Consider the following 115,343-nt stretch of genomic DNA (forward strand, 5'->3'; position numbering starts at 1 on the left):
ATCGTTGACGATCCCAAGGGCATCGTCGCCCATGTCCGTCCGCACAACATCAGTGTCGAGAAAACCGCCGATCCGGCCAATTCACCGGTGTACCTGAAGGATTGGCAACACCTCGGAGGCACCATCAGACTGGAACTCAATCGCGACGGTCATAATGGCGCGGCAACCACCATTTATGCGGAAATGCCCAACGAGCAATTCAAGGAACTGGCACTGAAAAAAGGCGAGCACGTCAATCTGCGTTTCAAACATGCGCATTGGTTCAATTGAGTGCCACTTACACAACAAGGAAAATCAGACAATGAATTTCAGCCAACTTGAACTGATGCGTTTTTTGCAGGAAACGGATTTCAATCTATCGAAGGCCGGTGAGAAACTGAAAATCGTCCAATCAGCGGCCAGCCGGCAAATCCTGATGCTTGAAGAAGAACTCGGAGGACCGTTGTTATTGCGTGCCGGTAAGAAAATCGCCGGCTTCACGCCGTTAGGTCTGAGACTAATGGAAGAAGTCGACAACATCGACCTGTCACGGCGTAATATCCTCACCATAGCCAACGACTATCGTCAACAGCGCAACGGTACGTTACACGTTGCCACCACCCACACCCAGGCAAAATATTTGCTGCCGGCACCTATCACCAAATTTCGCCAACAATATCCGCAGATCAAGATTTACATGGTGCAATCATCACCCGGTGAGATCATCGATTTACTGCACCATCATCAGGCCGACATCGCCATTTGCACCGAGAAGCTGGATGTCGACGACAAACTGGTCATCACGCCCTGTTATGACTGGCACCACATCGCCATCGTGCCTCACAATCACCCGCTGACCAGCGGAGAATTGACATTCGAACGTCTAGCGTCGTTCCCGCTACTCACCTATTCGCCCGGCTATACCGGACGCTCTAACATCGAAAAGGCGTTCCAAAACGCCAGACAGACACTGGATGTGATTCTGTCGGCCGCCGATTCTGATGTGATTAAAACCTATGTCAGACTGGGACTGGGTGTCGGTATCATTGCCGCCACCTCATACGAGGCCGATAGCGACGGCGACTTAGTTGCGTTGAACCTGTCGCACCTGATTCCACGCTCACGCACCAAAATCGCCTATTTAAAACAACAGTATCTACCTTCTTACCTACAATACTTTATCGGCGAATTGCTGGCGGCCAGTAACCAATCCAACGCAAAGCCATAAGCCATAAGCCATAAGCCATAGAATCGCAACAACCTGCATACCAAGGCTAGCGCCAACGGGACAGTACGATGCCTAGCGAAGTCATTGGCTGCAATGGGCTTACCCGCTAAAACGGAAATCAAAATTGTTCACGCCAGTTCGTGAGTTGATGCCACTATAAAAAACCTCGGCAAGGATTAACAGGCTTAAACCGAGTCATCACAACACCCACGAAACAACGTTAAACTTCAACTCCATAATTCGATATTAAAAACATCAATTCCCGGTTTCTGTCGCAAGTTCATTGATCGCCGATCTATTGCCGACTTTGCGTTTTTTAGGCATAAAGGTTCGTTTCAGCCTTTTCCAGCCAATGACAACAGAACTTGCTCCCAACACCAACCCCAACGATACCCAGACCAACATCCAAAGATCCCAAAGCGGCCGATAATATAACCAACCAAAGTCCCAGTGATGTAGAGCGGAATACAACCAACGAAAAACCCGCCGACTGCGATCCAGTTTATTCAACAATCGCCCATCTTGCGGATCGAGATAGACCAAGGTTCCGGCATCATCGTTAAATTCAGCGCGAATGACCGGTAGGGGTTTTTCGTTCACCCCTTGGTTATGCCGTGGATAATAGTAACTATCATATTCATTGATTAACGTCTGTCCGGACACCCTATGATCCCCCGCCAAGCGTTTAACGGCATCCGATAACGCGGTTTCGCTAAGACGCGAAGAAACGCCTACGGGAGACAAAGGTAAACGTTGCCCATCGCGTGTATAAGCCTGCAATACTGCCTCGCCACCCAAACGAGTCCAAACTATTTCGACAATATCAACGCTATTTTCTGTAAATGGCAGTTCACTTGGCCGCCAATCGCTCATCGCAGCCGGCAGTTCCGAGCCTAAATATCTTGACAGTTCTTCCCGTGAGTAATTAGCCGGAGAAAACCATTTCCATGGATTGGTCTCAATAAAGCCACTCGCCGCCCAGCTCAACGCAAAGCTGCCTCCGATCAACCCGGCCCAGAAATGCCACTTAAACCAGAATTCCCGGTAGGGTTGAGTACGCCCTTGCGAATAAGTCGGCTTACCGGCGAATCCCGGCCGCCAACGCAACCAGCCGATGATCAAGCCGCTCAATGTCGCTATGGCCGCTGTCAAGCCAGCCCAGGTTTGCACCTCGTGGCGGATGTGTCCGAACCCCAATGAATCCAGCGGTTTAAAGGTGTGCAACCAATTACCCGCCCAATAAAATGCGCGCTGCCATCGGGTCGACGCATGCAGTATTTCTCCGGTGCGGGATGAGATCAGTAATTCGGTGTGGTCGTTCGCCTCAATCCGGTGAAACGGCCGCAAATTGTCCCGATTACGCAAGATGATCGGATACTCGACCGTTTCCACATACCGGATATCGGATTGATCCTTACCCTCATGAGCCTGAAACCACTTTTCGGCAATCCCAACGGCTTGATCGGGAGAGGTTTCGCGAATAGTACCGTCAATTACCGACAGCGCAAACCGCAGACCTTTCACATCCTCAATTAACCAAATCGGTTCGCCGGCCAAACGCACCAGCCTGGCATCGGCAATGGCATCGGGAAGTGGAGAAGCTTTCCGGTGATCTGCCGATTCAGGGTGACCATGCGTTTCACTCGGTTCTTGTTTCGGTTTGCGCGCCATGGCCGCCAATTTGCGCTGCTCGCTACTGGCTCGCCAAACTTCCCCCAAGCTCAACCAACCTCCATGTGGCGCCAAGGTTTCGCCGTATGCCAATTGCTGGGTTCGATTTTGCGTGGTCGGCGCGGAATACATGATAACCAGGCCGGTTAACAGCCAGATAAACATGAATAATCCCAATACCACCCCTAGCCAACGATGAGTTTGGTACAGCAGCCAGTTCAAAACTTTCATTGTCACCTTCATATGAAAACGCCTAAAACCACAAAATAATTAATAAAAAATACCCGCGGACCCGCCTCTCAGTCGGTTCAAAAGCATGATTTCGAATGAGATCTAGATAAGGTTTGAAGCAATCCCCCCCTGCGCGCGCAAAAAAAAGCGGGTTTTACACCGTCAAACCCGCTGAGAGCACCACGAAAGTTGGTTTAAATCATTCGGTTAAATACCTATATCAATCATATGACTCCTGACTGACGTAACTGTCTCGGCCACGGCATCAGTCGCAGGCATGATCATTGCCAACATAGGCAATGCCAAGCCTGTCAACGTTGGACTCCGCACGCTGCCGCCCTATCAATCCGCTTGTATTCGAGGTCTGTTTTGCATTGACTGACAGCCATCCCGAAATCAATGGGGCTATCCCGCGTGGTCCATTCATCAACCGCAAAGGCCCGATCCGTAATAGCCAATAAAAGTCCGCCTAACACACAGGCTAATAAGTCACGTTGTATCGTCATTTAGCGCCTCCTAGTCAATGAGTATCGACACACCTGTAAAACAGGATTCTTGAAAAAGAATGTGCTTATCGCCTATAGCGTTGTATCGCGATACCGAAATCAGCGGCACATTCTTCAACTCGGGAAATTAATTTTGGTATCCCGCCAAAGCAGTTTGCTTGCTCTGTTCAATCAACACCGATCAATGCTTTTTATCGGCGTCGGATTTCGGCGCGGGCGGCTCGATTTTAGTCAAAGCGCCACCCTCGGCTTCGTAGTCTTGCGCACCGATAGCACCCACGACTTTAAAACCTTTTTCAGCCAGAAAATCGGCGGTTTTTCCGGCCCGGCCGGCATGATTGGATACGGTGACCAACTTGCGATCGCCAGGAATAAAACTCAAGCCTTTCTCGATGTCCTTGCTCTGAATACTCAGGTAAACCGGAAACCCACCGATTTTGCTGAGCTCATCCGGACGGCGCACATCGACAATGACCAACTCGGTGGGTTTGGCAAGCAGTTCATCGACTTGGGCGCGATTTAACTTGGGCGTTTTGGCGGTGTAAGGATGGGCTTCGGCAGCGGGTTTCGCATCGCCGTGTTCGGCGGCAATCACTGTGGATGTGGAAAAGATCACGGTCAAAATAATTAATTTCAACAATTTCATGTAGGGTTCTCGAATATAAACGATGGAAATGTATCATCGAGTCATGTCAATACCAGGTATGGCATCCACTCCTCGGCTAGAGGTTGCCGCACCATTGCGACAGTCCCGTCATATCCATTGCAGGGTTTATGCCATGAACCTAACACAAGGTATCAACCGGACCAAAGATACCGACACAGACACATATATAATTGATTTTAATGCACTTTATTTACGATTAACCGGTAGGCTTATGACAGAATCGTTTGATACAACTTGAGTAATACCGGAAAACCACACCGTAACTGTTTCCCTGGCAACAGCATAAAAACAACCGCTGCCCTGCTGACAGCATGAGTGAATCTTTAATCCGGCGATGCCTGCCGCCAAAATATTTCCCGCATAAAAAAACCGTCGTCCCCATCAAGGAAACGACGGCCATTATCGGTTAATCAACCCGCATATTTCACAGTGCAGCCGTATGGTCTGGTGCTGGATTGATTAATGGATTTGCCCGCCGCCAATGCCTTCAACGCCGAGCTTATGTAATTTTCCGCCTTGGCAATATCGGCCTGATCGGCGGAAGGAATGCTGTCTATGCCACCCTTGTAAAGCAACACGCCTTGCGGATCGATAATGAACAACTGCGGAGTATTGGTGGCCGCATACAACTTGCCAATCGAACCGGACGGATCGAACACCGTGTTAGCCGGATGGGCATCCCGCTCGGCATTAAGTTTTTTCGCGGTTTCGGCATCGACAAAGCCTTGTTTGCCCGGCGCGGAAGAGATGACTTGCAACCATACCACGCCCTGCTGCGCCGCTTGTTTTTGCAGATTGGGAATATTGCCCGATTCGTAATGCTTTTTGACGAATGGGCATTCGTGGTTGGTCCACTCCAGAATCACCGTTTTACCACGCAAATCGGCCAGATTGAGCGTGGTTCCATCGGCGGCGGCACCGGAAAACAAAGGCGCCGGCTGATTGACAACCGGTTCGGCATAAGCCGCCAAGGAAAACAGCATCGTTAATAAACCGGCCCACAGCCGGCGCAAATAAAATTTAGCAAACATAAAAGCTCCTTCGGATTGGAAAAAACACGGCTAAAGCCGTCAGACAACACTCAAACTTCTAAACTCCGAACTACATCATCTCCCCTCCTCCCGGTTACCGAATCGAATTATTGGCCGTAATATCCGCCGCCGTAAAAGCTTGAGTGACGATTTGCGCTGTAAGAATTTGCGGCAGAATGGCCGGCTTAGACCAACTACCCGGCGGATAATAGAGATATAAAGGCACGCCGCTACGGCCAAACTCAGCCAGAAAGCGGGTGATTTCGGCGTCGCGATTGGTCCAGTCGCCTTTCAAATACGTGATGGATTTTGATTGTAGGGCCAGTTTTACTTCGGACTGATTCAGCGCCACGCGCTCGTTGACCAGACAACTGATACACCAAGCCGCCGTGAAGTTGACGAACACCGGCTTGCCTTCCGACCTAAGAGCATTCAAACGGGCGGTGCTGAAAGGCTCCCAATTCCGACTGTCAGTAACTTGTTCCTGAATAGCGGCTTGCGTGGAAGATGAGTCTTCCAGGCCTATGTAACTGCCATAAAGCACTGCCGCCAACAGCAGACTAGCAAATACACTGGAAACATGGCGGGCGCCGACAGCCGAATGTTTATTGATTTCGAAAAGCCAGCAAGCAAAACCGATAGCCACTATGCCGGCTAAGGCCACCGCAACCGCATTGGCGCCGGCCTGTTGCGTCAACACCCAGATCAACCAGGCACTGGCGCCATACATCGGAAAGGCCAGGCCTTGTTTCAATCTATCCATCCACATTCCCGGCTTGGGTAGCGAGCGTTGCAACCACGGCCAATAACTCAGCAGCAAATAAGGCAGCGCCAAGCCCAACCCCAGACTCAGAAACACGCTCAACAAGGCGACCGGCGGTTGAGTCAGGGCAAAACCAATTGCCGCCCCCATGAAAGGCGCGGTGCAGGGCGTGGCAACCACGGTTGCCAATACGCCGGTAAAAAAACTGCCCGAATAACCGGAACGCCGCGCCAACGATGAACCCACACCCACAATCGAACCACCGATACTGAACACGCCCGATAAGTTCAGCCCTACCGCAAACATCAAATAGGCAACACCCACCACAAACAGCGGCGACTGAAATTGGAAGCCCCAGCCAACTTGAGAACCGCCGGCTTTCAATCCAATCAACACCGCCGCCAACAAGGCAAAACTGGTCAATACTCCCGCTGTATAGAGCCAGCCATGTAAGCGTATCCGTTGGGAGGAATGGCCGGCATGGCTGACCAATGCCAAGGCTTTCATCGACAACACCGGAAACACGCACGGCATCAGATTCAAAATCACCCCGCCCAGCAAGGCCAGCACAATCGCCGATGGCACAGCCAATTCGGATTCAGCAGTTTCAGGCTGTGACGATACGTTGCTGGCCAAAATAGACCGGACTGTATAACCCCGCGTGACAGTGTTAGTGCCATTGCTTTCGCTAATCGTCAAAACCCCGGTCAAGGTTTGGCCGGGACTGAGCGGCGCGTCGCCGGATTTCAGTTGTAATGAAATCCCATCGTTAAAGATTCGGCGCGGCTGTTGCGCACCATGTGAAACACGTCCCCACTCGTCCGGATAAAACCAGACGGCCGACGGTTGCGATGCCTGAAACTCATTACCCAACACCCGCAAGATCACACCATCCGGCTGCTGTATCAGCTCAAGCGGCCAGGGACTATCCGAGGGTAAGCGCGCCAGCGCCTGTTCGATCAAGGGACTGCCTGGCCCGGCATCCGAGTCCGGTGCCACGACCGGCAAAGCCAATTCAAGCTCGACTTCCTGAGGGATACAAGCCTCTTCACAGACTAGCCATTTGGCGGTGGCTTTGATTGGTAAACGCGATCCCACCGCCAGATTGTCAGGCAACTTTACCGGCGTCAGTAAAGTCACCTCGTGCTGATAGCCATAGTTGACCACCGGTCCCAAGCTGATTCGCTCCGGTGTCGGCCATTGAATCAGCCCCACGATGGCGCCGTCCGGCAGCCCATAATCGATCTGGGTCGCCAAACCTGAATCGCCGGGATTCTTCCAATAAGTATGCCAATGCGGAATGATCAGTTGTTGGACGCCCAGCAGAATGTTATCTCCCGGATGCACGGCATCCACGGAGGCAATCAACCGGGCCTTAACCTGCTCGGTCGCTGCTTGATCCGTGGCGGCAGCGGCCGGAAAGCTAATCCACCCCAACAGCCAGCAGACACTCAGAAAAAATTCGAACCTAAACATCATCATTCCAGGACGGCCTTATTTGGCGCGTGGCTCGATCTTGTCGATACCGGCCAGCGCGCATTCTTCGTCGATTTTGGCACCGCCAACCCCAATCGCACCGATGATTTCATCGCCCACTTTCAACAACACGCCGCCGGGCCTGGCGTTGAAACGCGGGTTTTCGGCAATCTGTTTGGCGAAATCCTTGTCGCTTTCCTGCCGTTTAAACAATTCGCTGGTGGCGGTTTTGAAATTCAACGCCGTGATGGCCTTATTGGTGCTCGATAACACACCCCGCTCCGAGGTGCCGTCGGCGGCCAGTAACACTTTCAACACCCCAGCCGAATCGACGATGCTGACGCCGGCATGTTGATCCTTCTCCGAGCAGGCATCCACCGCCGCCGTTGCCGCTTCGATGGCGGACTCCAACGTCGGCCCATGCGCGGCGGGTTGCGGCGGTTTTTTGGCCGCATCATTGCTGGGCGGTACTTGAGCCTCCGCACCGAAAGTCAGCGATGCGGAAAACAATGCAATCAAAGCGTGCCGCTTGTGGCGGAAACAGAAAACAGTTTTATTGACCATGTGATTTTTCAAAAATAGTGAATTGGGTAATGCGCACCGATATTGCACGATGCGCGGTTAAGGACTTATATGAAAAGGAGCCGATTTTGCCCAAACCAACCGAAACGGCTGCCTTGAACAAACCCGGCTGGATCATCGTGGCAATACCTTAGAAAGTCGACTTCAACACCAAGCCGACATAACGCCGCGCACCGATGCCGTCGTAACCTACAGGATAGCTATTGCTGTAATCGTTGACACTGGTGGTGTACTGGGTATCGAACACGTTATTGGCTACCAGATTGACCTCGTATTTGTTTTTGCCGCCGGTGAATAAACCGATACCGACGTCGGTAACTTGATAGGCATCCTGTACGCCCCAGGACGATAATTGCGCTTCGAGATTCTGAGACGAACGCACGACTGAATTGACCCAGGCATGCCCGGTCAAACCGGCAAATCCCAGCGGTTTATGCAAGTCCACCCCAAAAATACCGGTCAGGTCGGGCGCGCCAACCACTTGCTTGCCTGTGTTATCGCAAACGGCTTGCACCGAAGTGGGTATCTCAGCCGGGCAAGTGGCGGTGGTCCAATCGGTGTAGCGAGCATGGTTGTATGCGCCGCCAAAGCTGAAAGTCAACCAGGAGCTTGGATAATAGGCACTATCGACTTCCACGCCCATTGCGGTAATCTCGGGAATGTTGCCCAATTCGGAACGATAACCGGTTTGCGAGGTGGCATCGGGAATGCTGGTAGTGGCCTGATAATCCGTGACCGTGGTGTGGTAAAGATTGACGTTCAGCATGACCTTTTTATCAAGCCACAAACTTTTTACGCCCAAGCCGAAATCGAGTGATTTTTCCGGCTTGACATAGACGGAATCGCCATTCGAGGTATTGAACTGCACCGAACTGGATTTTTGCCCACCGGCCGCCGAGGCATAGACCATCACATCTTCATCGATTTTATAGCTAGGATTGGCCAGCCAGGAGGTCGACCATTCGTCGATGCGTTCACCGGATTGACGATCGTAGGTCTGTTGTACCCGAGCGGCACGAATAGCGTTCGCCGCGGTGTTCTGCGCATTGGTGCCGCCGGTGACCGGCGTCAACGCCGAACCATCATAAAAAGTGGCGGTTTTTTCGATGCTGTTGTTTTTGCTCTCGAAAGTCTCGCGTATACCCAGCGTCAAAGTGGCTTTATCGGTGATATGCCAGTTCACCTGCTCGAATAAGGCCGCGCTATCGGTGGCCGGCGTGGTATTGGTCGCAACATAGACATTGTTCAGCGAACCGCGCAACAAACCGATACCCGTAGCGTTAGTTGTCAAGCGGTTGTAATCGCCGTTACCGGCATAAAAAGCGCCGGCATCATTGCCATACAGATTTCTGGAGGTAGAATCGGTTTCGGTATGCATCAAAAACAAACCGCTCTGGGTGTCCAACCAATCGGTCGGTGACCAGGCATATCGCAATTCCTCGGAATATTGCTTGGTATCGACCTTGGTGCCGCTCCTGGCAATATCGAACTTGGTTTCTTCGCTATCGTTTTTGGCGTTGAAATGAAACTCCCGATAAGCCAGTACCGAGGTCAAGGTTCCCGGCCCGATGTCCCAATCCAGTTTGCCGGACACGCCACCGTTAATAGTGGGTAGCGCTTGCGCCTGGCCGATGTCGATATTATTCCAGGCATCGTCCCCAATGATGGGGCGATAACCGTTGAAGTAGCCCCGCGAAATACGACTGCTATAGGTCGTGGTTCTAGGCGAACCATCCAGGAAAGTCGCCGGCTCGAACATCTTCGGTTTGACGTTGCTATTCTCGTGGGATTCCGCGTAATCAATATTCAGCCTGAATCGAACCGCTTCGGCGGGTGTCAGCAGGAACTGCAAGCGCCCGCCATAGCGGTTGCGCTCGTTGAAGGTGCCGCCTTCGGCGTTGATGTTGTGCAAGTCTCCATCCTGGGTGTTAATAAAACTCGAGGCGCGAAACGCCAGCAAGTCGTCAACGATGGCATTGCTATAAGAGGCTCTGGCTTTAAACGCTCCCGGTAAAATATCATTTTGCTGGTTTCCGCCTACTTCACCCTCCACGAACCCTTGCTGGGTAAAACTAGGCGCCTTGCTGACATAGTTGAGCACACCGATGGTGGTATTTTTGCCCATCAAGGTGCCTTGCGGCCCGCGCAACACCTCAACCCGGTCAAGGTCGGTGAAATCCTGATACGACATACCGACATGACTCATGAATACATCGTCTATCATCACCCCGACCGCTGGCTCCATGCTGTCGTTACCGCTGGCCTTGCCGATGCCGCGTATCGAGATACCGGTACGGCGACCGTTGGGTGTGGTAGCCGTGACGCCGGGCGCGCGCCGGGTCAAATCCTGCACATCCAATGTCCTATCGCGATCCAGGTTTTTGCCACCCAATACCGTAATCGGCACCGGCACTTCTTGTAGTTTTTCTTCCTTGCGCCGCGAAGTCACCACAACTTCCGATAGATTTTTTGCTTCGACTTCCGGTTGCTTGTCGCTTGATTCCTCGGTATCCGTTACGCTACCCCCCTCTGCCTTTGCGGAGTTTGCCGTAGAAGCGGACACCGGCGCGGCTCCTGCTGCGGAAGCATTTACCAAAGAGTTTTTCAATAGTTCGTTTTCCTGCTCCGCTTCCGCCAGTTTTTGTTTCAGGCGCGCAATTTCGCTGGCTGGGTCACCGGCAACATCTTCGGCCAAACTCGAGCCGGAACCGATCAAACAGGCCGCCGCGACCAACATAGCCGAGCCATGAAGTAGTTTTTGCCTGCCTGCAACAGCATGAACAGTAGAGCCACCGGCTTTCGAAATACTGGCCGCCACCAAGTTGCGTTTAAAACCATGATCAACGAAGTTCTCAAAATATCCATTTTGACCCGATCGTCGATTTAAGCCTTTTTCACTCATTCAATTTCTCCCATTCCAATCAATTCAAAACACCAATAACTCACGGTCATTTTCTTCAAACCAATAAAACCCAGCCCGCAACATCAAGCGGACGGTTATTAATGTTTAATGACTAAAAATATTGATACTTGATCAAGATTAGGCAGGTTTCATGCCATCAGACAAAGATCGTAAAGACATACCCAATATATGAGAATCTACATACTCGAAGCGCTTATTTTTATTAGATAAAATGAACGCCATTACTGACAAGACTTAAGCATTAACCCTTACATAATCCCCCTTTTCTGTAGATTTAAGTGATAACAACTGTTTATCAGACAACAGATTTCCTCTGTTTTTGCTTGTACCATGCCCGCAAATCAACAGCATAAAACCTCGTTGTAATCCAGCATATTGCCCTCCGAATTATTCAATCAATAAAATACAGAATTAATCCAAATTCCGGAAATATCGCCTTATCCAATAAACAGATTTCATTATCAAAATAATCAATATGAAAAACCGGTTTACCGACTCAGTCGGCAAACCGGTAGCAAGTTAAAATTGATTTAAATTTTGCTGCTGAACTGAACACCGATCCATCGCTCGCTGTTCGGTGCATAGCTATTCCACGACTGGGTCGTGTGGTAACGATTATCGAAAATATTTCTGACAATGAGGTTTGCGTCAAACAACTTGTCGCGACGACCGATACCAATGGCAAAATCAGTCAGCGTATAAGCCGGAATATTGCCGTATTCGGATTGATTCAGATCGTAGTTGTATTCGCTGCTGAAGTTGAAGTTAACGTTGCTATGAAAAATGAAGCTGTCGAAAACCGGGCGGGTATAATCCGCCGCCAGAACACCGGTGAATTTCGGGGCTCTAGGCAGTGTCTGGCCGGACACATTCCAATAACTTGGCGATTCATTGGCCCTATCCGCCGGCAAACCGTTAAACTGGTGATCGGAATAGCGCGCGTCGTTATAGGCGCCAGCAAAGCGCAAATTGGTGTATTCGATGCCTGAATAATTGAAATCCAGTTCGACACCCTTCACATCGACCCCTTTCACATTACCGGTACCACTGCTGTAGACCACCGTGCCATCGTTACGTAACTGGGTTGCCAGTTCATCCCGGTAAACCACGGCCTGTTGAAAATCGCTGATCTTGTCGTAGAAGAAGTCCAAATTGACATCCAGCGTTTTATCGAACAACGATGATTTCAAGCCGATTTCGTAACTGTTGGAAATTTCGGGCTTGACCAACACCGACGTACCGCCCGCGGCGGTAGCGCCGTTAATTTGCGAAACCCCGGCCTTGGTGCCACGCTGCCAGGTTACATAAGGCGTGTACTGATCATTGATTTTATAACTGAGACTGACGTTGGCATTGACCAGCGCGTCTTGGTAAGGTTCGGCATCCACGTCTTGATAAAGCGTGCCGAACTGGGTGGCGCGCACGCGCTTGGCATTGGCAATTTGCGTGCGTTGTGCCGCGGTCAACCCCGCATAGTTCGTTCCGAAATAGCGTTGCGCCACTTGATTGGCTAATACCAACTGCGCTGCGGTGTTTTGACCAGCCGTTAGAGCACCGGTAGTAGCATTGGAGGCAAAACCGCCTAACGGCACGTTATTGACGCTAACGGGATTCAATCCCGCGCCGACGCCATTATCGGCAATACCGATACCCTGCGAAGACTTACGATTTTCGTCGCTGACCCGCACCCCCGTGGTCAGCGTCAGCGGTTCGCTGAGATGCCATTTAACTTCACCAAACAAGGCATTGCTCTTATTGTCGACGTGGGTCAGTGTGTTTTTATAAACGCCTTCCAAGGAATCGGAAAGCAACAACCGGCCGGCCGAATTGGTGTTCAAGCTGTTATATTGGGCCTGGTTGGCGTACCAGGCCCCAGCATCCGCGCCATAGCGGGTACGGTTCAACGAATCGTTATCCGAATAAAACGAATACACCCCGGTCCTGTACTCGGCAAAACCGCCTTTTTGCGATTGCAACGCCAGCTCCTGAGTCCATTGCACGTAATCGGTAATATAGCCGCCATCGGTGGTGATATCGAACGGCGTGCCTTCATCATTGGCGGCGCTAAAATAATGGTCTTTATAGCCGCCGATATAGCTCAAGGTATGCCCACCCCAAATATTCCAATCCAGATTCACGTTGCCGCCGCGAGTCGCCGTGGTGATTCCGCCGTTATTATCCGAGTAAACCGGGTGAGTGAAATAATCATCGACGGTATAGGCGGATTGCCGGGTAAACCATGAACGCTGCAGTTTTTGTTCGGGTAGCGTCGTGCGGTCCACCAACCCACCATTGGCATAACGCAACGGCTCGCGGAGTTTATAGGTCAAGCCATTCAGGTTTTCGGTGCCGTTGGGCTGATAATGCAAACTGACCAAGGCCTTGAAATCATCGGTCGGCGTGTATAAGAATTGAGTACGGGCAAAGGTCCGGTCTGTATTGACATAGGATTGGCGCCCACGAATATCCGGGTAGACATTGGTGTAATCGCCATCGGCTTGATTACGCAGAAACGAGGCCCGCCAGGCCAGAACCCCATCCACGACCGGTCCGCCCAGGATCGCTTGAGTCTTAACCGTATTATTTTGCCCCCAAACCACCTGACCTTCGGCCTCGGCGTCGTAAGTCGGCTTTTTGGTGGTAAAGACGATTTCTCCCAAACTGGTGTTTTTGTGTCCGCCAGTGCCCTGAGGTCCGCGCGTCACATTGACAGATTCGATGTCGAAAAAATCGGTACCCGCCGCCAGCGGATTGTAGGCATAGCTTACGCCGTCAACCACTACGCCGACACTGGGATCGATGGCATCGCCGGAACCAACATTCAAGCCGCGTAAACTAAAGCTGCCGGTACGCGGATTACCGTAATTCCAATTGACGTTACCGACCCGTTTCAGAATATCGGTGACGTTGGTGGCCGAATATTTATCCAATTCCGTACCCGATACGGCGGAAACCGATTTTGGCACTTCCTTGACTTTTTCAACTTCCGATCTTTTCTTGGCGCGAACCATAATTTCGTTCAGCAGGCTGTTTTCTTCCTTGGTTTCGGTTTGGGGCGTCGTATTATTGGCCGATGGTGCTTGCGTATTATCGGTCGTTGCCGGATTAACGACCGAAGTCGCCTGGCCGCCATTCGGGCTCGCCAATTGTTTTTGAATCTGCTCCAGAGCCTGCTTCAGCTTGGCATTTTCTTCCTTGAGCTTTTCCATACTGGCCTCCTCCTCGGCATAAGCTTGATTGGCGGTAAACAAGCTCATACTGAGAATAACAACGCCGATTGGCGACAATCTAAATGACGGCTTTATACCAGTATTAAGCGACAACAACGGGCCACTATTATTCATTAATTAAACTCCATAATATTGATTGAACACAATTCAATAACGCAAATCACATGCCAATCAATAAGCTCTGCCATAAATCAGCCAATGCCACTGATATTATTAAACTTACCGGATTTAATTAAAAAAAATTAATATTTAAAATGCTGAATTATCAGCACTCATTAACCAATGAGATGCCTAGATTAGGCCATATTAATCATTACATTGGCTATACTTCACTGAGTAATAACCAATCCATTGCAAAATTCAGTTAAATTTTCCAAAAGAAAATTAACTTTAAAAACTATTAATATAATGTAGCCTATTTGATAAATACTTAAGAAAAGCGGTGAAGCGTCACATATAAAATAACGCCAGTATTTACTGTGAAAGTAAAAAACCGGGATGGCGCGGTTGCTTGTTGGGCAGGCGTCGGCGGCAAGGCGGCAAGGATACCGCTGTCAAGCCCTACATGGACGTATTCACGGCGTCCTGTCCGGCAAGCAACCGCGCCTAAGGGGGCTAATTTCATGAGTAGGGGTGATGCCAAGTCTTCATGAGCGTTAGGAGGGACGTATTTAGCGAACTAATATCTGCAAAATTAGTCCGCCCGTAACGATTTACTGCGGACGTTGATCGTTTGGATACCAGAACTGCGAATGGCACTGTTCGCAAGCATGCTCGACCTGGCTGCCGGCTTTCTCGAATTCCTCGACATCCTGTTTGTCGATCGCCGCAATCACCTGCTGCATGGCGGCATGCAGGCCATGGGCCTTTGCAACAAACTCGCCTCGGTTGGCATCGATCAGATGCTGAATGTCCCCAGCGGACAATTCAGCCCCGCCGCTGGATGTATTCGCCCCTGTTCCCGCAACGGGGCGGCCCGCCATGACTAACAAATTACCTGCTTCCAACACGGTCAAAGCATGTTGCTTGATTACCTGCCATTCCTCATTGGTTTGCGGCCGCTTTTCCTCGATACCGTCGGCGGTACTGACTGTCGCCACGGAATTCCAGACAAAGTCGATATTGGGATCGATGATGGATTGCATCACATCCTGGATCGTAGCTACCGGCTTAAACGGAGAAGGCTCTTCATGAACCCCTGGAAGACATGAAGCCAGCAATATCGTCGACAAGGACACAAGGGTTATCTGTAATTTTTTCAAACTCAACTCCGGAACAATAAAACTTAAACAAAACCGATGAAACGGCCGGCAAAAGCAACGGAAAACCACAATACCAATGAAAATGTCGCCGCCAGCTTGGCCACTATAGAAGGCTCTTCATCCGATTTACCGATACCTTGATACAGCGAGTTATGCAAAAACAGGGCAAGGGCCAGCAGCACAAATTTGCTCCAGAACACCGAATTAGGGTAGTAATTGGTCGCCGCCGGTATAAAAATCAACAAACCCGAAAAAGCCAGCAATGCCAAGCCCACCCAGATTAGCCAGGAAGTGGATTGGGTAATTTGGCGTAAGGACTGCTGACGCACGCCGCCGCCCAACACCCGCAGACTGAGCAGGATGATCGACGACAACACCATCACCAGACCGACAATGTGTATTAACTGATAAAAGGCTCCGAATAGATGATTCTGACCACCGATATAACGGCTGAAGTCGCTACTCTGTATGGTCTTAAAAAGCTCTAGGGTTGACATGCAGTGCTCCTTGAAACTGGAAAAATAAGCTACTCGTAACTCAGATAGGGAATCAGCCGGCCCGTGATCACCACCAGACTCCACAATGCCAGAGAGGCCGCGCCGGCATATTTGACTCCGCTGGGTAGCTCCGAAAACGCCCCCCATTGATTGACCCGCCGCCCCCATTTGATTTCAAACAACAAGGCATTCACCCCCGCTAAGGCGATGAACAGCAATTTATAAAAGAACACGTCGAGTAAAATAATTTTGGATGCCGCCGCCACGAACAACAAAACCCCGGTCACGATAGTCACCAAAAAACCACCTAGAATCCAAGGCCGTAACGGGTGCAGCAAATCCTCGACCGCGACTTTCGGCAAAAACAACCCCAGCAAGCGCAAGTCGACGAAAAACAACAAGCCCACCGAGAAAGCCAGACCAATCAGGTGCAAGCCTTCCACGATAGGAAAGGCGAATATCGATTCGCGCAATGCCGTGCCTACATCAGAATCGTAAAGCAGTTGTGAAAACTCAGTAAGAGACATAATTCCTTCCTATTTGTGATTTCAAATTTAATCATTTTGGCGCCCTGGTGTTCCGGCAGAGAGTGCCTATCATCCCTGCGGGCTTTCGACGACGTATCATCGAAAAAGAGAACAGAACGAACGATTTTCAAGGAGCTAACAAACCGATCCTGCCGTCTTACTTTTCTACCAGAACACCAGGGCGCCAAAACGTTTTAGGCTGGGTTAAACAGGCAATTTGTCAACATACGGATTTGCCCGCTGACACCCAATGTTGATTATTTTTTGCTTTCTTCGGCCCCCAGACCGAAACCACCGTTATTTTCGGCGCAAATTCGCTCATCACGGTCGATGATCGGTTCCTTGCCGCTATGTTTGGCCAACGTAGTTTCAAAGTGCCAGCCGTTCGGCTTATCTTCCGCCGTCCAACGCTTAGCCGGTATAGTGACCGTAAACGGTCGGGTATAAACGGTTGGATCGGTGAACACCGCTTCATAGTTATAACGAGTGCCATCGTTGTTGAAGATGTATCGCTCCTCGACATGCCCATTCTCGCTGATAAACTCCCCGGTACGTCCGAATAGGGCCTTTCCGTTTTGATTGCTGACATCGACCACCAACGTGTTGCCCTCCCAGTGCCCTCGCGAATCACCATTCCACAGCTTGATGTTGTCGGGCAAATGCGGCTTGCCGTCCAGATGAATAATCCGGGTTCCTGAGTTGAATAGAAACACGACGTAACCGGGATATTGGTTTATTTCATAACCATGCCAATACAACGACTTAGGAATACCTGCCGGGGCGCAACGAGCCAACGGTTCAATAAACTGAGGCTCGGTCGGGTTATGAAACTTGACTTGAAACTCCTTGACCTTTTCCAGCGCCCAAGGTTGAAATGGCACTTGCCCATCGGCCGGATCGCTGACCCGGCTCGGCGCCCTCTCCTCGCGCGGACCTTTCGGAATCCGGTTCGGATTCGGATCATTAGGTATACCTCCCTGCGGGTCGGTAAAGTTGCTATGGTTGGAAATAGTATTAGACCAATGCCCTTGCACATCCGGCTGACCGTCATGCGTCCTGGGGCCTTTCCACTTGCCGGATTCGATTTTCGGAAATCGGGTCTCTCGCGAAATTCCGCTGCCTTGCTGCTGTTGTGCAGCTGGTTTCTGTTCCGGCTGCGCCTTGTTTTCATCCGCGGCCAGCGCCAACTGAGAGGCCAGCGACAACGCGGTAACCATCAGCCCCGGTACCCCGAGAACACGCTGAATCAATTTGCTTCTCATATCATCCTCATACATTCGTTAGTGAGCGGTGTGTTTGTTCGCCTAGGCAAACATCACTTGGCATCGGGCTTGGGCGGGTAATATTGGTCGTAATCCAGCGTGAACCGGTAATCTTCGATCAGTTGAAAATCCTTCTCCAGATGCCTATGTAAAATCACGCTGATGTCCCACGGCCGGCTGTATACATTCGGATCCTCGATGGTTGCCTTGTACGCTATGGTATTGGGATCGAGAAACTTCCAATTTTCGACCACGTGCAACGCATCACTGTGATAGTTACCGGCGCGATCCAGCCAGGTTTTGTCGTTGAAATGCTTGACATCCACGACCAATGAGTCCCCTTCCCAGTGAGCGCGTGAATCGCCCAACCACCAATCGTAGGGATCTTCGGGATGCTCGGTGCCGTCGGTATGAATGGTGCGCACCGAATGTCCAAACTGGTGTACCAGAGTCAGATCCTGCTTGCGCTGAAAAATCTGAAACGGTTCCGGATAATAGATGCCGCGCGGCACGCCCAAGGTAAAGCCTTTTACAGCCGGATCGTTGGTTGCGCGAGATTCAAAGTTTTTCTTCTTCTGCTCTAACGCCGAAGGTAAGTAGGGAATATAGTGTCCTTCGATAATTCCCGGCCCCGGGGGGGCGTCCTTGCGATTGGAATGCGGTTCCAGATCGTAATCCGCCGCACTGGTAGTCTGCCAGATACCCGAAAAATCCGGTTTGCCGCCCGGTAAACGCGGAATTTTTTTATCCGCGGCTTCCGCGCCGCCTGACAGCAGCCACAAAATCAAAATGGCGGCAATCGGCAGCAAAACAGTCCGGTAACCGCGCAAGCGGAAAGTTTGCTTAGTGGATAATGTATTCAAGAAATGTTCTCCTTATTTTGGCTATCGGTGCAATCCGATTTAGAGCGGTGCTGAACTTGGCGCGGCGGGTGCGGGCTGCGCGCTTCCAGGCGCGGCCTGCGTAGCCGGCGCATCCTGGGCGCCGCCGGTTTTAACGCTACGGCCATCCGGCAAGGTGGTAGTCACCGCGTAACCGAAATTCTTACCGTTCTTGGCCTTGAAGCCTTGAATAGTGATCTCGGTGCTTGGGGTAAGGGTTTTCTTGCTAATACCTTTTTCCTTCAGATTGAATGGCGCACCGAACTCGAAGCCCCAGTTGGCCACTCTACCATCCTGTTGCTTGACATCCAGATACAACCAACTATGCGGATTAACCAATTCAAACTTTGTCACGGTACCCTTCACCTCGACCGGTTGCTCGGCATCGAATTCGGCGGAAAAGGCATGATGCGCATTGGCGGGCATGGAGGCACCCAAAAAACCGGCTGTGACAAGAATGCCGGCCAGCTTGCATTTAAAATTCATTGATTGATCTCCCAAGGTAGAAACCTGATAAAAAAGTTTATTAATGTCTTCATCTCAAAGTCAGCCGCGCGGTTTCATCGATTAGTGGCCAGGACTTAATTTACTAATTGCAACCATCGTGCCCGAAATTTGATAAAGGCTGGCTTTACCATGCATTTTTTAGAAAAAATAAATAAGCCATTATTTTTTATAAATTTTTATTTATGGCATTTTTGTCATCCAGCCCCATGCAGGAGAATCTACCAGCGACTAGGGGACGGTGGCTGCTGGAATATCAGCAGAGATAAAACAGTTGCTGCTGCTGAAAGAACGCTATGAAATTTTATGGCTCAGCTCCTTGGAGCTTGAGGAGTTCGACAACTAACAGCTGGCGCTAACCAGAAACCCCAGATCAGGTGCTCCGCGCCAGATTGTTTAGAAGTTGATGGTGACCGTGCCGCGAATCATGCGCGGCTCGACCGGGTGGCGCAGAATGCCGTTTACCGGCTCTGCCTCGTCTGATAGACGCGACTCGTAGGCGTAAGCAATGTCGCTGCCTTGAGAATCCAGGATGTTAAATACATCGACTTCAAGCTTGTAATGGTTTTGTTTGTACCCCGCACCGATATTCAGAATGCTGGTATCGCCCTGCCAAAGTCCTCCGGCCTCATCCAACGGTACATCGCCGAAGTGGCGCAGCCTGACGGTGCCGAACAAGCCATTGGCTGCCTCGACTACCGCTCCCGCACTAAACACGCGCCCCACCGAATTAGGAATATAGTTGGCGCCTGCCCGCAAGTCTTCAAAACGCGACTTAGTCCAGGCAAAGTCGGCATCCAGCGTCAGCCAATCGGCAGGCTTATAGTAGTTGGTCCACTCCACGCCGTAACGTTGCGACCCGCCAGCTGGTTCGGTCGTGCCGGAATCGCCGACGAATATCAGCTCGCCGTTACTTTGCAGCCACCATAAGGCGACCGTCGACTTCAAGCCCGAAATAACATTACTGCGTACGCCGAGCTCGCCACCACGCGACCAAACCAAGGGCTTAACGGTTTCCACCGCCGCGCCGTTATCCGGATCAACCCGAATCGCGGTACCGCGGGCATCGTTCGAATGATAGCCGTAACCCATATTGATGAAGGCTTCGCTGTCATACCAAGGACCGAGAATGAGGCTCAGCTTAGGACTGACGATGGCCGCATCCTTATTGCCGGAATTAAGCGAATTGGAGCGGCTACTGACATCGAAATTAAAGAAGTCGCTACGCAAACCGGCAATGGTTCGAAATTTTTCCAGCCAATGAGTTTGATTTTTGATGTAAAGGCCGACGCTGGTTTCACTAACGTCATCGATTCGCTCGCCCACCCCATCTTCAACTGTCGCAAGCTCGTTGCGCGTTTGCGTTCTAGCCATGCGTATCCCCATCAGTTCGTCATGCCGCAGTTGTAGGCCGACGGTGTTGTCCATGTCGAAACCCAACAGACGGTCGTAACGGGTATGATCTACATTGCCGCCGACTTGTACCCGGCGCTCGTGTTGCCAGATTTGATCGCCTTCCGGACCCAAGGTATAGCCGGAATAATTCGAGTACAGATTGACATCGGTATACAACGCATAGATGTTGGCGTCGTTTTTCCAGTCCTCGCCTTTATGCCAAAAATTGGATGCCAGGCTATAGCGATTGGTGTTGCCGCCGTCGCTATTGTCCATGGCATCGTACAAACCGATGCGGCCATCGCGAACCGCACGATCCGGAATTTGGTTGGTCGCCATCCAACCGGCATGGTAGGCCTTGCCGTTGATCGACACGCCCCAGTCGTCCTTGTCGACGCTATAACGAATCATGCCATTGAATTTACCGAGATCTTCCGGCTGCCGCCAAACCCCATCGTATAAATGAAATTCGCCGGCATACAGCAGATCGCCATCGCCAACAGGGGTCGAATTGGCGGCCATGCCGCGGTAGTAGCCGTATTCGCCGGCGGTAAATTTGACCAAAGCCTGATCCAATTTATGCTTGGTATGTATACGAGCATAACCGGCGGCGGAAAAGTCGCCCACTTCGGCATAATACGGCCCCTTGCCGTAATCGATTTTATCCACCAGTTCGGGAATAATGCTGTTCAAATCCAGATACCCCTGGCCGTGGGCATGGGTAGGCATGTTCATCGGAATGCCGTCGACATTGACCGAAAAGTCGGTGCCGTGATCGAGATTGAAACCGCGCAGAAAAAATTGATTAGCCTTGCCGCTACCGCTGTGCTGAGTAGCCACGGCGCCGGGAATGACTTCCACCAACTCGCCGGCTCTCGACATCGGACGGTATTCGAATTGCGCTTGACCGACTTCGCCTTGCGAGGCGGAGCCGGCAATGCCAAGCAAGGTACGGCCTCTGCCCGCGTGTACTTCTATGTTATCCAGCTCGGTAATGTTCTCGCTTTCCTCGCAGATGGCTAAATCGGGAAAAATTAGCGGTCCAATAGCCAGGATGATGTGTTTTGTGATTTTGCCGGTATTCGTATTCATGGATGCTTGATCTGATGATTCGTATAACGAGAAAAAGCATCATCCATGCCAACTCTTATGCCGGAATAAAATAAGAGCTACTTAACCCGCGTAAGGCCGAACGCATTGCGGATCGCCTTACGGCATACGCCCTACGCAGACAGGTTAAAGACGCAATACCAAACAGCAATGTCTAAATCATGAATTCACCTGACATACGGCTGAATAGGGAAAATGGCTTAGCCTGGAATTGCGAAAACCTTGGGAAAACTTTAGCTTTGGTTTTTTAAGGATTTCAGTCGTGTTACTGAGTGAATCAGGTTTTGTTAGCCCAAAGCAAGCAGCATCAAACCATTTGGTATTACTCAGCCATAACCCTTGATACTCAACACCCAACTCTTGGTTGATAAAAATTGTTTTCCGCTGTTGGGCATCCATAAACACCAATCGGTTGTTAGGCCCAATTTTAGCGGCGAGATGTTGTTGAAACGATTTGCTATGCAGTATTTTCGGGGTGTGCTGCAATAGAGGGGTCAAGTAATCATTTGCGATATGCCAACTATCAGAGCGGCCGGGCAGACGACAATGGATGTTCAGGGTGCCATTGTGGGCCATATAAATCGATTTCGTCACTTGCAACGGGTGTGTATTCGTTCTGGTTATGTCGCCCCGCGTACGTAAACGAAGATGTATAACGCATTCATGTTTTGCCATCTGCAAATAAGCGCGGCGCAATTCATCAAAGTTAGTGTACTGTTGCCTATGGATACTGATTTTTTGCGGGCCAGTGAATGCCATTAAACCATAACCATCAGAATTGTATTGGCTTGCCGAATGCAACAAGTCTAAGTGAACTTGCGCCCCTTTGGGTTGATGAATAATTAGACACATAATGTTCTGCAACTATTGGTATTTTGGGCTTTATGACGATGGCATGAGGTACCATAAAGTACTCAGCCGATTAGAAAACGCTATATGGGAAGTAAAAGCATTATTGGTGCCAAAAACTCAAGCTTGTCAAGCACAGCCTTAACTAATGCCTAGATCGCCCGAAACACCTCAGAGCGAAGAGTGGCTTATCTGGTCTGCTATTCAGGAAGCACTTATGAAACCAGGCGTTTTGGATGATTGAAGTTACTAACATTGCTCATATCTAAACAGCGTAACAGCAGGCGCCGTTGGATACTCAGCAATTTTTTGCAGCATATGGTGTGCTAATGCCCTTTTCGTAAACGGAGGGTATAAGCTTATAAAGGCTCATCTCGTCGCACTTCTTCCTTGAAGTCGGCCAATAAACCTTCCGCTCGCTCGTCGATAAAACCACTCTGTTCCGCTTTAATCAGTTCAAACAAATACGCTCGATTTCGGGAAACAAAACAAGAGCCACTCCGCGCTTCAAGCCCATCCATCAACCAAAACTGCTCGTTGGCGTACACCCTGCAAACACTAACTGTTGATTGCCAAACAGCCGCAATCGTTCAGACTGTATAAACCGCCGGCATACCGGTACAAGCAACTTGGCATGTATTTTGTATTGAAACCCTTATTCAATTGAGCATTTCAATTCCGATTCTCGAATTTACCTATCCATCATCGAACACCGTGCAACCGACCCACATGCATTCCAAACTCGTGACAGAATCCAACACCCGTTCCGAAAAAACCCGACACCGTTTGCTGATTGCCGCCAGCCGCATATTCGCCGAAAAGGGATTTCAGGAAGCCACCATCGCCGACATTTGTAAACAGGCCGACGCCAACATCGCCTCGGTCAACTACCATTTCGGCGACAAGGAGAGCCTTTATCTGGAAGCCTGGCGCTTTGCCTTTAACCGAGAGTTGGCGATATTTCCGGCGGATGGTGGCGTCAGCCAACAGGCGACCGCGGAAGAACGGCTGGCGGGCCGCATCAAATCACTGATTAAACGGGTGGCCGACGATCAGTCGTATTCGTTTGTGATCATTCATCGGGAAATGGCGCACCCAACCCGCTTGCTGGCCGACATTATGGAAAAGGAAATCAACCCGCAGCGGATGCAGATGCTAAACCTATTAAAAGAATGCGTCGGCAACGACGCCAGCGAACGGCAAATTCTGTATTGCCACGCCAGCATCATGGGCCAATGTTTTCAGTTGCTACGCTTGAAGCACTTGAAAAACGCCCGGCCGCAACCGGCCCATCCGATTGATCCGAATGAAATCGAAGGATTTGCCGAACATGTGGTTCGCTTCTCCCTGGCCGGTATTCAGGCGCTTCGCCCCCAAACATTCAACTAATCGTTTCCTCTATGTCTCTCAATATCCCTCGGGACTCTTCCAGCCCGCGCCCTGCACTTCGCCGGTATCTATTTCCCAGCTCGTTGCTGGCTCTAGTCATCCTTGGCGCGGGTTTTTACTTGCAGCAATCGGGTTCAACGCCGGTGGATGCCGGCAAACCAGCCGAAGGGCGGCAAGGCCGGTTCCGCGATTCCGACGACGCACCGATCCCGGTAGCGGTTGAAACCGCCCGTCGCGGCGATTTCCCGGTTTATTTGACCGGCCTGGGCACGGTGACCGCATTAAAAACCGTGACCGTGCGCCCGCGCGTCGGTGGCGAACTGATCCGGGTAACCTTCAACGAAGGCCAGTGGGTCAAGCAAGGTGAATTACTGGCTGAAATCGATCCGCGACCGTTCCAGATTCAATTGCAGCAAGCCGAAGGTCAGTTGCTGCGCGACGAAGCCTTAATGAAAAACGCTGAAATAGACCACGAACGCTACAAGACCCTGCTGGAGCAGGATTCCATCGCCGCCCAGCAAACCGCCACCCAGGAAGCCTTGGTAAAGCAATATCGGGGCAACGTGGAAATGGACAAAGCCCAAGTCAATAACGCCAAACTGCAACTCGATTACGCCAAACTCACCGCGCCGATTGCCGGCCGCGTGGGCTTACGCCAAATCGATCAAGGCAATATCGTCCAAGCCAACGATATCAACGGCTTGGTGGTCATCACCCAACTACAACCGATCGATGTGGTGTTTACCCTTCCGGAAGATAAGCTGCAAGCGGCGATTCAGCGCTGGCGGGCCAATCCCTCGATCAAAGTCGAGGCCTACGACCGCGGCGGCAAAATCAAACTGGCCGACGGCCAATTGAAAGCCATCGACAACCAGATTGATCCCAGCACCGGTACCATCAAGCTCAAGGCGCAATTCGACAATCGCGAACAAACTCTGTTTGCCAATCAATTCGTCAACATCAAAATGCAGCTCGATCACTTAAAAGATGTCACGCAAGTCTCGGCGGCCTCCATTCAACACGATAACGACGGTGCCTATGTTTTCGTCGCCATGCCGGACAACACCATACAACAACGCCGGGTAACTCTCGGCCCCACGGAGGCCGGCAAGGTGGCGGTATTAAACAATCTGGCCGCGGATGAATGGGTGGTGATCGATGGCGTGGATAGACTCAAGCCAAGCAGTCGAATCGACATCGCCGAACAAGACGGTATCGCCGTGGCCGCCAAACCGGAAATCCAGGATAAGCCCGCCCGCAAATCCCGCAACCGCGACCGGAATTCCTGAATATGAGCAGTCCATCGTTTTCCGGCTTCAATCCATCCCGGCTGTTCATATTGCGGCCGGTTGCTACCTCTTTGCTGATGGTGGCGCTGTTACTGGTCGGCATCCTGGCCTACCGATTGCTGCCGGTATCGGCATTGCCGCAAGTGGATTACCCGACCATTCAGGTAGTCACGCTATATCCCGGCGCCAGCCCGGATGTGATGACCTCGATTATCACCGCGCCATTGGAACGCCAGTTCGGCCAGATGCCTGGGCTCGCGCAAATGTCGTCGACCAGTTCGGCCGGTGCTTCGGTGATCACGCTGCAGTTCGGCTTGAATCTGGATCTGGATGTCGCGGAGCAAAACGTACAGGCGGCAATTAACGCCGCCAGCAACTTCTTGCCCAACGATCTGCCTCAAGCCCCGCTTTACAGCAAGGTCAATCCGGCAGATAGCCCGATCATGACCCTGGCGATCAGCTCCAAGGCCTTGCCCTTGTTCAAAATCGAGGATCTGGTCGATACCCGGCTGGCGCAAAAAATCGCCCAATTACCGGGCGTCGGCATGGTGTCGATCAGCGGCGGGCAACGGCCGGCGGTACGCATCCAGGCCAACCACAACGCCCTGGCCGCCTACGGTTTGAGCCTGGAAGACGTCCGTAGCGCGATTGCCGCCGCCAACGTCAATCAACCCAAGGGCATGTTTAACGGCCCATTACGCTCGGCTATTATCGACAGTAACGACCAGTTAAAGTCGGCGGCGGAATATCGCGATTTGGTGGTGGCTTACCGTAACGGCGGCCCGGTGCGATTGATTGATGTTGCCAATGTGGTGGACGGCGCGGAAAACGTGCGTCTGGCGGCCTGGGCCAACGACAACGCGGCAGTGATTGTCAACATCCAACGCCAACCAGGCGCCAATGTGATCGAGGTGGTCGACCGGATTAAGGAACTGCTGCCAAAGCTACGGGCCGCGCTGCCGCAAAATGTGGAAGTGACCGCGCTAACCGACCGTACCGTCACCATCCGCGCCTCGGTGCATGACGTGCAATTTGAATTGCTGCTGGCGGTGGCGCTGGTGGTGATGGTGATTTTCCTGTTTCTGCGCAATTTGCCGGCCACCATTATTCCCGGCATCGCCGTACCCTTGTCGTTGATCGGCACCTTTGCCGTGATGTATCTGGCCGAATTCAGCATTAACAACCTGACCCTGATGGCGCTGACCATCGCCACCGGCTTCGTGGTCGATGACGCCATCGTGGTGATTGAAAACATTTCCCGTTACATCGAACGCGGCGAATCGCCGTACATGGCCGCCTTGAAAGGCTCGGAACAAATCGGTTTTACCATCATCTCGTTGACCTTTTCATTGGTGGCGGTATTGATTCCACTGTTGTTCATGAGCGATGTGGTCGGCCGCCTGTTCCGCGAATTCGCCATTACGCTGGCGGTGGCGATATTGATCTCCGCCGTGGTATCGCTGACGCTGACGCCGATGATGTGCGCCAAGTTGCTGCATCCCGGCAATGCGCATAGCGATCCCGAACAACTGGGCGACGGCTGGTTCGACCGATTAATCAACAGCTATGGCCGCAGCCTTAACTGGGTCATGCAACGCCAAACCGCAACCTTACTGGCGTTTTTTGTCACCGTGGGCTTGACCGTGGCGCTGTACATCGTCATTCCCAAGGGCTTCTTCCCGATCCAGGATACCGGCATCATTCAAGGTTTTTCCGAGGCACCGCAAACCATTTCCTTCCAGGGCATGGCCGAGCAACAACAGCAACTGGCCAAAATCATCCTGGCCGATCCGGCGGTCGAAAGTCTGTCGTCGTTCATTGGGGTGGACGGCATCAATACCACGCCCAATAGCGGCCGTTTTTTGATCAACCTGAAACCAAAAGCGCAACGCCCCTCGGCCACCGAAGTTATCGCCCGCCTGAAAAACAGACTTAGTGAACACGACGAGGCGACCCTGTATTTACAGCCGGTACAGGACCTGACCATGGAAAATCGGGTCAGCCGCACTCAATACCAGTTCACCCTCGAAACGCCGGATGTGGAAGTGTTAAACCAGTGGACCCAAAAATTGGTTAGCAAATTAACCAGCCTGCCTGAGTTGGCGGACGTCGCCAGCGACGTGCAGGATCAAGGCCGGCAAGTTTATGTCAACATCGACCGCGCCACCGCCAGCCGCTTGGGCGTCAGTACCGCCGCGGTCGACAACGCCTTGTACAACGCTTACGGCCAACGGCTGGTGTCGACCATATTCACCCAGGCCAATCAATACCGGGTGGTGCTGGAAGTCGACCCCAGCGAGCAACATGACCCGCAAGCCTTGACTCAACTGCGCATTCCGTCCGACAACGGTAGCCAAATTCCGCTATCGGCCATTGCCGAATTGTCCGAACGCCCCACCAGCTTGGCCATTAGTCATCTGGACCAGTTTCCGGTCACCACGCTGTCGTTTAACCTTGGAGCGGATGCGGCGCTGGGCGATGCGGTAAGAGCCATCGAAAAGGCCAAGCAGGGCATCGGTTTTCCGCTCGGTATTCGCAGCCGCTATCAGGGTGCCGCCCAGGCTTTCAATGCTTCCTTGGACGACACCTTATGGCTGATCCTGGCGGCAATTGTGACAGTGTATATCGTATTGGGCGTGTTGTACGAGAGTTACATCCACCCCATCACCATTCTATCCACTCTGCCCTCGGCCGGTGTCGGCGCATTGTTGGCGCTGATGCTGGCCGGCAACGACTTAAATATCATCGGCATCATCGGCATCATTCTACTGATCGGCATCGTCAAGAAAAACGCCATCATGATGATCGATTTTGCGCTGGAGGCCGAGCGCAAGCAAGGATTACCGCCCGCCGAAGCCATTGTTCAGGCCTGTTTGTTACGCTTTCGCCCTATCCTGATGACCACGCTGGCCGCCCTACTCGGCGCCCTGCCGTTGATGCTGGGCAGCGGTGTCGGTTCCGAGTTGCGTAATCCGTTGGGTATCAGCATGGTCGGCGGTTTATTACTCAGCCAATTATTGACGCTGTACACCACCCCGGTGATCTACTTGGCGATGGACAGGCTGGCAAAACGTGTCGGAAACCGCCTGAAGCTGAATTCGAACCAGACCGGTGCCGGAGAATCACCATGACGTTTTCCGGTTTGTTCATCCAGCGACCGGTGGCCACCACACTGCTGACCATTGCCATCGCGCTGGCCGGCCTGCTGGCTTTCGGCCGCCTGCCGGTAGCGGCGTTGCCGCAAGTCGATTTTCCAACCCTCAGCGTCTCGGCCCAATTACCGGGCGCCAGCCCGGAGACTATGGCGGCAACAGTGGCGACACCGTTGGAACGGGCATTAGGCCGTATCGCCGGCATTACCGAAATGACCTCCAGCAGTTCGCTCGGCAACACTCGCATTACTCTGCAATTCGACCTAAACCGGGATATCAATGGTGCCGCCCGCGACGTGCAGGCGGCTATCAATGCCGCATCGAGCCTATTGCCAAGCAACATGCCCAGCCGCCCCAACTACCGGCGCGAAAATCCGTCCGATTCGCCCATCATGATTCTGTCTTTAACCTCCGACACGGTCAGTCACGGACGCTTGTATGACTTGGCTTCGACGATTTTGGCCCAAAAATTTTCGCAGGTCCCCGGTGTCGGCCAGGTGCAGATCGGCGGCGGCGCCTTGCCGGCGGTGCGGGTGGAACTGAATCCGAATGCATTGCATCACTACGGCATAGGACTGGAAGATGTGCGTAACACCATCAACCAGACCAACGTCACCCGCCCCAAGGGTGCGTTGGAGAGCAACGGACAACGCTGGCAGATCCAGGCTAACGATCAAGCGCGCAAGGCCGAGGATTATCTGCCGCTGATCGTCAGTTATCGAAACGGGGCAGCGGTCCGTATCGCCGATTTGGGGAACGCGATCGATTCGGTCGAGGATTTACGCAATACCGGCCTGAAAAACGATAAACCGGCAATATTGCTGATCATACGCAAGCAGCCAACCGCCAACGTCATCGAAACAATCGATCAACTCAAGGCACTGTTGCCCAGCTTAAGCACCAATCTGCCCGGCGATGTCGAACTATCGGTGGCGTCGGACCGCTCGATGACCATCCGCACCTCCATAGCGGAGGTCGAACATGCCTTGCTCCTGGCCGTTGGCCTAGTGATGCTGGTGGTACTGCTGTTCCTGCGCAGTCCACGCTCGACCCTGATCCCGATTGTGGCGGTGCCGGTTTCGCTGCTCGGCGCCTGCGGAGTCATCTATGTCTGCGGTTATAGCCTGAACAATCTGACTTTGATGGCGCTGACCATCTCCACCGGTTTTGTAGTCGACGATGCGATCGTGGTACTGGAAAATGCCAGCCGCCATATCGAAAAAGGCCTCTCGCCATTCAAGGCCTCCTTGCTGGCGGTTGGCGAAGTTGGGTTTACCGTACTGGCGATGAGCCTGTCGCTGATTGCGGTTTTTGTCCCGATATTGCTGATGGGCGGCGTGGTGGGACGCTTGTTTCGCGAATTCGCCGTCACCCTGTCCGCCGCCGTGTTGGTGTCCTTGCTGATTTCGTTGACGACTACGCCGATGCTCTGTTCACGTTGGCTGAGCAAACAAAACCAGGCTCATGGCTCTGCGTACCGTTGCATCGGCAATCTTTTCGACCGAATCCAGCTGCTTTACCAGCGCTCACTGGCCAAAGCCTTGCAACACAGCCGGGTAATGTTACTGATCTTGTTGGCGACCATCGGCTTTAATGTCTATTTGTATAGCGTGATTGATAAAGGTTTTTTCCCGACCCAGGATGGCGGCAGACTGATGGGCGACATCCAGACCGATCAAGGCGCCTCGTTCGCGGCCGTACAGCGCAAGTTGTTCGAATTTTCCAGCCTGATTCAGCAGGATCCGGCGGTGGATAATGTAGTTGGTTTTGCCGGCGGCGACCGGAGCGGTGCCAGCATGTTCATCAACCTGAAACCCCATCAACAGCGCGATAGCATAGAACAAGTCCAAGACCGGCTCAGAAAACGCCTGGACCGGATTCCCGGCGCCAAGTTACGTCTGTTTCCGTCTCAAGAATTACGTATCGGCGGCCGCTCTTCGGGCGGGCTGTTCGAATACGCCCTACAAAGCGATGATCTTGGCTTACTGCGGGAATGGACTCCCAAGGTGGTCAATGCCTTATCGAAACTGCCGGATTTGAAGGACGCAAATACTAACCAACAGGACAAGGGCCAGCAAATCAGCCTGCAAGTCGATCGCGAACTGGCGACCCGTTACGGCGTCAGTCAGGCCATGATCGACGCCAGCCTCAACGACGCCTTCGGCCAACGTCAGGTGTCGGTGATCTACAATCCGCTGAATCAATACCGGGTGGTGATGGAATTGGCGCCGGAATACTGGCAAAGTCCGGAAGCCTTACAACAACTTTATATCAATGTCCCCGATCAACCTAACACGACCGGCACGCCATCGGTACCGAGCCAAGTACCGTTGTCCGGCATCGCCCGGTTTGCGCCCACCAATACCGCGCTGACCGTCAATCATCAAGGACAATTCGCCGCCACCACCGTGTCGTTTAATCTGGCCCCCGGCTCTTCCTTGTCGCAGGCCACCGAATCGATTGAGCGGACCCTGCGCGAAATTGGGGTTCCGGCTTCGATTCAAGGCAGTTTTCAAGGCTCGGCCAAGGCTTTTCAGGAATCCTTGCGTAATCAGCCCTGGCTGATTTTAGCGGCCTTATTGAGCATCTATATCGTGCTGGGCATCTTGTACGAAAGCTATATCCACCCGCTGACCATTCTTTCCACGCTGCCGTCGGCCGGTGTAGGCGCTCTACTGGCCTTGATGGCTTGCAAAACCGAATTCAGCATCATCGCCCTGATTGGCGTGATTCTGCTGATCGGCATCGTCAAGAAAAACGCCATCATGATGATAGATTTTGCCCTGCAACTGGAACGCCAACAAGGGCTCAATTCGCGGGATTCGATCTTTCAAGCCTGCTCGCTACGCTTTAGGCCAATCATGATGACCACCTTTGCCGCGCTGTTCGGGGCCTTGCCGCTGGCTATCGGTAGCGGCTACGGCGCGGAACTGCGTCAACCGCTGGGGATTGCCATCGTCGGCGGCCTATTATTCAGTCAACTGCTGACCCTGTACACCACGCCCGTGGTTTATCTGTATCTGGACCGCCTGCGGCTGTGGAACCTGCGCCGCAAAACCGGCATCACGGCCGCTTCCGCTTCCGCTTCCCCCATTGTTTAACCTTGAGACTTGCATGCGTTTTCGCCCGAACCAACCCGTTCTGTCCCTATTGATCTCTGTCATGCTGACCGGCTGCACGGTGGGCCCGGACTATGTTCGCCCGCAAGCCCCGATACCCGAAGAATTCAAGGAACTCAAGGGGTGGAAACCGGCGCAGCCGCGTGACGATTCATTATCCGTCGGCTGGTGGCAAATATTCGACGACCCGCGGCTACATGCGCTGGTGGAACAAGTCGCGACTGCCAATCAATCGATTTTGCAAGCCGAGGCTCAATACCGGCAAGCACAACATCTGGTACAGGGCGCGCAAGCGGCTTATTTGCCGATCATCAATACCAGCCTTACGGCTAGCCGGTTCCAGGCCGCCACCGGCCAAAACGTGGCGGTGACCGGCGTGCGGAATTTGTTCGGCCAGGCCTTGGGCATCGCCTGGGAGCCGGATTTATGGGGCGGCGTCAGCAGGCAAGTCGAAGCCAATACCGGCAACGCCCAAGCCAGCGCCGCCACCGTGCAAGCCATGAGACTGTCGCTTCAGGCGTTATTGGTGGACAACTATTTCCAGATACGGGTACTGGATGCACAAAAAGCAGTATTGGATGAGACCGTCAAGGCTTACGACAAAACCCTGACCATCACCCGCAATCGTTATGCGGTTGGCGTGCTGGCCAAAACCGATGTTGTCCAAGCGGAATCGCAATTGGAAACCGTCCGCGCCCAAGCCATCGATTTGGGGGTTCAGCGCGCCAAGCTGGAACACGCTATTGCCGTGCTGATCGGTAAGCCGCCGGCCGAGTTGTCGATTACCGCGGAATCGTTTAGCGTGGAACCGCCGGCCATTCCAATCAGTCTGCCCTCGGAATTACTGGAACGCAGACCCGACATCGCCGCGGCCGAACGCAAAATGGCCGCCGCCAACGCTCAGATCGGTGTCGCCAAGGCCGCTTATTTTCCGACCCTGAACCTGGCGGCGACCAACGGCTTCCAGTCGACAACCGCCGATACATTGTTCACCATGGCTCGCCGCTATTGGGCGCTGGGACCCGCCGGAGCGGCGCTTACGTTGTTTGACGGTGGCGCGAAAAACGCCCAGTACAAACAGGCCATCGATGCCTACGACGCCAGTGTTGCGGCTTATCGGCAAACGCTGCTGAACGGGTTTCAGGAGGTCGAGGATAATCTAGCCGCGACACGGATTCTGGATCAGGAAAAACAGGTGCGCGACAAGGCGGTCGCCGCCGCGAAACAGGCACTCGCTTTGACGATGAACCAGTATCAAGCCGGCACGGCCGATTATCTGAATGTGATGGCCTCGCAAACCGTGGCACTGAACAACCAGCTGGCTGCCGCGCAGTTGCAGGGCCAGCGCTTTAGTGCCTCGGTGCAACTGATCAAGGCCCTGGGCGGTGGCTGGCGGGAAAGCCAATTACCCACCCCGGAACAAGCCGATGGCGAAACCCAATGGACGGATTATTTAATCTTTCCGGTAGAGTAATCGTCAGCCGTTCCGTTCGGGCCGGGTTACTGTGAAAGTAAAAATTGGGCGGGCGCGATTGCTTGTTGGGCAGGCGTCGGCAGCAAGGATGCCGAGCCTTGATGAGCGTTAGATTGAATCACTCGCAACTGCTGACTCAGCAACAGCTTAGAAGCAATCGCCCCGTGAAACTGATGCTCTACAAACAGCTTCGCTCGTCCCCACCCTGGTGACTCGACGCACTCATCTTCTTTCCCGCCGGCCCGCCACATTTGCCGCAACAATAATCACATATAAAACAATTACCTACGCACGCACCCCAAAAGCATCGCCTCGAACCAGACCACTTTCAACATCCCTGGCACGACTCGTGCACTACCTATGATGCTTGGTGCTAAATAAACCGTGCCGACGGCGTGAGTGGAACGTCCCGGTATTGTTTATCAAATTTCGCGAGTGGAAAACTTGATAAGCAAGGTTTATTTGGCACCGCTCCAACAATGCTCAGCCATCAAACGATCGGGTTAAAAACCATCGTATCAACTGAGCGAGACGTTACGCGATTTCATTGACAACGAGGAATATCGTCATGAGCAGCCCTGTAGCCACACTATCTAAATTCGAGCCAACCCGGGATTTTCTGGACTGGGAACCCGCTGTCTCGCCCAATCGAAAAGCTTCGTTTCAGTCAGTTCCGGATAAGTTGCTCGCGGCAAGCAGCAACATCCCCTTGGGAAATTTCAAGTACACCAGCGACAACCATGACCGCAAGTTAAGCGATTATTTGTTTTTGGGCGTGCTGTCGTTTCTGGTTCATACCACGGTTGTCGATCAGTTCGACCACATTGCCCTGGAACAGGAAATCATCGAACCGGCCAAACCGTTGCCCCAGGTACAAATATCCCTATCCAGGCCGCAGCCCAAACCGGTTGCGCCACCTCCTCCGCTGGCAAAACCCAAGCCGCCGGTACAAAAAGCCGTGCCGTTGAAACCACAAAAACCCAAGCCGGTTCAAAAAGTGGTTGAAGAAGTTCCGACTCCCGCGCCAATGCCTGTTATAGACAATGCGCCGGCGGTATCGGCACCGGCGCCCGCCGCGCCTCCCGCGCCGGTGGTGGAAGAGAAAGTCACCGCCCCATCGGCCGGCGCCGATTATCTGAACAACCCAGCCCCCGAATATCCCGAAATCGCGATGGATAGAGGCTGGGAAGGCAAAGTGCTGATGAAGGTACATGTTCAACCCGACGGCCGCCCCGATAGTGTCAGCGTTATCAAGTCCAGCGGCCAAAAAGTGCTGGACGACGCCGCGGTCAAAACCGTTAACAAATGGTCCTTTGTGCCGGCTAAACGCGGCGATACGCCAATAGCCGGCTGGGTGACCGTTCCCATTACTTTTAACTTATCTTGAGGTATAAACATGTCTGATATTGCAACCAGTGTCATCGTCGATGGCACGCTCAACACCCTGATTGGCGCCTCCATCGTCACCTGGTCCTTGATCCTGATCAAGGGCATCCAGCATCTGAGGATTTCCTATCACAACCGGAGTTTTAGCAAACGGTTCTGGGGCGCGCCGAACATTCAAGCCGCCGCCCGTTTGGAAGATCAGCAGGGACCGGCCGCGCGCGTTGCCGGCATCGGTTTCGATACCCTGATTGAAACCGATAGCGGCGCCACCACCCACGACCTGGAACACACCTGGGACAGACAAGAGCTGCTAGACCGCAGATTGCGCCAGCAAATGCAAAAGGAACGCGGCTCGTTGGAAAGCGGTTTGGCGGTATTGGCTACTATCGGCAGCATCTCGCCGTTCGTGGGTTTGTTCGGTACGGTGTGGGGCATCATGGGCGCCTTGACCAATATCAGCAAGACCGGTTCCGCCAGCCTGGAAGTGGTCGCCGGCCCGATCGGCGAAGCCCTGATTGCTACCGCCGTGGGTATTGCGGTGGCGGTTCCGGCGGTGGTCGGCTACAACTTTTTCATTCGCCGCAATAAAGTAGTCTGGGCGTTTCTGGATGACTTTGCCATCGACTTTGTGCATTTGGCGCTGAAAAGCTCATTCCTGATCTCGCGCCAGGAAGGCAAGCAGTCGCCCGCGGCCGCGCGCTTGAGCGAAATCAACGGCGGCAAAAAGCCCGCGATTAAAGACAGCCACGATGAATTTTCATCCGCGAAGGAGGCGCACGCTTAATGGCATTCAATACTAAGGAAGATGGCGGCGACGACGTGATGGGCGAGATCAATGTAACGCCGCTAGTGGACGTCATGTTGGTGTTGTTGGTGGTATTCATCGTGACCGCTCCGTTATTGACCAACGCGGTTCATGTCAACTTGCCGAAAACCGCCGAAACCGCGCCGCCAGAGGAGAAAGCCGCCGTTTACCTAAGCGTCGACGCGCAAGGCAAGATTTTCATCGATAAGCAGGAAATTGCGGTCGAGGCGGTCGAAAACGAATTGAAAAACCGCAAGGCCGCCGACCCTGAGCTGGCCTTGAATCTGAACGCGGACGATGCGGTGCGATACGGTATCGTCGCCAAGGTCATGTCATCGATCGAACGCGCCGGCGTAACCAAACTGGCGGTGCTGACCGCGCCGCAATAACTCAACGCATCAATCTCTCCCCATTGCCGCCGAAAGTTTCCCAAACACGGCGCAACGGGGAATAACCCGCTATCCATTTTTCTATCCTAAGGAGTACCACAATGCCTTCAAAAACCTGGCAACACCGTCTATTGCCGTTAGTTGCCGCCATCGGCCTGCTGTCCAATGTACAAGCCGCCGAAGACCTGACGCCGGCGATTCCGGGCGTGGCCGACGCCGGCAGCAAGATCGAATTTATCAAGGACGGTTTCGACGGCACGGAAGGCCCGATCGGCCTGCCCGACGGCAGCGCCCTGTTCACTGAAACCAAAGCCAACCGTATTACCCGGATTGGGCCGGACAACAGCATCTCGACCTTTCTGGAAAACACCAACGGTGCGAACGGTTTGGCGTTCACGCCGTCCGGCGAGCTGGTAGCGGTACAGAACCTCAATCCTAGAGTCGGCGTTATTTTTCCGGCCGGCAAGGAAAAAACCCTGGCCGACAAATTCGAAGGGACGGTTTTCCAACGGCCCAACGATTTGGTCCTGGCTCAAAACGGCAATATTTATTTTAGCGACATCGGCACTCGTTCGACGCCGGAAAATCCCAATCCGCCAGTCTCGAAACCGGGGGTTTTTCATATCAGTCCGGCCGGCACCTTGAAACGGGTCGCCGCCGACATTGAAAGACCGAATGGCGTCCAACTCAGCACCGACGAAAAAACCCTGTATGTCGCCAATACCGCCGGTGAACATATTCTGGCCTACGACATCGGCGCCGATGGCTCTATCGGCAACAAACGCAATTTTGCCCAACTGAAAGGCTGGAGCCGATCTGAAAACGGCTGGTCCAGCGGTGCCGACGGCTTGGCGGTCGATGCGGAAAACCGCCTGTATGTGGCCTCGAACTCCGGCGTGGAGGTTTTTGACGCTAAAGGCCAGGCGCTCGGCGTGATTCCGCTGCCGAAAAAACCACAGAATCTGGCCTTTGCCGGCCAGGACAAGAAAACCTTGTTCGTGGTTGGGCGCGGCGCGGCCTACAAAATTGCCCTGAAAACTCCGGGCTATGCGGGACGGGCAAAATAAATCCTACTTTCTAATCGCCAACCGAATACATTCAAGGAGCTATTCATGGCACGCAAAACGGCGGATGACTTTCATCCGGAAACATTGCAAATTTTCGACAAATACGTCCACGGCGACATTTCACGGCGAGATTTCTTATCTTCGATTCCTAAATACGCGTTGCTCGGACTTAGCGCGGAAGCCTTGTTGGAGGCTTTGAATCCTAACTTTGCCGAAGCCCAGCAAATCAACGGTAACGACCCGCGCATCACAGCCCGCTATGTGGAATATCCCTCCCCCCAAGGCAACGGCAGGATACGCGGCTATCTGGTGCAGCCGGCAAAATTCAGCGGCAAACTGCCGACGGTATTGGTCATTCACGAAAACCGGGGCCTGAACCCACACATCGAAGACATTGCTAGACGCTTGGCCTTGGAAAACTTCATTGCCTTTGCCCCGGATGCTCTATTCACATTGGGCGGTTATCCGGGGGACGAAGATAAGGCCCGAGAATTGTTTCAAAAACTGGATAAAAACAAAACCCAGGCCGATTTTCTTGCGGCGGCACAAGCCTTGAAACACTTGCCCGCCGGTAACGGTAAAGTGGGAGCGGTAGGCTTTTGCTACGGCGGCGGCATTGTGAACTACCTGGCAACCAAAATTCCCGACCTGGCTGCGGCAGTCCCTTTTTACGGCGGCCAACCGCCCGTCGAAACGGTCGCCAATATCAAGGCTCCATTATTGATTCATTATGCCGGTACCGATGATCGTATCAACGCCGGCTGGCCGGCTTATGAAGCCGCTCTACAAAAAGCCGGCGTCAATTACGAGGCCCACATCTATCCTGGCGTGCAACACGGTTTCAACAACGACACCACGCCACGCTACGACGCCGCCACCGCGAAACTGGCCTGGGATCGCAGCGTCGGCTTTTTTAACGTCTACCTGCGCAATAATTAAATGGCTGGAAAAGATATGACAACATCGATTCCGGTGTGGGACTGGCCGTTGCGCCTGTTTCATTGGTTGCTGGCCTTAGCGGTTACCGGCGCTTACCTCACCGGCAGCCTGGGCGGCTCGTTGACGGATTGGCATAACCACTTCGGCAAATTAACCGTCGGCCTGTTAGTGTTCAGGTTGATCTGGGGGTTTGCCGGCAATAGTCATGCCCGATTCGCCAATTTTCTGCCAACGCCGGCCAACATTTCCCGCTACCTCAACGGCGAATGGCGGGAACATGGACACAATCCGCTCGGCGCCATGGCGGTTTTCACGATACTGATGTTATTGACCACCTTGGCGCTAACAGGCCTGTTTGCCAACGACGACATCGGCTTCGAAGGTCCACTATATGCGTTGGTCGACAAGGCATTCAGCGACAAATTGAGCGGTTGGCACGATAGCCTAGTGACTCCGTTGCTGATTCTGCTGGGTCTACACCTTAGCGCGATTAGCTTCTACCATTTTGCCAAGGGCATCGATCTGATCAAGCCGATGTTGACCGGCAACAAACAGGTCAACCACCAAACCCCGCCGCAGGTATCCGTTCAAGGTGCCGACGGGCTAACCATACTCGGCGCTCTGGTTCTTCCCGTGTTACTGACCGCGCTGATCTGGCATGGCGCCGGCTAAACACCTCATCCACATTTCGGATTTTTCAACCAAAGGAGATATACGCATGAAACAAAAACTCGCCCTAACCTTGACCTTGGGCGCGATGGCCACCGGTGCCTTGGCCGGGCCGCTTGAAGATCAAATTCGTTTTCGTCAATCGGCCTACGGCTTTTTAGGCTGGAACGCCGGCAAAATCAAGGCACAAACCGGCGATCATCCGGAAACCTACAATAAGGAACAAGTGATTGCGGCGGCCAATGCGATTGCCGCCGTGGCGAATTCAGGTTTGTTGGAATTGTACGGTCCCGGTTCGGACAAAGGCACCGGCTGGAAGGCCACCCGCTTGAAAGCGGAATTTTTCGAGAAACAGGACGAAGTCAAGCAGATTGAAGCCAGCTTTATCGCCGAAGCCAATCTACTGCAAACAGTAGCCGCCAGCGGCGATGTGGCAGAGATCAAAGCCCAATTCGGCAAAGTTGGGGCAACCTGTAAAAGTTGCCACGACTTGATTCGAGTCAGGGAATAATTCCAAACCTGCCCGTTATACCGGCAATGTCGGTGTAACGGGCCATTCCATTCCGGCCGGTTCAGGCGACTTCCTTTTCCACCAATTTGTTTTGGCTGTTCGGCAGCATGCCGTAAAGGCCAAGCTTATGTCTTAATACATTGCGGCTGATATCAAGCAAGCGCGCGGTTTGCACCTGATTGTTTTCGCAAAATTCGAAAGCCGAGCGAATTACGGTTTCTTCGATGACTTCGAATAATTTTGGCGGTGCTTGATCAAACAGGCGGTACAACGAACTTTCCAAGGATGCGGTAGAAACCGTTTGGCTTTGCTCGGCAACCCTAATGCCGGACAGCTTGAAATCCTCCGGCCGCAGGCAATTACCGGGGCAAACCAACAATGCCCGATGCACGGCATTTTCCAGTTCTCGAATATTGCCGGGCCAATCGTAATTCAACAATGCCTGTTCGGCGGCCTGGGATAATTTCACCTCGCCATAACCCAGCCTATCGGCATACATTTTCAGAAAATGGTGAGTCAACGGCAAGATGTCGCCGGGGCGATCCCGCAACGGCGCCAACTGGATGGCCGCCACATTAAACCGGTAATACAAGTCGGCGCGAAAATGCTGGGCCGCAACCGCCTCTTCCAGATTGACGTTGGTAGCGGCAATAATGCGCACATCAATCGGCACCGGCTGTCTTGAGCCGACTTTGACCACTTCCCGCTCTTGCAATACTCGCAATAACTTGGCTTGCAGCCCCAGCGGCAAGTCGCCCACTTCGTCCAAGAATAGACTGCCTTTGTGGGCGGTTTCGAACCAACCTTCCTTGCTGGAAATCGCACCGGTGAATGCGCCCTTTTCGTGACCGAACAATTCGCTTTCGATCAGATTTTCGCTGAGCGCGGCACAGTTCAGCGCGCCGAAGGTGTTGCCGCCGCGCGCGCTGAGCGCGTGAATATGCCGGGCCACCAATTCCTTGCCGGTGCCGGTCTCGCCGATGATCAGCACCGTCGCATCGCTGGGTGCAATGCGTTCGATTTGCTCCAGCAGCCGGCGCGATACCGGGTCTTCGAATACCAAGGCGGTGGCCCTAACCGAGAGTGCCAATGAGCGGGACTGCTGTTCGTCGAAAGCCAGTAACGAAGATGCATGAGTGCCATTGGCATCGCTAAAAGCAGGTTTGAAAACAGTATCCATGATGTGTGACTCGTTAAGAAAATAGAAAATTCGCTTTAGAGATTAAACCGGCCGAATGCGCCCCATCGGAAATGCTAATCTGACCAAAATCCAAGCGTTTGCAACCGTGCCGGCATCGCCAGAATCCGAATGCGACATGCCAAGCTAAACAGCAAATGCGGTGTTGCCACGAGTCTATTGGACGCTATTGTCCGGCAAGTCTCTAAGCAGTTTAAATCTCGGATACATAGTAGCCGGGACCGCATGTGCTGATAAAACGTTAATTTTCGAACTTTAAATCTAATTTAGGCATATTTAGAATTATTCATTTACGACTTCATCTGATTTTCCTGAACCTGCTTGACAGCCACGGCCAGGATCAAAGATACTCTTTCAACACCTAACAACTGCTGACCGGACCACCGGAAGCCAGAGTGCCACTTATTTCCGTAAGCGGCCTCTGGCTTTTTTTTGGCCTGACGAAACGCAAGGACACTGAAATGGCTCACTGGTACCCTGACAATTCACAATCAATCGGCAACACTCCCCTGGTAAAACTCAACCGGATTACCGATGGCGCGCCGGCGACGGTGTTGGCAAAAATAGAGGGCCGCAATCCGGCTTATTCGGTCAAATGCCGAATCGGCGCGGCAATGATCAACAATGCTCAACAGCGCGGGTTACTCGGGCCAGGCAAGGAATTGATAGAACCGACCAGCGGCAATACCGGCATCGCTCTGGCTTTTGTCGCCGCCGCGCGCGGTATCCCGCTGACACTGACCATGCCCGACACCATGAGCCTGGAGCGGCGCAAATTGCTGGTGGCCTACGGCGCCAAACTGATATTGACCGAAGGCGCCAAGGGCATGAAGGGCGCCATCGCCAAAGCCGAGGAAATCGCCGCTTCCGACCCCGGTCGCTATGTGCTGTTGCAACAGTTCAAAAACCCGGCGAACCCGCAAATTCACGAACACACCACCGGCCCGGAAATCTGGAAAGACAGCGACGGCGCCATCGATATATTGGTATCCGGCGTCGGTACCGGCGGCACCATTACCGGCGTATCCCGGTATATCAAACTCACCCAGCTCAAGCCTATCGTCTCGATCGCGGTGGAACCCGAAGCCAGCCCGGTGTTGAGCCAATACCGCTCGGGCCTGGAAATTGTCCCAGGCCCGCACAAGATTCAAGGCATCGGCGCGGGATTCGTTCCCGACGTGCTGGATTTATCCTTGGTCGATGCCGTCGAGCAAGTCAGCAACGATGATGCCATAGCCTATGCCCGGCGACTTGCGCGCGAGGAAGGCATATTGGCCGGCATATCCTGCGGCGCGGCCGTAGCCGTTGCGGTCCGAGTCGCCAAACGCCCCGAAAACATCGGCAAAACCATCGTCGTGATACTGCCGGATTCGGGTGAGCGCTATTTAAGCTCGGTGTTATTCGAGGGGCTATTCGATGCATCCGGAGTGGCGGTATGAGTGATTTTGCAGTGTCCTGGGGCGTCGATGCTTTAGTCGAGCAACTCAGAACGCTCAGATTGCAATCGCTGGAACACAGACAACGCCGTGAGCATCCACCCAAATTGCCGTCGAAAAAAATACTGAGTCAAATAGTCGACAAGCTGGGGGCCGTGCTGTTTCCCAACCGCCTGGGAATGCCGGACCTGAACGACGAAGGTATCGACTACTTCGTCGGCCACACCCTGGACAGCCTGCTCAAGCAATTGAATAAGCAAATCACCCTGGAATTGAAGTTCGTCGCCGAACAACAAGGTGCATCGGCCGACGTGCAATCACAATCCAGACAAATCACTGGCCAGTTTGCCGCGCAATTGCCTGCCATTAGGCTGTTGCTCGATAGCGATATTCAGGCCGCCTACGAAGGCGATCCCGCGGCATCGAGCGCCGACGAGGTTTTGGTGTGTTATCCCGGCATCACGGCGATGATTCATCACCGCATCGCCCATACCTTGTATCGGCTGGGCGCTCCGCTGGTGGCGCGCGTCATTACCGAAATCGCCCATTCGGCCACCGGCATCGACATCCATCCCGGCGCCGAAATCGGCGATAGTTTCTTCATCGATCACGGCACGGGTGTCGTCATCGGCGAAACCGCCGTCATCGGCAAGCGCGTTCGTCTGTATCAGGCTGTCACATTGGGCGCCAAACGCTTTGCCAAGGATGAAAACGGCCTATTGGTCAAAGGCAATATCCGCCATCCCATCGTCGAAGACGATGTGGTGATTTACGCCGGCGCCACAATTCTGGGCCGTATCACCATAGGCCGGGGCTCAGTGATTGGCGGCAATGTCTGGTTGACGCATAGCGTTGCTCCCGGCAGCCATATCAGCCAGGGCCAAACCCGAAACGAACTATTCACCGAAGGCGGCGGGATTTGAGTCCGCCATACAAAAACCACTTAAAAAACATCATCCATTCACCGAGGAAACATTATGTCCGATATTCATGAAGCCCATACCGCGTTAGGCGACGTCGCCGCGCGCACCTTATCGAACGCTACCAAAACCGTGCCCATGATGGGCACCATCACCCCGCGCTGGCTGGTGCACCTGTTGCAATGGGTGCCGGTCGAAGCGGGTATTTACCGGGTCAACCGGGTCAAAAGCGATACCAGCATTACCGTCGATTGCTCCAGCCTGGACGAAAAAGTCCTGCCGCAAACCTTCGTCGATTACGAGGAATGGGGCCGCGAATACCGCCTGAACGCGGTCAACACCGTGCTGGACGTGCATACACGCGTGGCCGATTTGTACAGCAGCCCGCACAACCAAATCCACGAACAGCTGCGTCTGACCATCGAAACGGTCAAGGAACGCCAAGAAAGCGAGTTGATCAACAACGCCGAATATGGCTTGCTGAACAACGTGGCACCTTCGCAAAAAGTGCAAACCCGCAAGGGCTCTCCTACCCCTGACGATCTGGACGAGTTGATCGCCCGCGTTTGGAAGGAGCCCGCGTTCTTCCTGGCCCATCCGCGCGCCATCGCCGCCTTCGGCCGCGAAGCCACCCGCCGAGGTACGCCGCCGCCGACCGTTTCCTTGTTCGGCTCCCAGTTCCTGACCTGGCGAGGCCTGCCGTTGATTCCGACCGACAAACTGAAAATTACCAATGGCAAATCCAATATTCTGTTACTGCGCACCGGTGAAAGCCGCCAAGGTGTAGTCGGATTGTATCAACCAAATCTGACCGACGAACTGAGCATGGGCTTGTCGGTACGTTTCATGGGCATCAACCACAAGGCCATTGCCTCTTACCTGGTGTCGCTGTACTGCTCGCTGGCGGTATTGACCGAAGACGCCATTGGCGTTTTGGAGAACGTCGAAGTGGACAACTACTATGACTACACATAACGCCGATTTAGCGGTCCTGGCGCAACAAGCATTGAGCGACGGCTCGGTCCCGGTCGGCTTGCCGGATACGGCCGAACTGACACGACTGGCTAATCAGTATTTCCAGGCCTTACCGAACGACGCGGACACGATCGATAACGTACCGGCTTCGGCCGCTTCCTCGGTAGCGGTCAGTTCGGTGCCGACAGGTTTCGACAGACGGCCTGGTATCGACGATGCCGGACTTTCGGCGTTGGTTCAGCGCCGTTCCGGTTCGCCGGGCGCATTGGATTTTGGCAACTTAACCACTTTATCCGCCGGCAGCGGCTTGGATCCGAAGTCCGGCGGCTCGGGGTTTTATTTTCTGAATGAGGCGCCGGCATTGGCCCGTATTGCTCAGTTACCCGGCCTGAGCTCGGCCCATCCACCGTTCGACGTGCATGCGGTGCGCCGCGACTTTCCTATACTGAAGGAGCGAGTCAACGGTTATCCCTTGGCCTGGCTGGATAACGCGGCCACGACCCAAAAACCGCAAGCGGTGATCGACCGGATATCGAAGTTTTATCAACACGAAAACTCCAACATCCATCGCGCGGCGCATGAGCTGGCCGCGCGTGCCACCGATGCCTACGAAGGCGCGCGCGAGATCGTTGCTCGCTTCATCAATGCCTCGTCATCTAGCGAAGTCGTGTTCGTGCGCGGTGCCACCGAAGCGATCAACCTGGTTGCGAAAAGCTGGGGCAAGCAAAACATAGCCGAAGGCGACGAAATCGTCATCAGCTGGCTGGAGCATCATGCCAACATCGTGCCCTGGCAACAACTGTGCGCGGAAACCGGCGCTGTACTGCGGGTGATTCCAGTCGACGACGATGGCCAAGTGATTCTAGCGGAATATCAAAAGCTGCTGAACAGCCGAACCAAGCTGGTGTCGTTTACCCAGGTTTCCAATGCCTTGGGCACCATCACCCCCGCGCAGGACATCATCGAACTTGCACATAGGGTTGGCGCCAAGGTATTGCTGGACGCCGCGCAATCTGTATCGCATATCAAGGTTGACGTTCAAGCCTTGGATTGCGACTGGTTGGTGTTTTCAGGACATAAAATCTTCGGCCCGACCGGTATCGGTGTTCTGTATGGCAAGGCCGACTTACTGGAAGCTACCCAGCCCTGGCAGGGCGGCGGAAATATGATTGAGGACGTCAGGTTTGAGAAAACGCTTTATCAGTCAGCTCCAGCCAGATTCGAAGCCGGCACCGGCAATATCGCCGATGCGGTGGGCTTGGGTGCGGCGCTGGAATATCTGAACCAGATCGGCATTCAGAATGTGGCCCGCTACGAGCACGAGTTGCTGGAGTATGGCATGCATGCCTTGCAAGCTATCCCCGGCGTACGTCTGATCGGTACCGCGAAGGACAAAACCAGTGTGCTGTCATTCGTGCTGGCCAACCATAGCACCCAGGATGTCGGCAAGGCGTTGAACGAGGCCGGTATCGCGGTACGCTCGGGCCATCACTGCGCCCAACCGATCTTGCGCCGCTTTGGATTGGAGGCCACGGTTCGGCCCTCACTGGCGTTTTACAATACCTACGAGGAAATCGATCGTCTGGCGTCGGTGGTGAAGCGTCTGCAGTGCGGCAAACGCAACTTTGTGATTTAACTCTCGGCCTTGGCCCACACAATACGGCAACTGCTTTGCCGTGTGGGCCAACATTAACGCGGTAAATGATGAAAATTCACCGGTGAAGACTTCTGATACTTGTCCGTTCAAAGTCTACCGACTGTTGCGGTTCGCCTGTCGTCAAAATCCGAGGACGAACTCATAAGCCTTCGCTAATCAAATCAAAGCTTTCTGCTTCAAAATAAGCACCTTGCACTAAATTGAACCCCATTTGACGCGCAAGCGTCGCATTACGCTTATCATCGATACCCAGCATCACACTGCAACCTTCCATCGAGCTAACCAATTGGCAAAGTTGATTCAACTTTTCCGGCAACCGATTATCGCGAATGCTATCAAGATGCTGCGAAGACATGGCTACCAAATCCGGCGAAGCTCTGGAAATCAGCTCGAACGCCGATTTGTCCAAACTAAAATAATCAAATTTTAATGCCACTCTATAACCACGGTTTTGGTAGTTGTATAGACCTTTTAGCAGCGATGGATAAACACGCGCATATTCGTTGTTGATTTTAAGCCCTATGGCAACATTGCGGGTTTTCAGGCCGCATTTAATGATAATCTCTTCAAAATACGCCCCATGATCGGCTTTGACGCCCAGAATATGGCGCGGGTCGACATCCAGGATCAACAAATCGTCCAGGTGCGACTGTGGCAAGTAATTCAGCATGTGAACAGTGCGGGTCAACCGGTCAAAACTGATGATAGCCTCGGTGTCGCTAGTCTGCTCGATAGGCAATTTTTTTAGGCTATCGGATTCGTGTCTGGTCAAATCCGCACCCAGTATGCCTGTCACATGGATATGGGCGGCATACCCGGCAATTTGCGAATTTCGCAAGGTTTCCCGAAGAGGCAGCATTTCGCTACCCACCCGAATTTGACCAAAGTTTCCGAAAACCTTGTCATCCTGAATAGTAAATGGTCTGAGAGGGCTATTGTGTTCCCGTTCAAGCCTATCATTGAAGTATTCCACTAATTGTTGCAAAGGCATGAGATGCCCTCCTTAAAATTTGTATCGTTCGATGGAGCGAATGAGCTAAAAAAATGGCGGGATCATAGATCCCGCCCAAATGACATCCTTATCGGTAAGTAGGAGACTCACCTAATCCTTGAGAGAGCACATGAACCCACATCAATTCAGTCCGAACACGATAATAACCACAAGTGATTAACAAATATAACGATATTTATCGATTTATTTATGTCATTTTTGAATAACATTTCCTGATTAGAAAGCAGCTTCAGCTAAGAGGATATCCAGCACAACTTGTGCTGTACATTGTGAAAACTGGATAATTTGCTGATTTAGCCATGCTTTTTGTGGGTCATGAGTTATCAGGGAATTTCGGATGAGTTTTGGGACCTTGTTGCGCCTTTACTTGGAGCGGTTCAAACGCCGAACGCCTGATAGTTCCAAATCAGTGGAGTTCCGCGTTGTGTTGAACGGCATCTTCTATCTCCTCAAACGGGGCTGCCAGTGGGCGTTTTTGCCGAGCCTCTACGTATCGAAAAGCACCGTTCACAAACCTTTTCAGCGTTGCACTCGCGCCAGTGTTTTCGCCGAAATGTTCAACCTGGGGCGGCGAAGTATAAGGAACCCCAAGGATCCAAGTGGGACTGGATGGCAGTCTGGTGCAGACCAGCCCGCTACGCGCCAATCGACAAGTCTATCGGCGGAAGCAGGAGTGGGCAGAAACCCCACCGATCGCGGCAAAAGTGACAAACGCTGAAAATCTTGGAAACGGAGCGTAAGCGAAGTGAAGATTTTTAGTCCGCGATAGCCGTAGCGCCGGGCGGGTTTTCGCAGCGAAGCGGAGAAAACCTGCAAGGCATCGCGAAACGGCGTCAAGTCATGCGAGAGCCTATGTTTCGACCCCTTGTTGGGTCGAAACGAGGTGACGCGGACGAATCGGGGCCGCCGGAGGCATAAGCGGTCGCGTAATTTTTGCCGCTTGTTGGGGCTGGGAGGCCCCTAAACAAGCTTTCGCAAAAATAGCGACTCCCCGAAAAACCCACCTTTTGGTGGATCAGAACGGAATACCCTCTAGCGTGGCGCTGGCGGGGCTGGTGAGGTTCGCGCTCAGTGAAATCGCCAAATGCCTTGATCCACCAAATGTAGCTGATAGCGGCGTAAGTCCTCAGCACTGGCAGTATCCAGTGATCGCCCCAGGAAACTTGCGAATCTCTTCACAACACAGATATAACTGGCCTGGGTTTTGGGAGACAATTTACGCATCCGAATGCCGTCGATCATGCGTTGGCGCGACGGTGTGATGGGTTAAGTGGAAGAAGTCATGACACTGCTCCAATCTCGAAACAAGGCGGATTGCCTCATCTATAGATAGGAAAAACAAGTGATATGCTCTCAATCAACAAATGCTTTGCTACTCAGATTCCATGATGCGGAGCGGTATAATCCATTGGCCATGGTGAAGCAGTGATAATGTCAATTTGCTCGCCAATATTGGACAGCCGCCAGGGTCAAAGGATGCCTTAACTATTAAAATTGGATAGTTACCCTCAGCGGCGGGTTGTGGCCAATTCCGTTGTAGCACACACACTTCAAAGCCAACACAAATTTCAAACTTTTTTCGCCCAATTGACGAAATCGCAATAATTATCGCGATTTCGAAAACGACCTCCAGAAAATTCTCTTCACAATAATGGCCATCCCAACCGGAGGTCATTATGGAACAACTCTTCGCCCACTACGATCGCCTCGACGATGACCTAAAAGCCGAGCTGCCGCTGAAGCGAATTTGGACAGTGGCGGTGCAGGATGATGATTAAGAATTAGCCGCTTAACAGGCTGTTGAAAATTGCCCGCATACCTTCGGATTCGCTGCCCTTTTTCGAGTTTTTGGCAGCCTGGAAGCCCGATCAGGCTTCAAAACCCGGTTTTAGCCGGTTATATTCGCCCCGAAGGGCGTTAAATTCCGCCTTTTGGCGGATTTCAGGCGCACGAGCGCCTAGGCGGTACTGTAACGCCAACCGAAAATAGCGCCCATTCGCGTCAGGTTATAGGCGGCAAAGGTAAAAATCGTTTGCGCGGCAACCTTCTTCAAGCCCCTGAATTTGGTTTGCCGCAGCGGGCCGACGGTCTTGGCCCAGCCGAAGACTTCTTCGATCCGCTTGCGGATTTTGAGGCTTTTTCGGTAAGCATCGTGTCGGGTGGTGCGGCCGTCAATAGCGGAGCCTTTGTCTTTGCTGGCGACATGCGGCGTGACCTTGCTCTGGCGTAACTTGGCGACAAAATCCTGCGTATCGTAATTCTTATCCGCGCCCAAGGTCGCGCCGGGTTTGTGGATTGTGCGTTTGACCATGGCGTGAGCCGCCTCGCGTTCCGCAGTGCCGGTGGCCTGAGTGACTTCGACATCGACGACAAGGCCGTTACGGTTCTCCATCAAGGCGTGACCGAGGAAAGCCAGTTGAGACTTGTCGCCCTCGCTCTTTTTGTACAGCCGGGCATCGGGATCGGTAGTCGAGGCGTGGGTGTCGTTGCTGCGCTTCTCGCCCTTGAAGTTGACCGTGGGATTGCGGCCGCCATCTTCCGGCGGCGGGGTAGAGCCGTCTTTCTTCACGAAACTCTTGTGCGAGGCCCAGGCTTGAATCAGCGTGCCGTCGACCGAGAAATGCTCGTCGGAGATCAGCTTCTTCCAGTCAGCCAAGGCCAGCGCCCGTTCGAAGAACAAACGGCTAATATGCTCGTTCAGCAAACGGTCGCGGTTGGCGCTAAAGGTCGAGTGGTCCCATACGGCGTCGTCCATCGTCAAGCCGACAAACCAGCGGTATAGCAGGTTGAAATCGATGTGCTCCAACAGCTGCCGTTCCGAACGGATGGAAAATAGGACTTGCAGCAGACTGGCGCGGAGCAGGCGTTCCGGCGGAATGGAATCTCGACCGCGACGGGCGTAGAGCGCGTCGAACTCGTCGTTGAGCGTGGCGAGCAGCAGATCGACGACTTTGCGCAACTTACGGAGCGGATGCTTTTGGGGAATCCGGCTTTCCAGGGTTCGGTAACTGAATAGTTGTTCTTGAGTGATGTCGGCGCCGCGCATGGAGTCAATGCAGTATATTGGAGATAGAACTATTTTATCATGTAGAACAAAGCTTTATGAATTACTCTTGCATCCGGCCCAACGAATCAATGCGGCTTGCGGGGGGAGATAAAATCAACAGCCTGTTAACGGCAAGAATAGTTTTAAAGGTTGCCCTGGAAATGCGATAAAACCAAACTGCCGATAAAATTCGGCTGCGGCCGGATTCAGCGCATCCACCACGACCGCATAAACCGCCATCACGGCGCTGGCTTGTTCCACACGTTGCACGGCATCGGCTAGTAGTATCGTTCCCAGGTGTTGGCCTTGATGCTGTTGATCAACCGCGAGCCTGCCTAATAACGCGACCGGCACCGGATAATTGGGGAGGCGGCGTTTATGCTCTGCTGGTAAATCCTCGGCGCGCACGCTGCCGGCACTGAGGGTGTAGTAGCCAAGAATGGTTTGCGGGGCGTTGATGTCGGTCGCGACGAATACTCTATTGATACGGTGTTTTACGTTTTGGCGGGCATATTGTTGCAGGTAGATATTTAAGCTACTGACGCCGCAGTCGAAGGCTTTGCGTTGATGGCTGGCGTTGAGCGCTTCGATTTTGAGTTGCATCAGTCCTGGACAACCGATTGCTGATGGAGTGCCAGGGCTTGTTTCAATTTGGCATTCTTAGCCGGCGGATTTTCCAGAGCGTCCAAAAACAAGGTCCAATCGGCAAGGGAAAGGGTGATTTGCTCGTGCTCGTTAATGATGTTTTCGGCGGCAGCCAGCGATTGGGCCAAGACAAATTCGGACAGTTTTTTGTGGCTGTAACTAGCAGCTTTTTCCAACTTTTGCTTGGAAAGGGTATCAATGCGAATGTGCATGCGTTCTTGTTTGTTGGTTTCTGGCGTAGGCATATAAACTCCCTCCAATCAATTGGAAGTAATTGTACGCCAATTGTGCGTCAAATTTTGAATTTCGCTTTAGCTTGCTCGTTTGATCGGAATCACGTTTGGATTCTCGCCAGTTAATAATTCCAGCCGTTCGCACAAAACGCGCCAAGCTTCCGCCTGTTCCGCTTTTAGTTCCTGGTGCTGGTGGTAGACGCGCTTCAACTTGTTTTCTTGAGTGTGGTTAAGGCATTTTTCGATCACGTCGCCGTGTATGTCACGGTTATCCGAACTTTCCCCACCAATTAAGCATTTGGCGCTAAGGATTCCGCCAAAAATAAGTTCCCGATATTCGAATGTCTTGTAGGGGCGAATTCATTCGCCCTGGGCGATTAAAATCGCCCCTTGTATGATGAATTTTAACAACCGATAGCCTAGAAGAACCGATTAAGCTGTCATCGTTCATTGGGAGGCCGTTCGCCCCTGAGGACTGGTAAATACCAGAGCCTGTGCTGTAGATTGGCCCCCGCCCTATTCACCCATACCGTGGAGTATCCGAGGCTTAGAGCCTGCATACACAAGGAAGGTAGGTGCATGCGCAGGGTCGGGAACCGGTGAATAGTGTACTTAACCTTTAACTGAATTAAAAAACGATTATGACGAACCTCCCAATCAATGCCATCGCTGAATCTATCCACCGCCTGTTTGCCGGCGTGGATGTCGGAGCCGATGAATTGGTGCTGGTGATCCGCAAGAACGGCAAGTCGTTCGATCCACAAAAATATGCCAATACCCGCTCTGACCGTGCCCGCTTGGTCAACAAGCTGATCAAGCTGCCGGGCATCAAAGTCTGCCTGGAAGCCACCGGCATTTACCATTTCGACCTGGCGATTGCGTTGCATGACGCCGGTATTCCCGTGATGGTCGTCAATCCCAAGGCCTCGCATAACTTCGCCAAGGTGTTGATGAGAAACAGCAAAACCGATGCCGTTGATGCCAATACCCTGGCCGAATACGTCGAGCGCATGGACTTTGTCGCCTGGACCCGGCCATCGAATCAGACCCTGGCTTTGCGCGGTTTTGCCCGCCGCATTGATGCGCTGACCGGTCAGAAGGCTGCCGCGAAAAACCATCTGCATGCGCTGAGTGCGACTCAGGAAACTCCAAAGGCGTTGCTGCGCGATGCCAAGCTGGCGATCAGTCAATTGGAAAAACGCATCGATACCTTGGCCGCCGAAGCGATGACCTTGATCAACCAGCACCCGGAACTCAAGCGTGTTTTTGAGTTGCTGACCGGCATCAAAGGCATTGCCCAAACCAGCGCCATTGCTTTGATGGGCGAACTGCTGTTATTGCCACCCAACCTGTCGCATCGCGAATGGGTCAAGTTTGCCGGGCTCGATCCCAAAGCCTTTGAATCCGGCAAAAGCGTACATAAGAAAATGCGGCTGTCCAAGGCGGGTAACCGGCATATCCGCTCGGCATTGTATATGCCGGCCTTGAGCGCCAAACAGCATGACCCCCATGTCAGCGCTTATTTCCAGCACTTGGTCGACAACGGCAAGAAACCTTTACAGGCCGTCTGCGCAGTGATGCGTAAATTACTGCATGCGATCCATGGCATGCTAAAGCACGACCAGCCGTTCGATAACACACGGTTTTATGTCATTCCGACACCCATCATCGCTGAGTGAAAAAGTGATGGAATTTTGTTGACTTGGAACAGAGTATCTACAATCAATTTAGAGAAATTATTTCAAACCAAATCCTAACTTCAGTTCCGCCGCGCCGTTTCGGCCTTGGCTCAACCAACGCTCAAATGCGGGTTATCTTGCCGCGCGCGCTGTAGAATATCCAACGCTTCGTTATATTCAAAATTCATGACTTGGCGTTCTAATTCGGCAGCATGAGCGCCGAGCACGACCTTGAGCATTGGAGCGTGTTTTTCAACCAGTTTGCATGCCATCAAGTCGCCGACGTCGAGCAATTGATGGAGTTCAAGCAATACGCTCCGAGCTTCGTTCCAGTCTATATCTCCGTGCTGCCGCGTTTCGTTGTCGGGGAGCGCCTCCATGACCGCGCAGGCCAGCGAACGCAGGGCATCATCCAGAGGAGCGATATGGCGTTCGAGTTCATCGCCCCCAAGCCCGGCCTTGAAAGCCGCATCCAATTCGCCGGCCAATCTTTGCACCTCGGTGGCCCCCAAATTGCCGGCGCTACCTTTCAGCGTGTGAGCAATACGGCGCGCCTGGTCTTTTTTGCCCGCAACTATCGCGGCCCGTAGCTGCGTCATATCCTCGACGTGATCCGTGGCTAGACGTCGCAGTAACCGCAGATAGGTCTCCCGCCGTCCCGACAGCAGCTTTAAGCCAAGTTCGGCATTCAGACCTGGAATGCCGGCAAGCATGGTCAGGGGCTCAACAGCGGCGGCGGGTAGCGTTTGAGTCGTCCGCGCCATGGCTGGCAACCAGCGTAGCAATACGGCATAAAGTTGCTCGGGATCGACCGGCTTGGGGATAAAGTCGTTCATGTCCGCCGCCTTGCAGGCCAGGCGATCTTCGTCGTAGGCGTTGGCCGTCATCGCCAGGATCGGTTTGACGCCCCAGCCAGGCAGGGCGCGAATCGCGCGCGCGGCGGAGAGTCCGTCCATTACCGGCATCTGCATATCCATCAAAATCAAATCGTAGTTGCCGGTCCTCGCTTTCTCCAACGCGACCAGGCCATCCTCGGCGGTCTCGACGAACAGCTCCACCGCATGCAATAGCTCCACCGCCACTTCGCGGTTAACCGGATTGTCTTCCGCCAGCAACACGCGCGCACCGGCTTTTTCGCCACGCAACGCAGTCTCGGCATCCTTGAATGTTTGGCCGGCCGACGGAACCATGACGCCATGGCCATGCTCGACGCGGACCGTCAGCCAGAAAAGACTACCCACCCCCACCGTGCTCTCCACCCCGGTTTCACCACCCATCAATTGAGCCAGATGCCGGGTAATCGCCAATCCCAATCCCGTGCCGCCATATTTGCGGGTGGTGGATGCATCGGCTTGTTCGAAAACCTGGAATAATCGGAGCCGTTTTTCGGGGGGAATACCAATACCGGTGTCTTCGACTTCGAAACGTAATAGTAGCCGGTCGCCATCGTCTTCGAGTAATTTGGCCCGCAATACAACCCGGCCTCGCTCGGTGAATTTAACAGCGTTGCTGGCGTAGTTGAGCACGGCTTGACGCAATCGGGTCGGATCGCCACGTAGCCAGATCGGAACCGCATCGGAATCGACGTCAATGATCAAACCCTTGGCCGCCGCCTGGCCGGCGATTAACGAACGTACATGGTCAAGAATATCGAATAAATGAAAATCACGATTCTCCAACTGGATGCGTCCAGCTTCGATTTTCGATAGGTCGAGAACATCGTTGATGATGGACAGCAAATGTTGGCTGGCTCCTTCGATTTTGGACAAGCGTTCGTCTTGATGTGGCGTAACACCTTCGCGACGCAGCAGATGAGTCAGGCCCAGGATGGCGTTCATCGGCGTACGAATCTCGTGGCTCATGTTGGCGAGAAAGAAACTCTTGGCTACGTTGGCTGCTTCGGCCGCAATCTTGGCTACTTCGAGTTGATGAGTTCGTTCCGACACCAATTGCTCGAGATGATGCCGATGTTGGTCCAGCTCTTCGGCGATGCGTTTTTTCTCGGTAATGTCTTCCTGTATCCCGACATAGTGGGTAATGGTCCCGTCGGACTGGCGGATAGGCGCGATGAGGGTAAAATTGACGTACTCGCTACCATCCTTGCGCCGATTATGAAACTCACCCTTCCATGAACTGCCTTGGCCGAGCTCCTTCCATAATTTGACAAAGGTTTCCCGTGAGGTCCCGCCCGATTGCAACAGGCGCGGATTTCGGCCCATCACCTCGTCGCGGGCGTACCCGGTCTGGCGTAAAAAACTATGGTTGACATAAACGATATTTGCGTCGACATCGGTGATGACGATGCTCTCCGGGCTTTGTTCCACCGCCATCGACAACTGGCGCAGCTCTTGAGCCGCTTGTTCCACCGCCTGTTTTGCATCCATGGCATCCTCCATCAAGGACAGCGAGGCTAGGCGCGCCATACGTTGCTCTTCGAGAGCATCGTGCAACTCTCTTTCCACCGTTTTGCGTTCGGTGATGTCGCGGGCGGTGACGACCGAGCCGACGATATTTCCGTCCTTATCGCGAATTGGCGCCAGGTTGTAGCAGCCTATCCAGGTTTCGCCGCTGTCCTTACGCCGCAGGCTATATTCCTGATCGACGGCTGTCTCGCCACGCAAGGCTCGAGACACCGCCCATTGTTCGATAGGCGCCGGTTCGCCGTCGGGTAGATAGACCTCCAGAATATCCGGATACTCAGTGATTATCTTGCTACATTCGGCCTTGTTCTTGAAGCGGTGGTAAGCGGCAAATGCGTCGTTGAGATGGATGAAGCGCCCGTCGCGGTCGGAAATAAAAACAGCGTCGGACATCGCCGCCATTGCCGCTTCCAGTTGCGCCTTGCTGGCTTCCGCCTCTCGGCGGACTGCATCGGCCTCTTCCATCCGATTCAGCGCGGCAAGTCGCGCCGCTTTCTGCTGCCGCAGAGCGGCGGCTTGGGCTTCGGCCAGCGCCTGCTCGGCTCGCTTGCGTTCGGTAATATCACGATGCACGCTTATAAAACCCATCACGCTGCCGTCGGGCGCCAAAATCCGCGCTCCGCTGGTTTCGGCTAGGAATAAACTCCCATCCTTGCGCCGATAGCATATTTGGATCAGAGCCGTTTCACCTCCCGGATCAAGCCGATATCGCTGGTGGCCCTGTTCAACGAAATCGGCCGGATCGGCGTAAATAAAGTCGGCGCCACGGCCGACGGCCTCTTCCGGTGTGTAGCCGAACATACGCGTGAAAGCCGGGTTCACCTGCTTAATGCGGCGATCGGTGTCGGTGAGTATCGTGGCGTCGAGAATACTGTTGAAGATGGAGTGGAGACGGGTTTCATTCTCCCGTAGATGTCCGTGAGCCTGTTCCAGTTCGCTACGGCGTTCGAACTCGTATTGACGGGCGCGGCGATGCGCCTCGGCAAGCACGCTGATCAGTACGCCACTGAGCATCAGCATGCCCCACTGGAACAAATCATGGTTTTCGGCAATCGAGAATTGGCCGAACGGAGGGATCAGGAAATATCCCGTAGCCAAGCCGGCGCTAGCGGTTGCGATAAGTCCCGGCCCCAACCCTCCAAACATGGCGACAACGATCAGCACCGGCATAAACAAAATCAACAGCGGCCGCTGGCCGAAACCGACACTCAACTGAAACCGTATCGCAAGCATTATGAAGGGCAGAGCCACGGCTAACAGATAAAGCACCAGGCGGTTGCCTAGCGATAACGACGGCCTCACGGAGCCTATCCAGCTAGTGACTCGGTTCATCGACAAAAGACAAGCCTCGCGCAAGCGCCGAACGGCATCGGGATAGCCAACAGCTGGCGGAGGCGCGGATTCATGTCATGGCTCCCCTGCCCCATTGCCGTTCAAAAAAACCAAGTTATACGGTGGTTCGCGTCCGAGTTCTTCGGACAACGCGTTGATCCGCTTCTTCATCTCGATGATGTCCATTTCGCGGCCCAGGGTGACGCGATTGAAGCGCTCGAGTTCGGCGTTGCGGTAACGTAGTTGTTCTTCGGCCTGTTTCTGGGACGTTATGTCGATGATGACGCCGTCGAGGAATGCGGCATTATTCTTCGCATCGTAGACCGCCCGCCCATGTTCGAGAACCCAGCGAATATCACCCTTGGCGCACCGAATACGATAGACGATGCGGTAAGGTTGCGCGCTGTTTATCGCGGCATCCACTGTCCGTTCCACGCTGGCAAGATCGTCCGCAACGATCAAATCGGCCCAAGTCAAGGGGGAGTCTCCCAAGAGAAATTCCGTTGCATCGTGTCCCGTCAAAAGCGTCACACCGGCGGAAAGCATGGATACCCGCCACGGCGCCTTGACATCGCAACGATAGACGGTGCCAGGTAGATTGCTGGTCAGGCTGCGATAGCGTTGTTCACTTTCCACCAGAGCCTCTTCCGCCTTTTTTCGATCGGTGATATCGATGTTGATGCCGGACAGGATGGCGACCTTGCCGTTCTCATCACGCCTGGCACTACCTTTGGCATACATCCAACGCATCTCGCCGCTATCTTCACGGCGGATACGAAACTCGACTTCGAAGGGAGCGCCCTGATTGATATGCCTTTCCCATACGGCATCGATCAGCGCCAGGTCGTCGGCATATACCCGTGAACGCCAATCCTCGTCGCTACGTGGACTGCCGGGAGGCACGCCGTAGAGCCGTTCGTATTCCGCCGACCAGTAAATCGAGCCGTTACGTTGGTCCCATTCCCAAATGCCGACATGGGCGCTTTCCTGTGCCAAGATCAGCCGCTGTTCGCTTTCGTGTAAAGCCGCCGCTATCGCCTTGGCTTCGTCGCGCGCGGCCTGGGCGTCCTCCAGCAGATTTAACATCGCAAGTTGCGCCTGCTGTTGATTTTCCGGTTGCCATGGTTCCGAAAGTTCAACCATGGAGTCGAGAGCACTTATGGTATGAGGTGGATCGCGGTCGAGTTCGCAAGCCAGTGCGTTGATTTGCCCTTTTAACGCCACCATGTCCAATTCGCGACCCATGGCTGCACGGTTGAAACGCTCCAACATCGCATTTCGGGAGTTCAGGGCAATTTCGGCCGTCTTGCGAGCGGTGATGTCGTGTTGCACCGCCAACCAGACGTTACCCCAGATCGGCATTAGATGGCTGGACACGATAGCATAAGTCCAGAATAGGCTGCCGTCCTTGCGGCGGTTCAATACCTCGCCTTGCCAATTTCCGGTCGTGCGGAGTTGTTCGATGATCTTACTGGCGGCTGCCTCGGGTGTACACTCCGATGTCAATGCATTGAGAATGGCCACATCGCAACCAATCAATTCACCGGGTTGATAGCCGAACGTCGTTTCGAAAGCGGGATTGACATACAAAATCCGCCCATCGCCGGCAACAACATTGACGCCTTCCGTAATTTTGGCAAGCACCTCCGCCTGCAATTGCACCGCCTGTTCGGTCCGATGCAGTTCATCGGCCAACGCCGATTGCGCTTGTTGCTGCTGCAAGACGAGTAGCGTGCCGGCGACCGCCAACACCAACAGGCTAATCAGCACAATCACGACCGACTCATTGACCGCTGCCTGGAAAAACTCGGTGCTATCGCTTTTGGCAATCAAAAACCAGTCGGTACCGGGGATGGCATAGCTTACACCGACCGAGGCTACGCCACGGTAATCGACACCATACAGCTGTTCGCCCAGGCGAGTGACCCCTCGTACCACCCGAGACTCCATCAGTTGGCTGTTTGAGACCGGCAGGCTCAGTTTGAGCGCGGAGTCCGAATGATGACGTAATGGGTTAAGATACAGTACATTGTCCCCTTCGCGGCGGAACAGCAGGACTTCGCCGCTGGTACTGGGGCCGGGCCATTTCCGCAGGTTCGGATAAAGCCAGCCTCCTAGTTCGGTATGTAGCACGGCCGTCGCCGCCCCACTACCGACCGCAATCGGCACGACAAAATCCAGATGAATATGACCATCGCTGTCCCGATAGGGACCAATACGCTGAATGCCGCCGTCGCGGGCGGCGATCTGAACGGCCGTTTTCTGTAAAGGCGGTACTTCGCGATCGATGCCCGGCGCGGACCATAGCTTGTGGCCCCGCCGGTCAAACAATATGACCGAGGAAAAGTCCATGGACTTAACTAAGTGACTGATCCATACCTGTAAATGTGCCGATGCGGCGGTATCACCACTATCGAGCCATCGCCGGAACAAATCGGCAAAATAGGCATTCCCATGGATAGATTTGGCGTTACCCTGCCGCGCCGAAAGCCAATCGCTGATTTGGCTGGTCTTGAGTTCGGCAATGGCTTGCAGGCGTGCAAACTCATCCCGCCGATCCTGTTGCCAACGGTAAGCAACGCCTCCGATAGTGGCGCCGACGATACAGATCGACAGCAGAACAAAAGGCAGCCAGTGGCGGGAACGGGAAAAAGGCAGACCAGTGCCGGTAGCGGATTTTGCCGGTCGAGTATCGAATCGCCCGAGCAAGCCATACAACAGTAACGATGTGACCACCACAAACAACCATCCCTTGATCATGCCGACGACGGCAAACTGTTCGGCGTCCCGGATCAATGCTTTTAATGCGGTGTCGGAAAGCAGTATCCACAATGCGGCAAAAACGGCATAAATCACGACAATCAGCATGGCGTTATTTGGGTTGGCGTACCTGCTGTTGCGAGTATCGTTCATCGCCGGGCCATCATGCTTGAGACTCTAGGTGATTTTTGAGAAAGTTTATACCCATTGCCAATGTCAAAAATGTGTCGTTCGCTGAGCGGACTTGTGCTGAGCAAAGCCGAAGTAGCCGAAGCGAACGGTTGACTTCGACTCCGCTCAGTCAACGGTAAATTGCTTGGATTGGGTACATTTATTGCCATAAATCGCCTTATCTCCCCATCGATATGTGAAGGAATTCCCGCGCGGCGTCCGGATCGGAGCGTTAAGAACTCCCATCCTTCATGACGATTCTACAGAGAATATGGGAGCGGTTACAGCATCGCGGCATCATCCGCTGTAAAAATGGAGTCTAAATCCCTCGATATTGGTGGATAAAGCTTCTTTGTCATCCGAGTATATTGCCGCGGTTTATCCCGGTTATGCGCGGGCCAAGGATAATTTGGCCGCGTTTAGCCGACTCGCTTCAACTGAATCTCAAACTCCGGCAACGGTACCGGTCTGCTGAACAAATAGCCTTGACATAGATTACAGCCCTGCCGTTCCAGAAATCTCCGTTGCTCTTCGGTCTCCACCCCTTCGGCAATGCTTTCTATTCCCAGGTTATTGGCCATGCCGATGATGGTTTGCACGATGACCGCATCGCTTTGCTTCAGGCCGATGTTGCGCACGAAGGACTGATCGATTTTTAACTGGTCGATAGGCAGCTTGGTCAGATAATAAAGCGACGAATAGCCGGTACCGAAGTCGTCCAAGGAGAAACGTACGCCGATTTCCCTGAGTTTCTGCATCTTAACGATGGCGTCATCGATATTGTCGAGCACCAGGCTCTCGGTAATTTCGAGCTTGAGCCGGTCGGGGTTGAGCCCATGACTGCCTAGGGTTTGACGCACCAACTCGACGAAGTCGGGCTGATGAAACTGGGATGCGCTGACATTGACGGCAAGCTGCAGCATTTGTGTGTCGGGATCGGATTCCCAGGCCTTGAGCTGAGCGCAAGCCGTTTCCAGCACCCATTTACCTATCGGCAATATCAGGCCCGATCCTCGGCCAGCGGGATGAACTCCGCCGGCGAAACCAGTCCGCGTTGCGGATGTAGCCAACGTATCAGGACCTCGGCACCCACGATGTTGCCGGCGAGATCAACCTGCATCTGGTAATAGAGCGTGAATTGGTTTTCGGCCAGCGCTCGGCGCAGATCGGATTCCAAGGCCGTGCGAACTTCCAGCACCGCCTGCATGGCCGGGTCATAAAAACACAGCGCATTGCGGCCGGCGCGCTTGGCCTGATACATCGCGGTGTCGGTGTATTTGATCAGTTCGTCGACGGTGCTGTCCTGGTTGCGAAACAAGCTGACGCCCATGCTGGCGGAACAATGGTGTTCGTAACCTTGCAGGAGATAAGGCCGGGCAATGGCGGCCAGTATCTTATTGCCGATCACTTCGGATTGGGCGGCGGCTTGCGAAGGGGCTTTACTCAGTCCATTCAGGATCACGACGAATTCATCGCCGCCCAGCCTTGCCGCGGTATCCCCTTCACGCACGCAGTCTTGCAATTGCTTGGCCACCTCGATCAGCAGCAGGTCGCCGATGTTATGGCCCTTGGTATCGTTCAGTGTTTTAAAATTATCCAAGTCGATAAACAAAACCGCGCCGTGATTAGCGTGACGAGCATTGACCGCGATAGCCTGCTGCAAACGGTCGTGCAGCAGACGGCGGTTGGGCAAGCCGGTGAGCGGATCGTAAAAGGCCAGGCGCTCGACCTCGTCCTCGGCCTGCTTGCGGGCGGCCTCCCGGCTAAAGTTATCGAGCGCGAAGCTGATATCCATCGACATTTCGGACAGCAGATCGCGCGCGGCGGCGTCAAAGGCATTTTCCTCGCCCGAATACAGGGTAAAGGCACCGACCACCTCCCCGTTTTGACGCAACGGCAGCGAACCCGCCGCTACCCAAGCCGCCCGGTCCTCGCGTTTATGCCAGGCCTCGGCCATGGGGTCATGCATTGAACCCGGCTCCAGCAGGGTTGTGCCGTGCGAATGGCAATGCTGGTGGGGCTTTGCTCATAGGGACTACCGGCGGCCCATGAAAACTCGATATTTTGCAAATCCTCGGCGCCTTCGCCATGGCAGGCAACCGACAATACCCTAGCCTGGTCAAAATCGGTAAGGCCGACCCAGGCGGTCTTCATGCCGCCCAAGCGGACGGCCGCGCGGCAGATTTGCAGGAACAATTCATCCTGGTTGGTGCAATGGACTATGGCCTTGTTACACTCGCTCAGCGCGGCATACAGATGCATTTGCCGCTCGATTTTTGCTTCCGCCAGCTTGCGTTCGCTAATGTCGCGGGCAATGCCCAGAATGCCGACCAAATTTCCGGCACTATCCAGCATCGGCGTTTTCAGGGTCTCGAATAAGCCGTGATAACCGTTGTCGGCGAAGGTCAGCCATTCCTCGTTGGCGCGGACCTTGCCGGCTTCCGTCGCAGTACGGTCGTTCCGGCAAAACAAGTCGGCCTGTGCCCTGCCGATGAAATCAAGGTCGGTCTTGCCGACGATTTCCGCCTCGCTGGCGCCATAAAAGCGTTCGAACTGTAGATTACAGGCCAGATAGACGCCCTCCGGATCCTTTAACCAGACCAGATCCGGAATGGTCTGCACCAGCGTACGCAATTGAGCATTCACCAACAGGGTATCGGCCAGGCTCTCCCGCAGTTTTTTCTCGCTTTCCCTCAGCATGCCGCTACGTTCTTCCACCATCTCTTCCAGATGGTTGCGCAGACGGTCGATTTCCAAATGCGTGCGCACCCGCGCCAGCAACTCCTCGCGCTGATACGGTTTCGTGACAAAATCCACCGCCCCCAAGCTGAAGCCTTGCACCTTTTCCGGCGTATCCGACAGGGCGCTGACAAAAATGACCGGCACATTGCGGGTTTTAGGGTGGGCCTTGAGCCTGCGGCAAACCTCAAAACCATCTATCCCCGGCATGAATATGTCCAGCAATACCAGATCGGGCGGATTGCCGATAGCGGAATCAACGGCCAACTCGCCGCTGATGGAAGAACGCACCTCGAAACCTTCCGACTTGAGCATGTCGGACAGCAGCTTCAGAGAAGCCAAGGTATCGTCTACCACCAGAATGTTGCCGTTGTTATTCATGATAATTTTCGTGAGTCCGTGGCGCCTTTAAGCTATTTTTGAGAAAACATGCCCCCATTGCCGCTGCCAAATATACCGGTCGCTGAGCGGACTTGTGCCGAGCAAAGTCGAAGCAGTCGAAGCGTAGTGGACTTCGACTCCGCTCAGTCAGCGCCGGCTTTCCTTGGCGCTCAGTCAGCGACAGTTTTGCTTGGCGCTCAGTTAACGACAATTTTTTGAGACAGGGGAAATTTATTGCCATTAAATTTAGCTTAACATCATCGGATTAAAACTTGAAAAACGTATGCAGCATCACATAGTCGCCGGCCGTGTAACTATTGGCGTCGAACTCGTGCAGCCATTTGGCCGACCACATGATTTCCTGTCCGCCCAGTTTTTGGTTGAAATACAAGGCCGGGCCGATAGTATTGGCTTCGGACAGCAACGTGGCGCCGGCCGCGCCGGAACCGCTGTCGGCGGTCACTTGCCGGTATACGGAGCCGTTAATGCCGATGCCGAAATTGGCTATCGGGTAGTAGCCTAGCAGATAATCCAGATGAAACTCGTCGCCGGTTCGGTAATCGGTGGCCGGGTTTTCGCTGTTGAGCATATAACCGATGTTCATCGACAGTTCGAAGCGGCCGTCGCCCGACATCCAGGTAAGGGAAGCGTTATTGTCCAGGGACCAGTAATTACGTCCGGCATTCAGGCTGCGATCTTGGCGGTAAGAGCCGGTAGGCATATTCACCCCTTCGTAAACGAACAGATAAAAATTATCCCATTGCCAGCTAATGCCGCCGGGAACCACATAAAAATCGCCGAAACCGCCACGACGGGTATCGATATCCGATGATGGAACACTATACTCGCTGCGTAACAACATCGGATACATGCCGACGGTAAATGCGCCACCCAGTATTTGCAAGTCACTGACATGCAGAATCGACGGCATGTCGAACGCGATCGAATAGTCGTATTGGCTATCCTGAGTAGTGTAATAACCGAACAAGTTATTGAAGTATGTGCCGGGCTCGGTGATATAAGCCATGCCGAAATCGCCGTAAAAGCCGGGCAAATAACTGGTTCCACCGCCCTCCGACGCTCGTGTCACGGACGGATGATGCCAGCATAGCGCGGCAATAAGCAGATAGCGGACCAAGGCCGACGGCCGCAACGGCCGACTCGAGTTGCTGGGTGACTTATGGCAATAACCGCAGCTAATCCAAGCCATTTGCCGTTGGCTGAGCGAACCCCATATTCGGCATCGACGACACTGGCTACAATCATTGTCAAAAACCACCTTATCCATCATCATGGCATCTCTCCTTTGTTGATGTCGCCGGCTCCGAGCCGAGCCCGGAAAAGGATACGTTGGGCGGCGAGAGTTCCCTCAACGAACGCCACTATCGGACTCTTGCGCCGTTTTATCCAATTTCCTCGCTGCAAGAATAGATCATTCTCTAAAGTCGGCGAACTGCCATGGCCAAACAGCCGAGAGTGAAAGTTGCAAACAAGTCTAAAAAGCCGGTCTGTAGGAATTAGGTTTGAAGCAACACAAATTAGTTGTGTTTGGCTTCATCCAACAACTTCAAAATGGTGGGGTAATCGAAATATTCCGCCAGCCTAGACATTGCCAGCGCCAAGTTTGCATCGATGCCGCCTATCCGCCGGATGATTTCCGCAATGCGTTCGCTGTTCAAATTGATCAACGCCTGCCTCAGCTCCTCACGCAACTCGGCCGGCAAAATTGCCAACATACCGGCGGTCAGCGTCACGTTGTTGGGCTCGTCCGACAAAGTCTGCGATGAATAAATATAGGTGATGTCCAGTTGCCGGGCCAGACAGTCGTAGATTTCGTCGAAGCGATAGGGCTTGCGCACGAAATCGTCCATGCCGGCATCCAGTATTTCCCGCTGCTCTTCCTTGAAGGCCGAAGCGGTGACCGCGACGATCTTGACCGCCTCGCCGTTCGGCATGCGGCGGATGCGTCGCGTCGCTTCGATACCGTCCATCACCGGCATTTGCCTGTCCATCCAGATCAGATCGGGCCGCCAACTCTGGAACAGTTCCACGCCCTGCTTGCCGTTCTCCGCCAACATAACCTCCAAACCGAGTCCGGCCATCAACCGGCTCAGCAGCAACTGGTTTTCGCGTTGATCCTCGACAATCAAAATCTTGTAACGGGGTTGACCGGGCGCCAGCCCCACGACTTCACCCAGTTTATAGAGTTCCGGTTTCAGCATATCGTCCATGTTCGCCAACTCCACCGGCAGTTCGACCCGAAACAGCGAGCCCTTGCCAGGTATGCTTTCGAGCCGGATGCAGCCGCCCATCAGTTTGACAAACTGGCGGGTTATGGTTAGGCCCAGGCCGGTGCCCGGCTGGGGAGCACTCTCGGATAGCCGCACGAAGGGTTCGAACATACGGTCTTGATCTTCCGGCGCGATGCCGGAACCGGAATCCTGGATCTCGATCAGCAGATGATGCCTGGCATTGTTCTTCACCCCCAGGCGCACAGTCACGCTGCCCTGTTCGGTAAATTTGACCGCATTATTGATCAGGTTGATCAGAATTTGCCTGATCCGGGCCTCGTCGCTCTTGATATAACGGGGGAATTCGGAGGTTTGATCGAGCAACAGCCGCAAACCTTTTTCCTGGGCGCGGATTTGCATCATTTCGGTGACATCGCGCACCATCGAACCGAGATCGAACGGGGCGAGTTCCAATTGCAAGCGATCGGCTTCTATTTTGGCCATTTCCAGCACGTCGTTGATCAGCCGCAGCAGATGCTCGCCGCTACGATTGATGATGTCGAGGTTTTCGATTTGGCTGTCGGACAACCCCAAATCGCGGCGCATCATGCTGGAAAAGCCTAAAATGGCGTTCAGCGGCGTGCGCAATTCGTGGCTCATGTTGGCCAGGAATACGCTTTTGGCCTTGTTAGCGGCTTCCGCCGCATCCCTGGCCAGCCGCAGTTCCTCGGTCCGCTGCAGTACTGTTTCCTCCAGATGATCCTTGTAGTGGCGCAATTCTTCTTCCGCCTGCTTGCGCTCGGTAATGTCGGTAAATAGCGACAAATAGCGGTGTATCGAGCCGTCAGCATTACGAATAACGCCGATGGAAATCCATTCCGGATAGACTTCACCGTTTTTTCTGCGGTTCCACAGTTCGCCGCGCCATCGGCCCTGGTTCAGCAAGCTTGACCATAGCTTGCGGTAAAAGTCGGCATCGTGGCGGCCTGATTTCAACAACCGGGGCGACTGGCCTAGCGCTTCCCCGGCGGAATAGCCCGTTATCGCGCTAAAAGCCGGGTTGACCGCAATGATGTGGTTCCCTTCATCGGTCACCATGATGGCTTCGCTGCTGGACTGGTAAACCTCGCCAGCCAGCTTCAGCTCTTCTTCGAGCCGCTTGCGCTCGGTAATGTCTCTGGCGACGCCCAACACGCCGATCAAACGGCCGGATTCGTCGCGCATCGGCGTCTTAATGGTTTCGAACAGCCCCCGGTAGCCGCCGTTGGCGAAGGTCAGCCATTCCTCGTTGCTGCAAGGCCCGCCGGCTTCCATCGCCTTTTGATCATGTTGCCGAAAAAAATCGGCCAATTCGCGGTCGACAAAATCATAGTCGGTCTTGCCGATAATCCGGCTTTCGCCGGCGCCAAAAAACTGTTCGAAGCGCGGATTGCAACTCAGATAAATTCCGTCCGGATCCTTCAGCCAAACCAGATCCGGAATGGCGCAAACCAGCGATTTCAGTTGGCCACGCTCGAGTGCCAACTCCCGCCGGCTGGCCATTAGCGCCGCTTGCGCCAACAGCAAGGCATCGCGCTCCTTCAGCAATGCGCCTTGCCGGAACATGGCCAGCACTATCACAACCGCCGAGCCAATGTTGGCCGCAGTCTGCACGATAAAGGGCAAGTTGTTCAGCGTGTGCGAAAATACCACGGCCAGCGAGGCCATCACCACGGTCAACAACGGGAAAAGCCGCAACACGCCTTCGCACAGCCTATCCCAGTCCGGATCAGTATTTTTCTCGATTTCCCAGCGGGTCAGGCTAAAACCGATCAGCAATACCGCCACCGAAAACGAAATATTGAACCAGGCACCGTCGATAGCGGTGCCGTCCAAGGCCATGAAATTCCATTCCATCCAACTGAGCCCGGTGGTGACCAATCCGGCCAAAAACAACGACAGGCTGGATCTTAGCCGCTGGCGTAGCGCCGGAATCATGGTCAGCGCCAGGCTGGTGGCACCAAACAGGGTGGCCGGATAGGCAATTAGGATCAGCAGCGGCAATACCTCGGTTTCGCCGCGTTTGGGCAGATACAGCGCCAGAATCAGCGTCAGCATCGCCACCGTCAGGGTTAAGGCATCCAGCCAGATGGTCTTGCGTTCGGACGGGACGGTGTGATTGCGGATTTCCAACAACAAACCGATAGCGATGCAGGGTCCTAGCCACAGATAAAACAAATCCGACGGAGCGGGAAAGTTCGCGTAAGCCGTCGCCGTCTGAATATCCCACAGGATTTGGCCGACGGCATAGCCGCTGAGGCCGAGCGCAAACCAGAACAAGCTTTTTGCATCGGCTGGCGCGGCCCGTCTCAAGCTCAACCAGGCCAAAATCGCGGCCGCGGCGGTGCCCGAAGTCCAATGCAGATTATCGAAAAAGCGGATCCAAGATAAGCCGGGTGAGAGGCGAATGCCTAGCGTGCCAATCACCACGCCCAATATGCCCACCGATAGGACGATTTTACTGCTGAGTGGCATGGATGGGCGAGGATGCATGTTAGTAAGCTTTAATTGAATCAGTAAGCCGATATCCGCTGTTTTGCCATTGGCCGCAAATCCATTGGGACTGTTTAGATCATCGAGTTAATTGAGTTTAGAGGATGTTCTAGCATTGATGAAGAAAGATCGCTCCAAACGAACAAGCTCATTATTACATGAAATTATAGGGCATTTATTTGCTTGTATAAGCAGGGGGGCGTTATCCGCATATATAGTCTGCCTCTCGCTGGCCGAACGGTGGTCAAACATAAACATTTACACGGCCCCTGCTCGATCCGCTTGGTCCAACAACTTCAAAATAGCCGGGTAATCGAAATAGTCCGCCAACCGCGACAGCGCAAGCCCAACAATCGCGTCCACTTCGGCAACCATTCGGATGGCCTGGGTGATTTGCTCGTTGTCCAGGCTGATCAGGGCATCCCGCAGTTGCAGGCGCAGAGCTTCGGGTAATTCTTCCAACATCCGGGCGGTCAAGGTCAAGGACGCCGTGTCATCCGCCGGGCTGTCCGAATAATAAAGATATTCAAGACCCAGTTGCCGAGCCAGGCAATCGTAAATCTCGTCGAAGCGGTAGGGCTTGCGCACGAAATCGTCCATGCCGGCATCCAGCATTTCCCGCTGCTGTTCCTTGAAGGCCGAGGCGGTGACCGCGACGATCTTGACCGCTTGACCATCCGCTAATTGACGAATGCGTTGAGTCGCTTCGACGCCGTCCATAACCGGCATGCGCCTGTCCATCCAGATCAGATCGGGGTGCCAATCTTGGAACAACTCCAGACCTTGCTGGCCGTTCTCCGCCACTTTCACCTCCATGCCGATGTCGCTCATCAAGCGCCTGAGCAGCAATTGGTTTTCATACTGATCCTCGACGATCAGGATTCGGTAATGCGGCTGTCCAGGAGCCAGTCCCGCCACCTCCCCGGATTTGGGGCTTTCCTGCCCAAGAATTTCGGTGGGACTCGCCAATTCCACCGGTAGTTCAACCCGAAACGACGAACCCTTGCCCAGCGTGCTTTCGACCCGGATGCTACCGCCCATCAGCTTGACGAATTGGCGGCTGATAGCCAGACCCAGTCCGGTGCCGCGCTGGGCGGTGCCTTCGGATAGCTGCACGAAAGGCTCGAATAGACGATCTTGGTCTTCCGGGGCGATGCCGGAACCCGAATCCTCCACTTCGATCAATAAATGATGCCGGGCGTTATCCCCGACCGCCAAACGCAACGTCACGCCGCCCTGCTCGGTAAATTTCACCGCGTTGTTGATCAGATTTATCAATATCTGCCGAATGCGAGCCTCGTCGCTCTTGATGCAACGGGGGAACTCGGACGACTGGTCCAGCAGCAACCGCAAGCCTTTTTCCTGGGCGCGGATTTGCATCATTTCGGTGACATCGCACACCATGCCCCCCAAGTCAAACGGGGCAATTTCCAATTGCAGGCGGCCCGCCTCGATTTTAGCCATTTCCAACACATCGTTGATCAGGGTCAGCAAATGCTCGCCGCTACGGTTGATGATGTCGAGATTTTCGGATTGGTACGGACTTAGCCGAGGGTCTCGGCGCATCATGCTGGAGAACCCTAGAATGGCGTTAAGCGGGGTACGCAGTTCGTGGCTCATGTTGGCCAGAAACACGCTTTTGGCTTGGTTGGCGGCTTCGGCCGCGTCGCGGGCCAACAACAGTTCCGCCGTGCGTTGCCGTATGGTTTTCTCCAGTTGCTCCTTGTGGCATTGGAGTTCATCTTCCGCCTGTTTGCGCTGGGTAATATCGGTAAACATGCCAAAGGAGCCCCGGTAATGCTGCTCGCCATCGACGATCGGCGTGGCGGAAGCGAGAGCCCACACTGCCTGTCCGCCCTTGCAACGGAATCGGCGTTCGTAATGCTCGGTCAGTCCCTGGCGACGATTGTTCATTTTGTTAAAATGATCAGGCAAATCTTCATCGAACATGAAGTCGCTCATGGGTCGTCCGATCATCTCTTCGCCCGAATAGCCAAGCATTTCAGCCATTCTGGCATTGACAAAGTTAGTCACGCCGTCCGGCCCGAACACCCAGATTCCTTCACTGGCCGTGTCCACGATCTGGCGGTACTTCGCCTCGCTCTCGCGCAAGCCACGATGAGACAACAAGCTAGTCAGACTGTCGGCCAGCCGCCAATTGATCTCTTGAAACAGACGCTGGTCTTCCGGTGTCCAAACCCTGGCATGAGAGCACTGATGCATGCCGAACGCCCATGGCTTGCCGGTTTTGGGGCGAGTGGTCATGGTTAACTGCGACTGTACCCCGAATTGCCGCCTTAGCCATTCCGGCAGCGGATACTTGGCCCCCGGACCGAAGGCAACCGGGCCGTCGGTCTCGCTTTCTATTCGTAACACACTTTGGATTTCCGGATTCATCGGCATCTCAAGCCCTTGACTGTTGGCCCCCGGATATTCAGGCTTGGTGCGTTCCATAGGTACCGACCACGAAGCAGCCTCGGGATCGCAAGGATAGATCAGCCAAGCCCGGTCACAATCAAAGATCGTCAGCACGAGATCGAGCACGTCGCTCATCATCCGCTCAAGCTGGTTCGTTCCCTGTATGGCCCGGTTAATCCTATCCATGCTTTCAAAAAACCGCAGATTGGCCAAGCGCTCCTGCTCGGCCTGCCTGCGCTCGGTCAGATCATAAGCCAGTCCGACGAATCCCGTGATCCGGCCGCTTTCATCCCGTAGCGCAGTGACGGATAAACTCACCGGCACGCGCCGTGCATCCTTGCGTATGAAGGTCCACTCGTCGGTCTCGGGTAGGCCGAGCCGGGGACGAGCGGCAAATACATCGAATCCCGGCGAGATTGTTTCGCCCAGTTCCCTGGACAACTGCATTGCGTGCCGCGCCACCTCCTCCGGATCGTGCCAGAGCGCCGGCGTCTGCTGGCCCATGACTTCAGCGGATGTGTAAGCCAGCAAGCGTTCGGCGGCGGGATTAAAACTGGTGACAATGCCGTCGGATGTCGTCGAGATGATGCCGTAGGCGGCATTGTCCAAGATCGTTCGCTGGAAGCGGGTGAGTTGGCGGTACTGTTCTTCGCTTTCCCTCAATCGATTGGTTATGGTTTTGATTTCCTTGAAGATCGGAGTAATGCGTTCGATGCCGACGGCCATCAGCAGCGAAATTGCCAAGGCAATCAGTTCCACATTCAGGTCCGGCTGCTTGACGAATTCCGCTTGAAATACCGCGATCAGGCTTACGCCACGCCGCAAGGCCATCAACGAAATTGCGATGGCTATCAGGCTCCAAGCCATGCTCTTGCCCGTGATTTTTATCAGCCTGAGGGCAAAATAAACCGCGACTACTTGCAAGACTAGCGAGGTAATCAGAATGATGGACACTGTCACGGCAATACTCTCCGGATATATCGCTTTAAACGATTTATGAAAATGACAGTACCCATAACCAATGCCCAATATTGTGTTCGCGATTTGACCCAAGCGGAGCCTTAGCTATGAGTTGCAGCCCATCGTTGGTTTCCGCTATGTTCAGCCAGTCGCAAATTGCTAGCGCGAAATAAGTTTACGTCCATAAGTAGTGCCTCGGGATTTGGTTGGAAATAATATCCCGTTATCTTAATAGGATCGGTCACGCGATAGGAGCGGCTTTAGCCGCGACAAGGTTCTGATCGCGGCTAAAGCCGCTCCTACAGCACAGTCCATTTCGGGAACTTATTTTTGAGCACATCCTTAGCGCGCTTTTGATTCGTCGAGCAGCTTCAAAATAGCCGGGTAATCGAAATAGTCCGCTAACCGCGACAGCGCAAACCCAACAATCGCGTCCACTTCGGCAACCATTCGGATGGCCTGGGTGATTTGCTCGTTGTCCAGGCTGATCAGGGCATCCCGCAGTTGCAGGCGCAGAGCTTCGGGTAATTCTTCCAACATCCGGGCGGTCAAGGTCACGGTCGCCGTTTCATCCGCCGGGCTGTCCGAATGATACAGGTATTCAAGACCCAGCTGCCGAGCCAGACAGTCGTAAATCTCGTCGAAGCGGTAAGGTTTGCGCACGAAATCGTCCATGCCGGCATCCAGCATTTCCCGCTGCTGTTCCTTGAAGGCCGAGGCGGTGACCGCGACGATTTTGACCATCTCGCCATGGGGTAAACTTCGAATACGTTTGGTGGCTTCGATGCCGTCCATCACCGGCATTTGTTTGTCCATCCAAATCAGATCGGGACGCCAGTCCGGGAATAGTTCCAGGCATTGTAGGCCATTCTCCACCACCCTGACCTCCAGCCCAATATCGTTCATCAAGCGCCTGAGCAGCAGCTGATTTTCCCGTTGGTCCTCGACGATCAGGATTCGGTAGCTCGGTTGGCCGGGCGCCAGCCCCACCACTTCGCTGAGTTTATGCGGTTCCGGTTGCAGAATTTCGGCCGGACTTGCCAACTCCACCGGCAGTTCCACCCGGAACAACGAGCCCTTGCCCAGCGCGCTTTCGACTCGGATGCTGCCGCCCATCAGCTTGACGAACTGGCGGGTGATGGCCAGCCCCAATCCAGTACCGCTTTGGGCGCCGCCGTCGGATAACTGTACAAAGGGCTCGAACAACCGGGTTTGGTTTTCCGGAGCGATGCCGGGACCGGAGTCCTCGACCTCGATCAACAGATGATGCCGGGCGTTTTCCCTGGCCCCCAGACGCAGCGTCACCCCACCCTGCTCGGTAAATTTCACCGCGTTATTGATCAAGTTGATCAAAATCTGCCGAATCCGGGCCTCGTCACTCTTGATATAGCGCGGAAAATCGGAGGTTTGATCGAGCAGCAGCCGCAAGCCTTTTTCCTGGGCGCGGATTTGCATCATTTCGGTGACGTCGCGTACCAGGCCGCCGAGGTCGAACGGGGCAATCTCCAATTGCAACCGGCCGGCCTCGATCTTGGCCATTTCCAGCACATCGTTGATCAGTTTTAGTAAGTGTTCTCCGCTGCGCTTGATGATGTCGAGATTTTCGGCTTGGCCGCCACTCAAGCAAGGATCGCGCCGCATCAGGCCGGAAAAGCCCAGAATGGCGTTCAACGGCGTACGCAGTTCATGGCTCATGTTGGCCAGGAATACGCTTTTGGCCTTGTTGGCCGCCTCGGCCGCGTCGCGCGCCAACACCAGCTCGGCCGTGCGTTGTTGCACCGTTAGCTCCAGTTGATCCTTGTAACGGCGGAGGGCTTCCTCGGCCTGTTTCCGCTCGTCAATGTCCATCCGGATGCCCAGCATCCGCGTTACGATCCCGTTTGAGTCCCGTTCGATGCCGAAACCGGTCACATACTGCCATCGATAATGGCCATCGGCATGGCGCACCCGCGCCTCGTAACGATATTCCTTGAAATCCCGCGACAGCACGTCTTGAATTTTGTTGCCGACATGATCTCTGTCGTCGGGATGCAAGCGCTCCAGCCACTCATTTCGATCGGCAAAACCTATATGAGGTTGGTAGCCGAGCATGGTGTAATAGGTGGGCGAGGCGAACCATAAATCGTTTTGTATATCCCAGTCCCAAATCCCGATATGGGTGGTTTCCAGCGTCAGACGCAAGCGGTTTTCCGACTCGCGCAGTTGTTCCTCGGCCCGTATCCGCTCGAGACGAGTGCGCAGTACGCCAATGCCGAAAGCCAAATCGCCGGCCAGTTCATCCATCAGTCGAATTTCGGCCGGGGTAAAGGCCTGGCATTCCGATGCATAAATCATCAGGGCGCCGAATACCTGGCCGCTTTCGTCCCTAAGCGGCAAGGCGATGTCGGAACGATAGCCGCGCCGCAGGGCCGCATCGCGCCACGGCGCCATGCGCGGGTCGCTGGCAATATCCTGGATATAGAACATTTCGCCGCTACGGATCGCGGTTCCGATCGGGCCGCGGCCGCGCGGGCTGTCGGCGGACCAGGAAATGTCGATACCGGCCAGATAGCCCTCTTCCGCTCCGGCCCAAGCCACCGGCCGCACGGTTTTGGCCTCGTCGTGTTCGGCGTATCCAACCCAGGCCATCCGATAGCCGGCCTCTTCGCAGATGATACGGCAAACATCGTCGAGCAGGCTCTGCTCGTTGTCGGCGCGCAATAGCGCCTGATTACAGTCGCTGATGGCGCGCAGTTCCCGATTCAAGCGGCGCAGTTCGTCTTCGGTCCGTTTGCGTTCGCTGATGTCCCGGCAAATGGCCAGATGGTATATGTTGCCTTCGTATTCGAAGTAATTGACGGTGATGTCTACCGGGAACATCCGGCCATCGCGACTGCGGTGTATCGACTCGAACTGTATCCTCCGGCGCTCGCACAATTGAGGCCAAAAATCGGCCCACATTTCAGCCGACCAACCGGGATCGATATCGTAAATCCCCATTCCACCGGTTAGTTGTTCTCGCCTATAGCCCAAGGTCAGCGCGGCGCTCTGATTGGCGTACAAGAAATGGACGTCGTTTTCGCCCATCATAAAAATGTTTTCCCCGACTTTATCCAGCGCGAAGGTCAGCAATTGCAATTGCTGCTGGGTCGCTTTCTGTTCGCTGATGTCGGTGCGCAAAAAAAGATAATTGCAAATATTGAAGCTAGCGTCGTAGATCGGCGAGCCGATGAGTTGCTCCCAGCGCAGTTCGCCGTTTTTATGGCGGTTGCGCAAGACGCGATTCCAGATTTTTCCCGTGGCCAGGAATTTCCGGCATTCATCGAATTCCTGTTCGGTCATTTCGCTGGCGATCAATTCCCGGTGCGGCTTGCCGTACATATCACCAAAGGCATAGCCGGTGATGCGGGTGTAGGCGTAATTGGTATAGGTCAGCGTGCCTTGAGGATCGGTAATCAGAATACCGGTCGGATTCTGGTCGGCGGCTTGAGTCAGCCGGTTGAGTTCGGTTTCGAATAAATGGCGGTCGGTAATATCGCGGCTGGAAACCCGGTGGCCGATATAACCGCCATCTTGGCCGAATACGGCTTGACAGCAATGCGATAACCAGCGAATTTCGCCGTCGCTGCGGACGATGCGGAAATCGATTTCGGCGGGCCGAATATGCTTCAGGTCGTGCGGGTGACGTTCCAGCAACTCCCGATCTTCGGCATGAACGATTTGACCCAGCAGGTCCGGGTTTTCGATGAATGCAGACTGCGGATAACCGGTTATCCTCCGGCACGATGGCGACATATAGTGGATCTGGTGTTCCGGCCCTTCCCAGTATTCCCAATCATAGGGATAATCGGCGATGGTGTGGAATTTTTCCTCCTCGCGGGCCAAATGCTCGATCACGTCCAGTTGCCGCTTCCAAGCTCTTGCAATCAACCCGGTCCCGGCCCCGGAAATCAACATAAACAACAACACCAGTCCCGACAACTGCAAAACCTCGTTCTTCCACGCCGCCAGATAATCGAGTTTGGCCAGCCCGACGCTGACGAACAACGGATGAGGACTTATTGCGCGATAGGAGACGACGCGGGCGACATGGTCGAAGCTTTGCGACGAATAGAAAGTGCCGGAGGTTTGGCCCGCGTCCAGCAACGCCTGAAATTCCGGCGATATGTCTTTGCGGCCGATGCTGGCGCCGATGTCTTCCGGCGAGGGGTGGCGCAAGATCAAGTGCAAATCCCGGTCGCGTAGATTGATGGCGCCGTACTTACCGATGTCGACGCCGGCAAACATTTTGCCGAAGTTCTCCAGTGAAATATTGGCGAACACCACGCCGGCAAAGCGGCCACCGGGATAATTAAGCCGGCGGGCGAAGTTGATGACCCAGGTCCTATTGATGCGCGACATTACCGGCTTGTTGATGTACAAGCCCAAATCCGGATGATCGCGATGCTCGATAAAATAAAGCCGGTCCGCCATGGTTAGCATGCCATCCTTGGGCAAATCGGTGCCGTAAACCAGCCAGCCTTGTTCGTCGGTTGAACGCAAGCCGATCACCCAAGGCAGCCGTGTCTGTAATCGCGCCATAAAAGTATTCAACGCTTCGGCGTCGGGCCTATCCTTGACTATGTGCCTCTCGATTTCCTCGGCTGCTATTTGTAAACCCAGATCGACTCTGTCTACCGTGCTGTCGATATTTTTCGCGATCACATTGGCCAGATTTTGGGTGGTGATTTCGGCGCGTTGCTGATAATTCTCGTAACTTCGCGTCAACGAAAACCCGGCCACGCCAACCACCAACAGGTTGATCAGCACCACCCCGGCAACCAGGCGCCCCGTCAGCGCATTTTGAAAATCAAGCTTGAATGCCATGATCGATCCGAAAATAACGTCCTATTAACAACACCGTGAGCATACACGTTCGGAGGCGGGCATGCTCCGGTTTTAACATATCCCGGCGGCGGGTTACGGAGCGGTTTTGTAAGGTGGATGAGTGCAATAAAGTTTCTGATTAGCCCAAAGAGCCTAGCCGCCGTTTGCCGCGCCCAACCATTTCAAAATGGCCGGATAATCGAAATATTCCGCCAACCGTGACATCGCCGTTGCCAATCCCGCATCGATAGCGCCTACCCGGCGGATGGCGGTCGCGATCCGCTCGCTATTCAAGCTAAGCAATGCTCGCTCCAGTTCCTCGCGCAACTCGGCCGGCAATAGCGCCAGCATGTCGGCGGTCAACGACACCGGCACAGTTTCTTGCGTCGGCGGCTGCGATACCCGCACATATTTTAGGCTCAATTGCCGGGCCAGACAGTCGTAGATTTCGTCGAAGCGATAGGGCTTTCGGACCACGTCGTCCATGCCGGCATCCAGCAATTCCCGTTGTTGTTCCTTGAAGGCCGAGGCGGTGACCGCGATGATCTTGACCGTTTGGCCGTTCGCTAACCGGCGGATGCGCTTGCAGGCTTCCAGGCCGTCCATCACCGGCATTTGCCTGTCCATCCAGATCAGATCCGGTTGCCAACCTTGGAACAGCTCCAGCCCCTGCAAGCCATTCTCCGCCAGCCCGACTTCCAGACCGAGGTCAGTCATCAGCCGGCTCAATAGCAAGCGGTTTTCGCGTTGATCCTCGACGATCAAAATCCGATAGCGAGGTTGTCCGGGGGCCAGTGTCACCACATCGGCGTACCGGCCGGCCGGCGAATCGAGTATATCGGTTGTGGCGGCCAACTCCACCGGCAGTTCGACCCGAAACAACGAGCCCTTGCCCGGCGAGCTTTCGACTACGATATCGCCGCCCATCAGCTTGACGAATTGGCGAGTAATGGTCAGCCCCAATCCGGTACCGGGCTGGGTGGTGTCCTCGTTTAACTGCACGAAGGGTTCGAACAGCCGAGCTTGGCTTTCCGGGGCGATGCCGGGGCCGGTATCCTCCACCTCGATCAGCAACTGTTGCCGGGCGTTTTGCTTGACACCCAGCCGGATAGTCACGCCGCCCTGCTCGGTAAACTTCACCGCGTTGTTGATCAGATTGATCAGAATCTGCCGAATGCGGGCTTCGTCGCTCTTGATATGGCTAGGAAATTCGGACGACTGGTCGACCAACAACCACAAGCCTTTTTCCTGAGCCCGGATTTGCATCATTTCGCTGACATCGCGCACCAGGGCGCCAAGATCGAACGCGGCGATTTCCAGTTGCAAGCGGCCGGCCTCGATCTTAGCCATTTCCAGCACATCGTTGATCAGTTTCAGCAAATGTTCGCCGCTGCGATTGATGATGTTGAGGTTTTCGGCTTGGCTTTCGCTTAATTGCGGGTCGCGCCGCATCATGCCGGAAAAGCCCAGGATAGCGTTCAATGGCGTGCGCAGTTCGTGGCTCATATTGGCCAGAAAAACGCTTTTGGCCTTGTTGGCCGCCTCCGCCGCATCGCGTGCCAAGCGCAATTCCGTCGTGCGTTGTTGTACCGTTTCCTCCAATTGCTCCTTGTGCCGCCTGAGTTCTTCTTCCGCCCGCTTGCGTTCGGTCAGATCGTAAGCCAGGCCGACAAAACCGGTGATTTGGTCGTCTTCGTTCCGTAATGCGGTCACGGACAAAAACACCGGCACGCGGGTTCCGTCCTTACGAATGAAGATCCATTCACGTTCCTCGGGCAGCTTGCGGCTAGGGTATGCCGTAAACACCTCGAATCCCGGCGCAATAGGTTCGCTCAGCACTTCGGACAATCGCCGCGCGTGCCGCGCCACCTCGTCCGGATCGTGCCAGTGCGCCGGCGTCCGCCGGCCTATCATCTCGTCGGCCGAGTAGCCGAGCAAGCGTTCGGCGGCGGGATTGAAGCTGGTGATGATGCCATCGGGCGTGGTGGAAATGATACCGTAGGCCACATTGTCCAGAATCGTGCGCTGAAACACGTTGAGCCGGCGTAAAGCGGTTTCCCGTTCCCGGATCGCGTCCATCATCGCATTGAAATTCCGGCCTAGACGCGCCACCTCGTCGTCGCCGGCGGCGGGAACGCGATGCAGGTAATTCGCCCCGCCGCGAACCCGTTCGGTGGCTTCGGTCAGCGCGGCGATGGGGCGCACGAGGGTACGGCGCAGCACCGCCAACTGGGCCAACGTGGCAACCAGCAGGACCAATACACCGCCGCCGAACAGCCACAAGGCCTGACGAGTTTGCTGATTAAGCTGATCGAGTCCCATGCTAAGCCGTAGACGCGCGCCGTGCGACAGGCTCTGCAGCAGTTCGACCTGGTCGCGGCCAAGATAGATGCCATCCAGCTCAGTCGGCAAGGGCTGGGGCTGATGGTCGGACAAGCGGCTAAAACTAGCCAAAACCCGCCCGCCTTCCAAAAAAATTTCCGCCTTCAGAATGTGCGGATTGGCCAACAACGTATCCAGCACTTCTTGCGCCCGCACGGGATCTTCGAAAGCCACGGCCGCGTCGGTGCCGACCGAGACCAACTGCGCGTAGGGTTGCAGGATCTGGCGGGCACGATGCTCCAGCGTCAGACTCTGATACAGCGCCAAGCCAGCGCCAGCCAGCACGAATGCCAGCAGGGCCGCGCTCCACAGCACCAGCGACAATCGCTTATGTATATTCAGTTGGAGTGGCATCGCTTATCTCATCCGGCGCAGTTCGCCGTTTTCCTGAATGTCGCTGGCGACTTCCAGCATTTTGGTCTGGATAGTCAGCAAGACGGCCCGGGCCTGATCGAGGTTGACACTCATACTCACCCGCTCTCCGACCTGAAACCGTATGACACCGCCTTCGCCGAGGAATTCCGGCGCGTCGCCGACCGTCAGAACCGGTCTATCCTTCAATACGGCGAGCGCGGCGCGGCGTTTGCCGGCGTCTTGATAGGCAACGAACACGATCTGGCACGGCGGCAATTCCTCCAGCCTATCGGCGCGGAAGATCTTAAATGGTCGTCCCTGTTCGGCACGGCCCTCGAAGGTCGTATCCAGCACGTCGCCGAAGGGATCCGGCCCCAGAATACCGACATGCCAGGGCGATGCGCCATCGAGGAAGGCATTGGATGGCCAGCTGACATAGTGAGCAAAATTGCGTAGAAAGGCGGCCTTGATTTTGGCCGGATTCTCCTGGCCGGCGGCAAGTCCGGACAGAAGCAGCAGCGATGGCAGAACGATAATCCATAGGGTTCGGTAATCAACCACTTTTCGGCATGGACTCTGTAGCAGGGGCTTTAGCCGCGACAATAAGCACATCGTCGCGGCTAAAGCCCCTGCTACGCCCGTGACATATGATCGACGAAAAAGGCTCGCGTTGGAGGCTGATATTTTATCGCTCAAAACACGGCCCCAGGATCAAAACCTGACCGAGAAATTGAGCATAAATTCGCGCGGGCGGCCGCGGCTGCTTTGCGAGGGCCGGTAATGCTCATCAAGCAGATTTTTGCCCATCAAATCGACACTCATGCCGTGCCCACCCACCTCCCAGCTATAACCGACCAAGGCATTCAGCAGTGCATAGGTTTGGCGGGAAGACGCCGGGCTGTCGGACAACAGGGTTTGGTCATGGACGAAGTTGACGCCGCCGCCGATGTGCAAGCCGCGCAAGGCCTCGATCTCGAAATCGTAACTCGTCCACAAGTTAGCCAGATGCGGCGCGCTCATTTGCAGCGGCGCGTTGTGAAAACGCAGCGCATTTTTGTAATAAGCACGCCCCGTGGCGTCCAACGTGTTGGGGTCTTGAGCCAGAATGGCGTCATCCCGGCCGGTGAACTCGGTAATCTTGGCGTCCATATAGGTGTAGGACAGATAGAGCTGCCAGTTGTCGGTCAGTTTGGCGGTGGCGTCCCATTCAATGCCGAGTGAGCGCTGTTCTCCGCTGGGTACACCGTAGATCGTCGTCACGCCGTTGGTATCGGTCACGGCTAAATCGTTGACGATGTTTTTGTTTTGGATGTCGAAATAGGTCAAGGTACTGGACAGGCGGCCGTCGAACAGTTCGGCCTTGATACCGACGTCGAAGCCTCTGCCCTCGGTCGGTTCCGGAATGGAAGCAGTACCGTCGAGATTGTTGATCAAAAAGGTGCCGGGGACGAAGGATTCGGCATAGCTACCAAACAACGACCATTCCGGCGTCAGCTTATACAGCACACCGTATTGCGGCGTGACCTTACTGACGCTGGATTGGGGTTGCGCCCGGTTATTCAAGACATCGGTGAGCTGGCTATCCGTCTCGGTCCAGCGCCAGCCGGTCAACACCAGCAAACGGTCGTCGAAGAAGCCGAAGGTGGAGCCGCCATACACCGACTTGTCGATGGCATTGACGTTTTGATCGAAACGGCCGGCGGTCATTTGCGACAATGCTATCGAGGTATTGCGCTCCCAGGTCGAGGGGTCGTTCAAATCCCACAGCGGCAGAGGTGAACCGATCGGATTGCTGCCTAAAGCCGGATCGTTGGGTGCCTGGCCGGCCGTGCGGTGAAAATTGCGGTCGACATATTGCCCGCCCAGCAGCAGGCGCAGGCTGGCGAAACCCAGATCGTACTTGCCGACGCCCTGCAGTTCTATGGTGTCGTCGCGGTTGCTGTAAACCTGCTGCCTAACCCGGCGGCCCTGCAGGGTCGTGACGTTGTTCGCCATGCCGAGGTTGCCGGTAAACAAGGCGTCGATGTCGTATTCCAGATGGGAATAGCCGGTACGCAAATTCCAATGCTCATCGGCCTTGAAGTCTATCCAGGTGCTCAGATTGTGGGTGTTGCTATGGCGGTAATCGCTGTGGGCCATGCTGTTCCAGTTATCCGGCAAGTCCGGCACGTCGATGCCGGACAGATTGGGATCGGACGCGCTTGGCACGATACCCGCCCAGATGTTGTAACCGGGCTTCTGCATCAACTGCGGCTCTTCGATCTTTTCGAAGTTTTCGTATTTCAACGACACGCTGAGCCGGTCGTTGGGCTGCCAGAGCAAGGACGGCGAGATGTTCCAGGAATGCGCATCGTAAGCGTCCCAATAGTGCATGTCCTGGTCGTAGGACGCCGCCAGCCGATAGAACAGCGTTTTCGAGGCCGGTCCGGTGACATCGACATCGAAACGGTATTCGCCGTAGGAACCATAGCGCGCATCGGCGCTGGCGGCGAATTGGTGTTGCGGGTTCTTGGTGATGACGTTGACGATGCCGCCCGGCGCGACTTGGCCGTAGAGAAACGAGGCCGGCCCCTTGACGACTTCGACCCGCGAGACATTGGTAAAATCCAGAATCGACGGGCCATGCACGCCGTCGCGCAAGGTCTGGATATTGCCGCCGGCCAGCGAGCCGACCGTGAAACCGCGTATCGCCAGATTGGCGTTGCCTTCGTTGAAGTCGTTGCTGCGGTAGGTGACGCCGGGCGAATAACGGGCGATGTCGAAAATATCCCGTGGCTTTTGATCGTCGATGAAGGACTCGGTGAAGGCTTGAATCGCGTACGGCAAATCCCGGATCGGTGCGTCGAAACGGGAGGCGGAAACCGAATTGGAGGCATGATAACCGCTGTCGAGTTGGCTGGAAACCTCGAACGGGGAAACCGGCACGTTGACCAGTTCGGTGATGTCCATATCGGCCACGTCCTTGCCGGGCTCCGCCGGCGGTGCCGCGAGTTCGGCCGCCATTGCGATCGGCGGCTGCCTTAGCCACAAACCCAATACCAAGGCACTCAACACAACCGCTCGCGCGCCGAATTCAGGCCGGTGGTCTTTCATTAGTGCCTCCCGAAGATTGAGTGAAGACGGTCACGTTCGTCATATTCTAAAATAAGCCCCGGCATAAACTTGATCGCACCAGTCCGTATTTTAGCCGATTCAATTTCGGCATGGCGCGGTTTGTCCTGGTCGGATAGTATTGCCAACAGACATGGCGTTGTAAGCGAATCGCTTTAATCGGCTGCCTGCTTGGGCCATTATCCGCGAATATTCGTGTCGATTCTATATTAAGGCTGTCGTTTTCGAACCTATCGTCAAACCTAATTCTGCTTAAAGCACTACATAGTTTAATATTCTCAAGGACACATAATGCCAGGATTTCAAGATTTTTTGAGCGGCTTACATATATTCTCCCAGCAACAAAACCAGTTTGGTTTATTGCTGATCCTCGCCATTGCCAGTTCGGCCTCGCTCTGGTACTGGTGTCCCCAGCACCGGAAGCCGGTCGCCACCAGTTCGCTGTTTTTCTTGATCACGCTGGTTGGCCTGGTATTAAGCGGCATGCTGACCGCCTTGGGAGGCGGCGCCTTTGCCTCGGGCTTATCCAAATTCAGTTTTTTTGCCGGGGGCCTGGCGGTCATTCGGCTTACCGGCATGTTCTTGTTTCGTCTGATCCTACCGACCTGCCGCGTCAAACTGATACGCATTTTCGAAGATCTGGCCGAACTGGCCGGGTATTGCGCCTGGCTGATGATGCATCTGCACATCGCCGGCCTGGAGTTATCCAGCATCGTGACCACGTCGGCGGTGATGACGGCGGTACTGGCGTTCTCGATGCAGGACACCCTGGGCAACGTGCTGGGTGGCTTGGCATTGCAACTGGATAATTCGATCAAAGTGGGTGACTGGGTCAAAATCGACGACATCAACGGCCGGGTCTCGGATATCCGCTGGCGCTATACCGCGATAGAAACCCGCAACTGGGAAACCGTCATCATCCCCAACAGCTTATTGATGAAAGGCAAGTTTTCGGTACTGGGACGCCGTAGCGGCAAACCGTTGCAATGGCGACGCAAAATCGATTTTGAAGTGGGTTACGAACATTTTGCCGGCAAGGTCATCGACATCGCCCAAAACGCGATCCGAAACGGCAATATCATGAATGTCGCCGACACCCCCCCGGCTAATTGCGTGTTGATGGATTTCAGCCCCAGCGCCTCGCGTTACGCGCTGCTTTATTGGTTACAGGATATTGAATTGGATAACGGCACGGATTCGGTGGTCCGCCGCCGAATCTATGCCGCGCTGCAGCGTGCCGGCATACAATTGCCCTATCCGCACTATCACATACACTTGACCAACAAGGATGACAATTATGAACAAAACAAACGCCTGAAGCGGATCAAGGAACGCATGGATGCCTTGCAGCAAGTGGAACTATTCAACACCCTGCATGACGACGAACTGGCCGAAATCGCCGAACAACTGGTCTACACCCCGTTCGTGCAAGGCGACATCATCATGCGCCAGGGCGCGATCGCCCATTGGCTTTATATCATCATCAGCGGCGAGGCCGACCTATTCCTGGAACTCCCGGACGGCGGACGCCGGAAGATCAATACCATCCATGGCGGATGCTTCTTGGGCGAGATGGGCTTGATGACCGGCGACCCGCGCAGCGCTACCGTGATCGCCAATTCGGAAGTATTGGCCTATCGGCTGGACAAGGAGTCGTTTGAAAAAGTCTTGAACAAACGCCCCGAGATCGCGGTGGAAATCAGCAATTTATTGGCCAGCCGCCGCCTTAACATCGACAATTTGCAGCAGGAACTGGATAACGAATCGGTCTCCCGTTTGATGGCGCAGCATCAGAGCAATTTTCTGGAACGCATCCGCAGTTTCTTCAAGCTTGACGGCTAGATTCGTCGACCCATGCTGTTGAAGCCTTACCGTTCGCTGAGCGGAGCCGAACGCTTCGACTCCGCTCAGCGAACGGCGAATATCGACCGGCTCCGACTTCACTCGTGCAATCGCCGCTGCCAAACTGCGGCCCTTTCCCTCAGTTCATTCAGATCCAGCGTGGTCAACTGGCGTTTGTTCAACAGTCTTTTACCGGCCACCCAGACATCGCTGACCTGATGCCGGCTGGCGGCATAGACGACTTGCGCCAGCGGATTGAATACCGGCTGGGTTTCGACCTCGCTCAAATCGATCGCCACCAGATCGGCGGCCTTGCCTATCGTTAACGAACCGATCTCGGCCTCCAGCCCTAAGGCCTTGGCGCCGTTGATAGTGGCCATTTTCAAAGCCTCCATCGCCGGCACCGCATCGGCCCTACCGGACACGCCCTTGGCCAGCAGCGCGGCGACTCGCATTTCCGCCAGCATGTCCTGATCGTTATTGCTGGCGGCACCGTCGGTACCCAGCGCGACATTGATACCGGCTTCCAGACAGGCGGCTACCGGACAAAAACCGCTAGCCAGTTTCAAATTAGATTCGGGACAATGCACGATGTGGCCGCCGGTTCCGGCATAAAATTGAATTTCCTCGGCGGACAGCTGGGTCATGTGCACCGCCATGAATGAAGGCGTCAGCAAACCCAGATCGTTCAGACGCTGCAACGGCGTTTGTCCGGTTTTTTGCATCTGTTCCCGCACTTCATGCGCGGTTTCATGCACATGCATATGAATCGACAAATCCATTTCGTCGGCGAACGTCAGCATTTTGCGCAAGGGTTCATCCGACACCGTGTAGGGCGCATGCGGAGCGAACGAGGTGGTAATCAAGCCTTCATGCCGCAATTGTTCGTGCAAGGCCAAACCCTTGGCCAGATAGACATCGGCGTTTTCGGCCCACACCGTCGGGAAATCGAACACGATCAAGCCGATGTTGGCCCGTATGCCATGTGCTATCGCCTGTTGCGCGGCTATATCCGGGAAGAAATACATGTCGTTGAAACAGGTCGTGCCGCCGCGCAGCATTTCGGCTATCGCCAGATCGGTGCCGTCACGGACAAAGGCTTCGCTGACCCATTTTTGCTCGGCCGGCCAGATGTGATTTTGCAGCCAGTCCATCAGCGGCAAATCGTCGGCAATCCCGGACAACAACGACATTGCGGCATGGGTATGACAGTTAATCAGGCCCGGTATCAATACATGCTGATCCAGCCTTTCCAACTGGCGCGGCTGGTATTTTTGCAAGGCCTCGGCGCTATCCAGCAAATCGACGATTTTGCCGTCGTCGACCACCAGACTGTAGTTTTCGTGGATTACGGATTCCGGCTCAACGGGTATAATCCAGCGCGCTTGAATGAGAAGATCAACCTGCATGTTTTTCCCCGCGAAAAAAATCGCGATTATACCTTCTCAATTCCATCAATCCTTATCTAAAGTGTTTCACGCCATGACCGAACCTAAACAATTATCCGTACAAGCGCTGCAATGGACCGGGCAAAGCCTGAAGGTGCTGGACCAGCGACTGTTGCCGGAACAAATTCGTTATGACGAATACCAGGATGCCGCCGGCGTGACCGAAGCCATTGCCTCAATGCGGGTGCGCGGTGCGCCGGCCATCGGCATCGCCGCAGCTTACGGCGTAGTGCTGTCGGCCATGCGGCATTTTCCAAACAGCGAATGGCAAGCCGCTGTCGAACAAGACATCAAGCAGTTGGCGGCCTCCCGGCCGACCGCAGTCAATCTGTTCTGGGCGCTGGACAAAATGCACGGCCTGCTGGCGACGCAACCGGCCGAACCGATTGCCGCATTGACCCAACTGGCCGAACAAATTCATAGCGACGACATCGCCGCCAATCACGCGATGGGCGAACGCGGCGCCGACATCATCGGCGACGCCAAGGCGGTGTTGACCCATTGCAACGCTGGCGCCCTGGCCACCGGCGGCTACGGCACCGCGCTGGGCGTGATTCGTAGCGCCCACAAGCGCGGTCAACTGCAGAACGTCTATGCCGACGAAACCCGGCCCTGGCTGCAAGGCGCGCGCTTGACGGTTTGGGAACTGGCCCAGGACGGCATCCCGGCCACCTTGATCGCCGATTCCGCCGCCGCCTGGTTGATGAAATCCGGTAAAATCGACTGGATCGTGGTCGGCGCCGACCGCATCACCGCCAACGGCGACGTCGCCAACAAGATCGGCACTTATTCGCTAGCGGTATTGGCCAAACAGCACGGCGTCAAGATGATGGTGGCCGCGCCCTCCTCCACCTTCGATTTCAGCCTGGAAAGCGGCGACAGCATCGAGATCGAGGAACGTAATCCCAAGGAACTGCTGGCCGACTGTTATCTGCAAGACGGTTCGCTGGTCGGTGCCTGGAACCCTGTATTCGACGTCACCCCGGCGGAACTGATCACCGCCATCGTCACCGAGCGCGGCGCGGTGATCAATCCCGGCCAACACGGCGTAAGGAGTCTGCAAACATGTTAAACCTTAAAAGTGGCAACAATCCCTTATTCGCGCTGAGCTGTCTGCTGCAAGGCATCAAGCTGCTGAATCACCCGCAACTGCGCAAATATCTGTTGATTCCATTGCTGATCAATAGCGTGCTGTACACCGGCGCCTTCGTGTTGGGCTACCATTCGGTTTCGGCGCTGATCCACCAGTTCATTCCGGACTGGCTGTCGTGGCTGAACTGGATCTTGTGGCCGCTGTTCTTCGTCAGCTTTTTGGTGATCGGCTTTTTTACCTTTACCCTGTTCGCCAATCTGATCGCGGCGCCCTACTACAGCCAATTGTCGGCCAAGGCCCTGCAAATCGTTCTCGGCCAGGATACACCGATAGCCGAACAACCCTGGGACAAGGTGTTTGTCGGTGAATTGAAACGCATCGGCTATTTATTGATCCGCATCCTGCCGTTGCTGCTGTTGTTTTTAATCCCGGTCGTCAATCTGATAGCCCCGATATTATGGGCGCTATTCGCCGCCTGGGGCATCGCGATGGAATTCATGGCCTATCCGCTGGAAAGCCGGGGCCGGACATTTCCCGAACAAAAACAGTTTCTGCAACAGTCGCGCTGGGGCGTGCTCAGTTTCGGCGGCGTCACCGGCATGGCCTTGACCCTGCCCATCGTCAACCTGTTGATCGGCCAGGCGGCCGTGATCGGCGCGACTATTTACGTCCATCAACTTTCTCAATCCAATACAGAGCCAACATCATGAAATTCAATCCCTGCATCGACCAATGCACCAAGGAAGGCACCCATTGCGAAGGCTGCGGCCGTTCACACCTGGAAATCGCCGGCACCAAGCAAATCGTGCAAGCGGCGGTTGCCTTTATTCAGGAACAACAATACGACAACCCGGAGGAATTCGTCGCCGCGATCAGTAAAAGCATCCTGAAAAAATTGCAGAAACAATAGGAAATCGCCTAAGCCTCAATCGAAAAAATCAAAACTCATCTGTCCGCCGGCTGAAGGCTTGCGGAACAAATCGGTGCGTAGCGGCGGCTGCGGGCCATCCATGCCCAGTTTTTTACAAATCAAGCGGAAACGCTGCGCGATCAGATCGGCATAGCCGCCGCTGCCGCGCAGGCGTTGGTGGAAAGCCGCATCGTAGGCCTTGCCGCCCCGGCTGTCACGCACCCGCTTCATCACATGTTCCGCCTTCAACGGATAATGCTGATGCAGCCATTGCTCGAACAAATCCGCCACTTCCAACGGCAAGCGCAACAATATGTATTCGGCGCTGAGCGCGCCGGCAGCGTGGGCGGCCTTGACGATGGCTTCCAGCTCGTGATCGGTCAACACCGGAATCATCGGCGCCACCATCACCACGGCCGGCACTCCGGCCTGGCGTAAGCGTGACAAGGCATCCAGCCTGCGTTGCGGCGCGGCGGCGCGCGGCTCCAGCTTACGCGCCAAGTCGCGATCCAACGTGGTAATCGACATCCCGACCCAAACCAGGCCCTGTCCGGCCATCTCGGACAAAATATCCAGGTCGCGCTCGATCAGCGCGGATTTGGTGACGATGCTGAGCGGATGGCGGGTTTCCGCCAGCACTTCCAAAATTTGGCGCATGATCCGCTGTTGCCGCTCCAGCGGTTGATAGGGATCGGTATTGCTGCCCAGGGCCAGCGGCGCGCAACGGTATTTGCGCTTACCCAACTCCTCACGCAACAATCGGGCCGCATCGGGCTTGATCAGAATGCGGCTCTCGAAGTCCAGTCCGGCCGAATAGCCCAGATAAGCATGAGTGGGCCTGGCGAAACAATAAATGCAGCCATGTCCGCAGCCGCGATACGGATTGATCGAACGGTCGAATGGAATATCCGGCGAATCGTTGTAAGTAATCACTGATTTGCTGCTGTCGACGATGATCTCGGTTTGCAGCGGCGGCGGTTCGGCGTCCAGACTGCCCCAGCCGTCGTCCTCGGCTTGGCCGCTTTGTTTTTCGAAGCGGCCGGCAACATTGCTGATGCTGCCTCGGCCTTTGTGGATCAGGGGTTTGGGCATGGGAGCTGGTCGGTTACTCGGCAAGGAAAACAGGTCGCGCAATTTTGAGGCTTTATCCGGCAAAATCAACATTCTGGTTCCCAAGCCCCGGCTTGGGAACTCCAACCGGAACTTGGGAGCTAGTTAAATCCTACGTTCGCCTTTATCATGCCCTCCCTAACCATTATCCGCCCCCTTTGCCGATGACCGAAGCCACCATCACCTGCCCCAACTGCAGCAGCGCCGTACCCTTGACCGAATCGCTGGCGGCGCCCTTACTAGCCGCCACCCGCAAACAGTTCGAACTACAACTGCAGCAAAAAGACCAAGCCATCGCCCTGCGCGAACAAGGCATCCGCGATCAGGAAAAACAACTGGCCGAGGCCAAGCGCGGCCTGGACGATCACGTCGCTCAACAAGTCGCCAAACAACTGCAAGCCGAACGCCAGCGCGTTATCGAGGAAGAAACCCGCAAGGCCAAACAAGCTGCCGCCGCCGAGTTGGAGCACAAGAGTCGGGAACTGGTCGAATTGAACGAAGTGTTGAAAGTCCGCGACGCAAAACTGGCCGAAGCTCAGCAAGCCCAGGCCGAGCTGATCAAGAAACAGCGCGAACTGGACGACGCCAAGCGCGAGCTGGAACTGACCATCGAAAAACGCGTGCAGACCAATCTGGCCGAAGTGCGCAACCAGGCCAAACGCGAAGCCGAGGAAGGCCTGAAACTGCGGGTGATGGAAAAAGACCAGACCATCGCTTCGATGCAGCAAAAAATCGAGGAACTCAAGCAAAAGGCCGAACAAGGCTCACAGCAATTGCAAGGCGAAGTGCAGGAACTGGAACTGGAAAACCTGCTGCGCGCCAAGTTTCCGTTCGACAACATTGAACCGGTCGCCAAGGGCGAATTCGGCGGCGACCTGCTGCAACGGGTAGTAAGTGGAGCGGGACAGACTGCCGGCAGCATCCTCTGGGAAGCCAAGCGCACCAAAAACTGGAGCGACGGCTGGCTGGTCAAATTGCGCGAAGACCAGCGCAACGCCAAGACCGACATCGCCGTGCTGGTCAGCCACGCCCTGCCCAAAGGCGTGGACAGTTTCGAAGTGGTCGACGGCATATGGGTAACCAGCCCGCGCGCCGCGCTACCCGTCGCTACCGTGCTGCGCCATACCCTGTTGGAAGTCGGCATGGCCCGCTTAGCCGCCGAAGGCCAACACGGCAAAACCGAGATGGTCTACCAATACCTGACCGGCCCCCGCTTCCGCCACCGGGTGGAAGCCATCGTCGAAGCCTTCTCGACCATGCAGGAAGATTTGGACAAGGAGCGCAAGGCCATCACGAAGCAATGGGCCAAGCGCCAGGCGCAAATCGAGCGGGTGATGAACGCCACCGTCGGGATGTACGGCGACTTGCAAGGCATCGCCGGCAAGTCGTTGCAGGAGATCGAAGGTTTGGAGATGCGGGCGTTGGGGGTGGATGATGAGTTCGATTGACCGGCTGTTCAGTCTGCTCCAGCCTGATCGCTCTGGACCCTGGTTCCCAAGCTCCGGCTTGGGAACCCCTGCCTTGGAAGCTCCAGCTTTCAGTCTGGATGTGGGTAGGAAGCTAGAGCTTCCGAGATAATGTTCCCAAGCTGGAGCTTGGGAACTAGCGCACAGACTGGACTTCCATACGATTTAGATACGTTAAACGATTACTGAATATCGAATTCCAGATCTGGTTTGACTCGATAGAGAATTCGAACACCGCCTTTATTGGTTGCTTCTTCACAAATCTGAAAATATTCAGATTTGTCAGCAATTTCCCTAAGTGTTTTACATCCATGTCTTTTTGTTATCCAAGTCAACTCTTCCACCAACCAACTTTCATCAACATTTTGATGAATAAAAACACGAGCAGCATCCAGTACAGCCCACCCATCATCACGCTTTCTTCTAATTGCAAATACGACTAGCGAAGCAATATGGCGAGTATCCCTTAGTAGCGAGAGCTCAAGTTCCTTCCTACCCTCATCAGATTTGAAATACTCAACTAGTTGTTTCCCTCTTTCGTCAAATTTCTGAGCAATAGATTTGATAAGCTCAAGTTCTGGATGAACCCTTTCTCTTTGCTGATCCAAATATTGCTCGGCTGCCTTTAGACTTTCATAATTGCCAAAATTCCACTTTGGTAAAAAATGATGAATCAAATCATTTCGCTCAGCTATCAGTGCGGCGAGCTCATTCTTTCTTTGGTTATAAAAGTCCTCATCACAAAGCATCGGGCCTCTAGTAAAAGACATGTGGAATTTTGAAATTTCCTCAGCAACGCTTTGATTATCATCATCTTGCTCAAAAGTTGAAAATACGTTTTCAACAAAATGTTTTGCAACGTTTCCAAGAGTCTGGTTGGCAAAGGTATTTTTTCGTTCTTCCAGATTTGATTGCATTTTTCCTTGGGCATCCCAAACTTTAATATCTTGGTGTATCAGCATATGTTTCAACATGTGTTCAATCTGCTGAAACGAAATAACGTTTCTACCCAGTTTTCTTTGTACTTCCCTTCTCAAATCTTCCAATTCAATATTAGCTTCCATGAATAACCAAGGTTTTTGAATATTTTAAAAACTGTCAGCCATCGACAGGATGGGACTCGCCGAGGCAACCAAGCAGTGCGATTGGCATGGTAGTCAGCTGGCTGATGAAAGTCCAGCCATGGCCCTGTGAGAAGTGAAAAAGTAGGCGAAGGCAAAGGACCCAAAGAAAAGCGGTATTGCTTCACCAAGGTGATGACGGTAATAATGCGGCAACATGGGGGTGCGCGTGAATACGTGGTGATCTATCCGTTGTAATACTAAGTGCAACGTTTTTTTCTGGTTTTTCTGGTTCCCAAGCTCCAGCTTGGGAACCTCACCCCTCGGAAGCCCCAGCTTCCGTTCCACCTAACTCACCATAGCCACATGACCCGCAGCCGCTACCGAGTCCTGCAAAATCCCAGCCCGCACTTCCTGACCGCGACGATCAATCAGTGGCTGCCACTGTTTACCCGCCCGGCGACGGTAAATATCGTATTGGATTCATGGCGGTTTTTGCAGCGCGAAAGCGGGTTTCAACTGTACGGTTATGTGATTCTGGAAAATCACCTGCATCTGATCGCCATCTCGCCGGATTTGAGCCGGGACATGCAGCGGTTTAAGGCTTATACCGCCAAGCAAATCATCGCCTGTCTGCAACAAAGCGGTTCGGCGCGGGTGTTGGAATTACTGGCGTTACTGAAGCGGCCGCATAAAACCGAAAGCGAGTATCAAGTCTGGGAGGAAGGCAGTCATCCGCAACTGATCGAAACCGAGGCAGTAATGCGGCAGAAACTGGATTACATCCACCGGAATCCGGTCAAGCGCGGTTATGTGGATTTGCCGGAGTATTGGCGTTACTCCAGTGCGCGGAATTATGCGGGTTTGGAGGGGTTGATCGAGGTGGTTTGGGACTGGTGATGTTCTCGGGAAGCTGGAGCTTCCGGGGAGTGTGGGTTCCCAAGCTGGAGCTTGGGAACCAGGAGAAAGGCGTTCTTTCAATGCTCTCCCTTGAGGCATGCTTGTTCGTCGTGAGGCAGGCCCGCAGCCAATTCGCCGGACAGGTAGGCGGCAACGGCTTTGAGCGGCGAAGTCTCGCTGGTGGTCACCAATTCGGTATTTCGCTCCGCCAGACGGCGTATGACACCGTCTCCGGCCGATCCGGCAATGGCAACATCGACCGAATGCAAGGGATGGCGGTTGCCGTCGCCGCGCACATGCCATTCGTGCAGGCTGCCGATCTCGGTAAGATCGAGCGTCCAGGCGAGTTGGGCCGCCGATTCGCCGTCTATCAGATAAACCATCCACTTTGGCGCCCGCCCGGCATGCGCGGCAATGTTGCCATCCTGATCAACCGCCACGGCAATAATTTTTTCTTCCATCGCTACCCCCTTGAGTTTGAAAATGATGCTGCCGAGTCCCGGTATTTCACAGCGTTCCGAGTTTCGATGCGGTCAGCTTACAAAAATAACCCCGCTCTTCGCAAGGATTTACTGTACACGACGCTGGCCGCTTGTTTTATCGTCATCGTTTCCACGCTTCGGTGTGGGGACAATGGAGAATGGTGATGAAGTCGGGAAGCCGGAGCTTCCGAGGATGGGGTTCCCAAGCAGGAGCTTGAGAACCAGAACCAGATCATACCGATAAAAATATCCGCTGATCTCCGTTGAAGATGCAACATTCTCTTTGTAGATCAAAATGATTGGGCTATTTTCTCGGTCGTCCAGGCTTTTACTTGGGCCGTCGAGTTATTGTTCGGCATCGTTGCCATTCGGAAGGAGATCGTCCGAGCTCAGAACTCGGACGGCCGGAAAAAAAGAGAGGACTGTCCGGCTCTACAGGAGATTATCCGAGCTCAAAGGGAGAACTATCCGGGTCAAAAAGTGAATGTTGCCGCTTTTTGCGAGAATCGCACCGTCTTGTCTCCAGTTTGTGAGTCTAAGGTAATCTATGGCAATCAATTTACTCCATCCCAAAAACTGCCGTTGACTGAGCTGGCCTGTGCTGAGCAAAGCCGAAGTAGGCTAAGTCAATTGTTCGCTTCGACTCCGCTCAGCGTGCTGACTCCGTTAGGAAAACGATATATTCAGCATCGGCAATGACTACAAGCTTTCTCAAAAATTGCCTCAAAAATCAATCCAATCCGTAATGGACTGGTATCGAAACGCGATTGCCCGGATAATTCGCGCATTTTTTAGCTGAACACTCGCCATGAACATCACCGATTTGAATCAACTTTCCCGCCGAGTCGTGCCGGCGTTTCCCGGCTGGTGGGCGGCGCTCGGCCCCGGCGTGGTGTGGATGGCGTTGGCGCAGGGTAGCGGCGAGTTGATCTGGTGGCCGTATATGGTCGCTAAATACGGCCTGACTTTTTTGTGGCTGCTGGCGCCGGCCTGCTTGTTGCAGTATCCGCTGAATCTGGAAATCGGCCGCTACACGATGCTGACCGGCGAGAGTATTTTTCACGGCTTTATTCGCCTGCATCGCGGCTTCGGCATATTTCTGTGGCTGTTGATGAGCGTCTCGTTTCTGTGGTTCGGCGCGTTTGCGTCGGCCGGCGGCACGGCGATGGCGGAACTGACTCATTGGCCGGAAGGCTGGAGCCAGCGCGGGCAAAGCCTGTTCTGGGGTTATGCCTCGATCGCGGTATTTTTGAGCGCGATTCTAGCCAGCGGCGTGGTCTATACCTTGATCGAGCGCTTCATGAAACTGGTGGCGCTGGTGACGGTGGTGGGGTTGCTGTCGGCCTGCATGCAAAGCGACGTACTGGCGACGCTGCCGGCCTTCGCCCAAGGCTTGCTCGGCCCGGTGGGCGAGATGCCTCGACCCTGGGACGCGGCTGACGCCAGCAAGCTGCTGACCGCCATCACCTTCGCCGGCCTGGGCGGCTTTTGGATTTTGTTTTATTCCTACTGGCTGCGCGACAAGGGCGCGGCGATGGCCGGCCTGGCGGGACGCATCACCGGCCTGGGCGGTACCGAGGAAGCCGTGCTCAGCGACGGTTTCCTACCCGCCGACGAGCCGCAAAGCGCGAACAACTGGTCGACCTGGAGCCGATTCTTGAGCATCGACATCATGGTCGGCATTCTCGGCAATCTGCTGACCACCTTGATGATGTGCCTGCTGGCCTATGCGTTGCTGTTTCCGAAAGGCCTATTGCCTCAGGAATACGAGCTGGCGGTGGTGCAAAGCCAGTTCTTCGCGGTCAGTTGGGGCGAAATCGGCCGGCTGTTGTTTTTGGTGATCGCGGCGGCGTTTTTGACCGACACCTGGCTGGCGACGGCCGATGCGGTCAGCCGGATCCAGGCCGACATCGTGCTGACGCTGTTTCCGGAAAGCCGCCGCTGGCCGGCGCGCAAGTGGTATTACATTTTCCTGGGCCTGCTGACGCTGATCACCTCGTTCACCATGCAACTCGACGCGCCGGGGCCGCTGATTTTGACCAGTGCCTTGATCGGTTTCATCGGCACCATCCTGTTTCCGGTGGCACTGTATCTGCTGAACCATAGACTGTTGCCGCCGCATCTGCCGGAATGGGCGCGCCCCACGCATCGGCCGTGGCTGTTGGGCCTCAGTTTTGTGCTGTATCTGCTGTTGGCGGCCTTGTATATAGGCTCGGTTTTAAGCGGTTAATAACCCATTTCCAGGTCTTGTTTTTCGGTGATTTGTCACTAACAATACCGCCTAAAACAACCAGTAAACCCTACGGAGGCGACTCATGGCATTACAACAGCAACAGGACGGCATGTATTTGAGCGAAGCGGAGTATCTGGCAACCGAACGGATTTCCGAGGTGAAACACGAGTATATCGACGGCCAAGTCCATGCGATGGCCGGAGCCGGCTATAACCATAATTGCATATCAGCCAACATCCTCGGCGAATTTAGAAATCATCTAAAAGGCACGCCCTGCGCGACTTTCATGGCCGACATCAAAGTCCGCATCGGCAAGGATTATGTCTATCCCGACGTACTGGTGGACTGCAGCCAAATGAGCGGCGAAGATTATTTCTCGACCTCGCCGCTGATCATCGTCGAGGTGCTATCGCGTTCTACCCGCAAAACCGACAGCACGACCAAATTGCTGCGCTACATCAATCTGCCGTCGCTGCAAGAATATGTACTGATCGAACAGGATATCGTCTCGGTGCAGGTCTTACGCAAGAGTAACCATTGGCGGTCGGACTATTATTTTCTCGGCGATAGCGTCACGTTCGAGTCGATCGGACTGACCTTAACGGTCGAGGAAATCTACGACCGGGTCGACAATGCCGACATGAACGAATTCAGGCAGCAAAACAGCTGAGTCAGTGCCTTTTCGTTTCCGCCTCCTTCAACAACTCGTCGATGAAATACCGGCAATACGACGGTAGGTAAAGCTGCTTCAGATAAGCGATTTTGGTAACCGAAGCCTGTATCAGATGCCCCAAATCCAGCGCCACCAGATCGCTGTCCTTGTTCGGTTCATACGAGGTTTCGGCGATGATGCCCACACCCAGCCCTAACCTGACATAGGTTTTGATCACGTCGGAATCGGCGGCGGCCAGTACAATATCGGGATGCAAATCCTGTTCGTTGAAGGCTTTTTCGATTGCGGAACGTCCGGTAAAACCGGGGCTGTAAGTCAGAATCGGCTGCGCCGCCAAACGCTGCAAGCTGAGTTTGCCTTCCGTCAGCGTATGCCCCTGGGGTACGACCGCGACGTGATGCCATCGGTAACACGGTTTCAGTACCAACCGGTCGTCCTCGGCCAGCTTCTCGGTACAAATGGCAATATCGGCCTGATGCCGATGCAACAGATTAATCAGATTATCCGGCGATGACTGCACCATATAAATCTTGATGCCGGGATATTTTTCTCGGAACTTTTGCACCGGCACCGGCAGCAGATATTTGGCCTGGGTATGAGTGGTGGCGATATGCAAGGTACCGTTGCGATTATCGCGAAAATCATCGGCCATGCTTTGAATATTCTTCTTGGCCTGATGAATCTGCTCCACCTCTTCGATAATCCGCTCGCCCAGCGGTGTCAACCCCAGCAGGCGCTTGCCATGGCGTTCGAACAACGGCGAACCCAGCTCCGTTTCCAGCAACTGAAGCTGCCGGCTCACCGCCGACTGCACCACATGCATTTTTTCAGCGGCCTTACTCAGATTGAACTGGGTCTCCTGCAATACCCGTAGCAATTCCAGTTGATTCAAGTTCATGTCAAATCGATCCCGCTCTTCCCCACTTTACGCATTGGCGAAAGCAGCCGGAAAGGCCCGGAAATGTTCTTGCATCGCATAAGCCTCCGCCACCGGTAAACAAGTAATATAGCCTTGGTACGTGTTTAGCGCTTTAGCAAATCGCGCATCCTGCTCCAGGGCCGACAAGCCCTTGTCGGCCAGCTTCAGCAGATAAGGCAAGGTGGCATCGGTCAAGGCCAGCGTGGAGGTACGAGGATAGGCGCCGGGCATGTTGCCGACGCAATAATGAACCACGCCGTGTTTTTCAAAAACCGGTGCTTCGTGAGTGGTCAGATGCGCGGTTTCGATGCAGCCGCCTTGATCGATGCTGACATCGACGACCACGGAACCGGGTTGCATAGTTTTTACCATCGCCTCGGTCACCACATGCGCGGCACGGGCGCCATGAGTCAATACCGCGCCCACCACCAGATCGGCGCTACGCACATGCTCGGCGATGGTGGCCGGGTCGGAAATCACGAAGCCAATCTCGCTGGAAATTTCATGCTGTAAGCGGGCGGCGTTTTCCGGAAACAAGCCGGCCACCGTCACGTTAGCGCCCAAACCGTATGCCGTGCGAGCGGCGTGGCTACCGACCACTCCGTCGCCGATGATCAACACATTGCCGTGGCGCTTACCCAGCACCGAGCCCAACATGACGCCTTTACCGCCATTGCAACAGGCCAGATAGTGGCAGCCCATTTGCACCGACATATTGCCGGCCACCGCGCTCATCGGCGCCAGTAGCGGTAATCGGCCGTTTTCGTCTTCCAGGGTTTCGTAGGCCACCGCGCTGGTTTTGCCGGCCAGCAAGGCCTCGGTCAAGGCCCAAGGCACGCCGGCCAGATGAAAGTAAGTAAAGACGATTTGCTGCTTCAAATACCGATACTCCGGTTCGATCGGCTCCTTGACCTTCACCACCAACTCTTGATCCCAGGCCTGTTTGGTGCCGACAATTTTTGCGCCGGCTTGCTCATAGGATTGATCGCTAAATCCGGAACCGATACCGGCACCTTGTTCGACGTGGACTTGATGGCCACGCGCGATTAACGCCGCCACCCCGGTTGGGGTAATACCTACACGGTATTCTTTGCTTTTGATTTCTTTGATCAAACCCACATGCATAACGGTATAACTCCCGATGAGTAAGTAATTCGGACTTGCGCATCGATAGAGTATTGCTAAGCCGGCAATGGCTGTCAATCACTGTTAACGGCAAGCCAGGCCGCGAAGGACGGGTGGTTGCGGATCGCTATCGGTTAGCGGAAGAATAAGTTAACATCCGAACTTAGTCATTTAAGACTGTTCGTGTATTATCGGCCGATACGAACCAAACCAGCCAAGGACGCTGAAAATTCTATAGAATGACCCCACTTATTCGGACAAAAAAATGCTATGGCTATTTTAACCTGGAGCGATCAGCTTAACCTTGGTATACCGTCGGTCGATCAACAACACCAACATCTGGTCGCCATCCTGAATCAACTCGACGAAGCCGTGGCGCTTGGCTATGAACCGCAAAAGGTGTTGAGCTTGATCGACGAGTTGGTGGACTACGCTCATTATCATTTCGACAATGAAGAGCAATTGATGCTGGACTCGGGCTATGACGGCGAACTGTTCGGCAAACACCAGATTCAACACCAGGAGTTCGTCAAGCGCATCCGTCAGGAACAAAGCAAAGCCCAAAACGATCCGGATACCGTATCCAATAGTTTGATAGACTTTCTGGTCGAATGGCTGATGGGGCATATCTTGTTTTCGGATAAGCAAATGGCCCTGGCCCTCAACCAGAACGCCTCGGTCAGCGTGGACCAAATCAAACAGGAACAGACCGACATCATGCAGAGCAATCTGTACTCGGCTCTGCGTGAAAGCGAAACCCGCTTTAGGGAACTGGCCGATCAACTGCCGGCCTTGATCTGGATCAGTAACAATAAGCATGTGCCTATTTTCTGCAACCGGTTCTGGTCGCAAACCTTTGGCCTCTCCAAACAAAACATCAGCCAAAGCAATTGGCACAAAACCATAGACCCTTCCGACCTTGAGCGGGTTGAGCGGATTTACCAAACAGCCAGCCAAGAACTATCCGAGCAGCAAGTCGAATACCGGCTGAACCGGCCCGGTCAGGACACGGTCTGGATATTGGAAAAAATAGTACCGCGAGTTCGTAGAAACGGCCAATACGCCGGACTGATGGGTTTCGGCATGGACATCAGCCTGCAAAAGCAAGCCGAGGCCAATCTGGAGCTGCAAGTCAATCAACGTACCCGGCAGTTAGTCGATGCCAACACCAAATTGGCCATCGAAAAGGATCAGCAGCAGGCCTTGAATCGGCAACTGAAGGATTTGCAGAGCCATTTAATTCAATCCGAAAAAATGGCCTCGCTCGGCCAACTAGCGGCCGGTGTCGCCCATGAAATCAACAATCCCTTGGGCTATATCTACTCCAATCTCAACACCTTGCAGCAGTATATTCAGGAACTGTTGAAAATCATTGAGGCGGCTCAAGTGCTTGCGCTACAAATGCCGGCGGACAACCCGCTGGTGGTCGACTTCCAAAGGCTGCAGAAAAGTGTCGATCTGGATTTCATGAAAGCCGATATCCCCGATCTGGTTAAGGAGGCCTTGGAAGGCGCCACCCGCGCCAAAAAAATCGTGCAGGATCTGCGCGATTTTTCCCATGTCGATAAACAGGATCAAAGCCAGTTTGATCTGGAAGCCGGTATTGATGCCACGCTGAATATCGTCAATAACGAAATCAAGTACAAAGCCGACATCGTTAAGGAATACGCCGGCGTCAAACCCTTTGTCTGTGTCGGCAGCCAAATCAATCAGGTAATTTTGAATTTATTGGTGAATGCGGCTCAGGCAATAAACGACTTCGGCAAGATGACCATCCGCACCGGTTACGAAGGCAAGGACTGGGTCTGGTTTGAAGTGGAAGATAGCGGCAACGGCATCTCGGAAGAGATACGCTCGAAAATCTTCGATCCGTTTTTTACCACCAAGCCGGTCGGCAAAGGCACGGGCTTGGGTTTGTCGTTGTCCTATAAAATCATTCAAGACCACAAGGGCCGAATCGAGCTGGAATCCACTGTCGGAAAAGGCAGTAAATTTAAAGTATTTTTACCTTGTCAACCATTCGATGCCGACGCCTAGCCCGTCTTGAAACCATGAACGACACTGCCCTCGCCTCCCCCGCCAACTTGCTGTTCGTCGATGACGAACCCAATATCCTCAAGGCATTGAAACGGCTGTTCCGTTCGGCCGATTACAATGTGCTGCTGGCCGAAAATGGCGAACAAGGCTTACAACTGCTCGAAAATAATCCGATTGATCTGATTATTTCCGACATGCGCATGCCGCAAATGGACGGTGCCGAGTTTCTGTCCCGCGCCGCCGAGCGATGGCCGGACACCATCCGCATACTGTTGACGGGCTTCGCCGACCTGGAGTCGACCGTGACCGCGGTCAATAAGGGCAAGATTTACAGCTATTGCAGCAAACCCTGGGAAGACAACGAACTAAAAATCCTGGTTAATAATGCGCTGGAACAAAAACGTTTGCGCGAGGAACGCCAGCAACTGTTTGCGATTATCCATCAACAAAATCAGGAATTGAAGGAACTGAACGAGCAGCTGGAAGACAAGGTTCAACTTCGCACCGAACAATTGAAACTCTCTTTGCAGCGGATTGACGGCGCGCATAATGCGCTGAAAAAACAATTCACCAATACCATTAAAACCTTCGCCCGCATCATCGAAATGCGTCCAGGCATCAAAAGCGGCCATTCCAAATACATCGCCGAGAATGCCAAACTGCTGGCGCAGCGCATGGGGGCCGATGGCGATGCGATCAAAGACATTTTGTATGCCGGACTGCTGTTACAGATCGGCAAGATCAGCCTGCCGGATAGTTTACTTTGGCAACCCTTGAATCAGATGTCGACGGCCGGCAAAAGGCGCTATTTGAGTCACGGCCAGGAAGGCTGGAGTTTGCTGAACGGTATCGAGCATCTGAAAAACGCCGCCGAGTTGATTCTGCATCAACATGAGCATTATGACGGAAGCGGCGAACCGCACGGTTTATCCGGCGACAAAATCCCTCTAGGTTCAAGAATATTGGCGGTGATACGCGACTACATCTGCAGCCTGGACGGCTTCATCACCGGTTCGGCCATGAGTATCGACGATGCCAAGAAGCGTTTAGAACAAAAAAAAGACAGCTTATACGATCCGAATGTAGTGGATCGGTTTTTATGCATGCTGGCGGAATTAACCGCCGAAGATCAACGGCCGATTATTGAAATATCCTGGACTCAATTACAACCCGGCATGGAAGCCGTCGAGATTATTCACAACGGCATCCTTTTTTTAAAGGACCAAATCCTCAGCCAGAGCCAGATCGACAAAATCCTGGATATGCGTAAACACAGCAAGGATCTTATCCTGCGGGTACGGGTCTAGTGATTAATCGACTCCATAGCGCTTGAATAAGTAACGCAGACCTTCCAGTCCATCCTCAATCGACCATGACACCGATTGCGTCAGCAAGTCCAGCAAAACAATACCGTTGACCGCCGCATCCTGGCTAATTGCCGCCCTCAGCCGCCGGGCCAAGGCCCTGTTAATAATTTGCAGTTCCTTGTATATGTCAGCCAATCCATCCAGTTCCATGGTATAGGCCTTTCCATCCTTGTATAGAAAATATTGCGCCAGCAAAAACATCGATGTCGTCCGATAGATGGTTTCGTCCTCGCTGGCCAAGGGCAGGTGAAAGCGTGCCATCGGCTTGAAATATTCGGTATGCGGACAAGGACTGGTGGCCATGATTAGGCCTAGAATCGAACTCAACACCCGCTGCGCGGTGGTATCGCCGCTGATGGTACGCTCCGGGGTGATGACTTCCAAGCGCACTGCATCATGCGAAGCCATGGCGCCGCATAATTCAATCAGCGGCACCAGATTGGCGGCTACCGGACAAAAAGGCGTATCTTGTTTCGACAACGGGCAATTACTGCATTGCTGATAATCCAGTTCGGCCCAAAAAGGCCGAGGATGCTGTTTTGGCGCAATATAGCTGTTGGTGGCTTTGTCGATGTGGATAGGGAACTCCAGACTATCCCCGCCAGCAAACAACAGCTTATATAAAAACAGCCATCGTGATTGGTCCGAAACTTCCAAAGTCATCATTTTCCTTTATGCTATAAGCCATGGAAAAAACAAAAACATCACTGCCATGAATATTGAAACCGCAAAAATTCTACTCGTCGATGATGAGCCTAACATATTGAAAGCGCTTTCCCGAGTTTTAAAGCAGTATACGACCACTACCGCCACCAGCGGCCAGGAAGGCTTGTTGTTGGCGCAAAACGCGGAGTTCGACCTAGTCATTTCCGATTACAAAATGCCGGAGATGGACGGCCTGGATTTTTTGGAAAAATTCATGGCTATCCAACCCGATGCTATCCGCATCATAGTCACCGGTTATGCCGACCTCGACGCCGCCCAAAATGCTATCAATACCCTGGGGGTTTTTCGCTTTATCAATAAACCCTGGAATAATCTGGAAATTGTTCATGCCGTTGAAAAAGGCCTGGAACTAAAAAATATCTTACTAGAAAACAAGATGCTTGCCGACCAGGTCAGGCGCCAACAAGCCCTACTGAATGAACAGGAAGCCATTTTACGGGCTTTGGAAGCGGAAGAACCCGGCATTACCAAGGTCAACTGGGCTCCCGATGGCTCGATTATTCTGGATGAATCCGAATTTGACAGCGAGTTATAACGCCAGATGGTAACCGACAAGGCCGTTTCCACAACAATATCTAGCCGTTTTACCACTTACGCCGGCTTAACCGAACATCATCCGGCTCATGCGCGAAGAAAGTAAATCGGAAGACCAAAAACTGGACATTCAGCAAATCATAGGCTGGCTGGAACAGGACGACATACTTTCGCCCCAGGATTTAACCAAATGCCGGCAATACGCTCAGGCCGGGATCAATAAACACAAACATCCGCTGAAAGTACTGGCGGAGTGCGAACTGGCCGACAAATCCCGTCTAGGCAAGCTGCTGACTCAGGAAGACTTAACCCAATGGCTGGCCAATAGATTAGCCATGCCCTACTACTATTTCGACCCGTTGCGGATCGATGTCGCCAAAGTCACTACACTGTTCAGCAAGGCCTATGCCGGCAATTACAACATTCTGCCGATCCAAATCAGCGACGAGGAAATCGTCGTCGCCACCGCCGAGCCGTTCGTGCATTCCTGGAAGCAGGATTTGGCCAAAATGCATAGCGGCCAGATTCGCTGTGTTTTTTCCAATCCCGATGAAATCAAGCGTTATCTGGACGAATTTTATAATTTTTCCCGCTCGCTAAAGGGTGCCAGCAGCCAAACCGGGCAAAACGACAGAGCCGCCGTACAAAATTTCGAACAACTGGTCGAACTGAGTAAATCCGCCGATCTGGATGCCAACAACCAGCATGTGGTGAATCTGGTCAATTGGTTGATGCAATATGCTTTCGATCAGCGCGCCAGCGATATTCACATAGAACCCCGCCGCAGCCAGGGTAATGTACGTTTCAGGATAGATGGCATTCTGCATCAGGTTTACCAGTTACCCAAGCCTATCTTGAATGCGGTGTTGAGCCGGCTAAAAATTCTGGGACGGATGAATATCGCCGAAAAACGCCTGCCGCAAGACGGCCGGATCAAGACTCAAAACGTCACCGGCAAGGAGATCGAGCTCAGGCTTTCCACCATGCCGACCGCTTTTGGCGAAAAACTGGTGATGCGGATTTTCGATCCGGAAGTGTTATTACGCGACTACGAACAACTCGGATTCAACAAACAGGAACTGCAAATCTGGAACCATATGACCTGCCAAAGCCATGGCATCATTTTGGTCACCGGCCCCACCGGTTCCGGCAAAACCACGACCTTGTACTCCACCCTTAAACGGCTGGCCACGCCCGAAATCAACCTGTGCACAGTCGAGGATCCGATCGAACAAATCGAGGCCAGCTTTAACCAAATGCAGGTGCAAGCCAATATCGGCCTGGATTTCGCCAGCGGCATCCGTACCCTGATGCGGCAAGATCCCGACATTATCATGGTGGGCGAAATTCGCGACATGGAAACCGCCGAAATGGCGGTACAGGCCTCGCTGACCGGACATTTGGTTTTCTCCACCCTACACACCAACAACGCACCCGCCGCCGTGACTCGATTGCTCAACATCGGTGTACCGGCCTATTTGATCCAGCAAACCTTGCTGGGCATCATGGCTCAACGCCTGATTCGGGTATTGTGCCGCTGCAAGACCGCTGTTGCGGTAAATGAACAACAATGGCAAGCGTTGGTGTCACCCTTTAAAGTGGCTACCCCGCGAGTCATCTATCAAGCCGTCGGTTGCAAGCAATGCCGAAATACCGGCTTTGCCGGCCGCATCGGTATTTATGAGATCCTTGAAAACACGCCTACCCTGCAAAGGCTGATCGTGGAAGGTTGCGACAGTACCCAATTACAAAAACAGGCCATCAAGGAAGGCATGCGCCCTTTACGCCTCAGCGGCGCTGAAAAAGTGGCCGCCGGCATCACGACCATCGAAGAAGTCATGCGGGTAGCGCCGGAACGGATCGATTTGTAAGCCTGATCCGGTTTCTGGCCCTGTTTTAAAAAACAGGACCCATCTGATTTAAAATTTTAAGTTGACAGCTTGAAAAATAGAATTATAATGGGCCCTCTTTCCACGGCATTAAGTGGAAATGCCGAGGTGGTGAAATTGGTAGACGCGCTAGCTTCAGGTGCTAGTAGGGGTAACCCTGTGGAGGTTCAAGTCCTCTCCTCGGCACCATCACAGATTCATGTCGTTGCAAACGACACAAAAAACCGCTAAGCCATTTGGTTTAGCGGTTTTTTTATGCTCATCGCATATTGATAATATCAAGCCGCTCAGCATTTATCCGTCACCCCACTGCCGACTCCTAAACCAATCAAGGGAGCCCCCAAGAATCGTATCAAGCCCAGACAGACGAAGATTAGCTCGATGGCACGAGCGAACCAACTAATTATCCTACAATAACAAACCTTGATCTATCGCCACAAAGCGGTCGGCGGCCTGTATCAGCGTTTGCGCGGTCAGCGCCTCCACGCCGTAAACTTCCGATTTGACGCGATAACGCTGCCCGGCCTTTTCCAGCAACATTTGAAAATCGCCATCGCCGGACAACAAAATGATCACATCGGCTTGCTCCGAGTATTCAAGCACATCCAGGGTAATTCCCACATCCCAATCACCCTTGGCGGAACCGTCGCTGCGCTGAATATAGGGTTTGAGCTTGACCTGAAAACCAATATCTTTCAGGATTTGCTGAAAACCGCGCTGCTTGGCGTCGCCTCGCTCTATCGCGTAGGCAAATGCGGCAACGACTTGGCGATTGCGGGTAGCCTGCCGCCAAAAGGCGCTGTAATTGAAGTGTTTTTGGTAGCGATGTTTGCAGGTGTAATAGATGTTTTGCACATCGACAAAAATCGCCACCTTATCCATGCCGATATTATTTCAGGAACGAACAGCAATAATCGCTGGCGGTTTTGACCTTCATCGTGAACTGCGAATTTCCTGGCACATTAAAGGCTTGACCACCGGTGACGGTTTGCCAATCAGCATCCGGCAATTGAACCTCGAGCTCACCCGCCAGGATTTCCATCAATTCTGGATCGGCGGTATTGAAGGTATATTCGCCAGGCTGCATGAAACCCAAGGTTTTTTTGCTGCCATCGGCGAAGATGATGGTGCGACTATTAACTTTGCCGTCGAAATAAACGTTGGCTTGCTTGACGATGGAGACATTGGTAAATTCTGACATAGTGACTATCTACTGCTAAAAAAGCCGAACATGATAGCAGATCAGTCCGTTTTTCGAATCAGAAATAGTCGCGGTGCTTCGGGTTTGTCGTGACGGCTCAACACGATCTCGGTTTTAAATCGCCGTCCATCAAGCCGCTGACACCATTCGCCCAACCTTAGGGTTTCTTCATCGCCACCGGCATGTCCCGGATAAGCTAGTATCGTCAAAATCCCCGCTACCGACAGCAACCGGCACGCCGCATCAATGGCAATCAGGGTCGAATCGGTCCTCGTGATGACGCCTTTGTCCGCTCCCGGCAGGTAACCCAAGTTGAACATGATCGCCCGGATTCGACCATGAAGCGCTTGCGGAATGTGTTCCAGCATAAAGGCATGGCTGGCATGAATCAGCGTCGCCCTGCTGATTACGTCATGCTGTCGCAGGCGCTGCTCGGTGGCCCGCAAGGCCTGCAATTGCACGTCAAAGCCATGGACATGGCCACTTTCACCCACGCACCGAGCCAGAAACAAGGTGTCATGCCCGTTGCCAAGCGTCGCGTCTATCGCGTTGGCGCCCGCCGGCAAATATTGCCGGACCAGACTATGCGCTGTTTCGGACAGGGAAATGCGAGTCATAATAACGCTTAACGTGAGAGGTGGCCGGGACGAGCTCCGCTTGATCCAAGCTCGCGGCAAATTGCCGGGCGTACCAAGGAATCGCCAAACTGCCCTTGGCGCCGAAGCCATTGAAAATATGCAAGTTACGATGGACGGAATGCGCGCCGATAAACGGTTGCTTGTCCACCGTAGCCGGACGTATGCCGGCTTGGTGCTCTAATACACTGATTGGCCGCAAACCGGGACTCACCCGATCCAATGCTTGTAACAATTGATTACGAGCCGGTTCGCTGGGTCGCGTATCCAGGTTAACCGGATCGAAGGTTGCACCCAACCTGAAATGATGACCATCGGTCGGAATCATCCAATAACCAAAATTCAGAATCCATGCCGGACATTCGCTAGCGGTTCCGCAATCAAGAATCTCGCCTTTCGCCGGCTGGAAAGGTAACCCGCCGAACCAGGGATTGGCACTGGCTTGATAACCTTCGCAAAACACAATGTGGCGCGGCTGTATATCGCGCCATTGCAAATGCGGCCGCAACACGATCTCGCGGTAATCCAGGCTAACCTGCCGATAGCCGCCGCTAGCCAGCAAATAATTCTGTAAACATTGTAGTAACGAACGGGTTTTCAGATAACCGGTCTGTTGCTGCTGCAACATGCCGAAAGAGCCGATGATGCCGGAAGGGGGAGACGGGCAATCCTTCAAAAAACCTCGGTACTCGTCCCGCCCCAATCGTTGCCGAGCGACCTGCCGCTCCCGCTCGGTTTTCAGGATGCGCAGCATAGGCATGGGGATAAAAAACGACTGTTTGAACACCTCCGCCAATTGCTGATAACAAGCCATCGCGGCCGGCAATAAACGCTCTAATTCCGCCGTTTTAACCAAGCGCTGGCCGGTCACCGGATTGATCAAGCCGGCCGCGACTTGCGAAGCATTGATCCCGCCGCTATCGATCACGATGACCCGAACATGCCGACGCATCAACTCCCAAGCCAGCAGGCTACCGGCCAAGCCTTGGCCGACGATCAGAACATCAATCGGCATGTTTGGCCGTTAAAGCCTCGCCACTGAAAACAATACCGTCCCAACCGTCACGCATGAAATTACGGATGTTTTGATGATCGGTGCCATCCGGATTTTCCAGCACGTCCTTACGGTAATAATCGCCAAACAATGCCAGGGTTTGCGCTTGGTCCAAGCCCTGTAATTTGGCAAAAGCAAAAATCTTGCATGAACCTTCGTTACGGCCCGCTTCATTGATCAACGGCTGTCGAATACCGTTGCTGAATTGGGTCGGCTGGTAATCGTAATGTTCACCGATTACAGCCATGCTCTCTTGAAAATCAACCGCTTGCCCGGCCCTAACGCGCTCGATAAAATGACTCGGCATTATGGATTTACTCCTAAAATGTGTTGGATTATAAAGCCTAGTGGCATATACTTGCCACGATAATAAGTAGATCGCCATCGTCACAAGGAAAGGCAAGCGAGTATATGGAGCTCACCCACCCCGTCACTGCTACCGCTTTAAAATTACTGTTACATTGAGTCTTTACACTATGTATTTTCATTCCCACTGAATGTAGAGACTACACGGATCATAAATTCAACAGCCATTAAAGGAATACGTTTTGAAACAGCTACTTAATTTATTAGTATTTTTTTTGCTAGTCGCCTGTCAAGCATTTGCCGAACCTGTAGTTTCTCCTATCCAACCCGAAACCGGCACGGATGTCGTCGTGCTAAAAGACCCTGAAAATTTAGCCACCTATTTGCTGTCGCCCGGTGATGCACTGGAAATCACGGTTTGGAAGGAAGAAGGGCTACAACAGCAACAGTTCCTGATAGGCCCGGACGGCAACATCGTTTATCCCCTGATAGGCACCATTACCGCCGCCGGTAGAACCATCAACGACCTTAAGGAGTTGTTGGCCGTTAAGCTGGCCGACTATATTGCCGATCCCTCGGTCAGCGTCAAGCTGCTGAATAATCAGGGTAATGCCATTTTCGTGATAGGCAAGGTCAACAAACCGGGGCAAGTGTTTGCGGGCAGGCGCATAGACGTGTTGCAAGCCTTGAGCTTGGCTGGCGGCTTGACGGTATTTGCCAGCGAAAGCAATATCAGCATACAACGCCGTGTCGGTAACGAAATCAAAGTATTTCCGTTCGATTACAGCAATGTCATCGACGGTGAAGATCTACAGCAAAACATCCTACTGGAACCGGGAGATACGATTACCGTACCTTAAACATCCGGATAGAGTTCGCCATCTATGAAAATCAAGACGGAGTTCTTGTTACCGGCCTTGGTCCTGTTTAGCAACCACTGTCAAGCATTTGACTGGCTGTTACAACCCGATTTCAGTGCAACCGAGCGTTATACGGATAACTTGCGCATGCAAATCACGCCGACCCGCGACAACCTGATCACCACACTATCTCCCGGCTTGTTGCTGGGCTATATTGCCGAAAATCAAGAGCTGAAAACCAGCTTTAAATGGAATGAATTGATTTATCACGGCGAGTCGGAACTGGATTTCTCGGAAAAAATCGCCAACGCCAGCCATCAGTTCAACGCGGAACGTTTCAAAACCGACCTGTCGGCTCAATACGCCGAGCAATCGTCCATCAACACCCAGCTCGACCCGGAAGGATCGGGAAATCTGCAAATTCAGGTGCCGCGCACGACCCGATCGGTATCGCCCGGCATCACCTATAACCTGACGGAACAAAATGCCGTGCAATTGGGCTATAACTACGTCGACGTAAAATTTGATACCACTGAGTCTTTGGCGGACAATCTAGGCTTTTCGGATTACGACAATCAGCAGTTTTCGGCGACGTTTATTCATACCTATTCGGAAAGATTGTCTTTCAACCTGACGGGCGCCTATTCCAAGTTCAACTCGAGCAATGATTCATCAAATAGTAGATCGTTTATTACTTTTATACCCGCCCCACCTTTCTTAGTTGGTCTTAACCAATCACGAACTACTAGCTACGAGCAAAGCTCAACCACCCTATTTTATCAAGCCGGCTTGCAATATTTATTTGACGAGCAAACCCAATTTTCCCTCTCCGCCGGTATGCGGGAGACTGAGAATAGAACCAGGTATAGCCAAATAGTAACTTTTAACCCGGAGTATCCGCCTTATATCACCAATCCGGAACCTACAGAAATTAACGATACCAGCACAGCCAGCGGCCACGTTTTTTCAGCCAATCTGACCCGTAACTCGGAGTGGGGCGGTTTTACGCTGAACGCCGGTCAACAATTAAATCCGTCCAGCAGCGGTAGTCAGCAACAGTCAACCACTTTTTCCGCCAACCTCAGATACAATCTGAGCGAACGCTGGACTACGGGCGTTACCGCCAGTTACCTGATGTCGGAATCCACATCCACTCTTAACAATAACAGCAATATCAGCAACAACCGGACTTACACGACGCTGACGCCCAACATCCGCTGGCGCTGGACCCCGGAAATCAATCTGGAACTTTCGTACTCTTATCGCCAGCAGGAATTCGATGCATTGGGTCAAACGGCGATAGGCAACAATCTTCAACTCCAATTTTCTTATCAACCACTAATCAATCGGCAGGTGAAATAACGTGGAAAATCAAACACCCGACATCAAGGACTATCTGAAGATAGTCAGAAAACGCCGCAAATCGCTAGTCATCCCGTTTTTTATCATTGCCTTGCTCAGCATCATCCTTGCCGTGGTGTTGCCTTCCGTGTACCGCTCGTCATCGACCATTTTGATCGAAGAGCAGGAAATCCCGTCGGAACTGGTGAAATCCACCGTCACCACCTTCGCCGACCAGCGCATCCAAATCATCAGCCAGCGCATCATGTCGCGTACCAATCTGGTGGAAATCATCAAAAAATACGATTTGTACGCCGATGCCCGCAAAACCGATCCGGAAGAAAAGATTCTGGACAAGATGCGCAAACTGATCAAGGTAGAAACCATTAGCGCGGACGTGATCGATCCGCGCAATGGCGCCCCCACCAAGGCCACGATTGCCTTCGTACTGGCTTTCGACGACGAGAACCCCGCCACGGCGCAGAAAGTCGCCAATGAATTGACTTCGTTGTTCTTGAAGGAAAATATCAAATCCCGCACCGAGTCGGCCGAAAACGCGGCCTTATTTCTGAGCGAGGAAGCTCGCCGCCTGAAAGACAAGATTCAACAACTGCAAAGCACCCTGGCGACTTTCAAGGAACAAAATCTGCACCGCCTACCCGAAGCCAGCCAATTAAACCAACAGGAATTGACCGCGCTGAACAACCAGTTACTGAGCCTCGACAGCCAGGAACGCTCGGCCCAGGAAAGGCGTTTTTACCTGGAGGGCCAGTTGGCCCAAATCGATCCGAATGCAATGGCCACCAATGCGGTCGGCAACCGGGTCTTCGATATGAAAGACCGGCTGAAGGAACTGCAATCCCAATATCCATCGCTACTGGCCCGCTATTCCGACAATCATCCCGACGTACTCAAAACCAAGAAAGAGATCGAATCACTGCAAAAACAGATCGGCTCCAACACCGATTTGAATAAGCTGAATGCCGAACTAATCGATAAAAACTCCCAATTGGCCGTATTATTGAAACAATACTCGGATAAACATCCGGACGTCATCAAACTGCAAAAGCAAATTTCATCCTTGCAGCAGGCCATGACCGAAGCCAAGCAAACCGAATATTCCAATGTATCGGTGGAACCGGATAATCCGGCCTACATCATGCTGAAGTCGCAACTTGAAGCCGCCAATTCCGACATTAAATCCTTGGCTTACACCCGAGAGCAAATCAAAAATAAAATCGAAGAGCTACGCCGCAACCTGATGCAGGCACCGCTGGTTGAAAAGAACTATATGGATCTGGTTCAAGAGCTGAATAACACTAACCAGCGCTATCAGGAAGTCAGTGCCCGCGAAATGGAAGCGCAAATCTCCCAACAACTGGAATTGGAGAAAAAAGGCGAACGCTTCACGCTGATCGATCCGCCGCAGGAACCCTTGCAACCGGTCAGCCCGAACCGGATTGCGATTCTGTTTTTAGGCCTGGTCCTAGCCGTTGCCGGCGGTTTCGGCACCGTTGCCTTAATGGAGATGATGGATTCAACTATCCATAGCGAAAAAACCATCGCCACCATTTTGGGCGTAGCGCCGCTGGCCACGATTCCGTATTTGGAGAGTGCGCAAGAAAGCGCCGAACAGAAAAAACGCCGGCTGCATTTTTTGATAGGCGTGGCGGTCGCCGGCATTATTGCCGTGGTCGTGTTTCATTTTGTCATCATGCCGCTGGATGTATTCTGGTACAAATTGCTGCGTGTCGCGGGCGCCCTATAATTTAACGAGATTAGCCATGAGTTCTATTCAAACCCTTGCCGAAAAAAATCAAAACCCGGTCGCGGACTCAAGCGATAACACCAAGGACCGTATAAGCATCGCCTACAGCCAAACTCGTGTTCATACGCCGGATCAGCAATTACTCAAACAAAACCGCATCATTTCGGCATTTCCGCACGGCAAATGGCTGGAATCCTATAGGATGTTGCGGACTCGCTGCCTGCAAAGCATGGATGCGATGGATTGGAAAACCCTGGCGATCACCAGCACCAGCGCTCAGACCGGTACCAGCCTGACCGCCGCCAACCTGGCCATCAGCATCGCTATGGAACTCGACCGCACCGCCCTGCTGGTCGACGCTAATTTCCTGAATCCCACCATCAACACCCTGTTTGGCATTCAAGCCGACAAGGGCTTGAGCGACTATCTGCTGCACGACACCGAAATCAGCACGATGCTGATCAACCCCGGCATCGACAGGTTGGTCATACTGCCGACCGGTCAGCCGATGTTCAACTCCACCGAAATGCTGCACTCGCCTAAAATGGTACGACTGGTTAACGAATTAAGAAGCCGTTATCCGTCGCGGATGATCATTTTCGATATGCCGCCCATCCTGTCCCAGGATGACACCTTGGGTTTTTCTCCCTACGTCGATTGCGTATTGCTGGTGATCGATGAAGGTCGCACTAAAACCGACGAGCTTAAACACGCCGCCAACTTGTTGAAAGACATCAATGTATTGGGCACCGTCTTCAACAAATCCACCGACCACAAGATACGATTCGACAGTTAGGCATATACGCGAAAATGCCATCCAGAAACGGATTTCGGGCGGGCCGCGCGACTCCGCGGCCCACTGGGCATTCCCCGGCGTATGCCGGCTTAGCGGTCAAACCGATAACCCAGGCTCAATGTACAAGCGGATTTTTACCTCCGGCAAACAACTCCCACACCGGTGCCACATTAGCGGGCAGCGGCGCCAGCCGCCCCAACTCCACCCATTGGTTTTCCGGGCTATGAAAATCCGAGCCGACCGAGCCGTGCAATTGATGTTTCAGGCTAAATTGCTGGCTCAACCGAATTTCATCGACGGATATGCGCCCGGTGACAACCTCAACGCCCTGGCCTCCCGCCTGTTTGAAGGCCGCCAGCGCCCTGCCCATCCATTTAGCACTCAGGTTATAACGCAAGGGATGGGCCAACACCGCAACCCCACCCGCCGCCTTAATCCAAGCCACGGCCTCATCCAAGGCGGCCCATTGGGTTGAGACAAAAGCCGGCTTGCCCTTGCTAAGGTAGCGGTCGAAGGCTTCCTGCTGGGTCTCGACATGGCCTTGCGCAAGCAAAAAATCGGCGAAGTGCGAACGCGTGATTTCACCGGTGCCGGCCGCCTGGCTGACAGCTTGGTAAACGCCGGCCATGCCTTTTTTCTCAAGCTTTTCGGCGATTTTGATCGCGCGTTGATCGCGGATCGTTTGTTGCCGGGAAATACCCGCCAACAGGGTCTGATTCAGCGGATCGATATTCAGGCCAACGATATGCAAACATTGGTTGGCATAAGTAGCCGATATTTCTATGCCGGGTATAAAACGCAGCCCCAGTTCGGCAGCCATCCGCGCGGCTTCCGCCAATCCGGCGGTTGTGTCGTGGTCGGTCAATGCCAGCGCCGTCACCCCTTGTTGATGCGCGCGCCGCACCAATTCGGCCGGCGGCAGTGCGCCGTCCGAAGCAGTGGAATGACTGTGTAAATCGTATTTTTCAAGCATCACTGATATTCGCCATATAATTTTGCGTACAACCCGTTCTGCTGAATCAGGGCTTCGTGCCGGCCCTGCTCGCAAATCCGGCCTTCCTCGAACACATAGACATGATCAGCTTGCTTTACCGCGCTGAGCCGGTGGGCGATGATAATAGTGGTTCTGCCGTTCAGAAATTCGCTAAGCGCCTGATGCAGCTTGTACTCGGTTTCACTATCCAGTGCCGAGGTGGCCTCGTCGAGTATCACCACCGACGGCTTGCTGACTATCATCCTGGCAATCGCCAGGCGCTGGCGCTGGCCGCCGGACAAGCGCATGCCCTGCCGGCCGACCACAGTATCCAGGCCTTTGTCCAGTTCGGCCACGGTGGTTTTCAATTGCGCCAATTCCAAGGCATACCATAATTCACTGTCTTCAATCTCCCTTCCCAGGGTTAGATTGGCTCGAATGGTATCGTTCAATAACGCCGGATGCTGCAGCACCGTGGCGACATGCTCGCGCACCACATCCAGGCCAATGCGGGTCAATGGCACACCATCGAAATAAATCATGCCTTGATTGGGCGGATACAAGCCAATAAGGGTTTGAGCCAGGGTGGACTTACCGCCGCCGCTGGCGCCGACCAGCGCAATTTTTTCACCGGCGGCAATTTTCAGCTGGATCCCGTTCAGCACCGGTTCGTCCTTGTAGCTGAAATGCAGATTTTCCACCGCCACACTAACGGTTTTTTTGGATAAAAACGGATTCTCCAGATGGGGATATTCCGGTTCGCGTTGCAACAAAGTCAGTTGATTGATCCTCGCCATGGAGGCCTTGGCTGCATAGAATGCCTGCTGAATACCCAGTATTTCCTGTACCGGCGCCATCATGAACCACAGGTAACCGAACACGGCCAGCATTTCCCCCATGCTCAGATTGGAATACAAGACCATCAACATCGCGGTGGCCCGAAAAATGTCGAAGCCGAATAAAAAAGTCAAAAAACTCAGTCTGACCGTTGCATCGCTCTTCCAGGCGAACGCGGTCGAATGCTCCTTCACTGTTTGCGCGCTGGCTATCAATTGCTGGCAATAATGCTGTTCGCGGTTGCTGGCACGAATCTGATTGATCGCCTCCAGGGTTTCGCTCAGAGCCTGTTGAAACACGCTATAAGCCTTGTTCTCGTTGGCCTTCAGATTTTTGATATTCGAGCCTATCGCTCTTGCGAAATAAATCACCACCGGGTTCAGAAAAATGATGAATAAACCCAGTTGCCAGTGCATCCACAGCAAAATCACCGCCGTACCCAACACGGTCAAACAGGCCACCAACAACTTGCTGATGGTGGTACCGATGAAGTTATCCAGGGTATCCAGATCGGTCACTAAATGCGCCGTAACCGTACCGCTACCCAGACTCTCATATTCGGACATCGAGATATGTTGCAAACGATGCACCAGACTCTTACGGATGCGAAAAATCACATCCTTGGCAATATAGGAAAACTGCCGGGTCTGGATGATGTTTAATATCAACGCAAATAGCCGCAACAATAGACTGACGATCAAAACGCCGGCAATGTAAACAATCGGCTGCCGCCACTCGGCGGGCAGGAAAGGATTGACGCTATTCAGCACCAGGCCGGGATGATGCAGCAGCACCTCATCGACCAACAACGGCATCATCAACGGTACCGGCACGCTGGCAATGGTTGCCAATACCGCGATAAGGTGACCGGTCACTAATTGCTTTTTATGCTGTAAGGCGATGCGAAAAATGTAATGCCAGGAATATTCGAATTTGTTGGGCGAGCGCTGCTTTTTCAATGTTTAGGAGAGGTCGATTAGGCAATGGGAGATTATAATGGCTTATGTTTTATGCAAAAACCACCCGGGATTTGCGCTTATTAGGAGAATGTCATGATGAGGATAGTCATCCACCTGTTCCTGCTAGTCAATTGTCTGGCAATCGGCACTGGACAGGCGGCCCCCTCGGAGCAATCCTTGAGCGTGATGCGCAAAACATTTCTGCAAGCCGAGCACTACATTGAACAGGATCGAGAAAGCGATTTTTTTGCCTTGTCCGACAGCTTAAAGAATTATCCGCTCTATCCCTATCTGCAATACCAATGGCTGGTCAAACATCTAAATGACGAGCGGGCCATACTGGCGTTCATGCACGAATACCCGCAAAGCCGCTATACCCAGCTATTACACCGTAAATGGCTGTCCGATCTCGGCCGAAATCAACAATGGTTGACGTATATTCAGCATTATAAATCCGGCCAGGACGCCGAATCGCAATGTTACTTCGCCTTGGCCCGGTATAGCGTCGGCGAACAACAAGCGGCTTTGGAAAGCGCGAAACAACTTTGGCTGAACGGCAAATCGCAACCTACTGCCTGCGATGCCTTGTTTGAAACCCTGAAAAACTCGAGCCTGTTTAGTGACGATCTGGTTTGGCAACGTTTCCAGGCGGCCTTGGTGCAAAACGATACTCGCCTGGCCGGACAAATGCTAGGTTTGATGCCGAAACAGCATAGAGCCATGGCCGAGATCTGGCTGAAGCTACATCACCAGCCACAAGGCGTAACAGAGTCAAGCGCATGGAAGAACACCTATCCCAGGGCCGGGGAACTATTTACCCATGCTATCCAGCGCTGGCTGGAGCAAAACCCGCAAGCCGCGCTCGAGGCCTGGGAACAGCGGAAGCAGTATTTTTCGATACCGGCCGAGACAGTCGCCGACATCGAAAAACGCCTGGCAATGGCGCTGGCATTTAGACGCGATAGCCGAGCCTACCCGCGCCTATCCCAATATGCCGGCCAGGATGAATCGGCCCTGGAATGGCGGGTCCGATCCGCCCTTAACCAACAAAGCTGGCCGGAGGTATTGACCTCGATCGCAGCGCTGAATGAAAAACAAAGGGCAGAGGATAAATGGCAATATTGGCAAGCCAGGGCGCTGGCCGCAGGCGGACAAATCCAACCGGCGCAAGCGATTTTCCAGGAAATTGCCCGGCATCGTAGTTTTTACGCCTGCCTGGCCGCCGAGCGTTTGCAGCAAGCCATTCAACTCAACCATAGGCCGCTCGATGTTACCGGCCCGGAAATCGAGCGCCTGGCCCAGGACAGCGAGTTTGAGGCCGTTGGTGAATTACTCGCCATCGGCCGCAAACCGGAAGCCTCTCGCCAATGGTGGCATGCGATCGCCGAACTGGATGATCATCAACTTGCAGTGGCCGCTAAATTGGCACAGCAATGGAATTGGCCGTCGATGGCGATTTTCACGATCGCCAAAGCCAACCAATGGGACGACATGGATTTACGCTTTCCGTTGGCGTTTATTAGCCAAATCCAGCACAACGCCAACCAGCAAAACCTCGACCCCGCATTGATTTTTGCCCTGATCCGCCAGGAAAGCGCTTTCGATGAGTTTGCGGGATCTTCCGCCGGGGCGGTCGGATTAATGCAACTGATGCCTAAAACCGCCCAACAGATTGCCGGCGAATTTAACGAAAACTGGAGCAACGATTTCAACCTCCTCAACCCTGACATCAATCTCAGATTCGGCAGTTTTTACTTCAAGAAAGTACTGAATCAATTTGACGGTAATGTCGTGCTGGCGGCAGCGGCCTACAACGCCGGCGTTAATCGCGTCAAGCAGTGGCTACCCAAAACCCAGTCACTGCCCGCCGACATCTGGATCGAAACCATTCCTTACAAGGAAACCCGCGGCTATGTATCCTCGGTGATTCTATATACGTTGATTTATCAGCAGCGTCTGCTCGGCAACCGCTTGAAAGTGGCCGATTTGTTAAAAGAAGTAAAGCCCGGATAAAAATTGAGCTGATTTTTTGACTCGACTATTGGATAATGAGCAGTGTTTTCAGCTCATAATCTAGGTAAATATTGAATGGAGAAACAGCACAGTTTCACGCGCGAGGAATTATTGATGTCCGGCCGCGGCGAGTTATACGGCCCCAAAAACGCGCAGCTTCCGCTTCCCAACATGCTTATGATGGACCGAATTGTTCATATTTCCGATGAAGGCGGCAAGTATGGCAAGGGCCAAATTATTGCTGAACTCGATATTACGCCGGACTTATGGTTTTTTGACTGCCATTTCCAGGGCGACCCCGTGATGCCTGGCTGTCTGGGCCTGGATGCCATGTGGCAATTGGTGGGTTTTTATCTGTGCTGGATGGGCGGCCCCGGCAAGGGTCGGGCGTTAGGTTGCGGCGAAGTTAAGTTCACCGGCCAAGTGCTCCCAACCGCCAAAAAAGTCACCTACAAAATCGACTTGAAGCGGGTGATTCTACGCAAACTAGTGATGGGCATCGCCGATGCCACCATGGAAGTCGACGGCAAGCAAATTTACGAGGCCACCGATTTACGGGTCGGCCTGTTCACTTCTACCCAGGAT

83 protein-coding genes, 1 tRNA gene and 1 pseudogene (2 of these 85 only partly in view) are annotated in these 115,343 nt (G+C 53.7%); 39 read left to right on the plus strand and 46 right to left on the minus strand.

Features of this window, described 5'->3' with window-relative positions; translation table 11 throughout:
* On the plus strand, window positions 1-270 hold the 3' end of the coding sequence (locus IVG45_RS07725) for a sulfate/molybdate ABC transporter ATP-binding protein (RefSeq protein ID WP_196437257.1). Its footprint begins 774 nt before the window's first position; only the last 270 of its 1,044 coding nucleotides appear in the window; the start codon falls outside the window, past its left edge; the stop codon is at window positions 268-270.
* Between the two features lie 31 nt (window positions 271-301).
* Complete coding sequence (locus tag IVG45_RS07730; RefSeq protein WP_196437258.1) at window positions 302-1,207, plus strand: LysR substrate-binding domain-containing protein; 906 nt, start codon at window positions 302-304, stop codon at window positions 1,205-1,207.
* Between the two features lie 255 nt (window positions 1,208-1,462).
* Here the strand turns inward: IVG45_RS07730 and IVG45_RS07735 are convergent, their stop codons facing one another.
* The 15 genes from IVG45_RS07735 to IVG45_RS07805 form a co-directional block, all read right to left on the minus strand.
* On the minus strand, window positions 1,463-3,109 hold the full coding sequence (locus tag IVG45_RS07735) for a PepSY domain-containing protein (protein ID WP_196437259.1): 1,647 nt from the start codon (window positions 3,107-3,109) through the stop codon (window positions 1,463-1,465).
* Window positions 3,110-3,796: 687 nt separating this feature from the next.
* On the minus strand, window positions 3,797-4,261 hold the full coding sequence (locus IVG45_RS07740; protein WP_196437260.1) for a rhodanese-like domain-containing protein: 465 nt from the start codon (window positions 4,259-4,261) through the stop codon (window positions 3,797-3,799).
* Between the two features lie 431 nt (window positions 4,262-4,692).
* Window positions 4,693-5,313: a redoxin domain-containing protein gene (locus IVG45_RS07745; RefSeq protein WP_196437261.1), complete on the minus strand. Its 621-nt coding sequence runs from the start codon at window positions 5,311-5,313 to the stop codon at window positions 4,693-4,695.
* Window positions 5,314-5,407: 94 nt separating this feature from the next.
* Window positions 5,408-7,558: a protein-disulfide reductase DsbD family protein gene (locus tag IVG45_RS07750; protein WP_230874798.1), complete on the minus strand. Its 2,151-nt coding sequence runs from the start codon at window positions 7,556-7,558 to the stop codon at window positions 5,408-5,410.
* Window positions 7,559-7,570: 12 nt separating this feature from the next.
* Window positions 7,571-8,116, minus strand: a complete 546-nt coding sequence (locus tag IVG45_RS07755; RefSeq protein ID WP_196437262.1) for a GlcG/HbpS family heme-binding protein — start codon at window positions 8,114-8,116, stop codon at window positions 7,571-7,573.
* A 148-nt stretch (window positions 8,117-8,264) separates the two neighbouring features.
* Window positions 8,265-11,036, minus strand: a complete 2,772-nt coding sequence (locus IVG45_RS07760) for a TonB-dependent receptor (RefSeq protein ID WP_196437263.1) — start codon at window positions 11,034-11,036, stop codon at window positions 8,265-8,267.
* 551 nt (window positions 11,037-11,587) lie between these two features.
* Window positions 11,588-14,401 carry a TonB-dependent receptor domain-containing protein gene (locus IVG45_RS07765; protein WP_196437264.1) on the minus strand — a complete coding sequence of 938 codons (2,814 nt, stop codon included), beginning with the start codon at window positions 14,399-14,401 and terminating at the stop codon, window positions 11,588-11,590.
* A 599-nt stretch (window positions 14,402-15,000) separates the two neighbouring features.
* Window positions 15,001-15,549: a cytochrome c gene (locus tag IVG45_RS07770; protein WP_196437265.1), complete on the minus strand. Its 549-nt coding sequence runs from the start codon at window positions 15,547-15,549 to the stop codon at window positions 15,001-15,003.
* A gap of 23 nt (window positions 15,550-15,572) precedes the next feature.
* Entirely contained in the window at window positions 15,573-16,046 is a 474-nt protein-coding gene (locus IVG45_RS07775) for a DUF6644 family protein (protein ID WP_196437266.1), read from the minus strand.
* A gap of 29 nt (window positions 16,047-16,075) precedes the next feature.
* Window positions 16,076-16,573, minus strand: a complete 498-nt coding sequence (locus IVG45_RS07780; protein ID WP_196437267.1) for a DUF6644 family protein — start codon at window positions 16,571-16,573, stop codon at window positions 16,076-16,078.
* A gap of 257 nt (window positions 16,574-16,830) precedes the next feature.
* A complete protein-coding gene (locus IVG45_RS07785) occupies window positions 16,831-17,835 on the minus strand; it encodes a hypothetical protein (RefSeq protein WP_196437268.1) in 1,005 nt (334 codons plus the stop codon).
* Between the two features lie 53 nt (window positions 17,836-17,888).
* A complete protein-coding gene (locus tag IVG45_RS07790) occupies window positions 17,889-18,698 on the minus strand; it encodes a hypothetical protein (protein ID WP_230874799.1) in 810 nt (269 codons plus the stop codon).
* Window positions 18,699-18,737: 39 nt separating this feature from the next.
* Window positions 18,738-19,202 (minus strand): DUF6152 family protein, encoded by a 465-nt coding sequence (locus IVG45_RS07795; RefSeq protein WP_196437269.1) that lies wholly within the window; start codon window positions 19,200-19,202, stop codon window positions 18,738-18,740.
* A 414-nt stretch (window positions 19,203-19,616) separates the two neighbouring features.
* Complete coding sequence (locus IVG45_RS07800; RefSeq protein ID WP_196437270.1) at window positions 19,617-21,707, minus strand: TonB-dependent receptor; 2,091 nt, start codon at window positions 21,705-21,707, stop codon at window positions 19,617-19,619.
* 177 nt (window positions 21,708-21,884) lie between these two features.
* Window positions 21,885-22,577: a class II glutamine amidotransferase gene (locus IVG45_RS07805; protein ID WP_196437271.1), complete on the minus strand. Its 693-nt coding sequence runs from the start codon at window positions 22,575-22,577 to the stop codon at window positions 21,885-21,887.
* Between the two features lie 726 nt (window positions 22,578-23,303).
* On the opposite strand from IVG45_RS07805, the gene IVG45_RS07810 reads away from it, so the two are divergent.
* The 12 genes from IVG45_RS07810 to IVG45_RS07865 all read left to right on the plus strand — a co-directional run bounded on the left by IVG45_RS07810 (window position 23,304) and on the right by IVG45_RS07865 (window position 38,763).
* Window positions 23,304-23,963 carry a CerR family C-terminal domain-containing protein gene (locus tag IVG45_RS07810; protein ID WP_196437272.1) on the plus strand — a complete coding sequence of 220 codons (660 nt, stop codon included), beginning with the start codon at window positions 23,304-23,306 and terminating at the stop codon, window positions 23,961-23,963.
* A gap of 11 nt (window positions 23,964-23,974) precedes the next feature.
* Window positions 23,975-25,252: an MdtA/MuxA family multidrug efflux RND transporter periplasmic adaptor subunit gene (locus IVG45_RS07815; RefSeq protein WP_196437273.1), complete on the plus strand. Its 1,278-nt coding sequence runs from the start codon at window positions 23,975-23,977 to the stop codon at window positions 25,250-25,252.
* Window positions 25,253-25,254: 2 nt separating this feature from the next.
* Complete coding sequence (locus IVG45_RS07820) at window positions 25,255-28,383, plus strand: MdtB/MuxB family multidrug efflux RND transporter permease subunit (RefSeq protein ID WP_196437274.1); 3,129 nt, start codon at window positions 25,255-25,257, stop codon at window positions 28,381-28,383.
* A complete protein-coding gene (locus tag IVG45_RS07825; protein ID WP_196437275.1) occupies window positions 28,380-31,505 on the plus strand; it encodes a multidrug efflux RND transporter permease subunit in 3,126 nt (1,041 codons plus the stop codon). The genes IVG45_RS07820 and IVG45_RS07825 overlap by 4 nt, the downstream gene beginning before the upstream one ends.
* A gap of 13 nt (window positions 31,506-31,518) precedes the next feature.
* Window positions 31,519-32,997 carry an efflux transporter outer membrane subunit gene (locus IVG45_RS07830; protein ID WP_196437276.1) on the plus strand — a complete coding sequence of 493 codons (1,479 nt, stop codon included), beginning with the start codon at window positions 31,519-31,521 and terminating at the stop codon, window positions 32,995-32,997.
* 568 nt (window positions 32,998-33,565) lie between these two features.
* Complete coding sequence (locus tag IVG45_RS07835; protein WP_196437277.1) at window positions 33,566-34,384, plus strand: energy transducer TonB; 819 nt, start codon at window positions 33,566-33,568, stop codon at window positions 34,382-34,384.
* Window positions 34,385-34,393: 9 nt separating this feature from the next.
* A complete protein-coding gene (locus tag IVG45_RS07840) occupies window positions 34,394-35,167 on the plus strand; it encodes a MotA/TolQ/ExbB proton channel family protein (RefSeq protein WP_196437278.1) in 774 nt (257 codons plus the stop codon).
* Complete coding sequence (locus IVG45_RS07845) at window positions 35,167-35,577, plus strand: ExbD/TolR family protein (protein WP_196437279.1); 411 nt, start codon at window positions 35,167-35,169, stop codon at window positions 35,575-35,577. Before IVG45_RS07840 ends, IVG45_RS07845 begins: the two co-directional genes overlap by 1 nt.
* A gap of 101 nt (window positions 35,578-35,678) precedes the next feature.
* Entirely contained in the window at window positions 35,679-36,644 is a 966-nt protein-coding gene (locus IVG45_RS07850) for an SMP-30/gluconolactonase/LRE family protein (protein WP_196437280.1), read from the plus strand.
* 45 nt (window positions 36,645-36,689) lie between these two features.
* Window positions 36,690-37,583, plus strand: coding sequence for a dienelactone hydrolase family protein (locus IVG45_RS07855; RefSeq protein ID WP_196437281.1), 894 nt, complete (start codon window positions 36,690-36,692; stop codon window positions 37,581-37,583).
* A 15-nt stretch (window positions 37,584-37,598) separates the two neighbouring features.
* Window positions 37,599-38,255: a cytochrome b/b6 domain-containing protein gene (locus tag IVG45_RS07860; RefSeq protein WP_196437282.1), complete on the plus strand. Its 657-nt coding sequence runs from the start codon at window positions 37,599-37,601 to the stop codon at window positions 38,253-38,255.
* Window positions 38,256-38,301: 46 nt separating this feature from the next.
* On the plus strand, window positions 38,302-38,763 hold the full coding sequence (locus IVG45_RS07865; protein ID WP_196437283.1) for a c-type cytochrome: 462 nt from the start codon (window positions 38,302-38,304) through the stop codon (window positions 38,761-38,763).
* 61 nt (window positions 38,764-38,824) lie between these two features.
* Here the strand turns inward: IVG45_RS07865 and IVG45_RS07870 are convergent, their stop codons facing one another.
* Window positions 38,825-39,943, minus strand: a complete 1,119-nt coding sequence (locus IVG45_RS07870; RefSeq protein ID WP_196437284.1) for a sigma-54 interaction domain-containing protein — start codon at window positions 39,941-39,943, stop codon at window positions 38,825-38,827.
* Between the two features lie 479 nt (window positions 39,944-40,422).
* On the opposite strand from IVG45_RS07870, the gene cysK reads away from it, so the two are divergent.
* The 4 genes from cysK to IVG45_RS07890 are packed head-to-tail and all read left to right on the plus strand — an operon-like array spanning window position 40,423 to window position 44,928.
* Window positions 40,423-41,400 carry a cysteine synthase A gene (gene cysK / locus IVG45_RS07875; protein WP_196437285.1) on the plus strand — a complete coding sequence of 326 codons (978 nt, stop codon included), beginning with the start codon at window positions 40,423-40,425 and terminating at the stop codon, window positions 41,398-41,400.
* Window positions 41,397-42,320, plus strand: coding sequence for a serine O-acetyltransferase EpsC (gene epsC / locus IVG45_RS07880; RefSeq protein WP_196437286.1), 924 nt, complete (start codon window positions 41,397-41,399; stop codon window positions 42,318-42,320). Before cysK ends, epsC begins: the two co-directional genes overlap by 4 nt.
* Before the next feature lie 54 nt (window positions 42,321-42,374).
* Window positions 42,375-43,292 (plus strand): family 2A encapsulin nanocompartment shell protein, encoded by a 918-nt coding sequence (locus tag IVG45_RS07885; RefSeq protein WP_196437287.1) that lies wholly within the window; start codon window positions 42,375-42,377, stop codon window positions 43,290-43,292.
* Window positions 43,279-44,928, plus strand: coding sequence for a family 2A encapsulin nanocompartment cargo protein cysteine desulfurase (locus IVG45_RS07890; RefSeq protein ID WP_196437288.1), 1,650 nt, complete (start codon window positions 43,279-43,281; stop codon window positions 44,926-44,928). Before IVG45_RS07885 ends, IVG45_RS07890 begins: the two co-directional genes overlap by 14 nt.
* Window positions 44,929-45,088: 160 nt before the next feature.
* Here the strand turns inward: IVG45_RS07890 and IVG45_RS07895 are convergent, their stop codons facing one another.
* Entirely contained in the window at window positions 45,089-45,940 is an 852-nt protein-coding gene (locus tag IVG45_RS07895) for an EAL domain-containing protein (RefSeq protein ID WP_196437289.1), read from the minus strand.
* A gap of 358 nt (window positions 45,941-46,298) precedes the next feature.
* On the opposite strand from IVG45_RS07895, the gene IVG45_RS22980 reads away from it, so the two are divergent.
* Entirely contained in the window at window positions 46,299-46,679 is a 381-nt protein-coding gene (locus tag IVG45_RS22980) for a transposase (protein ID WP_196437290.1), read from the plus strand.
* 350 nt (window positions 46,680-47,029) lie between these two features.
* Here IVG45_RS22980 and IVG45_RS07905 read toward each other — a convergent pair whose 3' ends face one another.
* The 4 genes from IVG45_RS07905 to IVG45_RS07920 all read right to left on the minus strand — a co-directional run bounded on the left by IVG45_RS07905 (window position 47,030) and on the right by IVG45_RS07920 (window position 49,897).
* Entirely contained in the window at window positions 47,030-47,203 is a 174-nt protein-coding gene (locus tag IVG45_RS07905) for a phage integrase N-terminal SAM-like domain-containing protein (RefSeq protein WP_330165387.1), read from the minus strand.
* Between the two features lie 715 nt (window positions 47,204-47,918).
* The gene (locus IVG45_RS07910; RefSeq protein ID WP_196437291.1) at window positions 47,919-49,007 is read right to left on the minus strand and encodes an IS5 family transposase; all 1,089 of its coding nucleotides are present in this window, start codon (window positions 49,005-49,007) and stop codon (window positions 47,919-47,921) included.
* A 114-nt stretch (window positions 49,008-49,121) separates the two neighbouring features.
* Entirely contained in the window at window positions 49,122-49,610 is a 489-nt protein-coding gene (locus tag IVG45_RS07915; protein WP_196437292.1) for a GNAT family N-acetyltransferase, read from the minus strand.
* Window positions 49,610-49,897 carry a type II toxin-antitoxin system TacA family antitoxin gene (locus tag IVG45_RS07920; RefSeq protein WP_196437293.1) on the minus strand — a complete coding sequence of 96 codons (288 nt, stop codon included), beginning with the start codon at window positions 49,895-49,897 and terminating at the stop codon, window positions 49,610-49,612. The genes IVG45_RS07915 and IVG45_RS07920 overlap by 1 nt, the downstream gene beginning before the upstream one ends.
* 629 nt (window positions 49,898-50,526) lie before the next feature.
* On the opposite strand from IVG45_RS07920, the gene IVG45_RS07925 reads away from it, so the two are divergent.
* Entirely contained in the window at window positions 50,527-51,564 is a 1,038-nt protein-coding gene (locus IVG45_RS07925) for an IS110 family transposase (RefSeq protein ID WP_196434802.1), read from the plus strand.
* Window positions 51,565-51,674: 110 nt separating this feature from the next.
* Here IVG45_RS07925 and IVG45_RS07930 read toward each other — a convergent pair whose 3' ends face one another.
* From IVG45_RS07930 to IVG45_RS07975, 11 genes and pseudogenes are all read right to left on the minus strand, one after another.
* Window positions 51,675-55,286, minus strand: coding sequence for a PAS domain S-box protein (locus tag IVG45_RS07930; protein ID WP_196437294.1), 3,612 nt, complete (start codon window positions 55,284-55,286; stop codon window positions 51,675-51,677).
* Between the two features lie 105 nt (window positions 55,287-55,391).
* On the minus strand, window positions 55,392-58,229 hold the full coding sequence (locus IVG45_RS07935; protein WP_196437295.1) for a PAS domain-containing protein: 2,838 nt from the start codon (window positions 58,227-58,229) through the stop codon (window positions 55,392-55,394).
* Window positions 58,230-58,666: 437 nt separating this feature from the next.
* Window positions 58,667-60,216 (minus strand): annotated as a pseudogene (locus tag IVG45_RS22985) (putative bifunctional diguanylate cyclase/phosphodiesterase).
* Window positions 60,159-61,367, minus strand: coding sequence for a response regulator (locus IVG45_RS22625; RefSeq protein WP_230874802.1), 1,209 nt, complete (start codon window positions 61,365-61,367; stop codon window positions 60,159-60,161). Before IVG45_RS22625 ends, IVG45_RS22985 begins: the two are co-directional and overlap by 58 nt.
* 265 nt (window positions 61,368-61,632) lie before the next feature.
* Complete coding sequence (locus IVG45_RS07945; RefSeq protein ID WP_196437296.1) at window positions 61,633-62,577, minus strand: SphA family protein; 945 nt, start codon at window positions 62,575-62,577, stop codon at window positions 61,633-61,635.
* Window positions 62,578-62,905: 328 nt separating this feature from the next.
* Window positions 62,906-66,130 (minus strand): PAS domain S-box protein, encoded by a 3,225-nt coding sequence (locus IVG45_RS07950; protein ID WP_196437297.1) that lies wholly within the window; start codon window positions 66,128-66,130, stop codon window positions 62,906-62,908.
* A 258-nt stretch (window positions 66,131-66,388) separates the two neighbouring features.
* Window positions 66,389-69,508 carry a PAS domain-containing hybrid sensor histidine kinase/response regulator gene (locus tag IVG45_RS07955; protein WP_196437298.1) on the minus strand — a complete coding sequence of 1,040 codons (3,120 nt, stop codon included), beginning with the start codon at window positions 69,506-69,508 and terminating at the stop codon, window positions 66,389-66,391.
* A 342-nt stretch (window positions 69,509-69,850) separates the two neighbouring features.
* A complete protein-coding gene (locus tag IVG45_RS07960; protein ID WP_196437299.1) occupies window positions 69,851-74,353 on the minus strand; it encodes a PAS domain S-box protein in 4,503 nt (1,500 codons plus the stop codon).
* 153 nt (window positions 74,354-74,506) lie between these two features.
* A complete protein-coding gene (locus tag IVG45_RS07965) occupies window positions 74,507-77,089 on the minus strand; it encodes an ATP-binding protein (protein ID WP_196437300.1) in 2,583 nt (860 codons plus the stop codon).
* A 3-nt stretch (window positions 77,090-77,092) separates the two neighbouring features.
* Window positions 77,093-77,650 carry a YfiR family protein gene (locus tag IVG45_RS07970; protein WP_230874803.1) on the minus strand — a complete coding sequence of 186 codons (558 nt, stop codon included), beginning with the start codon at window positions 77,648-77,650 and terminating at the stop codon, window positions 77,093-77,095.
* Between the two features lie 150 nt (window positions 77,651-77,800).
* A complete protein-coding gene (locus IVG45_RS07975) occupies window positions 77,801-80,182 on the minus strand; it encodes a TonB-dependent siderophore receptor (protein WP_230874804.1) in 2,382 nt (793 codons plus the stop codon).
* 309 nt (window positions 80,183-80,491) lie between these two features.
* Here IVG45_RS07975 and IVG45_RS07980 point away from each other — a divergent pair, with 309 nt between their 5' ends.
* Window positions 80,492-82,042 carry a mechanosensitive ion channel family protein gene (locus IVG45_RS07980; protein ID WP_196437302.1) on the plus strand — a complete coding sequence of 517 codons (1,551 nt, stop codon included), beginning with the start codon at window positions 80,492-80,494 and terminating at the stop codon, window positions 82,040-82,042.
* A gap of 98 nt (window positions 82,043-82,140) precedes the next feature.
* Here IVG45_RS07980 and IVG45_RS07985 read toward each other — a convergent pair whose 3' ends face one another.
* Complete coding sequence (locus tag IVG45_RS07985; RefSeq protein WP_196437303.1) at window positions 82,141-83,451, minus strand: TRZ/ATZ family hydrolase; 1,311 nt, start codon at window positions 83,449-83,451, stop codon at window positions 82,141-82,143.
* Window positions 83,452-83,524: 73 nt separating this feature from the next.
* Here IVG45_RS07985 and mtnA point away from each other — a divergent pair, with 73 nt between their 5' ends.
* From mtnA to IVG45_RS08000, 3 genes are read left to right on the plus strand one after another with little or no spacing between them, the layout of a single operon-like run.
* Complete coding sequence (mtnA, locus tag IVG45_RS07990) at window positions 83,525-84,562, plus strand: S-methyl-5-thioribose-1-phosphate isomerase (protein ID WP_196437304.1); 1,038 nt, start codon at window positions 83,525-83,527, stop codon at window positions 84,560-84,562.
* A complete protein-coding gene (gene cysZ / locus IVG45_RS07995) occupies window positions 84,556-85,293 on the plus strand; it encodes a sulfate transporter CysZ (RefSeq protein ID WP_196437305.1) in 738 nt (245 codons plus the stop codon). The genes mtnA and cysZ overlap by 7 nt, the downstream gene beginning before the upstream one ends.
* Entirely contained in the window at window positions 85,290-85,493 is a 204-nt protein-coding gene (locus tag IVG45_RS08000; RefSeq protein ID WP_196437306.1) for a DUF1289 domain-containing protein, read from the plus strand. Before cysZ ends, IVG45_RS08000 begins: the two co-directional genes overlap by 4 nt.
* 15 nt (window positions 85,494-85,508) lie before the next feature.
* On the opposite strand, the gene IVG45_RS08005 is transcribed toward IVG45_RS08000, so the two are convergent.
* On the minus strand, window positions 85,509-86,585 hold the full coding sequence (locus tag IVG45_RS08005) for a PA0069 family radical SAM protein (protein ID WP_196437958.1): 1,077 nt from the start codon (window positions 86,583-86,585) through the stop codon (window positions 85,509-85,511).
* 182 nt (window positions 86,586-86,767) lie between these two features.
* Here IVG45_RS08005 and IVG45_RS08010 point away from each other — a divergent pair, with 182 nt between their 5' ends.
* On the plus strand, window positions 86,768-88,051 hold the full coding sequence (locus IVG45_RS08010; protein WP_196437307.1) for a DUF2130 domain-containing protein: 1,284 nt from the start codon (window positions 86,768-86,770) through the stop codon (window positions 88,049-88,051).
* A 200-nt stretch (window positions 88,052-88,251) separates the two neighbouring features.
* Here IVG45_RS08010 and IVG45_RS08015 read toward each other — a convergent pair whose 3' ends face one another.
* Window positions 88,252-89,133 carry a hypothetical protein gene (locus IVG45_RS08015; RefSeq protein WP_196437308.1) on the minus strand — a complete coding sequence of 294 codons (882 nt, stop codon included), beginning with the start codon at window positions 89,131-89,133 and terminating at the stop codon, window positions 88,252-88,254.
* A gap of 363 nt (window positions 89,134-89,496) precedes the next feature.
* Between IVG45_RS08015 and IVG45_RS08020 the strand changes: the two genes are divergently transcribed.
* Window positions 89,497-90,030, plus strand: a complete 534-nt coding sequence (locus IVG45_RS08020; RefSeq protein ID WP_196437309.1) for an REP-associated tyrosine transposase — start codon at window positions 89,497-89,499, stop codon at window positions 90,028-90,030.
* A gap of 77 nt (window positions 90,031-90,107) precedes the next feature.
* Here IVG45_RS08020 and IVG45_RS08025 read toward each other — a convergent pair whose 3' ends face one another.
* A complete protein-coding gene (locus IVG45_RS08025; RefSeq protein ID WP_196437310.1) occupies window positions 90,108-90,491 on the minus strand; it encodes a NifB/NifX family molybdenum-iron cluster-binding protein in 384 nt (127 codons plus the stop codon).
* An 829-nt stretch (window positions 90,492-91,320) separates the two neighbouring features.
* Here IVG45_RS08025 and IVG45_RS08030 point away from each other — a divergent pair.
* Together IVG45_RS08030 and IVG45_RS08035 are read left to right on the plus strand one after the other, a co-directional pair.
* Window positions 91,321-92,742, plus strand: coding sequence for an Nramp family divalent metal transporter (locus IVG45_RS08030; RefSeq protein ID WP_196437311.1), 1,422 nt, complete (start codon window positions 91,321-91,323; stop codon window positions 92,740-92,742).
* A gap of 85 nt (window positions 92,743-92,827) precedes the next feature.
* Entirely contained in the window at window positions 92,828-93,415 is a 588-nt protein-coding gene (locus tag IVG45_RS08035; RefSeq protein WP_196437312.1) for a Uma2 family endonuclease, read from the plus strand.
* A gap of 1 nt (window position 93,416) precedes the next feature.
* Here the strand turns inward: IVG45_RS08035 and IVG45_RS08040 are convergent, their stop codons facing one another.
* Together IVG45_RS08040 and ald are read right to left on the minus strand one after the other, a co-directional pair.
* Complete coding sequence (locus IVG45_RS08040) at window positions 93,417-94,316, minus strand: LysR substrate-binding domain-containing protein (protein ID WP_196437313.1); 900 nt, start codon at window positions 94,314-94,316, stop codon at window positions 93,417-93,419.
* Between the two features lie 27 nt (window positions 94,317-94,343).
* Window positions 94,344-95,456 carry an alanine dehydrogenase gene (ald, locus tag IVG45_RS08045; RefSeq protein WP_330165395.1) on the minus strand — a complete coding sequence of 371 codons (1,113 nt, stop codon included), beginning with the start codon at window positions 95,454-95,456 and terminating at the stop codon, window positions 94,344-94,346.
* 276 nt (window positions 95,457-95,732) lie between these two features.
* Here ald and IVG45_RS08050 point away from each other — a divergent pair, with 276 nt between their 5' ends.
* Both IVG45_RS08050 and IVG45_RS08055 read left to right on the plus strand, forming a co-directional pair.
* Complete coding sequence (locus tag IVG45_RS08050) at window positions 95,733-97,499, plus strand: bacteriohemerythrin (RefSeq protein ID WP_196437315.1); 1,767 nt, start codon at window positions 95,733-95,735, stop codon at window positions 97,497-97,499.
* Window positions 97,500-97,513: 14 nt separating this feature from the next.
* The gene (locus IVG45_RS08055) at window positions 97,514-98,806 is read left to right on the plus strand and encodes an HD domain-containing phosphohydrolase (protein WP_196437316.1); all 1,293 of its coding nucleotides are present in this window, start codon (window positions 97,514-97,516) and stop codon (window positions 98,804-98,806) included.
* 3 nt (window positions 98,807-98,809) lie between these two features.
* On the opposite strand, the gene IVG45_RS08060 is transcribed toward IVG45_RS08055, so the two are convergent.
* Window positions 98,810-99,532 (minus strand): DUF6901 family protein, encoded by a 723-nt coding sequence (locus IVG45_RS08060; protein ID WP_230874805.1) that lies wholly within the window; start codon window positions 99,530-99,532, stop codon window positions 98,810-98,812.
* A 46-nt stretch (window positions 99,533-99,578) separates the two neighbouring features.
* Here IVG45_RS08060 and IVG45_RS08065 point away from each other — a divergent pair, with 46 nt between their 5' ends.
* The 3 genes from IVG45_RS08065 to IVG45_RS08075 all read left to right on the plus strand — a co-directional run bounded on the left by IVG45_RS08065 (window position 99,579) and on the right by IVG45_RS08075 (window position 102,204).
* Window positions 99,579-100,127, plus strand: a complete 549-nt coding sequence (locus IVG45_RS08065) for a response regulator (RefSeq protein WP_196437317.1) — start codon at window positions 99,579-99,581, stop codon at window positions 100,125-100,127.
* An 88-nt stretch (window positions 100,128-100,215) separates the two neighbouring features.
* Window positions 100,216-101,997, plus strand: a complete 1,782-nt coding sequence (locus IVG45_RS08070) for a GspE/PulE family protein (RefSeq protein ID WP_196437318.1) — start codon at window positions 100,216-100,218, stop codon at window positions 101,995-101,997.
* Window positions 101,998-102,117: 120 nt separating this feature from the next.
* Window positions 102,118-102,204: transfer RNA gene (locus IVG45_RS08075), tRNA-Leu, on the plus strand.
* A 219-nt stretch (window positions 102,205-102,423) separates the two neighbouring features.
* On the opposite strand, the gene IVG45_RS08080 is transcribed toward IVG45_RS08075, so the two are convergent.
* Genes IVG45_RS08080 through IVG45_RS08100 form a run of 5 tightly spaced genes read right to left on the minus strand, consistent with a single transcriptional unit; the run spans window position 102,424 to window position 105,212 of the window.
* Window positions 102,424-102,897: a LabA-like NYN domain-containing protein gene (locus IVG45_RS08080; RefSeq protein ID WP_196437319.1), complete on the minus strand. Its 474-nt coding sequence runs from the start codon at window positions 102,895-102,897 to the stop codon at window positions 102,424-102,426.
* A gap of 7 nt (window positions 102,898-102,904) precedes the next feature.
* Window positions 102,905-103,216, minus strand: a complete 312-nt coding sequence (gene ppnP / locus IVG45_RS08085) for a pyrimidine/purine nucleoside phosphorylase (RefSeq protein ID WP_196437320.1) — start codon at window positions 103,214-103,216, stop codon at window positions 102,905-102,907.
* Between the two features lie 41 nt (window positions 103,217-103,257).
* Entirely contained in the window at window positions 103,258-103,833 is a 576-nt protein-coding gene (locus tag IVG45_RS08090) for a tRNA (mnm(5)s(2)U34)-methyltransferase (RefSeq protein ID WP_196437321.1), read from the minus strand.
* A complete protein-coding gene (locus IVG45_RS08095; protein WP_196437322.1) occupies window positions 103,799-104,866 on the minus strand; it encodes an NAD(P)/FAD-dependent oxidoreductase in 1,068 nt (355 codons plus the stop codon). Before IVG45_RS08095 ends, IVG45_RS08090 begins: the two co-directional genes overlap by 35 nt.
* Window positions 104,856-105,212 carry a HopJ type III effector protein gene (locus IVG45_RS08100; RefSeq protein WP_196437323.1) on the minus strand — a complete coding sequence of 119 codons (357 nt, stop codon included), beginning with the start codon at window positions 105,210-105,212 and terminating at the stop codon, window positions 104,856-104,858. Before IVG45_RS08100 ends, IVG45_RS08095 begins: the two co-directional genes overlap by 11 nt.
* A 349-nt stretch (window positions 105,213-105,561) precedes the next feature.
* Here IVG45_RS08100 and IVG45_RS08105 point away from each other — a divergent pair, with 349 nt between their 5' ends.
* The 4 genes from IVG45_RS08105 to IVG45_RS08120 are packed head-to-tail and all read left to right on the plus strand — an operon-like array spanning window position 105,562 to window position 109,976.
* Window positions 105,562-106,071 carry a polysaccharide biosynthesis/export family protein gene (locus tag IVG45_RS08105; RefSeq protein WP_196437324.1) on the plus strand — a complete coding sequence of 170 codons (510 nt, stop codon included), beginning with the start codon at window positions 105,562-105,564 and terminating at the stop codon, window positions 106,069-106,071.
* A gap of 24 nt (window positions 106,072-106,095) precedes the next feature.
* Window positions 106,096-107,433: a hypothetical protein gene (locus IVG45_RS08110; RefSeq protein WP_196437325.1), complete on the plus strand. Its 1,338-nt coding sequence runs from the start codon at window positions 106,096-106,098 to the stop codon at window positions 107,431-107,433.
* Between the two features lies 1 nt (window position 107,434).
* Entirely contained in the window at window positions 107,435-109,180 is a 1,746-nt protein-coding gene (locus IVG45_RS08115; RefSeq protein ID WP_196437326.1) for a lipopolysaccharide biosynthesis protein, read from the plus strand.
* Window positions 109,181-109,196: 16 nt separating this feature from the next.
* The gene (locus IVG45_RS08120; RefSeq protein ID WP_196437327.1) at window positions 109,197-109,976 is read left to right on the plus strand and encodes a CpsD/CapB family tyrosine-protein kinase; all 780 of its coding nucleotides are present in this window, start codon (window positions 109,197-109,199) and stop codon (window positions 109,974-109,976) included.
* Between the two features lie 115 nt (window positions 109,977-110,091).
* Here IVG45_RS08120 and IVG45_RS08125 read toward each other — a convergent pair whose 3' ends face one another.
* Both IVG45_RS08125 and IVG45_RS08130 read right to left on the minus strand, forming a co-directional pair.
* Window positions 110,092-110,949, minus strand: coding sequence for a PHP domain-containing protein (locus IVG45_RS08125; protein WP_196437328.1), 858 nt, complete (start codon window positions 110,947-110,949; stop codon window positions 110,092-110,094).
* The gene (locus IVG45_RS08130; RefSeq protein WP_230874840.1) at window positions 110,949-112,604 is read right to left on the minus strand and encodes an ABC transporter ATP-binding protein; all 1,656 of its coding nucleotides are present in this window, start codon (window positions 112,602-112,604) and stop codon (window positions 110,949-110,951) included. Before IVG45_RS08130 ends, IVG45_RS08125 begins: the two co-directional genes overlap by 1 nt.
* A 234-nt stretch (window positions 112,605-112,838) precedes the next feature.
* Here IVG45_RS08130 and IVG45_RS08135 point away from each other — a divergent pair, with 234 nt between their 5' ends.
* Both IVG45_RS08135 and fabA read left to right on the plus strand, forming a co-directional pair.
* The gene (locus IVG45_RS08135; RefSeq protein ID WP_230874806.1) at window positions 112,839-114,758 is read left to right on the plus strand and encodes a transglycosylase SLT domain-containing protein; all 1,920 of its coding nucleotides are present in this window, start codon (window positions 112,839-112,841) and stop codon (window positions 114,756-114,758) included.
* A gap of 75 nt (window positions 114,759-114,833) precedes the next feature.
* Window positions 114,834-115,343, plus strand: partial view of a 3-hydroxyacyl-[acyl-carrier-protein] dehydratase FabA gene (gene fabA / locus IVG45_RS08140; RefSeq protein ID WP_196437330.1) — the 5' portion only. It continues 6 nt past the right edge of the window; only the first 510 of its 516 coding nucleotides appear in the window; its start codon is at window positions 114,834-114,836; its stop codon lies beyond the right edge, outside the window.

The organism is Methylomonas sp. LL1 (genome assembly GCF_015711015.1).
Lineage (GTDB): Bacteria > Pseudomonadota > Gammaproteobacteria > Methylococcales > Methylomonadaceae > Methylomonas.

Coding starts and splice junctions, on each gene's coding strand:
- IVG45_RS07730 (WP_196437258.1), top strand. CDS start 302: ATGAATTTCAGCCAACTTGAACTGATGCGTTTTTTGCAGGAAACGGAT.
- IVG45_RS07735 (WP_196437259.1), bottom strand. CDS start 3,109: ATGAAAGTTTTGAACTGGCTGCTGTACCAAACTCATCGTTGGCTAGGG.
- IVG45_RS07740 (WP_196437260.1), bottom strand. CDS start 4,261: ATGAAATTGTTGAAATTAATTATTTTGACCGTGATCTTTTCCACATCC.
- IVG45_RS07745 (WP_196437261.1), bottom strand. CDS start 5,313: ATGTTTGCTAAATTTTATTTGCGCCGGCTGTGGGCCGGTTTATTAACG.
- IVG45_RS07750 (WP_230874798.1), bottom strand. CDS start 7,558: ATGATGATGTTTAGGTTCGAATTTTTTCTGAGTGTCTGCTGGCTGTTG.
- IVG45_RS07755 (WP_196437262.1), bottom strand. CDS start 8,116: ATGGTCAATAAAACTGTTTTCTGTTTCCGCCACAAGCGGCACGCTTTG.
- IVG45_RS07760 (WP_196437263.1), bottom strand. CDS start 11,036: ATGAGTGAAAAAGGCTTAAATCGACGATCGGGTCAAAATGGATATTTT.
- IVG45_RS07765 (WP_196437264.1), bottom strand. CDS start 14,401: ATGAATAATAGTGGCCCGTTGTTGTCGCTTAATACTGGTATAAAGCCG.
- IVG45_RS07775 (WP_196437266.1), bottom strand. CDS start 16,046: ATGTCAACCCTAGAGCTTTTTAAGACCATACAGAGTAGCGACTTCAGC.
- IVG45_RS07780 (WP_196437267.1), bottom strand. CDS start 16,573: ATGTCTCTTACTGAGTTTTCACAACTGCTTTACGATTCTGATGTAGGC.
- IVG45_RS07785 (WP_196437268.1), bottom strand. CDS start 17,835: ATGAGAAGCAAATTGATTCAGCGTGTTCTCGGGGTACCGGGGCTGATG.
- IVG45_RS07795 (WP_196437269.1), bottom strand. CDS start 19,202: ATGAATTTTAAATGCAAGCTGGCCGGCATTCTTGTCACAGCCGGTTTT.
- IVG45_RS07800 (WP_196437270.1), bottom strand. CDS start 21,707: ATGAATACGAATACCGGCAAAATCACAAAACACATCATCCTGGCTATT.
- IVG45_RS07805 (WP_196437271.1), bottom strand. CDS start 22,577: ATGTGTCTAATTATTCATCAACCCAAAGGGGCGCAAGTTCACTTAGAC.
- IVG45_RS07810 (WP_196437272.1), top strand. CDS start 23,304: ATGCATTCCAAACTCGTGACAGAATCCAACACCCGTTCCGAAAAAACC.
- IVG45_RS07815 (WP_196437273.1), top strand. CDS start 23,975: ATGTCTCTCAATATCCCTCGGGACTCTTCCAGCCCGCGCCCTGCACTT.
- IVG45_RS07820 (WP_196437274.1), top strand. CDS start 25,255: ATGAGCAGTCCATCGTTTTCCGGCTTCAATCCATCCCGGCTGTTCATA.
- IVG45_RS07825 (WP_196437275.1), top strand. CDS start 28,380: ATGACGTTTTCCGGTTTGTTCATCCAGCGACCGGTGGCCACCACACTG.
- IVG45_RS07830 (WP_196437276.1), top strand. CDS start 31,519: ATGCGTTTTCGCCCGAACCAACCCGTTCTGTCCCTATTGATCTCTGTC.
- IVG45_RS07835 (WP_196437277.1), top strand. CDS start 33,566: ATGAGCAGCCCTGTAGCCACACTATCTAAATTCGAGCCAACCCGGGAT.
- IVG45_RS07840 (WP_196437278.1), top strand. CDS start 34,394: ATGTCTGATATTGCAACCAGTGTCATCGTCGATGGCACGCTCAACACC.
- IVG45_RS07845 (WP_196437279.1), top strand. CDS start 35,167: ATGGCATTCAATACTAAGGAAGATGGCGGCGACGACGTGATGGGCGAG.
- IVG45_RS07850 (WP_196437280.1), top strand. CDS start 35,679: ATGCCTTCAAAAACCTGGCAACACCGTCTATTGCCGTTAGTTGCCGCC.
- IVG45_RS07855 (WP_196437281.1), top strand. CDS start 36,690: ATGGCACGCAAAACGGCGGATGACTTTCATCCGGAAACATTGCAAATT.
- IVG45_RS07860 (WP_196437282.1), top strand. CDS start 37,599: ATGACAACATCGATTCCGGTGTGGGACTGGCCGTTGCGCCTGTTTCAT.
- IVG45_RS07865 (WP_196437283.1), top strand. CDS start 38,302: ATGAAACAAAAACTCGCCCTAACCTTGACCTTGGGCGCGATGGCCACC.
- IVG45_RS07870 (WP_196437284.1), bottom strand. CDS start 39,943: ATGGATACTGTTTTCAAACCTGCTTTTAGCGATGCCAATGGCACTCAT.
- cysK (WP_196437285.1), top strand. CDS start 40,423: ATGGCTCACTGGTACCCTGACAATTCACAATCAATCGGCAACACTCCC.
- epsC (WP_196437286.1), top strand. CDS start 41,397: ATGAGTGATTTTGCAGTGTCCTGGGGCGTCGATGCTTTAGTCGAGCAA.
- IVG45_RS07885 (WP_196437287.1), top strand. CDS start 42,375: ATGTCCGATATTCATGAAGCCCATACCGCGTTAGGCGACGTCGCCGCG.
- IVG45_RS07890 (WP_196437288.1), top strand. CDS start 43,279: ATGACTACACATAACGCCGATTTAGCGGTCCTGGCGCAACAAGCATTG.
- IVG45_RS07895 (WP_196437289.1), bottom strand. CDS start 45,940: ATGCCTTTGCAACAATTAGTGGAATACTTCAATGATAGGCTTGAACGG.
- IVG45_RS22980 (WP_196437290.1), top strand. CDS start 46,299: ATGAGTTTTGGGACCTTGTTGCGCCTTTACTTGGAGCGGTTCAAACGC.
- IVG45_RS07905 (WP_330165387.1), bottom strand. CDS start 47,203: ATGATCGACGGCATTCGGATGCGTAAATTGTCTCCCAAAACCCAGGCC.
- IVG45_RS07910 (WP_196437291.1), bottom strand. CDS start 49,007: ATGCGCGGCGCCGACATCACTCAAGAACAACTATTCAGTTACCGAACC.
- IVG45_RS07915 (WP_196437292.1), bottom strand. CDS start 49,610: ATGCAACTCAAAATCGAAGCGCTCAACGCCAGCCATCAACGCAAAGCC.
- IVG45_RS07920 (WP_196437293.1), bottom strand. CDS start 49,897: ATGCCTACGCCAGAAACCAACAAACAAGAACGCATGCACATTCGCATT.
- IVG45_RS07925 (WP_196434802.1), top strand. CDS start 50,527: ATGACGAACCTCCCAATCAATGCCATCGCTGAATCTATCCACCGCCTG.
- IVG45_RS07935 (WP_196437295.1), bottom strand. CDS start 58,229: ATGAACGATACTCGCAACAGCAGGTACGCCAACCCAAATAACGCCATG.
- IVG45_RS22625 (WP_230874802.1), bottom strand. CDS start 61,367: ATGAATAACAACGGCAACATTCTGGTGGTAGACGATACCTTGGCTTCT.
- IVG45_RS07945 (WP_196437296.1), bottom strand. CDS start 62,577: ATGGCTTGGATTAGCTGCGGTTATTGCCATAAGTCACCCAGCAACTCG.
- IVG45_RS07950 (WP_196437297.1), bottom strand. CDS start 66,130: ATGCATCCTCGCCCATCCATGCCACTCAGCAGTAAAATCGTCCTATCG.
- IVG45_RS07960 (WP_196437299.1), bottom strand. CDS start 74,353: ATGGCATTCAAGCTTGATTTTCAAAATGCGCTGACGGGGCGCCTGGTT.
- IVG45_RS07965 (WP_196437300.1), bottom strand. CDS start 77,089: ATGCCACTCCAACTGAATATACATAAGCGATTGTCGCTGGTGCTGTGG.
- IVG45_RS07975 (WP_230874804.1), bottom strand. CDS start 80,182: ATGAAAGACCACCGGCCTGAATTCGGCGCGCGAGCGGTTGTGTTGAGT.
- IVG45_RS07980 (WP_196437302.1), top strand. CDS start 80,492: ATGCCAGGATTTCAAGATTTTTTGAGCGGCTTACATATATTCTCCCAG.
- IVG45_RS07985 (WP_196437303.1), bottom strand. CDS start 83,451: ATGCAGGTTGATCTTCTCATTCAAGCGCGCTGGATTATACCCGTTGAG.
- mtnA (WP_196437304.1), top strand. CDS start 83,525: ATGACCGAACCTAAACAATTATCCGTACAAGCGCTGCAATGGACCGGG.
- cysZ (WP_196437305.1), top strand. CDS start 84,556: ATGTTAAACCTTAAAAGTGGCAACAATCCCTTATTCGCGCTGAGCTGT.
- IVG45_RS08000 (WP_196437306.1), top strand. CDS start 85,290: ATGAAATTCAATCCCTGCATCGACCAATGCACCAAGGAAGGCACCCAT.
- IVG45_RS08005 (WP_196437958.1), bottom strand. CDS start 86,585: ATGCCCAAACCCCTGATCCACAAAGGCCGAGGCAGCATCAGCAATGTT.
- IVG45_RS08010 (WP_196437307.1), top strand. CDS start 86,768: ATGACCGAAGCCACCATCACCTGCCCCAACTGCAGCAGCGCCGTACCC.
- IVG45_RS08015 (WP_196437308.1), bottom strand. CDS start 89,133: ATGGAAGCTAATATTGAATTGGAAGATTTGAGAAGGGAAGTACAAAGA.
- IVG45_RS08020 (WP_196437309.1), top strand. CDS start 89,497: ATGACCCGCAGCCGCTACCGAGTCCTGCAAAATCCCAGCCCGCACTTC.
- IVG45_RS08025 (WP_196437310.1), bottom strand. CDS start 90,491: ATGGAAGAAAAAATTATTGCCGTGGCGGTTGATCAGGATGGCAACATT.
- IVG45_RS08030 (WP_196437311.1), top strand. CDS start 91,321: ATGAACATCACCGATTTGAATCAACTTTCCCGCCGAGTCGTGCCGGCG.
- IVG45_RS08035 (WP_196437312.1), top strand. CDS start 92,828: ATGGCATTACAACAGCAACAGGACGGCATGTATTTGAGCGAAGCGGAG.
- IVG45_RS08040 (WP_196437313.1), bottom strand. CDS start 94,316: ATGAACTTGAATCAACTGGAATTGCTACGGGTATTGCAGGAGACCCAG.
- IVG45_RS08050 (WP_196437315.1), top strand. CDS start 95,733: ATGGCTATTTTAACCTGGAGCGATCAGCTTAACCTTGGTATACCGTCG.
- IVG45_RS08055 (WP_196437316.1), top strand. CDS start 97,514: ATGAACGACACTGCCCTCGCCTCCCCCGCCAACTTGCTGTTCGTCGAT.
- IVG45_RS08060 (WP_230874805.1), bottom strand. CDS start 99,532: ATGATGACTTTGGAAGTTTCGGACCAATCACGATGGCTGTTTTTATAT.
- IVG45_RS08065 (WP_196437317.1), top strand. CDS start 99,579: ATGAATATTGAAACCGCAAAAATTCTACTCGTCGATGATGAGCCTAAC.
- IVG45_RS08070 (WP_196437318.1), top strand. CDS start 100,216: ATGCGCGAAGAAAGTAAATCGGAAGACCAAAAACTGGACATTCAGCAA.
- IVG45_RS08080 (WP_196437319.1), bottom strand. CDS start 102,897: ATGGATAAGGTGGCGATTTTTGTCGATGTGCAAAACATCTATTACACC.
- ppnP (WP_196437320.1), bottom strand. CDS start 103,216: ATGTCAGAATTTACCAATGTCTCCATCGTCAAGCAAGCCAACGTTTAT.
- IVG45_RS08090 (WP_196437321.1), bottom strand. CDS start 103,833: ATGACTCGCATTTCCCTGTCCGAAACAGCGCATAGTCTGGTCCGGCAA.
- IVG45_RS08095 (WP_196437322.1), bottom strand. CDS start 104,866: ATGCCGATTGATGTTCTGATCGTCGGCCAAGGCTTGGCCGGTAGCCTG.
- IVG45_RS08100 (WP_196437323.1), bottom strand. CDS start 105,212: ATGCCGAGTCATTTTATCGAGCGCGTTAGGGCCGGGCAAGCGGTTGAT.
- IVG45_RS08110 (WP_196437325.1), top strand. CDS start 106,096: ATGAAAATCAAGACGGAGTTCTTGTTACCGGCCTTGGTCCTGTTTAGC.
- IVG45_RS08120 (WP_196437327.1), top strand. CDS start 109,197: ATGAGTTCTATTCAAACCCTTGCCGAAAAAAATCAAAACCCGGTCGCG.
- IVG45_RS08125 (WP_196437328.1), bottom strand. CDS start 110,949: ATGCTTGAAAAATACGATTTACACAGTCATTCCACTGCTTCGGACGGC.
- IVG45_RS08130 (WP_230874840.1), bottom strand. CDS start 112,604: ATGATGCCGTTGTTGGTCGATGAGGTGCTGCTGCATCATCCCGGCCTG.
- IVG45_RS08135 (WP_230874806.1), top strand. CDS start 112,839: ATGATGAGGATAGTCATCCACCTGTTCCTGCTAGTCAATTGTCTGGCA.